Origin of the sequence: Pinibacter soli, assembly GCF_029961145.1 — a bacterium.
Taxonomy (GTDB): domain Bacteria; phylum Bacteroidota; class Bacteroidia; order Chitinophagales; family Chitinophagaceae; genus Pinibacter; species Pinibacter soli.
The window spans coordinates 634,387-749,729 of the sequence record NZ_JASBRG010000001.1; the positions used below are offsets into that span (position 1 = coordinate 634,387).

Here is a 115,343-nt window from a genome sequence, read left to right on the forward strand (position 1 = left end):
TAACACGTCTTTGTCAACGTAAATATCATCAGAATTCAGAATGCCAATTACCTCGCCCCTTGCAAGTGTTAGTCCTTTATTCATCGCATCGTAAATGCCCTTATCTTTCTCTGAAACAATGGTCGATACATGCGGGTAGCTATTTACAATTTCAAGCGTATCGTCTTTTGATAAACCATCAACTATAATATGCTCAATACTGTTGTGCGTTTGCTGCTTGATACACTCCAAAGTATCTCTTACAGTATCTGCACTATTGAATGTTGTAGTAATAATTGAAATGGTCATTTTAAAAACAAAATTCTTTTGAGGTTCTTTTCCTATCAATTTTCGTTCCTTAATTGTGCCTGTGTTATTTCCTCAACCGCAATCGTAAACATACAAACGGAAGCCGCCAATATTCACCCATGCACAATCTTTATTATACTTTTGAGAAATCACTTCTACCTCTTTCTTCCTCACTCTTCAAATAAAACACATTGATCGAGCTATCGGAAAATTCTATCCATTTGTTGGATTCAATGCCCACAAAGGGCAAACTTTCTCCATGATCGGGATCTGTAGTAAGTACAAATATTTCGAATTCTTTTTGTAATCCCAAAGCAACATTCAGGCAAGACCGAAAAGGGTCGCCCGCTCTGTAGCCCGAAACAAACCAGCCTACCAAAATCAGAATTCTATTTTTCTATTTTCTCCAGCCATAAGTGTAACTGCTTTATAAGCTCCAATAATTAAGCTGGCCGTGGTCCTTTCTATAGATCCCTTTCAGGTCCATTAGCAAAGCGTTTTCGTTCATAATGGATTTAAAATATTTTTGATCAAGTGTTTTATACTCTTTATGTGCAACCGCTACTAACACCACATCATAATCGGTTCCTACTTTGTCGGAAAGATGAATGTGATATTCTTGTTCTATTTCTTTTGCATCTGCATATGGATCAACTACGTCTATTTGACTAAGTGAGTACGCCTGAAGCTCTTTTATTAGTTCGGCCACTTTTGAATTGCGTACATCACTCACGTTCTCTTTAAACGTTACGCCCATTATTAACACCTTTCCTCCATTTACCTTGTGGATGTTTTTAATAATGTGTTGTATCACTTTTTTAGCCACATAAGCAGGCATCTCATCATTAATGATCCTTCCTGCCAAAATTACTTTTGAATTGTAACCAAGTTTTTCTGACTTGTGGGTCAAATAATATGGATCGATGCCGATGCAATGACCTCCTATGAGACCCGGATGAAATTTAAGAAAGTTCCATTTCGTTTCTGCAGCTTCAAGCACTTCAAATGTGTTGATGTTCATTTTATCAAAAATGATTGACAACTCGTTCATCAATGCGATGTTCAAATCGCGCTGAGTGTTTTCAATTATTTTGCAAGCTTCAGCAACTTTTATACTGCTAGCATGATAAGTGCCAGCATCAACAACAATTTCGTAGACTTTTGAGATAACATCCAAAGACTCTTTATCACAACCCGAAACCACTTTTATAATATTAGAGAATGTATGTTCTTTATCGCCCGGATTGATACGTTCAGGTGAGTAACCCAATTTGAAATCAACACCCATTTTCAAGCCACTCAATTTCTCGATGATGGGCAGACAATCTTCTTCTGTGCAACCAGGATAAACTGTAGATTCATACACTACATAGTCTCCTTTTTTAATCACTTTACCCACGGTTTCTGATGCTTTTTGGAGCAGAAGCAAATCAGGTTGCTTGCGCTGATCCACAGGTGTAGGAACGGCAACAATGAAAAAGTTAGCATCCTTCAGGTCTTCGATGTTGTCAGTAAAATGAATGTCCGAATTTTCAAATTCTTCGGCGGTTAGCTCATTCGATGGATCGATTCCCTTACGCATCATCGCCACTCTTTCTGCATTAATGTCAAAGCCAATCACTTTAATTTTTTTCGCAAATCCTAATGCTATCGGCAACCCCACATAACCCAATCCAATTACAGCCAGCTTCGATTCTTTGCCAATTAGCTTTTGATACATAAAAATTATTCTATCTCTTTTAAATCAATATTCTTTGCGATCCAATATTCCGGAACTATAAACAACCACACATCCATTCCATTTAGCAGTAATTATTTAAATAATCATCTTAAATTAGCGTTTTTGCTTTTTTTCTAAGAGCCTTTTTCCATTAATTTTCGTTGCTTGACTGCGCTTGCCGGATTTCCTTGATAAATCATATAAGCATCCATATTTTTAGTAGCTACAGATTTTACAGTAAGAATAGAGTGCGATGCACACACAACTCCAGGGCAAACTACAGCCTGCGCTCCTATCCAAACACCATCTTCCAAAGTAATTTCACCCACTATCAAATCAAAACTTTCTTTGGTATAGTCATGATTACCTGTCAGCAACATTGCGCCTTGAGAAATACAGACGTTGTTTCCAATGTAAATGTGTGAAAGATTATCAATCCATACATTCTCGCCAATCCAACAATGGTCTCCTATTTTTAACTTCCATGGATATTTAATATTTACATACGGTTTGATAATGCTTTTTTTTCCTACACTTGCCCCAAACAATTTTAGCAATCTCACTTTATACCCTGAAGCAGGCAACCACGCTGAGTTAAACACAATGATATTTATGTAATACCAAAGTATTTGTTTTATACGAGAGGCTCCAATTTTAGCTTTGTGCCAATCATTATTATATTTTGAAAAGTTTACTTTGGACTGCATAAATAACAAAAATATTCAAAGTTCATACTTCTTTTAACTTGTGGGTACGTTGTATTTCAGGGTTTCGGGCATTGCTCAATAGCACTACTACTGATGAACGGAGCGACTCTTGTACTTTTTTTCTCTATTTAGCTCTTAGGTTAATGACATTAGCTTGCCTGCCGCAATATTTTAATTATTTGTGATCAACAAATCTTTATATAAAGCATACTGCATGGAGGCAATTGTGTTTAGGCTGTAATGCTTGTTAACCCATTCTGAAATATTTTTTCTTTTTTCTTCCCATTCATTAGCAGAAAGCTGCTTAAGTTGATTTAAAAAGTTGGTTATTGAGTTAACATCGGTGGTTATTTTAATTGCATACCCATTTTCAAAAGCTTCAGGAAAATTACAACCATCAGTAATTACAGGTACAAGTCCTGCAGCCATTGTTTCCACAACAGATGTAGGAAAGCCTTCGCTAAAAGAAGGCAGAATATAATAACGGCATTTCGAAAAATAAGCTTGTTTGGTTTGCTCATTCAATATGCCTATATAATGAATATTTGTAGAAGCAGCGCTTTGTAGCAAAGTTTCCATATTACTCATTTCGCCATCGTCTGGCCCAGCTATATATAAATTATATTCCGGTTTGTTATGTAGAGAAGATGCAAGCCAGGCATTAAGTAGTGGCATAAGACCTTTTTTATGATGCAAACGTGCCATAAATAAAAAATTGGTTTCACCGCTTTGAGGAAACTGAATAGCTTTGGCAAGTTTTACACCATTGGGTATTAATATTATTTTTTTATGAGGGAACAATCTATTCAGATTGTCCATTTCGGGTTTGCCTACTGCCCGTATAACATCAGCTTTGTTTATTGCGTTTTTCTCTACAATAGAAAAATAAACCTGCTTTTTGAAGCGCTTTTGTTGCATGCTCCAAGGCTCTAGCATACCATGGGGTGTATAAATCCACGCAAACCCTTGCTTTTTTAAATACTTCCCCCATTTGGTTGGAAACTGCCAGCAACCGTGTGTTACAATTATATCATTTTTCTTATCAAAAAAACCTTCATCAATAAGTGTTTGTAATTGTTTCAAACTTGTATCCGTTGGCTTGCCTATAATACCATCCACCTCTCCCCCTTGACCATTAGGATGAATTAAAATAGAGGAAACCATCTGTTCTTGTAAATAAGCAGAGGTGTTAATAGCGGCTTTCCATATACCTATGTTAACCGGCAATATATTGTCTACGATGTGTACGATTCGCATTTTGTGCTATTTTTTTTGATCGCCATTTTAAAAACCATATCGGAGCTAACATATAAACCGCATGGTCTACTTCTTGTGGAAAATACCCCCTGGTAATCCATTGAAAAGTTACAAGAGCTATAACAATATAAACCGTTAAACTAAGTTTATCTTTTACTCTACGTTTATTGGCAAATTTTCTGATTAACACCCCCCACAAAAAACATCCGATAATAATGCCAGAGCTTCCTCCAGCTATATAAAGTGCTCCATTGCTAAGTGTCGCCTCTCCCGTAAATTTACCCCATTTAGAATCATAGGCTTGAATAGTGGTTGCTAATTGAGGCGGCGGATATAGATCATCTTTATTGGGATAAATAAAGCGAGGAACCATCCGTACAAAAGGGTATAAAAAAATGGTAGCCCCATAATCGTAGCTAGTTTCTTTTACCGGATTATCATATAATCGATAAACAGCCATATCTGGCAAAGCACCACGTGTTTGATCGAAAACACCTTCATAATCGAAGTCAGAAGGATCATATTTCAATTTCTCATATTGTTTTGAAATCATGATATACCTATTCTCTGTAGAAAACAGAATTGCATACATCATAATAACACCAAGGAATAAACTAACAACCAGATATTTAAAATTCAGTTTATTTTTATAGAGATAAACGAAAAACAAACCGAATAAAGACAGCATAATTCTGTATCGAAAACCAAGAAGAGAAAATAGAAAAAAAGATAGCCCAATAAAAACAAGCAATTTCTTCTTGGGGAGTTCGAAAAAATAAGCAAGGACAAGAACCGTAATAAGCGAATCAGCAAAATTTTGGAGATAATAACTAGCCCCCTCCGCACCTAAACCGGCAATGCTATTACCAAGAAACAAGTCGGTAATGTTTGTGCCGCCCATAGCAAGGTTTGTCAATACAATGCCGTAAAGTCCTATAAATAAAATTGTAATCAGCTTTTCCGGATTGTTTATTTTCATTTTTGGTGGTGCCAACCAATCTGTAGAAGCAGAACCATTACGAATCCAATAACCTACAATAAAACAAAAAACAGCTAACCAACTCATAAAAAAGCCTGTGCCATAATACTCCCAAATGTAAGTCCCTACCACATATTCGGTTCCGTGATTATAAAAATACAGAGGCGTTATCAGGCAGTAAGGAGTAAAAACTACCAAGGCCCACATATAACACAAATGCCGATTCCATCCACCCCGTTTTGCTCCTAACAAAAATCCTATAAATAGCGTAGCTGCTAATAAAAAAGCCAATAGACCAACATTAGAATTATCTATTTTCCCCATACAACATTACAATTTTGAGAGCCATCGCTTCGCTGGAAATGAAACCGCTTTCTGTTAAAGCGTTTTCCCTTATAGTAGTTCTTAAAATATCATCTTTCAGCAACAATTGAATTTTTTTACTAAAGCCTTCAACATCATCTGCATCACATAATAAAGCATTTTCTCCATCTCGTAACAGGTCGTAGGCTGCACCAACAGACTTACTGCATATAATTGCATTCCCTGCAGACATAGCCTCATTAACTACCAATGCCCATCCATCGTAACGACTAGCAAATACAAACATATCAGCTATTCTAAAATAGTATGGCACTTCATCCTTCTCTCTAAACCCTAATAATACAATACGAGGATCGGGACCTATTAACTGTAATAACGCCTGCTTTTCAGCTCCTTCTCCTATTATCAGTAGTTTCACCGGAATGTTAGCAGGTAATAATTGTACAGCTTTTATCAAAGTATCCATTCCTTTACGTTCAATCAACGAACCCGAACTTAACAATACAATTTCATTATTTGGTGCATACAACGTTTTCAACGCCCGCAGCTTTATCTGGTCAATATGGCTATCATCAAATAAATGGTGATTGATATTATAAGGTACGTTAATGATGGGTTGCTGGTAATCATATGCCATATAGCCTTCCGCAGCTCTCCTTCCTATCGCCAATAACCCGTTGGTGTATTTTTTCACCGGGCCCAACAAAAATGTTTTAGCCCTTTTTTTTATTGTATTGAAAACGGGAAAAACTGGCTCTCCCCAAAAATAAACCTTAGCTCCAGCCTGCTTACTATACTTCATAGCCAGCACCACGTTAGGGCTCCAGTAAGTGCCATTTACAATCACCATTTCTGCCTTTGATTCCAACGCAACTTGCTTAATGGAGTTACTATAGTGCACCGAAGGAACTTTCTGCTGAATCAACTTCGCAAGCAAATTATTTTTCAGCACTGTTACCGAATATCCATTGGCGTTAGTGCTCAAATTCCATTGCCTGTCCTGCTCTCTTGCAGTAAAATAAACTACATGCAAATTAAAATGCTCTTTTAACGCATCAAAAAAATCCAGCTGGTATGGCGTGGGCATATTGGTATAAAAGTAAAGCAGGGGTAGTTGATTCATTATACAAAAAACTGTTGTAGGAATTGATATAGATTATTCTCATAGCTATCCCAGGTATATTGTAGCGCCGTATTTCTAGCACTCAATCGCATTTGTTGAAATTGGAAATCATCCATATTTCTAACACGTGTAATGGCTTTTCCTATTGCATCGGCATCTCTTATTGGTACAAGAAATCCGTTTTCTTCATTACGAATCACCTCGGTAGCATTGGTATTTGGTGTGGTAATAACAGGCAGGCCTGCACCCATTGCTTCTACCGTAACCAGCCCAAAACCTTCTAACAAGCTGGGAAATGCCAACACATCATATTTGCCATATAACTGGAACAAAGCATTTTGTGAGACACCTTGTTGATATTGAAAACGGCCTTTATGTTGCCAAAAAGCCTTACCACTTCCTGTTATATTACCAATAACATGTAGCTCCACATCTTTTTTATCGAATTGTGAGAATGCATCCAACAAATACTTCATCCCCTTACGCTGTGTAATACGGCCCGCATACAACACTCGTAACGGCCGATTCGACAACTTCTCAGTTTCCGGCACAAATTGAATTTTTGAAGCATCAAAACCTAATGGCAACACTTCTACTTTTGCTGCATCTACACCATCATCTGTAAGTGTTTTTTTTAGGAAAGAAGAAATAGCGATCACCTTATCTGCCACTAATGGCTCTTCTATCAACCGCTTTTCATATGGTGCCGGGAAATGCCCAAAATCAAAGCTATCGGCCCATTCCGGTTGCAACTTCGCTTCTTCCGACAATATACGTTTGGCAGTAGGCAGATGCGCGATGGTCATTTCGCATATGACCAACTTGTTATGTTGTTTAGCCGCTTTCAACGATTGTAAACAACTTCCCTGGAAACCCCAAAAAGCATCATATCCTTTTAGTTTCACCAATTTCCTACTAAGGCGCCGATCGAACTTTTCATCCCTATCTATTACCATCTGGCTCACTGCCTGCGATGTGGCCTGCAACCTCCTGGCCACTTGTTCCCTTACCTCATATTTCCAGGCAGATGAAACAGCATTAGAAGGAAGCCCATCAATAAACCTTCTCGACAAAAGGTCGAACCTGGTATGCGAAGCAAGCTTTTGAAGAACCGGATTTTTTAAATAAGAACTTGTATAGAACTTCTTCAAAAATCCTAACCGGTAAAGTGAACGGGCAACATAGTAAGAATGTTGTTTGCCCGAATGGGACAGAATTATTTTCTTATTCAAAATAAGGTGTAAACTTTAGCTGATATGAAAGTTCATTGTTACGAAAACGAATATGCTTAGCGGGGTTGCCTGCTACTACTTCTTTTACTTGTACAGGTTTGATAACAACCGATGCGGAAGCAATAACAGCTCCATCACCTATAACCGCCTTAGGCAATATAGTAACCCCAGATGCGATCCACACATGATGGCCTATCTGTACATCCCCTCCATACAATGCATGGTTGGGCGAATCAGGATCATGGCCCAACGTCCATATACGTGTGTAAGGTCCTATATCGGTATTATGTGCAATAACAATACGGTATTGACGACAATCCAGCAAGCAATGTTGATTAATAACTACATTCGGTCCTATCTCTATCTTCCAGAAATTAAGAATCCGTGTATGCATAAGAATAACTGCATGCCGGTCAATTTTATTATTGAACAAACGCAAAAAGCCCTTCCTTACAGCATGTATAGGCACATGAGTAATTACATCATTGTATAAAAAATTCAGGAACGCACCTCCAACCAATCGAATGTTCATGATCTAAAAGATTGAAATGTTTTCAGGACAATCGCAACATGATTATCCCAACTGCTATACTCTATATATCGATCCCAATGCTCATTCAAAGTTGCATCATTGGCCTGCATGGATTCATAAATGGCCGATACAAATTTGTCACGGTCATTCAGTGGAACAATATTACCAAGTTCAAAATTGGCTACAGTTTGTTTCAATGCCGAGCTGGTATCGCTTACCACAAGCTTCTTTTTATATGGTGCGATTACATTTAACACACCACTTTGCGATTGAAAGCTCGATTTATAATACAACAGAATAATATCACAAGCTTCAATAGCCGCAGCAAATGCTTCATCACTTAAAAATTGCTGATGCCAGATAATATCGTCATCCACTCCCAAAGCAGTTATCTGCTTCCTATACGCTTCAATAGGAACAGCTGTACTAGCTGGCTTTCCTGCCACAAGCAATTTTATATTGTTAAGGCTTGGCATTGCATCAATCACTTCCTTATAATTCTTTTCATCTCTGATATTGCCAATGATACCCATCATTATGCGACCTTGTTTTTCCTGTAAAAGCTTATCATAGAACACCCTGTCTTTTTCATGAACAGGATAAATTCCGTGTGGCACAACGGCCTTTACCTTGCAATTAGCATAATAGGTTTTATCAGGAAGATATTCATGGTAGAATGCCATATCCATAACTTCCATTACCTTTTTCATTGTAGCAGCAGATAAACTTTTTACGGGCAAATATTTATCCCGGTCAGGATCATGAAGAATAATAGCAAAATGATGTGTACGCTTAAGTTTTTTAAATAAAGGAACCCAAAAAAAGGAACTAAGCTGGTCAAAATCATTCATTATTACCAGGCTTGCTTTTTCACGTTTCAAAAAACGATAAAGACGCAAAGGATTAATAATACTTCTGTACAGGAAATGTAACTTTCTTATCAAGCTGTTGGCCGAAGAAATCACATCCCTCATCAACACCTTCCTCACTTCGTCACTGGCAGCAATAGAAGCATTTTCAGGCATTAACATTGTTACATTTGTCACTAATGCATTATTCTTATAAGCAGTATGCAAAGCCTTTGCATACTCATAGTTTCCCCCAAAACTATTGATGTTGTATAACACTACCCTCATTGTGCCAATCGCTGCTGCAATGCCGCTGCTGCTTGTTTTTGTGCGTCATTTGATTTAAAATATCCTTTGCAATAACCTTTTATATAGCTCCTGCGTGTTTGTTCCAGCAATATATATCCATATAAAAAAACTCTCCATCCATACTTATAATCCAGGCGTATCCAATTACGGGTGTAAGAAACATACGACCGCAAGCCCGGCAATAACAATACACTTAAGAATAGTGAATACCCTGGTAGTATATTCATTGCAATAAGAACAGGCAAAACAATAAGGCTGATGAAGAACAAATAGCGCATACTCATTTCAATAGTAGTAGACAACACGCTGCGCTGGTTCACACGGGCCTCGCCATCCCCTAAACCATAACGAAAAGCCTCCTTAATATATCCGTTCGCTTGGGTATGCCTTCCCCAATAAACAAACGGTTTATCTACTATAAATATTTTATACTGGTGGGCTTTGATCTCCTTTCCAAAAACCAGGTCATCTGCTGCGAGCGTCAACCACTCGCAATAACCACCAATAGTCGTAAAAACTTCTTTATAATAGGCAATAGAACGAGACGATGGAATGAACCAGTCGGCATGTACATCTACCTGGTAGCCTGAAGAAAGCAGGTAGGCCGCTTTAGCAGCTGTTGTTTGAATGTCTTGTTCTACCACCGCAAAAGCTCCGCCAACAACTTTTACAGTTGGATCGGCAAATGGCTGCATTAAACTCTCCAGCCATTGTGGGTGGAATCGGCAACCAAAATCTGTACTTGCTATCAAATCGTATTGGGCGGCTCTGATTGCCATATTCCTTCCTTCGGCTACATTACAACGTTGCTTTTGCAAAATGACGATAGGTACAACCGATCTTGCCTTCCACGCAAGCAGCATTTCATATGTACCATCAGTAGACCCTGCATCTGTAATGATAATCTCAGACGGTTGCAAAGTTTGAGCCTGCAGGTCTTGTATGGTTTGTTCCAGCCTTTTGGCTTCATTGAAAACAGTAGATACTAAAGTGAATCGCATAAATGCTTATAGTTGAAACTAAGTATGTTTTATTAAAGCTGGCTGTACTGATTTAATCGAAGTAGCCGAATCTATTTAATTTTAAAAAGGATTTTCAAAACAATAATAACTCAATCTTGCAATAATGTAAGACAATCCGGATTCGAATACTTCATCCTTTTCTGCAACGAACAACCAACAATCTCATAGTGATAATGCAACTGCAGCATTATCCATTTTTTTGCAACCAAATGCTACCCCCTCCTCCAAAACCGGAGATAGACACCGAAGGTTTGTTTGCCCAATAACTGTTCATCAACAATATGCTATAGGCATTATTATACATTAGAAAAGCTCGTAACAAATAGGCTTCATTCCAGTACATACCTTTTTTTATCCATTCTTCCGGATATTCAAAAGGATATGTAATATCATGAAAATGAACCAGTACCCCTTTTTTTAGTAAAGGAATAATATTGAAAAGTATATGATTAAGATCCGAGCCTACCTTAGAAACATGGCTTGAATCTATAAAAAGAATATCGTTAGCCTGAAGGCTTGAAAATATTTCAAGAGGGACTTCCTGCACCATTTTTTCTATGAGCGTAATGTTGGCAGGTCGGCTACCTCCTTTTCCGATCAGGCTATTTAAACGATCCGGAAAAGGCTCAATAAAATTCATGTTTATAGCTCCATTAAAAAAACGGTCATTCACATCCATCATCAAGGCAGATGAAAATCCAGACCCTATCTCAACGATCTTTTTTGGAGAAAATTTTCGCATGATGCCATACAATACGTAAGCATCCGAATAATTAAAATAATTATTATTACTAAAATATCGATGGCGGCCATCGGTATCTACCGGCCAGTCAAAACCCTCATAAAAAGAAGCTAGCGTTTCTAAAAGCTCTTGTTGCTCCTTTAGATTCAAGTCGATGCCTGCAGGGGTTGCTGATGTAAAAATTCGTTCGCTGTTATTCGTTACTTCTTTTAGATTAGGGATAGTACTGTAAAAATGCCCGGGCTTATAAAGGCCTTTGTACAATTGCCACCTTACTATATCTTTTATTTTCTTTATCATTATATTTTTTTAAATATTATAGTTTCTCTTGGTAATAAAACAGGAAAGGATGATGAACCTAATCTTTTCAAGAATTAAATACTAAGTTGGTTAATGACAGTAGTATGCAAGAATATTTTTTTTCAACGAATTATTAATATATAATCTACTTATTCTTACCTAAAATAACATCATTCAATGCAAACGCCGCTTCAACAGCCTTGTCCATATTATAATATTCCCACTCGGCAAAACGGCCAAGCAGGTAAATACCTTCTGCTGCCAATACTTTTTTTGCAGCAGCTATTTCAGGTCTTGTGCGATGGTCCTGTATCACATAAGAATTAGGTTCATAGTTATGCGCAAGCGGACTAAGATGACCAGGCAACTGGCCAATTACAGCACACATTTCCTCGTAATCAACCTTACCGGAAAACTCTACCACGCAGGTTTTACGTTGACTGCCCCTGTTATTGGTATCACTAAAGTTGCCGGTATAAATAATACGGTGTGCTTTAATGGACGGATCGGGCAGGTATAACCATGAAATATCATTGTCATCGGTTTCGCAAAACAAGTTAGAAGTACCATTAGATCGCAACTGTTCAATATAAGACACATCAACAATACCCGATTGCACCAATAGTTGTTTGCCGCTTAATGGCAACTGCCTGATATCGCCACAATAAACAATTTTATCAAATCCACTTTCCCCTGCAATTATATAACTGCCATCGGCTTGTTTTTTCCAATCATTGACAGCACACCCGGTTCTAATATCCAAGCCCTCACTCAACCGATCAACTATAAACTGCGAGCCATTTTCTTTAGGATAATAAAAATGCGCATGCACCATGGCACTTTCTTCTTCACGCACAATATTCGATTGCATTACCTCCGTAAGATTGGGCATCGGCAATTTTCCTTCCAGCCATTCCATCGCCACTTTACTCAGATCGGCCCGCCATATTTTTTCGTTATAAGGACCAAAATAATATTCGTATAAAGTAGCGCCGAAGGTCGATTGCAAAAACTCACCAAAGTCGCCATATTCAAATGGCGATGCTTTGCGTGAAGGCTGCAATGCAATCAGCTCAGTAATAATTTTCTTCGCCACTGTTGGCGGCAACTGGTACAAATAGTTTTCAATAGGATAACCAATAAACTGCCCTTCCATCCATATCTTGGCCTTACGCTTTGCTTGTATAAATTCATTTTCTTTATCAAAAAAAGACCAAAACCAATCCAGCACTTGTTGATTACGTGAGTTAAAAACATGCCCCCCTACTTTATGAAACAGGCAATCCTGCACACGTTCACATTGTATCAGCCCTCCCTTGGTAGCCCTTTTTTCAAATAGCACCACTTCATGGCTGCCCTTCAACATATTGGCCATACTAATACCTGAAATACCTGTGCCTATAATTGCAATTTTCATACTATACTATTACTGTCTTGATTCTATCGATTATTTTGTAGAAGCGTGGCATTTTATTGTACAAACATTAGCGCAACTATTAACCTTCCATTGTGCTGTGTCCGACTTTTGCGGATCACTAAGGAGTATTTTTGCATATGAATTATATAATAATTACCGAATCTTATTAAAACAATATTTACGGCTTATTTAAATCATTTTCAAATAGGTTTCTAATTGCTTTTTATTACTACAAACCCCATGCATTGGTTGCCAGCTTGTTTTGGTTTTCAGCCGTCCATATTTATGTTGAATACGTAAATATTGCCATATTACAAATTGCGTTTTACCAAATAATTGTGCCAATTCATTTTTAAATTCTTTATCACTGGTAACTCTGGCTAGTTGATAAAACTTATTTCTAAATAAAACTTTATCGAAGAATGAGAATTGAGAAGATGAACGAATATCGCTTGTGTATATTTCTTTTAAAACTTCAAATTTTTCTTTATCACGCAACCTTTCCGTAAGATTACTTCCTGTTGATTGGCTTTCATGTACTCTATATAAAAATGCACACTCATTTGTGTGAGCAGGAAAAGGTTCTATCATTGCTATTCTCCACAAATAGGCCCAATCTTCACTAGTTATCATTTTTTCCGGCCAAAGCCCCACACTCGCAATAAAGTCTTTTGTAAAAAGCATCCCTGGAATGGTGATGAAAAGCCCTTTAATCATCCAGTAAGTTAACGGCTTATGAATTGGAAACGAATTGTAGTTAAGAATAGCTCCATCTTGGGGTTCCCATTTATTATTATCTATTTTTTTTGCATAAAAATAGGGGCTGGTTACATAGCCTTTTCTGCTTTCCAATAATTTTTTCGCCTGAACTTCCAGCATGTTTTTTGTCATCAGGTCATCAGAGTCGAAAAATTTAATAAAATCTCCTGACGCTTTTTTTAAACCTGTATTCCTTGCAGCTCCGGGTCCACGGCCTTCATTTTGCAACAAGGTTACCTTATCTCCATAAGAATGTATAACGGTATTCAATTCATCTTCAGAACCATCATCTACCACAATCACTTCAAAGGGTAATAACGTTTGATTAAAAATGCAATCAAGTGTTTCCCCTATTAAATTGGCCCTGTTTTTAATGGGAATAATGAGGGAAATTTTCATTCAAAATATAATTTAAACCCGTTTGTTAAATATTGTACCCCTCTTTTCATCGTGCTTTTTTTAAAAGAAAGAAAATAATAAAAGCTGCTCGACAAAAAATAACTCAATGCATAAAATCGTCCTCTTTCTTTTGCATACATGGCGAATTCATTAGGCAAAAAATATTTCATCACCTTAGCTTCAGCCTTGTCTTGTGAGCTGGCTCCTATAAGATGCATTATTTTAGCAGCAGGATAATACCAAATTTTATAGCCGTGCTTCCTTAAAATATAACACCATTGCTTATCCTCTCCATACATAAAAAAATCTGCAGGTAGTAAGCAATCAGGAAAAATGGAGAGGACTGTGCGGGGGAAAAGAAAAAAAGTGCCCCATATCCATTCCGTTTCATGTTCTTCCTCAAGGTTTAGCTGCATAAATGCATACTTTGGAATAAATCTTTGCAACCGAAGGGCCCTGGCTACATTTTTGGAAATTGTTTCAAATTCATTACTGGCAGCTTGCAAACTACCATCCTTACTACACAATTGACAACTTAATGCTCCAATGCCTGCATCTTTTTGTATTCTTTCAAAGGCTATATCAATAGCGTTATTGATTAGTACAGTATCGCTATTTAATAAAAGAACGTATTTACCAGTAGACGCACGAATACCTAAATTATTTCCGCCGGCAAAGCCTAAATTCTTACTGCTCCTAATAAGTAAGATTTCTGGGAATTTTTCCTTAAAAATATTTGCATCACATTCAGAAGAAGCATTGTCAACCAATATAATTTCGTAAGGGATTGCAGTTTTTTCGATAATTGATTTTATACAATTACAGGTTAGTTCGAATGTGTTATAGTTGATAATGATAATTGAAACCATACGTTCTGACAATGGAGTGGCGTTTTTTCTTATAATTGGTTGGATCGCCTGTTTAGAATTGGAATAGCGAAAATTCTTCAATTTCAATGCCTTTTCTCAATAAAATGCCACAAAAGAAAAGCAAGTAGGTAACAAGCCCAAAATAGACAACAGACTAATGAAATATGCTGAAAAGCCAGCCGGCAACAAGTAAATTACGATGAGTTGTATAATTTAATTTCGAAGAAACGTTTTGCTTAATTTACTTCCGTCTCAAATTTCTCAATTTCAATTTTAAACTTTTTAGGGTCTATATACACATCGTTAAAATTTGAAACTTCATTAATTGCATCAGCCTCACAGTATTCCCAACGAAGATCAAATATATTTGCCAAACTAAAAAAGCACATTGGGCAGGATTTTAGATCTTTGTTCCTGATTTCCATAATTCTCCCTCCCTTCTTCATGAACATACAATTTGTATGGCCTGCTCCATGAATTGCAATTAACGATCTAGTTTCGGAAAAAAGTTTTATTTGCTCCCCTATTGACAACCCTTCTGTGTAAATTATCTCGTATTTATAATCTAACAAAATTTTTACTATCTCTTCCTCATTTACAAGTTTTCTATATCGCGCTTTCGAACGCGAGATATATATTTTTCTTGTGGCAGGTGCCGCTTGGCTTATATTTAAAGATTGAAACAATCTCTCCCGAAGCTGCTGCTGAAGCAAAGGATTAATATCTCCCCTCAATCCTTCATTTTCAACTATACTTACACTTTTAAACCGATTACTTTTTGTTTGATCAATCCAATTAACCTGAAGCTTCAATAGCTCTATGGATTCTTTAATAAAGCCAAACTGTTTCAGTTCATTAGGAAGTATAATAAACGCCTCCGGGTGGCTATTGGCTAATATAAATAAACGAGGGAGCGTTTCTGCCAACCAATGATAATAATTATCGCTCCAAACAGTATGTGCCCAGATAGCATCATAGTTGTGAAATTCACAAGTAACAAAAAACCTACTTTTTGCGTATAAATATATTTTATTGAATAGAGAAAGTTTTCGATCATCCATCAAAGATGCTATACCTGTTTGTATGTATCTACCTCCAACAAACAAATGGTTAGTGGAAGTAATTAATGCATTTGTATACTTCTTTATTCTTTGAGCAGGAAGAGGTTGTGAAAAAAGTTTTGCAATTTCACCAATATTTAGATGTCTTTGGTTTGGGTAATAAATTGGACTTAACTCTAAATTTCTAATTGACTGCTCCATTTACAATACTATATTAATCGTTTAGTGAAATCGGACGCATAGATTTTCTATGATGCGTATCTGACGTGCTTTACATGAAAATATTTTTGCACCTACTTTCTGTCATTTTTTCTTTTGGTCATAAAATCTTCAACATTTAATCTCATCTAAGCCTTATTAACAGGACGTTTCTTGCCAATTACCTGGTTATTTGACAAATAGGCATTATGGAAACTGATCACACAAACTTGGGGAAATATTTCATCTTTACCCATGCTCAACATTTATCCTTGCGAAGTCACTCTGTCAACCATGGGGTAACAGAACCAAAGACAACAATTTAAATAAATTGATATTTATAAATAATCGTCAGGGTTAAGCACTCGTCCTTTTTTGGAAAGGAAAAAATGTAGCTTTCCTAAAACTGAAAAGTATTCTCTTATTTTTAAAGGATTTGATGATTTTATGACCACTGACTGAGGAACAAGAAGTATCCACCAACGGTATATTGTTTTGAGTTCTTTTCGGAACAAGCTTTTTTTGCTGAAATTGAAACTCTTTTCTCCAAGTAAAAAAGCATTTCTTGAAGTATAATAATCCTTTATATAAGTAAGATATTTCGATTGTTTAAAAGAGTCGGAGGCATAATGCCGAACAACAGATTGCTGTACAATAAATGCCTTGATTTTATACTTAGTAAGAAGCCTGAAACAATATTCCGTTTCTTCATGATACATAAAAAAATCCTTATCCATAAATCCCACTTCTTTAATAATATTCATTGGAATAAGCATACTGTGTCCATATATAGTTGAAACCCAGTATGTCGAAGGCTGCACCAGACGATCAAGGCATTTTTTACTCCAATAATTATCTAAACGGTCAGGAATTGCAAAGTCAGATATTTCTTGTGATCCGCCCCATTCAATTTCATTGTTCGCATTAACACTTATACTCCCATAAATTGCATCTCCGTGTTCTTTATAGGCTGCTATCAGGGAGCTAAGAGTAGCTTTAGTAATTTCAAGGTCATTGTTTAATACCCATAACAGATCGAAGTCGTCATGGATATATTTTTCTACTGCTTTGTTATGTCCTTCAGAAAATCCTAAATTATCTGCTGTACTAATAATTTCAATACCCGGAAAGGAATATGCTATTTGATCAATCGAGTCGTTCTTTGAACCATTGTCCACTACCACTAGCTTATATGAGTCTGCAGGATAATTAATGTCCTCAATTATTGATCTGATACAACGTACAGTTGCAACATAATTATTCCAGTTTAGTATAGAAATCAGAATTTTAGGATAACTCATAATCTATATTTTCGATGATATATCATCATATTCATGTTCTCCAATAATAAATCGAACTTGTTCTAAATACGAATGGCCCCATTTTATACAAGGTTCTAAGTGACTTCCTTCTGCCCATTCATTCCAGGCATTTATAAAAAGGAGGTTTTCTTCTCTTGGATATCGCTTAAAAGTTGTCAGTATTTGCTTCAGCAACTGCCAAATATTTCGGGAGTTGGATCTTTGAAAACAAAAAACCATTCTTTCTTCTGCTTGAATTATCCCATACCGGACAAATAGAATGATACAACTTATATCCGTCATTATTTCTATCTTCTTCTAAAACTTTCCCTATGCGTTCTTCACAAAAAACCATTACTCCTGCTGATACGCCTTGCATCATTTCAATTTCTTTTTTCCTCAGACGTTAATCTTTCCAAGACCCTTTCCGTTCTAAATTCAATACTCTTTTTAATCTCGTTTGCAAAGTTCTTATAACTTTTTTTTTGAAGGATGGTTGCTGCAAACACCGATCAGTGGAGTACTTGCACTGAATGTCTTTAAATAAAAAATAATCTGCAGCTTTTAGTTCATCATTGTAAACGTTATGAATATCGGCTAAGTCTGGCCTATTCCTTAATGAAAATCGCCAGTAACCTTTGAACGAAAGTTCAATATTGTCGACTTTAAAGGAGCTAAAATGATAAAAAAACAATTTATCAGAATTATTTACATAGTTTACTCCGTTTTTATTTGAAAGAAACCTCTCATGCAAATTCCAGGAAGCCATGTTATATCCGGGATTCCTGACAATGTAAACAGCTTTAAAAAAAATTGGAGCCAAATTGATAGGAAGCTGATCTACAAATATTCCATTAAGAACATCCTTAAACCCTTTTTTATAGGTATGATCTTTCCACCAACTTAAAAACGCCAACGTTTCTGCAGAATCCTTTATCGCTGCGAAACCTAGGTTATAAATGCCATAGTTCAGAAACAAATTTTCAGAAGGAGCAGAATTATCGAAAGGTATTGGGGTCAAAACGTGAGGGGTAAGCAAAATGTTATTCTCATTCAACAATAACTCTAATTCAACCAGCGAAGAATATATTTTAATATCAGGATCAAAATATACTAGTTTCTTAGCATTTCTTTCTCTGATTAAATATTGAAACACTTTGGGTTTTACACAGGTGTTTAACTCAATGATATTATATTTAATTGCAAGTTCTGTTATATCTGGTTCAATTTCGCTGATTGCAATTATTTCGTGATCAATCTTAGAATAATCAATTTTATCAGTTTTTTCATCAACCAGGACTATAAGAAATTTATATGACGGGTTATGCTTTTTTAAGGAGTTACCCAACACAGTGGCTTGCGCAAGATAGTTGTTAGAACAAATAGTAAAAACAAGCATAGAAAAAACAAATTATGAATACGTCTATTGCCAGCCAATAAGGCTTTTTGATTTAAATTACGTTTAGTTTCCGTATTTCTTTGGCAGGAATTCCTCCGACAATTGAGTAAGGAGCGACATCTTTTGACACAACAGCGTTTGCCGCAACAATAGCCCCTTCACCTATTGTTACTCCGTTTAAAATGCAGGCTCCTTCACAAATCCAAACATTGTCACCAATTATTACAGGGCCCTTCGAGGTCAAAGGTCTTTTTGCAGGCGTAACATTTTTTTCGATTGTATGAGTATTGCCATGTTCATGATCGGTTATCAAAACCCTACTTCCTATCATAACATTGTTTCCAATTACTACTTTATCAATACACCCTATATGGCAATCTGTGTTGATGCTAACATTGCTGCCGATTATTATTTCCGGACTGAACTTATTGTCAAAATATTGATCCACAGCTTCTATTCTCAAATTATATAATGCAAAAAAATTATTGCCGATAGTTATGCAATGAGGGTTTTTGATGTATGGACGGGGACCTATATATATGGTACTTCCTACATTTTTAAATCTCTTCAAAAGCGCAGAAGATTCACGATGTTGCATTTCATCCAGTAACCTTTTGATAAACTTATCAATGCCAAGCTTGAATAAAACCTTTGTAATAAACATACGAATAATCCTATTGATTTTGATGTAATATTGACAGCGCAGCTTTCATTGTGGTTGAAAAAATTCTTATCAGATTGCTAATCCTATCAACCAGCTCTATTATTTCCTACTCGTAAAAACCGACTGCCTAATAAGGTCTTTAAAGCATTCTTTGCTTTGAATTTAAAATCGTGGTATAGAACTCCAAATAAAATCCTCTTGTTCGTTTTAGCTATATTAACATAACCAAACCCGCGTGCCGACTTGTACAAATCAGCAGGCTTTATTTTATTAAAACTAAGATGCGTTTCGAATAAATAGTTAACATCCATGGAAAATGAAGTATTCACTTTTGCACTTTGCAAGTCATCATTCAACAAACGCTCAATTTCCCTTGTAAAATTCTGCCTATTACTAATTGCAAAAGATAATTTTTTTGAGTACCTATCTTTGGCATTTATGTCAACAATTAACTTAGTGGCACCTTTTAAAAACTCATTTTCATTCTCGAACCCATATGCATCATCTTTACTTATATCAATTATATTGTGTAAATGAGTGTGCAATAACTTTTCATCGTACAAACTTAGTATTGGTTTATTAGCCGCAGCTGCATATAAAATCATATTTCCTCCACCATAGGGGTATGTATTTATATACAAATCAATATTGCAAAAAACCTGATATATATCTGGTCTATTACCTAATAAGATAAATCGATCTGATAAATTATTCTGGCATATAAAATCTTTTATGCGTGTGTCATCTCCTACACAAGCAAATAGAAATACAAAATTTGCGTGCTTTCCGAGAAGAGTTTTTATAAGATTTAGAAATGTATTTTTCTCGTCAATTATTTTATAACTATGACCTCCACTGAAACCAATTACCTTGTCGGGAGATCTTTCAACAGGCAAGCCATTAAAAACCATATTCTTTATCAATGGATAGGGTTGTATCTTAAATATCTTGTCTTGTTGAATTTTTCTGTATTTAAAAGCAACATCAGCGCCAAAATCTCTAAAAGTTAATAACTTATCAGTAATGCACTTTCCTAACCAAAAAGCATGATCTGTAAAATCAATTTGATATTTAGTAATATTAGGAAATTGAATAAATAACAACAGAGCCATCACATCCCAAGGGCTTATATGCAAAAAAATTTTGGACGGATTGAAATCCTTTACCTCTTTATATAGTAACTGTAAATTTTTTAAATGTCCATTAGCGCTATTTACAATCAAAAGCCTGGTGTTAGGATGTTTTTCAATTTCAGATAAAATATCTTTTGAATTATCTAAGCCGTTATTGTTCGATCTTATGAATAAAATTTCATAACCCAAATCCCAAAGCGCGTATAAATATTGTTGGGTAAAGCCTCGTAAATCGTAAGCAAAGGAATCATAAAACACAACTTTATTCGAATCCTTATTTGTTGCAACGACCGGTTGTAATAATATATTGGAAATATCTTTCAGTATATTTTCAATATGATCATCAGAAAACTTTTCTAAATAATTATAGTTGTATGCCTTAAATGCCAAGCTTTCTATACAATTAAGTGCGAAATCATAATCTCCTGATTTCACCTTTGATTTGGCAATTGCAGCTGATAATTTATGAATTCTTTTAAAGATCTTTTTCAAGATTATTACCTAAAGTTATTGAGTGCTGAAATAATTTTAGTAACATCATCTGATTCAATCGTGTTACTTATAGGCAAACTCAAAACCGAAGCATGTATCTGTTCAGTTAACGGGAATGCATGATCATCCAGTTCTTTATAGGCTTCTTGTTTATGGGGAGCTATAGGATAATGAATAACTGTTTGAACGCCACACTCCTTCAAATAACTTTGCAATTTTTCCCGGTTAGGCGTTCTTACAACAAAAAGATGCCAAACATGACTTTCACCGTTATCTACCTTTGGTAAAACAATAAAGTCATTTTTTAATTCCTTTAAATACCGGGCCGCAACATTTCTACGCTTTTCGTTGGCACTGTCAAGATCACGCAATTTAACACGCAAAAAAGCAGCTTGCATTTCATCTAACCGGCTATTAACGCCTTTATACAAGTTGTAATATTTCTGGTGAGAGCCATAGTTACGAAGAGCCTTAAGCGTATTTGCCAACTCATCATCATTGGTAGTAATGGCTCCGCCGTCGCCAAGGGCTCCCAAGTTTTTACCAGGATAAAAACTGAAGCCGCTTGCATCTCCTAAACTTCCACTCCGCTTGCCATTTTGAATGGATCCGTGTGATTGTGCAGAATCCTCAATAACCTTTAGGCCATATTTTTTTGCAACTGTATTTATAGCATCCATATTGCATAGCTGCCCATACAAATGAACAGGTAATATGGCTTTAGTTTTTGATGTGATCTTATTTTCTATTGCATTCACATCAATAAGGAAAGTGTCAATATCAGGCTCAACTAATACCGGAACAAGACCCGCTCTGGAAATTGCTAATATGCTGGCGATATAAGTGTTAGCAGGCACAATTACTTCATCACCACCATTCATTATCCCCAACTCTTTATATCCTTCGATTATTAATATCAATGCATCAAGGCCATTGGCAACACTTATGCAATGCTTCGTTCCGCAATAAGCAGCAAACTCTTGTTCAAAAGCATTAACCTGCTGCCCAAGTATATACCAGCCCGATGCTATTACTTCTTCATACACCTTTTTAAATTCTCTCTCATAAGGTGCATTCACAGCTTTCAAATCTAAAAAAGGGATCATCTGGGTGGTTTTATGTTGTTTTTTTTGCCTGAATTAATTTGAATATATCATTAACGGTTTTGGCACCATATAATTCTGCGCCACTTACATTTACATTGTATTTTGAATCAAGCATGGAAATTATAACAAGTGCCTGCAATGAGCCCCATTCATCTATGCTTTCCAGCTCGGTTTCCGGTTTAATTGATCCAGCTGTAACTTCTTCGAACTCCGCTTCAAAATCCTGTACAAATTTTTGTAGTTCCATGATGGTATATTTAGTTGTTATAATTCAATGATAGCACCTCCCCATGAATAGCCGACACCAAAGCCGGCAATTAATACCTTGCTTCCTTTTGGGGCCCTTCCGGTTTTGATCGCTTCACTCAATGCAATAGGAATAGTGGAAGAAACTGTATTGCCACAGTTTTCGAGAAACACAAAAAATTTTTCCTTTGGAATAGCAATTTTTTTACGCAGTGCTTCCAGCATGTAGGTATTGGCCTGGTGAAATACAACCAGGTCGATATCATCAATTGTAGTGCCCGCTTTTTGCAACACTGCGGTTATCAATTTAGGTACAGAAGCCAATGTAAATACAAAAATCTCGGCTCCATTCATGTATAAAGCATCTTCTGTACGCAAATTTCCTAACTCATCGTACTTAGCAGTAGCAGTTTCAGTGGTACGAGCATACCGCATACCTCCTGTCTTTACTACGAGGTTTTGTGCCCCAGAACCGTCTGTGCCATATACAAGTGCTTTTATGCTATTCTTTCTATCATTGTCGCCGGAAATAAGAGTGGCCGCAGCAGCATCCCCAAATATGGTCCGTACACTTTTATCCTGCGGATAAATGAACTTGCTGTACGTTTCCGAAGTTAAAAGCAATACATTGTTTGCCTGTTCCGTTTCAACCAGTCCTTTAGCAAGCCCCAGCCCGTATACATAACCTGAACATCCTAAATTAAAATCAAGTGCACCTGCGGTTGTAGGAATGCCAAGCCTGTCCTGTATAAGGCAAGCAGTAGTAGGCAAATAATAATCAGGGCTTTGAGTGCACAACAGAATAAAATCGATATCTGAGGGAGAAATATTATTTTCTTCGAAAAGTTTCTGAGCGGCTTTTACAGCCATGTCTGAAGAAAATTCATCTATTGCTGAAATGGGACGCTGGGAAATACCGGTCTTTTCAGCAATTTTAGTTATAGACCATTCAGGAAACTGGCTGTTGATGTCTTCATTAGTCAGTTTATTTTCAGGTAAATAATAGCTAATTGCTTTTATATAGGCACTCATGGTAAAAATTAAGACAGTTCAATTCTGTAAAAATCATGCGTAACAGTTCGGGCTCCAAAGCTTTCTTTGTTTCTTACTAATCCTTCGTTCAGATAACGACCATCATTTTCTGTAGAAATGCCGAAACTATAATACTTCTTATTAGGTCGATAGATTTGTATTAAAGCATCGGTCAAAAAATCCAGCGCACCTATTTCTTTTCCTTCATCGGTTATACCAATGTATTGTGTATGTACCACCAGATCCGATATGTAAAGAATAGTTCCACCAACACAGTTATCTCCTTTGTACACCAAATAGAGCTTGATGTTATTTGGAAATCGTTCCGCTAATAATGTTATTTCTTCACACGTGTGAGTTGGTCGTGTATTGTATTTAACCCGCAAAATTTGTTCCTCGATATCCATGAAGGTTTTAAAGTCAAGACTTTCCTTCACAACTAATTCATTTTTTCTTGCTTTACTTAAGCTAGCCTTAGTGCCTTTGCCATAGGAGATTTTGCCAGACAAATCTATAACAGAACTCGCATCACGACGATATAAATTTGCTCCATTCAAAAACAACGTATAAAGGTCTTCCTGAGCCGGTAACTGGTGATAAACAAATGGAATACTTTTATAAATAAATGTTGTAAAGCTGTTTTGCTTTAGATAATCTAGCAAAACAGGAAATGCTTTATTAACAAAAGTAATACTGGCGCGGCGACTCATAATAAAACCACCGAAGGTTAATCCCCCATGTGAACTATATGTCGTCTCCTTTTCATTAGCAGGCAAAACGCAAACCAGTTCGTCCTCTTTATAAAAAAGAAGAGAGTGGTCCGTAAATCTGTCCGCATGATATTCCAGGTAATTCCGTTCAAATAAAAAAACGCCATTTTTGGCATCTTTCACAAACGAATCCCAAACTGACTGTAAGCTGCTATTGTATCTTTCAATTTTTATATCCATAAATCTCCATCAAGTTCTGCATAACCAAAACCATCTGCTCCCATTTTGTTACCGTTGTAAAACATATAAACTTTGTTTTTATAGTTCAATAACGATGGGTAACATAGGGTTTCAGAGTCCCAGCCTTCATTAGAAAGTTCTATTCCTAATTGATCATCTTTTCGCACCCAATTAATCCCGTCGGTTGAAGTGGCAACCCCCGGAAAATAATCACCGTGAATGGTACCTTTTGTATAAAATAGCAAGTATTTGTTATCAGATATTTTATACACACGGGGGCGGCCTATACGGTATTCAGGCCAAATATTATCAACGCAGAATTGTGCCGGGTTATTAAAATCAATTCCGTTTTTTGATTCGGTATAGTAAATATTATAGCAAGGAAACGGTTGACCATTAATGATTTCCCACTTGTTACCAGCTGCATACCAAATTTTCCAGGTGCCGTTATCATTTAAAGCGGTATGGATTGCCCTGATAAAATGTTGATTATTGGACCGATCTAAAATTGGCGCATTCGATACACGTTCAAATGTGTTCCCGTTATCATTACTAATAGCAAGACCGGAGAATGCTAAAAACTTAGCCCTTTTTACCAATTGAAATCCTACGTAGTACATTCTTATTTGATCGCCATCTGCTATAACATCGCCTAAAATAACGCCATTGTCATCAAAAGTTCCCGGCTCTCCAATATCTAAAACCGGTTTATCTGACACTCCAATAATCTCATTTGGACAATCAGCATTTAGATCCACAAAACCTATTCTACTTACTCCTTCATCATCTCTAAAGCCAGCATAAACCCTTATTTTGTCGCCCAACAAAATTGGGCTGGGGGTCAAAGCAGAATTTTTACTCCAAACAGGTTGGTTTTTACTGGAAAATATTAATCCTTTCTTTATCCATCTCATACTATCTATTATATTTCATTTTCTTGAACACCAAATGTTATATAACTGTTTACCGGTCCAGATTTTGCCGGCGCTCCAATAAGCAATTTGCCACTATCTAAAAATGACTTGGTAATCAAAGCTCCGCTACCAACAATCGTATCACCTCCTATTTTTATTTTGTCATTAAATGTAGCGTTTACGCCAAGGAATGAAGATTTACCAATTTCGCAAAACCCAGATACAACAACGTGTGACGATATATAAACAAAATCGTGAATCTTTGTTTGATGACCAATATGATTACCGCTCCATAAAATAACACCGTTGCCAATTTGAACCTTATGTTGTATAACATTATTCTCAAAAATCATACAGTTTTCTCCTATGGTAGCATTGTGCCAAACAAAAGCTTTGGAACTGATGTAGGTTGCACATGTGTAGCCAGCCTCTTTTACCATATTATAACATTTCGCCCGTACTCGATTGAGTTTGGTGTAAGAAATAGCTACAAACATTTCGACACTCGAAGGAGGGAAATGATCCTTTATTTGACTAAAAGAAATAATAGGAAGCCCATATAATGTATCTGATGTTTTGTATGCATCCTCTACAGTAAAACCCACTACTTCGTATGTTGAGTCATGAGTAAAATATTCGTATGCAATGTCAGCAGTTTCTCCGGCTCCAAAAATTACCAGCTTTTTATTTTTCATGTACAAGTATTTTAAAGTCCTCGTAGTGCCTTATATAATCTTCCTCTAAATAAACCTCTGATGCTAAGCAAAGCAAAACAGCATTATGAGAGAATTTAATGTCGCGCCAAACTAGTCTTGGGATATACAATCCTTTATCAGGAGAGTCAAGAACAAAAGAATTTTTCTCCCCGTCTATTGTTTCAATATTAAACTCAATTCGTCCACAAACTGCAAAAATAATTTGCTCTAAATTTTTGTGTGCATGTCCTCCTCTTATTACATTATGAGGGGTAAAATATGTCCAATAAACCCTTTTAATTTCAAACGGGACGTTTTTATGAGCCTCCGCTATCGTAATGAATCCCAGGGAAGAATCGCCTATTGAAGCAAATTCTACAAGTTTCGGAATATTTATGGTAGTTGATTTAAATTCACTCATTGCTAAAATCACTTTGTATTTCAATCTCTGGAAATGTTAATCCCGGTAAGCGACTTGAATTTGACCCAGATGTTTCGTGTAACACTTCAAAAGAAATAATATCGCTTGCGCTGTAAAGAACAAAACGTTGATTTTCCCCGAATATGATCGATAGCGAATATGTTCCCGCATTTAAAAATCGTTTGGGCAACTTACAAGTCAAATGATAAATTCCTTTCTTAGAATCATATTGTTTTGATATGTGCCCGCCGGAGTGAAAAACGATAACATTGTCCTGATTTTGAACTTCAAATGTAATATCTAAATTTTTCCCTACACCTGCATTAAAAAAAACTAGCTGAAATTCAAGTCCGGAAAATATTGTAAGTTCGCTGCCTTCCTGTGGCGCAGCTTCTAATCGTAAAATTTTAATATTGTCATTTCCCGGAGCCGATGCAATATCAGGGGCATGAATAAATGAATTAGTAGAATCTGATGACTGGTAATAATTAACCGCATCATATTGACTGCCATTAAAAACACTCACCCCTTGCTTTAAAACTATACCATGCGTACATAATGTTTTTATCGCAGCCATATTATGACTTACAAACAATACAGTTCGTCCTTCTCCTTTACTCACCTGGTTCATTTTCCCCAGAGCCTTTTTTTGAAATTCTGTATCACCCACTGCCAATACTTCGTCAACTATCAATATTTCGGGCTCCAAATGTGCGGCTACTCCAAATGCCAAACGCACATACATTCCGGAAGAATATCTTTTAACCGGAGTGTCAACATAGCGTTCTACACCTGCAAAGTCTACTATTTCATCAAACTTCTTTTTAATTTCCGCCTTGGTCATGCCGAGAATCGCTCCGTTTAAAAAGATATTTTCGCGTCCTGTTAATTCAGGGTGAAAACCTGTGCCAACCTCAAGTAAACTTGCAACACGTCCTTTTATTCCTATTTTACCAGCTGTTGGCGATGTCGTGCGACTTAAAATTTTTAGCAAAGTCGATTTCCCTGCACCATTCCGTCCAATTATACCTACTGCTTCTCCTTGTTTTATTTCGAAATTAATATCCCGAAGACTCCAGACATAGTCACTATTGCCTTTACTTGACCTGTCATTTGCTTCGCCAACTTTCAAATAAGGATCCTCGTTACCTCTTATTTTGTGCCACCATCTGTTTACATCATGTGCTAAGGAACCGGTACCTATTTGCCCTAGCCTATATTGTTTGGAAAGATTTTCTACTTTAATAACCGTATTGCTCATTATGGCGTTTTGAAAAAATTAAAAATGAAATGATACTCCAGTCTAAGGGTTTTGAAAGTTTCGAACTAAACAGTGTCCATGAAACTTTTCTCTACTTTGTTAAACATTATGATACCGAAAAATAAAATCACCATCATAAATGCCAAACTATACAACAGTGTTCCTACAGTAAATGTGCCTTGACCAAACAAAGCATAACGGAAAGCCTCCGCCAAAGGTGTTATAGGATTAATATCCAGCAATAATCTTAACTGACTTCCTTCCGCAAGTTTTGATAAGGGGTATGGAATAGGCGATATGTACATTCCCAGCTGAACTGCAAAGCCAAGCAAAAGGGTAAAGTCGCGATACTTTGTTGTAAGAGAAGAAATGATAATTCCCAAGCCTAAGCTAAGCCCCGCCAGAATAAAGATGACTATTGGTACGAGAAGTAAAGAAGTATTAAAATGGAATACAAATTTTCCTGTTATTCCATAGTAGGCCATCATAACAAGAAGCAAACCGAGCTGTATTCCAAGCTTTATCAGATTTGAGATTACGACAGAGATGGGTAAAATCAACCGTGGGAAATAAACCTTCCCAAAAATTGGCGCATTGGTAACAAAAGTGCCGGCCGTAGAGGTAAGGCATGTTGAAAAATAGTTCCAAAGAGCTATACCACTCATATAAAACATAGGGCCGGGAACGCCTGTGTCAATTCCAGCGATGCGACCAAATAGAACCCAAAACATAAGTGTTGTCAATATTGGCTGAATTACGTGCCAAACTGGCCCCAATATTGTTTGCTTAACCTGGGCAACAAAATCTCTTTTTACAAACAACATGATCAAGTCTCTATAGCGCCACACCTCCTTTAGTTGCAAATCCAGCATCGATGTTTTGGGCTGAATGACCATGTCCCAATGCTCTTTTTCGTTACCTGTTTCGGCCATACCCGACTCACGTTCTAATTCTTTATACAAAGTGCTCATATTCTCGTTCTAATTCTATATTTCAGATGAAACTGTGTTATTGTTGAGATAATATTTTTCTCCGGTTTCCAAACACACAGCTATATTATCATTATTAAAATCAAGCCTATTGCCGTGCTTACTTACCCAGCCCTTTTGCGTTCCCGGATTACCAGTTACCACTGCATAAGGCGGTACATTCTTTGTGACAACGGCACCGGCGCCAATCATGGCATATTCTCCTATTTCAATTCCGCAGATGATCGTAGCGTTTGCCCCTATTGATGCTCCTTTTCGGATAATCGTTTTCTTAAATTCATTTTTTCTCGAAACAGCGCTTCTTGGATTTATAACATTTGTAAAAACGCATGATGGCCCCAGGAAAACATCGTCCTCGCACACCACTCCTGTATATAAGGAAACATTGTTTTGGACTTTTACATTCGCTCCCAGCACCACTTCCGGCATTATAACAACGTTTTGTCCAATGTTACAATTGTTGCCAACAACACAACCTTTCATTAGGTGTGAGAAATGCCAAATATTTGTTCCTTCCCCTATGTCACAGCCTTCATCGATATAGCAGGAGGAATGCGCAAAATACATACTATTTCTTTCTTTTTTTCTTTCTGAAAAGACCTGAGAAAAGAGATTTTTTTTGTTCGTCGAAGTAGTGACTCTTTTTGCCCGAAGCATATCCGTAGCCGTAGCCATAGTATCCGCCGTAGCCCATCACATGCTTGATATCATTTATTATTATTGACTGTCTGGGCAATTTTTGCTGGCTATACATATCTTCAATAAATGCGACCTGCTTTTTGTAAGTATATCCCTGTCTGATTATATAAACAGCTCCATCAGCCAGCCCACCTAAAATCAGTGCATCGCTTACTACTCCTACCGGAGCAGTGTCAACAATGATCGCGTCGAAATTTTTTCTAGCATACTCAAACAATTCTTTAATTGCTGGTGACAATAATAATTCAGCCGGGTTAGGCGGAACAGGACCACACGGTAACAGGTATAAATCCGGAATGTCGTCTACCGGCACAATCAAGTCATCAAGCGAAACGTTTCCGACTATGAAATTTGTTATTCCTTTCCTGACATGTATCCCCAATCCCGAAGCAACTTTAGGCTTGCGAATATCAAACTCCATTATCAGCGTTTTCTTTTTGGCCAGCGCCATTACACCACCCAGATTCGTACTTACAAAAGACTTACCCTCGCCGCTAAATGTAGAAGTTACTATAATAACGGGCTTATTAACATTGGCTAATATGAATTGAAGATTGGTTCTTATAATCCTAAACTGCTCGGCTATAAATTTTCTTGAGTTGTTTTTCATAACAAGCGGAAGGTCTTCCGGTTCCGAATGACCCACTTCACCCAAAATAGGAGTTTGGGTTAATTTTTGAATATCCGCTTTTGAATTTACTCTATCATTTAACAACTCCAATAAAGCTGCAATACCAATAGGTATTGCCAAGCCCAACATAGTAAACATCAAATAAATACTTTTACGGTTTGGCGAAACCGGAGCGCCGGACGGGACAGCTTCTTCAACCACACGTGCAATAGATATGTTGGATGCAGAGGATATGGATACTTCTATTTTCTTTTGTAATAAAAAAGAATACAAATCCTGCATAATCTGCTGCATTCTTTTTATTTCTATCATTTGCCTTCCCTTTTGGGGCAGCGACAATAATTCGTTTTGCGCATTTTGAGAGTTTGATTTAAGGCTTTGGTCTGTTAAGTTATATGAAGCCTTTACATTGGTCAATGCCTCAATCATATCAACCCGCATTTTTTCCAATGATACATCCATTTTTTGAATCATTGGGTTGGATTCCGGAACAGTTTTTATTGTTGCATCTCTTTCAATTTGCAGTTTATTATAACCTTCAATAAAACCGCCTAGAGCGGGTTCGGGCACGCCTAAGGTAGTTGGTACAAGCCTGTTTTTATTTTGTTTGTTTTTTAAGTAATCTATCAACCAATTAAGTATGCTGGTTTGTACAACCATTTGAGACTCCCGCTTATAGTAATCATTATATAATTCCAAATAATTTGAAGACTGGGCCTCCATATCATACAGCTTGTTTTTTTCCATAAAATCCTGTAACCGGTTCTCTACATTGCCCAGTTCTTTTTTTACGGTATCAAGCCGATCATCTATAAATTGTAAAGTAATTTGCGCCACGCGGCTGCGCTCTTCTATCCCCATGCTATCATACACAGCCATAACACCAGTAAGAATATCTGCACACATATCTTTATTCTCACCAAACGCACTTAACTTAAGTACATCCGTTCCTTCAACGACTTTTATTGCTAACGCCGATTTTAATTGATCTGCAACAAATTGTGAAGGTGTATAGGTAATAAATATTTTAGGATACTCATTATTGCTATTTTTTACAATTGAATCAGTTTTAATTAATTCTAAATGCGATCCATTGTAAACAAATGGTTGATTAAAATAAAAACGTCTTGTATCGTTATTAATAATAAAGGCATCTGCATTCACAACTTGCACTTCAAAACCAAATGGAGTTGCGTTTGACAATGAATCTAATGCTAATATTGTTAATTTAACCGGATTATTCTTGTAATACAAAGTGGATTTTACATTACCAACAGCATAGTACCTTGTATGTAATTTAAGATTTTGGGCTACTCTCTTTAATAAAGGACGAGCTTGTAAAATTTGCATTTCATTAGCCAGGTTAATATTAGACCCCTGTTGCATAAGAAGTGCTCCCATTTTTGAGTCATTCCCCCCTCCATTTAGCGCATTATTACGAATAAGCATTGAAGCCTCGGCCTTGTATTGAGGCACAGCATATCGTAACTTTATATACCCTGCAATAAAACCTATTATACCACAAATAATTATCCATGGCAAATACTTAAGGTACTTTAATATAAACTCTTTTATGTCAAAAGACTTTTGAGAGTTATCGGATATTAAATCAGGTGAAAAATTATCAGCCATTCAAAAAAGTTATAATTATTTGTGGTTGTCAATAGTGATGATAAGTGTAGTGATTATTGATGCTGTGGACAGAACAGCAGTCGAAATTGCTATCCATCTCATTGTTTGGTCCGTTGCTATGGCTTTTTTATCCAACATATCAACATAAACAACATCATTTTGCTTCAGGTAGAACCAGTCGGACTTGAATATGTCCGGCGATTTTAAATTTACTCTTCCAAATTCTCTTTTACCATCCTGTTCCCTTATAATTAATATATTATCTCTTTTGCCATAAATAGTAAGATCTCCGGACATCCCAAGAACATCCATAATGCTCACCTTTTGAACCGGGAAGGTAAACGTACCTGGATGATTCACATCTCCCAAAACCGTTACCTTAAAGTTGAGAAACTTAATGTTGTAGAAAGGATGAGATAATAATTTCTCTAATTTTTGATCTAACAATCCCTGTAGCTGGGCAATCGTGAGGCCACTTACTTTTAACGTTCCCAAACCGGCCATTTGTATGTTTCCATTGTTGTCGACCTCGTAACCAAGCATTGTGTTACTTTGTCCTGATGTGGCAGATGTAGTAGGAGGCAGGCTCATATTATAAGGCACAGATGCCTCAATGTTATCACTGAACACAGTTATGCTAAGAATGTCGCCGATTTGAATAAGGGGTTCGGTATAGTTCAACTTTGCAAGTTTGGCTGTGTCAAATTCACCCTGAAAGTAGCGAAGCTCCTTAGGGTTGCCGCAGGATGCGAGGATTAATACCATCAAGGCAACGAGCCCTGTATATAACAATCTCATTGTGGTTTGCACTGTTGTTTTAAAGTTTTTTCAGTTTTGTCTTAGGCAGATTAGCGATCAACTTATAACCCAAACATTCGATTACTAACTCAACTCTGTTTTTTAATATTCTTTTTACCGTACCTGTTTTATCCATCAGGGGGCCGGTAGTCACCAACATCTCATCACCGATTTCCATACTTAATGGAGCAATCTGAACATCTTCATATTCATTCAAAAACTTTTTAATGTTTTCGATCTCAGATTCTCTGATAACAGCTGGTTTGCCCAGCCAATATACAAAGTTTACCACTCCGTTTACTGCTCTTATATCAGATTGATCGTCCGGCGAAATCTTTACAAAAACATAAGATTTAAATAATGGCTCTTCAACCAACTTGACCCTGTCGCTCCATTGCTTTTTCACTTTATTCAGAGGGCAATAACTTTCATATCCTTTTTGATGTAAAAGAGTATTTACCTTTTTCTCCCAGCGAGGTTTAGTATAAAGCGCGAACCAATCTCTATTCTGCATTGTGGTTACTTCTTAGAAATACAAATGTAACAAACATCTAATCCCTTGAAACTTTTGTGAGGGCACAGCTTCGCCACCTCAGTCACAATGCTATTTTATAACTGATTGATTTTTTGAAGCTTCCAATATGCAATAACCGTTCCTATCTTTCTCGCCAAAATCAAAAAGGCACAAAAGACCATTGCGAATGCTGTCTCCTATGCCTTAATATTAAAACAAATAAAATGTTGTATACTTCTCACAGAATATAATGTTTAAGGGTGCGTCTTGTTTAAAATATTATCATACAACAACAGCAATTCGAACATTCTCAAAACCTTAATATCTCTCAACAATTGCCCTTAAGGGCTGACGGCTGCAAATATATGTGATTTTAGCACCCAAAAAATACCCGCCTTCAGCGGAGAACTTCTTATTAATCAATAAATAATTTAGAACCGTAAAAGGCGCAAGTTATATCCTTTTCGCATCGATTTCTTTAGCAAAAAGTCAAAAAATTGTCCATTTAATCCTATATATTCGTTACTAAACCCATGTAATTTGAACCAACGATTCTATTCACTTGATGTCTTCCGGGGAGCTACCGTAGCCCTGATGATCCTTGTAAATAACCCCGGTAGCTGGTCACATATCTACGAACCGCTGGAACATGCTCCATGGCATGGGTACACCCCCACAGATCTTGTTTTTCCCTTTTTTCTTTTCGCTGTGGGAAATGCAATGGCCTTTGTGATGCCAAAATTGCAAGCCGCAGGCGATTCAGTCTTTTTAAAAAAGGTTTGCAAACGAACTTTTTTGATATTTATAATAGGCCTGCTAATGAACTGGTATCCTTTCGTACGGTGGCAGGAGGGAAACCTTATCGCCAAATCATTACATGACATCCGCATATTAAATGTCTTGCAGCGCATTGCTCTGTGCTATTTTTTTGCATCCCTCATAGTCTACTACTGTAAGCCAAAAGGGGCTTTTGTGGTGGGTATGATGATATTGTTAATTTATTGGGCCTTATGCTTATTGTTTGGCCATGGCCCGGATCCGTTTTCTCTGGAAGGTTTTTGGGGTACCCACCTGGATAGAGCGGTTTTGGGAAGTTCCCATCTGTACCACGGGGAGGGCGTTGCTTTTGATCCCGAAGGACTTGCGAGTACATTGCCCGCTATTACGCAGGTTATCTTTGGCTACCTGGTTGGGCAATTTATTCAGCAAAAAACGAAGGAAAACAACTCTCCAGCTATCTTTTATGAGCTTTTGACCAAACTTTTTGTGATAGGTTGTGTACTCTTTTTCGCAGGATTATGTTGGGGCGGCGTCTTTCCCATCAATAAGAAAATATGGTCCAGCAGCTATGTTTTGCTTACAACAGGCCTCGCTACCCTGATCATTTCAATAATGATCTACCTGATCGAAGTAAGAAAAGCCAAGGGCTGGGCGACCAAACTCTTTGACGTTTTTGGCAAAAACCCATTGTTTATCTACGTGTTAAGTCAATTATTGCCTAAAACAGATGCGATCATTAGGGTAAAAACTGGCGTTGAGGAAAATGGAAGCATTGAATACTCGTCGCCATTAAACTGGTTTTACACACATGTCTGCGACCCATTATTTTCCAATCCTAACAATGGCTCATTACTATTTGCTATTTGTATAGTGCTGTTTTTTTGGCTGATCGGCTTTTTGCTGGATAAAAAGAAAATTTATGTAAAAGTCTGATTGGCATTTACAAATAATCAATTAACGCATTGTTTAAACTTATCGTCAATACAATCAGAAGATTTTGCCAGTTCCTGTTTAAGAGACCGGCGACCTGGATGGCGGATAAATTTTCATCTTCGCCGGACAAAGCCGCTATCATACAATCGCTTGATACTCTTATAAAAGAAATAAGGCAGGGTAATTCACAGAAAGGCCTGAAGCTGAGTGCCGATTTGAACTCCGGAAAATATATCATCCTTTCTGATCAGCACAAAGGCACAAGAGACGCAGCGGACGACTTTTTAACTTGTGAGAAGAACTATGTGGCTGCGCTTGATTATTATTTCAAAAGCAACTTTACACTCGTTGCACTTGGTGATTGTGAAGAGCTTTGGGAAAATAAGCCCATAGATGTTTTAAGAAGTTACCGCGATGATTTATTGCTGGAATTGAATTTTCTAAAAGATGACAGGTTTGTAAAAATATTTGGCAATCACGATCTTGAATGGAGTTTTAAAATGCCGCAATCGCTTTTTCTCAAAAAGAGATATGGCAAACAGTTGCGTATTTACGAGGGTCTGTTGTTAAACATGGAATATAAGAATGAGGTATTCTCCATTTTCATGGCGCACGGCCACCAAGGCGATCAGCGCAGCGATGGTAACGCTTTCAGCAAATGGTTTGTTGCCGCGATCTGGACGCCGGTTCAGCGCTTTCTTGAGATCAAAACAAATACACTTTCCGATAATTTTGAGTTGGTAGACAAGCATAACATCATGATGTATGAATGGTCGGCGGAGCAAAAGAATCTTCTCTTCATTTCCGGTCACACTCACAAGCCCGTTTTCGCTTCGCTCGATCACATCGAAAGAATCAATGCAGCGCTTGAAAAAGCGAGGTCCAGCAACAATACTAAGCTTATTGCAAGGTTGGAAGCCGAACTGGCGCAGCGCAAGGAAGAGTACGCTGGCAAACAGTTTCACAAAACGATGGTGATTCCATCCTACTTCAACAGTGGCTGCTGTTGCTTCAGCGATGGCGACATAACAGGTATTGAAATAGAAAACGGAGAAATACGCTTGGTCAAATGGAAAGAAACGGATCACCAACCACAACGTCTAGTGCTCGAATACTCCTCGCTTTCATACATTTTTGATCAGTTGGGTACTGGTAAATAAGCTCAAAATAGTCGGGGTCCTTTGAACATTTAAGCGTTTATCATGTTAGTGCAATGTAGGGTCGCTGTGCTTTTTGCCCATGCAAATACCCCGCTATTCACTATGAAACGTACATCACGGTATTATTTTCCCTTACTACTGCTATTGTTTACTGTTGCCTGCAGTAACCAGTCACATATTACCACAACATGGAAAAATCCATCGTTTGCTGCTGCGCCGCCCGGAAAGTTGGTGGTGTATGCAAAAATCAGTGAACCGGCTTTTCGAAACGAGGTGGAAGACAAAGTGGCCCAAATATTTAAAAGCAAAGGATACGATGCGATTACAGCTCACGGCAATTTTTCTGACAATGATTTAAAAGAACGGGATTCTTTGAGAGAAAGGGCGCAGTCATTAAATGCCACATCGCTTATAACACTCAGGCCGCTAAAAAAAGCAACAGAAGTAAAGAGCACGGCGCAAACGGCAACCAGTACCGGCTTCGGTGGCAGCTATGGTGGTTTTTATAATGGCTTTAACGGTTCGCCACTACCTATATCAGGAAGTGGCAAGATCGAAGAGCATTTGATTATTGAAACCAACTATTACGTACAAGGCTCCAACAGCGCGGCATGGCTGGCAACAATTGACGCCAATATGAAAAAAGGATTGGACGCCGGAACGACAGAACTCATTGAAATGCTGATCAAGAAAATGCAAAAGGAAAAGGTGTTGTAACAACCCTGACGTCTTTACGGTAAAGCCTAACCGAATCCGAACTTCTAAGGGCTGTTATTGTTACCAATTAAAAATATAACTATGAGCAGGTTCCGGATTGTATTGCTTCTATTGTCTGTTTTCCTTACCATTCAGTCAATTGCACAAAATGTACGCGTGAAAATCCTCGCTACCGGCGGTACGATAGCCGGAGCCGGCGCATCTTCTACAAGAGCAGCATACAAAGCGGGCGAACTGCCTATTGATCAATTGTTAAGCGCTGTTCCCGACATTCACAAAATTGCCAAGGTTACGGGCGAACAGATTGCCAGCATTGGCAGCCAGGATATGACCGTTGACATCTGGCTAAAAATAGCAAAACGCATAAACGAAATTTTTAAGAATAATGAAGCGGATGCCATTGTGATCACTCATGGCACCGATACACAGGAGGAAACTTCCTACTTTTTAAGACTTACTATAAAATCTGATAAGCCAGTAGTGCTTACAGGTTCTATGAGGCCTGCCACTGCTATCAGCGCAGATGGTCCTAAAAATCTCTATGATGCTGTTGTTGTGGCTGCATCTCCCAAAAGCGCAGGACGAGGAGTATTGGTCGCTATGAATGAAATGGTGTTCTCGGGAAGAGATGTTACAAAGAGCAATTCAACAAGCACGTCTACGTTCCAATCTGCAGACTTCGGTCCTATTGGTTTGGTATACGACGGAATGGTAGAATACTATCGCAAAACAGAAAGGCTAACCGGCGCTACGGCTCCGTGGGACATTGATAAAATAACAAAACTGCCTCGTGTTGACATTGCGTACATGTATGCAGATGCGCCGGCAACAGCGGTGAACGCTTTCGTGAAAGACAAGGTGGACGGAATTATCTTCGCCGGTGTAGGAAATGGGAACATGAACAAAGCTAATCTTGACGCGTTAGCGGCGGCGGCGAAAAGCGGCATTATTGTTTGCCGCGACTCACGCACATACAGTGGGCGCGTTACCTTACACGATGAGGTAGATGATGACAAATACGGGTTCATTGTGTCCGACGATCTCAATGCTCAAAAGTCACGGATATTATTAATGTTGGCACTAACGGTCACGAAGGATCGAAGTAAGCTGCAGGACTTCTTTTTTAAATATTGACAGCAAACTGCAGTTAGCTGTTTCTTTATTAAACCTTGCGCATGAAGAATATTGGAGTTAGGTACGCATTAATTGCTTTTGTCATTACAATTGTGTGGACCTTATTTGAACATCTGATGGGTTACAACACGGTTGATCATGCCAAAGGTCAGTATACAAGGATGGTGACTGCATTTGTCTTCTATTTTTTTATAGCGTTTGCTATTGCGCGTCAAAAAAGAAACCAGAGAAATACGATTTCCTTTAAAGAGGGATTTGTAACCGGTCTTATAGTTTGTGTGATATATGCTCCATTGTCAACGCTTTGGTTTGCCTTGTATGGAGAGGTGATCAACCCGCGCTACCAGGCGAGTCTGATGGAGTTTGAAAGAAGCAAACTGGTTGCTATCAAAGCATCTCCCATCATCATTGCCGACAAAATGAAAGAAGTGCAATTAATGTCCGGCGGCTCGTTTCTTTCTTATTTTCTGCTGCTTGTATTTACGTTTTTAATTGGAGCAATTATAGCTTTTACGACAGCGCTGCTGGTGAGAAACCAGGTGAGGTGACAAATAACTGAATAACTGAATGACTGAATAACTGAGTGTTCAACGATCGTAGTGCAAAATCGAAAATGGAACACTCAGTTATTCAGTCATTCAGTTATTCAGTTATTTCCTTGAGGCTTTCTTTCGTGGCTTGAATTGTCTTATCCAAATCTTCCTTCGTCAACGCATTGTTCAGGAACCAGCTTTCAAATGCAGAAGGTGGTAAATAAACACTACGCTTAAGCATTGCATGAAAATATTTTTTGAAGAGATCATTGTTTGCAGCTGCTGCGCTTGCAAAATCAGTTACAGGCTTATCGCTGAAATGTATGCTGATCATAGAGCCCAACTGATTGATCACATAAGGTTTACCCCATGCTTTCAATACTTCGTTTAAGCCGTCACGTAAGTAGATTGTTTTTTCATCCAGTTCTTTGTAAATGGAAGGATTTGTATTCAACACATTCAACAAAGTATAACCCGCGATCATTGCGATTGGATTACCGCTTAAAGTGCCCGCCTGGTAAACATTTCCAAGAGGAGCAACCACTTCCATGATATGTCTCTTTCCACCAAATGCACCTACCGGCATTCCGGCACCAATTACTTTACCGTAGGTTACCAGATCTGCGGCAATGCCCAGCTTCTCCTGTGCACCACCGGGTGCGAGACGAAAACCGTTCATCACTTCATCAAAAATCAACACGATATTTTCTGCATCACACAATTTGCGCAAGCCTTCAATGAATCCTTTTTCAGGCAAAATGCAACCCATGTTTCCGGCAACCGGCTCGATGATGATGGCAGCCACTTCATTCTTATTTTCTGCGACTAATCTTTCAACTGCCTGCAAGTCATTGTAAGCACAAGTAAGTGTATCATTGGTCACGCCTGCTGTTACGCCGGGAACAGTTTGAATGTTAAAGGTTGCAACACCGCTTCCTGCTTTCACAAGAAAGCTGTCTGCATGGCCATGGTAACATCCTTCAAATTTTATGATCTTGTTTTTACCAGTATATCCTCTCGCAACGCGAATGGCGCTCATACATGCTTCTGTGCCGCTGCTCACCATGCGTATTAGATCTAGGTTCGGCACCATCCCTTTGATAAGCTCTGCCATTTTTATTTCCAGCTCTGTAGGCGCACCGTAGGAAGTTGAAAAAACGGCTTGCTCCTGTATTGCTTTTACCACAGGCTCATAAGCGTGTCCCAAAATCATCGGCCCCCAGGATGCGATGTAGTCGATATATTGATTACCGTCTTCATCATACAGGTAAGCGCCTTTTGCATTTTTAATGAACAGCGGTGTACCACCTACGCTTTTGAATGCACGAACGGGCGAATTTACGCCTCCGGGAATGGATTGCTGTGCACGCTCAAATAATTCTATGCTGCGAGTATAAGACATCTGTTATATAGGTTCTTCTTTAAAAATTAATGTAAATAGTCATCGGCATCTATCATCGCAAACTTTTTCGTTTTCCGGGTTGCCTTGAATTCAATGATGCGATAATCTGCCATTTTATTTTGATAAAACGGATCTTCTGCTATGATTTTTTCAATCTCCGCTCTTGAAGAAGCAAGCGCCAATATTACACCACCATCGCGGGGTTCTTTTCTGCCAGACGCAAAAAAATGGCCCGACTCATAATACTTTTCAAGGTATACCATGTGTGGCGCGAGTGCGGAATCAATTTCTGCAGGCGAAACGGTGTAAGTTAATTCGATGATGAACATAACGAAAGTTTTGAGTTTTGAGTAATAAGTTTTGAGTTTGGGTTTACAACTCAAAAAGCTGATTCTATATTACAGTTGATGCAATGTAATGGTTTTCAAAAATTGGTTTTCTGACATTGATCAGTAATGAATAAGGGCACTTCCCGCTCTTCACTCATAACACAAAACTCACTACTCACTACTTATTCAACAGCTTCGCCGCGTCTTTCGCAAAATACGTTGCAATCAAATCTGCACCCGCTCTTTTGATAGACGTTAAGCTTTCCAAAATAGCTTTTTCTTCATTCAACCATCCGCGTTCTGCTGCTGCTTTTATCATTGCGTATTCACCGCTTACATGGTAGGCACTCACTGGAACGTCAACTGTATTTTTGATTTCGCGAATGATATCAAGATAGGCCATTGCAGGCTTTATCATTACAATATCTGCGCCTTCTTCAATATCGATCAATGTTTCTCTGATCGCTTCTTTTCTATTGGCGTAGTCCATTTGATATGTTTTCTTATCACCAAAACCCGGCGCACTATCCAGCGCATCGCGGAAAGGACCATAGAAGCAGGAAGCATATTTTGCACTGTAACTCATGATACCTGTTTTAGTGTAGTCATGATGCTCCAGAATTTTTCTGATAATGCCTATACGGCCATCCATCATATCACTTGGCGCTACAAAATCCGCGCCTGCCTGAGCATGACTAAGACTCATTTTTGCCAAAGCTTCAACGGTTGGGTCATTTACAATCTCACCATTTTCAACAATACCATCGTGGCCGTAAATGGAATAAGGATCAAGCGCAACATCTGTCATTACGATCATTTCAGGAATGGCATTCTTGATCGCTTTGATCGTTCTTTGCATTAAACCATCCGGGTTCCATGCTTCTTTACCGGTGTTATCTTTTAATTCATCCTTGCACTTGATAAATAACAACACGCTTTTGATGCCGAGGCTCCAAAGTTCTTTTACTTCTTTAATGGTAAGATCAATGCTTCTTCTGTAATAGTTTGGCATTGATGCTATTTCCACTTCTACTCCTTCTCCTTCATCTATAAAAAGTGGTGCAATAAAATCATTCGGCGTCAAAGTAGTTTCCGCTACTAAATTTCTAATCGATGCGTTTGTTCTTAAAATTCTATTTCTGCGGACTAAATACATATTGGTCTGATTTTGTTTTTGTTGCTCTTCGAGGCTTGTAGCCTCGAAGTTTTATTCTGTTGCCTCCGGCAACTTTATCGTCAAAGACGAAAGAATAATGCTGCAAGGCTATATCCCCTACACCCAATCCTTCGGATGCAAACAAACCTGCAACAATTTATCTTCTTCACTTCCTGCCACAGGTTGATAGTTGTATTCAAATCTCACCGTGGGAGGAAGACTCATTAAAATGCTTTCTATGCGGCCATTTGTTTTAAGGCCAAAGATGGTACCTCTGTCATGCACGAGATTGAATTCTACATAACGGCCCCTTCTTATTTCCTGCCAATGTTTTTGCTCTGCGGTATATGGAATATCTTTTCTTTTTTCAACGATTGGAATGTACGCTTGTGTAAATGCATAACCGCAGGATTTTCCAAAGTTCACCCAAAAGGTTACATCCTTATTTCCCGAAGGCTTTTGATGATCGTAAAAGATGCCACCAATACCTCTTCTTTCATTATTGCGGTGATAATTCACGAAGTAATCATCACATTCTTTTTTGAAGTTCTTGTAAAAGTGCGTGTCATAATCGTCGCACACATCTTTGTATGTTTTGTGAAAATGTTTGGCGTCTTCTTCGAATAAATAATAGGGAGTGAGGTCTGTACCGCCGCCGAACCATCTGTCAATAACGTTGTCGTTTTTATCGTATAACTCAAACATTCTGTAATTACAATGAACGGTAGGCGCAAAAGGATTAACCGGATGAATAACTAAAGATAGACCACATGCAAACCATTTCTCTCCTTCGATTCTCAATTGCTTGCGCATTGTGTCTGTTACTTCTCCAAAAACCACGGAAGTGTTTACACCTCCTTTTTCAAATACATTACCATTGGCAATCACACGGGTTCTGCCACCGCCGCCTTCTGGTCTTTCCCATTTGTCTTCAACAAAAACAGCCTTGCCATCAACAACTTCCAACGCTTTGCAAATATGGTCCTGAAGCTGGTGGATGAAGCTGATCCAGGTTTCCTTCACCTGATTTTCCGCAAGTTCTGTTACTGTTGTTGAAGTCGCCATATATGAGTTTTAGACAAAGCTGAAAATGATGTGCAAGATTACGACTGATCTGCATCAGTTTCCAAATCGCTGACAAAAAAATGACGGAGGGGACTGAATAACTGAGTAACTGAATAACTGAGTGTTTGAAAGTCGGAAAGACTTCCCGCATACGAACATTCAGTTATTCAGTTACTCAGTTATTTGCCTAACAAAATGCAGCTATCAGGATAATGCACCTGCTACCACGTAAACGCCTTCACAGCGTCCACAAATGCTCTTGCGTGATCAACCGGAACGTTTGGTAAAATGCCGTGACCAAGGTTGGCTATGTGGAGGCCCGGGCCAAAGCCTTTAAGCATTTCTTTTACTTCTTTCTGGATTACCGGAATAGGAGACATTAATTTTGCGGGATCAAAATTTCCCTGAAGGGTTATGTTGTTGCCGGCCATTTGTCTCGCAAGTTGTGGTGTAATGCACCAGTCAATACCAAGACCAAGAGCGCCTGTGGCAGCCATGCTTTCCAGCGAATGCCATGCACCTTTTGCGAAGATGATGGTAGGCACTTCGTCTTTCAATGCAGCCACAATCTGGCGAATATATTTAAGGGAGAAATTTTCAAAATCTGCAGGGCTCAGTAAGCCGCCCCAGCTGTCGAATATCTGTACAACATCTGCGCCTGCTTTCACTTGTCCTTTCAGGTAAGCGATGGTTGTATCGGTGATCATTTGCAACAATTGGTGTGCAAGTTCAGGCTGGGTATAACAGAATATTTTTGCTTCGTCAAAAGTCTTGGAGCCTTTTCCTTGTACCATGTAGCAAAGCAAAGTCCATGGCGCTCCTGCAAAACCGATCAAAGGAACGCGGCCATTCAATTGTTGTTTGATCAACTTGATCGCATCAAAAACATAACCCAACGTTTCTTCCACTTCAGGTACACGAACACGTTTAAGGTCGGCAGTGGTTTTAATTGGTTCGGGCAAATTAGGACCTTTACTTTCAATCAATTCCACTTCAAGCCCCATTGCCTGTGGCACCACAAGAATGTCGGAAAACAAAATAGCGGCATCAACGCCTACGATATCCACTGGCTGCAATGTTATTTCAGCGGCCAGTTCGGGAGTTTGGCAACGTTCGAAGAACCCATATTTTGCACGCAGTGCCATGTATTCAGGCAAATAGCGTCCGGCCTGGCGCATCATCCAAACTGGTGTTCTTTCTGTCTTTTCTCCGCGAAGTGTTCTAATGATCAGGTCGTTTTGTAACATTACCGTTTAGTAATTAATAATTAATAATGAATAATTAATAGGGTGAGTTTCTAATGCTAATTCAAACATGCGTGCTATTGACAACTAGTTCACTTTCATTTTTGCAACGATGTCTGCTGCTCCGTTTTTCAAAATCTCTTCGGCAGCAGTTACGCCAAGGTCGGCAGCACTATCAACAGTTGCTTGCTTTTCCACTTCTACTTTGGCGCTTCCGTCAGTGGCAACGATATTTCCTTTGAAAACAACTTTGCCGTTTTCAATTTGCGCCAATGCACTGATTGGAGTGGAACATCCACCCATTAAAGTTTTCAGGAAATCTCTTTCAATCTTCACACACAGTGCGGCGTCTTCGTCATTAAAATTTCTGCAAGCCTCCCATGATTCTTTGTCATTGTTGCGACAAACTACCATGATGGCACCTTGTGCAGGTGCTGGAAGCATCCAGTCGAGTTCAAATGAATTTTCCGGGCGAAGATTGATTCTTTCCAAACCTGCCGCTGCAAAAATAGCGCCGGTCCAGTTGCTGTCGGCCACTTTTTGCAAACGCGTATTTACGTTTCCGCGAAGGTTTTCAATTGTATGAGTTGGATAACGATGCAGCCACTGCGCTTTTCTGCGAATGCTGCTCGTTGCGATGAGTATTTGTGATTGTGGATCGGAAATTTTTGTATCAAAATCTCCTTTGTGCACCAGCAGATCTTTGTAAGAGGCTCGTTTTAAAACGGCCGATTGCACAATGCCTTCAGGCAATTGCGTAGGCACATCCTTCATGGAGTGAACCGCTATGTCTATCTTCTTGCCGAGTAATGCAATGTCGAGGCTTCTTGTAAAAACGCCCTGAACACCCATTGCGTACAGTGGAGTTTGAAGATCAATATCGCCTTCACTTTTTATGTAAACCAGTTCTGCGGTGTAACCGTTTTGCTGTAGTAATTGCTGCACTTGTGTAGCCTGCCAAACTGCTAACTGACTTTCCCTTGTTCCGATTCGTAATGTTCTCTGCATGATATTTTAGTTAGCCTTGCTGTATTCCATATAATCGTTAAGTGCTTCGAGGTACTGACAACCGTATTGATTTTGCTGGCGCATTTTCAAAGCCATTCCGTTGATAACTTTTTGAATTCTATCATCCTCTGTTTCCGCCGGGATGTAGCCATGTGCCGCCTGCAGATAAAGATTGCATGAATGAATGGATTTCAATCTTGTTTTCAAAGATTTCAGGAAAGGAACATGTTTTCTCAACGCATACCATTCCATAAGCTCTTCAATGTGTTCTGCGATGATCGTTTTCGCTCTTGGCACTTCCGCTTCTCTTTTTTGAAGGGTTTCATCTTTCAGTTTCGAAAGTTCATCAACATTCACCAGTTGAACGTTTTCTAATTCAGCAGCGGTTGCTTCAACATTGTAAGGGATAGAAAGATCGATGATCAGTTTATCACCTGTATTTTCAAGATGTGACTTTAAGATAGTTGGCTTAGGGGAATTGGTTGCTACCAAAATAATTTCAGCCGCCTCAATATTTTCTTTCAACTCAGTTAAAGGTGCAGAAGTTAATCCCAATTCTTTTGCAAGTATATCAGCTTTTTCCTGTGTTCTGTTGATCAGTGTAATGTCCTGTGTATCCAGATAATCGATCAGGTTTTTGCAGGTGTTTCTGCCTATTTTGCCTGTACCAAGCAACAATATCTTTTTACCAAGAATTGATTGATAAAATTCCTTGATGTATTGGATAGCGGCGAATGATACGGAAACAGTACCGCCGCTTATTTGTGTTTGATTCTTGATGCATTTGGAAGCCTGCAACGCTGAGTTTACCACTCTTTCCAGGAAAGAGCCGATAAAACCTTTCTCGCGGGCATGTTTCACCGCATTTTTCAGCTGACCAACAATTTCGTAGTCGCCTAAAATTTGCGAATCCAGACCGGCAGCTACACTGTAAACGTGCTCAACAGCTTCCTGACCATTTTTAATGTAAGCAAGATCTTTAAAAGTACTGATGTCTCCAGCGGTAACGGTACACAACAGAGCGATCATCTGATCGGCACATCCAGCAAAACCATACATTTCAGTTCTGTTGCAAGTGGAAAGAACAAATAACTCGTCTAGTGCAAAATCGCCTGCCTTTGTAAGGATTTCGGAGTATTGATCGGCATTAACTGCAAAATTGCCACGAATCGCCGCATCTGTTTTGCGGTAATTGATGCCAATTACATAAAAATCCGATATACTTTTGGTGCTTTGTGCCTGCATGGGAACAGTTTATTCTTTAGAGGAACGTTAGGACAAAATTAACAGCGGGTGCCCGAAATGCAGAATTATCGTGTCATTGAAGTGTCATTTTAAAAGATGATTTTAATCAGAATGCAGCCTGCGTGTACTAATTGAAGTTTTCCGTGTATGAATTGCTCGTCATATTTTTAAAGTTCCTAATACCTAATTTGCGAAATAATATTTCTACAATTGTTAGGTAACTGAAAAAGCGATTCTAATTTTGCAATCTATGAATGCAACAACTAAACGCGGCATTGTTCTAATGAATTTGGGTTCTCCGGACTCTACTGAGGTTAAAGATGTAAAGAAATACCTGAACGAATTTTTGATGGATGAAAGAGTGATCGACAGTCCTTACCTGTTAAGGCTACTACTGGTGCGTGGAATGATCGTTCCTTTCAGGGCCGCAAAATCTGCTCATGCTTATCAAACAGTTTGGACAAAAGAAGGTTCACCGCTGATCGTAATCAGCAAACATTTGCAGGAAGCTTTGCAGGAGCAAGTGGACGAACCTGTTGAAATTGCAATGCGCTATGGCAATCCTTCTCCTAAAACTGCGTTTGATAGTTTGCTTAAACAAATGCCAGACATTGAAGAAGTAGTGGCAGTGCCTTTGTACCCGCATTATGCTATGAGCAGTTATGAAACAGCTGTTGAGTATGCAAAGGAGGTTCACGCAAAACATAAATATCCTTTCAAGCTTACTATCATTCCTCCTTACTATAACAACGAAGATTATATCAATGCACTTGCAGAAAGCATGAAGCCTTTCCTGCAACAAGAATATGATCACGTTTTGTTCAGCTATCACGGCGTGCCGGAAAGACACATTTTAAAAGGTGACATCACAGGTCAACACTGCCTTAAAGTGGCAGATTGCTGCAATGTAGATTCTCCTGCACACACACAATGTTACAGACATCAGTGTACGCGAACTACGCAGTTGGTGGCGGAAAAATTAGGTTTGCCAAAAGATAAATTCAGTCTTTCTTTTCAATCGAGACTGGGTAGAAGCGAATGGCTAAAACCTTACACTGCAGTGCGCTTGGCTGAGTTGCCAAAAGAGGGCATTAAAAAAATTCTGGTTCTTTGCCCGGCCTTTGTAAGTGACTGTCTTGAAACATTGGAAGAGATTGCTATGGGTGGTAAAGAAATCTTCATGGAAGCAGGCGGCGAGTCCTTTACGATGATTCCTTGTTTGAATGTAAATCCTTTGTGGGTAAAGGCGCTGGCAAAGTGGGTGGAGGCATAGAGGGAAATGCGTAAGGTGCAACGGTTCAGTCAGTTTTATTGTCAGCAAATAAAAGTGATGATATGAAAAAAACAGTTTTCTATTGTCTAATATTTTTCTTTTTATTTTCATGCAAAAAGAATGATGACAAAACGGGTACGGCAACCGCTCTAAATACCTTTGAATTAAAAGCTGGAGATTGTAAGGAATTACTTGATAGGACTTCTGTTTGTTTTGACTCAGTATTAAATGACTCAAGGTGTCCAATTGGTGCGACTTGTTTTTGGGCAGGAAACGCAGTTGTTAAACTTGGTATTACAAAAGATCAGACAAAACACGTAATAAAGCTAAATACTCTTTCAAGTTTTCAGACAGACACTACAATTGATAATTTATATATTTCACTAGTAGAGTTAACTCCGTATCCAAATATACAGACAAATTCACGGGACAGTGGTAAAGTAAAATTGACTATTGCAGATCTTGATAAATTAAAGAGCAATGCAAAAGTACTGGGGCCTAGTACGGATAAATGTCAATGCTGTTGGGGATGGACAATTAAAATTGGCAATGATACAATAATGTCTTCTGATAATATTATTGGTCAGAAAATTGGATATAACAATAGTACTCCAATTGCTGTTTATATTGAGTTAGGGGAAATTGAAACAACTTGTTCAAATAATGGAAACCGGAATCATTATAAGATTAACCAGATTATAAAAACAAGATAACACAAGCTTACAACATTGTATTTACACTATGACGAAATTGAAAACTGGACTCAGAATATCTTGTTCATTATAAAACGTACAAATACCTAATTTCTCCGGTGCTTCATAAGCATTAATACCTTTTCAAAATATTTTTCGATTTAATTCCAATCGCTCCAAAGCCACTACAACTACACATTGGCGTTATCTTAACAACTTGAACGCAGCACTAATTATTTTCCGGTGGTCATAGATTCTCATCATACCATTCATAAACTTTTGTTCATGGGATGGGTGATGAAAATTATTTTCGCAAACTTTTAAAAAATAAATTCTATGACAAAAATTCTATGCTGTTGCCTCGCAATTATTCTCGCTATTTCCGCAAATGCACAAATTAACAAAGGTGCTTTTCTACTGGGTGGGGATGTCGGATTTGGAGACTCAAAAAACAGTTCCAGCTATTCAAACAACGCGTACACTGGGGGAGGTTTCTCTGTATCCCTTGGAAAAGCAATTAACGAAAACAAAGTCATCGGATTTACTCTTGGATTTAATTCTTCAAAGCAAAATTCAGAAGGTACAGTAGCCAACTTTGATACCAGCAGTGTAAAAAGTAACACATACAATGTCGGTTTCTTTTATAGAGATTATAAAAAACTGGCGAAAGACTTTTATTTCTTTACTCAGGCAAATGCCGGCTATTTTTATTCCACCCAGAAATACGATTACACTGTTAATAAATTAAATACCAATAAACAGGTGCAGAATGGCGGCAACGTTTCCATTGCGCCAGGTATTGCCTATAAGCTTTTCAAAAAAATGTATTTGGAGTTGTCCCTGAATAATCTGGTATATGCGAACTACACAGCTACAAATACAACGTATGAAGAAACAGACAAAAAACTGAAAGGTCACAACTTTTCTATTGGAACATCGTTTACCAACAACGGCTTTCTGAGTAACATCGGTATGGGCTTCCGTTTTATTCTTTAATTTTTACGCATAAAATATAGACACAAAAAAGCCTGATAGACTTCAAAATCTATCAGGCCTTCTATTTATCTCGAATCTATTTAAGCACACGCAATTTTTCCCACCCGGTTAGCATGTCTGCCGCCTTCAAATTCAGTATTAATAAATGTTTCGATCATTTCTTTTGCCTGATCAAGTGATACAAATCTTGCAGGAATGCAAATCATGTTCGCATTGTTGTGTTTGCGCACCAGGCTTGCCACTTCATTTTCCCAACATAGTCCCGCACGAATGTTTTGATGTTTGTTAGCAGTGATCGCAACACCGTTTGCGCTGCCACATAGCAAAATGCCAAAGGCAGTTTCGCCGTTCTCTACGCTGCTCGCAGTAGGATGTGCGAAGTCAGGATAGTCGACAGAATCCAGAGAATCTGTACCGAAATTTTTAACGGAATATCCTTTTTCTTCCAGCCACTTTACAAGCGCTGCTTTGTATTCATAACCGGCATGGTCGCAGCCGATTGCTATTGGAAGTGATAAATTAAATGACATAAGCAATTTGAAATTTTAGATTTAAAATTTGAAACTCCTCAAACTCATAACTCAATACCCATTACTCACAACCATCCTCTTATCCCCACTCCTCGGCTTCTTTTTTCTTTTTCTCTTTTACTACACGCCCCGCGATCCAGATACTTATTTCATACAATAGAAGCAGTGGCAATGAAGCAATCGTCATACTCACAATATCAGGAGGAGTAATTACTGCTGCAATCAGCAAAATTACAACAACTGCATATTTTCGGTAGGTGCGCAGGAATGTTGGAGTAACGATACCAACCTTCGCCAGGAAATATACAACCAATGGAAGCTGAAACACAATGCCACAACCCAGTACAAGCGATACAATATTATCAATGTAATCGCTGATCATGAACGTATTCTGAATCAGCGGGCTCAAGGTATACGCGGCAAAAAAGTTCACACTGTATGGCGCCATTAAGTAATAACCAAAAGCTATACCGAGAAAGAAAAGTAGTGAAACCCAAAACACAACGCCTCTTGTTTTGCTCACTTCTTTTTCTGTAAGTGCCGGTTTTACAAATCGCCAGAACTCCCAGAAAATGAAGGGAAATGCCAACACAAAGCCGATAACAAATGCAATGGTAAAGCTCATCAAAAACTGGCTGCTCATTTCTGTACTAATGAGCTTTATGTTGATATCCTCAAGGCACATAGCATTACCCATGTGAAGGGCATGACTGGTTTCGCAAAGCCAGCGATAGGTAATGAATTCCTTATGTGCCGGACCCATGATGATCTGGTCGAAAAAGAAATCCATTTTCCAATACGCAATTACAGAGCCTACAAGAACAGCAAGTAGTGCACGAAACAGATGCCCACGTAATGCTTCAATGTGGTCAATGAACGACATTTCCGCATTATTGCTGTTATTATTCCTATTTAAAAAGTTAAGTGCCATAAGTTTTCAGAAAGCCGGGCAAAAGTAGTTGAAAATTGAGAGTTGAGAGTTGAAAGTTGAAAATGAGATGTTAATGAATAAATTGAAAGTTGAAAATTGAAAGTTGGAAATTAAAAACCCAACGATAAGTCGTTCATTTTCAACTTTCAATTTTCCATTTTCAATTCTTTTCAACTATTTAAAACTTTCATTTTAACCATCTCTATGCGGGTGTCACTTACAGACATGATATCGAATTCGTAGTTCCCTATGATAATCCTATCCTTGGTTTTAGGAATGGTTTCATGTTGCTGAATAATATAGCCGGAAAGCGTTTCGGATTCTTCTCCGGGAAATTCAAGCCCATATTTTTCGTTGAGATAGTCAAGTTCCAATCTGCCCGACAGAATATATTCTTCATCGCTCAGTTTCTTTTCTTCAAATTCTTCTGTGTCATACTCATCGCGAATATCACCGAATATTTCTTCCAGCAGATCTTCCATGGTAACAATGCCTGCAGTGCCGCCAAATTCATCTACTACCCAGGCAATACTTTTTCTATCCAGTGTAAATTTGTTAATGAGATCGCTTACACTCATACTCTGCGGAACGGCGGGTATCGGGTGTAATATGGATTTGATGTCCGGTGGCCTTTTAAAAAGATCCAACTGATGCACGTATCCGACAATATGATCTATATTTTCTTCATATACGACAAGCTTGCTCAGCTTGGTTGATATGAATTTCTTTTTCAACTCTTCAATGGTTATTTTACTCTCAACACCCTCAATCTCTTTACGCGGCACCAAACATTGACGCACTTTAATGTTTGGCAGCGACAACGCATTTTCAAAAAGCTCTGTATTGAGGTCGGCAGATTCTACATCCTGTTCGCCATTGTGGAGAAAGAAGTAATCAAGATCCGCACGCACAAACGCTTCTTTACGCTCATCAACACGTATGTTGAAGAGATATTTTAAAATCCACTCAGAAATATAAATGAAGAAATTTACCAACGGACTCAACAAAGAATAGAAAAACTGAACAATCCTCGCGACGAAGCCGCTCAGCAACATTTCATTTTTTGATCTCCATATTGCATAAGGAAGAAAGCTTCCTAAAAGGACAATGATAGCCGTTGACACTAAGGTTTCGCAGAGCAATCTTACGAAGTTGACATAGTTGCCCGGGATATGTTCTTTAATGATGAGCATGTTCCACCAGGGATCAAGCATTTCCCCAATTAATACACCATATACAACAAGGGAGATGTTAAGACCAATGAGCGTAGCGCCAATAAACTGAACGGGATGTTCAAAATAAGCAGAGATTATTTTCCCACTTATTTTCCCTTGCTTCTTTCTAAGCTCAACAGAAAGCCTGTTAAGATTTACAAAGGCAATATTAATACCCACAAAAAAACCAGTGAGTAAAATTGATACAATGATCCAGATAAAGGTGTACAGGTTAATCATGCATTACGAATGTAATAAAAAATAAACTTTGTCTGGTTATATTATCGTATTTCGAGGAATTTTTCGATGATGCCGGCGGCCTCGTGACAAGCTTTTTCCAATTTGTCATTCAGAATCACATGGTTAAAATGATGTTTGAATGAAATTTCATAAGAAGCTTTGTTTACTCTTGCCTGCAAGCTTTCTTCCGTTTCTGTGCCGCGACTTTCAAGGCGGCGTCTAAGCTCCGTCACTCCGGGTGGTTCTATAAAAAGAGATAGCGAAGTTTGAGGATACTGTTGCTGCACATGAATGGCACCCTTTACGTCTATATCCAACATTGGTATCTGATCATTGGCCCAAATACGCTCCAGCTCGCTTTTAAGTGTGCCGTAATACTTGCCTTCATACACCATTTCCCACTCTACAAATTCATTCTGGCGAATCTTGTGCTGGAAATCTTCGAGCTTCAGGAAATAGTAATCAACACCATTTTTTTCCAGGCCTCGCGCACTACGTGTTGCAGCCGATATTGAAAATGACAGCTGAGGATATTTGTGAAGCAAATAATGCGTGATAGAGGTTTTACCCGCGCCAGACGGAGCCGTAATAATGATAATCTTATTTCTGTATAATCCTGCCATTGTGCAAAGTAATAGGGAAATAGGGAGAAATTGAAATCAGGTAATGAGTTTTGGGTAATATTACTAAGTTACTACCAGTTAACAAATGTCATGGTGTTACACACTCACAACTTATAACTTAGAACTCATAACTTAGAACTCAAAACTCGAATCTTGCCAACCGTATCTTACCAGTCATCTCAAATTAACTACACAGCCAGCGGCAGCGGTAAAAAAATACTGGTTTGCCTGCACGGATATGACGAAGATGCCGATACATTCGACATTTTTTGCAAACCTCTCGCTAATGACTATACGTCCATTTGCATTGACATGCCATTTCACGGAAAAACGAATTGGAAAGAGGCCGCAACAGCTGGCATTGGCAGCCAGGATTGGGAAGAAATAATTGATCGCATTTTACAACAGGAAAAAATATCCGCCACAAGGGTCGTTCTACTCGGTTATAGCATGGGGGGAAGAATTGCACTTTCCTTATTCGAACATATGCCGCAGAAAATCGACAAGCTTATTTTGTTGGCCCCTGATGGTTTCACCAACAACTTTTGGTATTGGCTGGCTACGCAAACATTTTTAGGAAACAGATTGTTTCGATTTACCATTCATCATCCAGCGTGGATACTACAGCTAGCGAAACTCCTGTATACGTTCAGACTCATCAACCTCAGTGTATTAAAACTGGCGAGACATTACCTGGAAGACAAAGAGCTGGCAGAGCAATTATATGCCCGCTGGACGTGCTTCAGAAAGTCCCGACCAGATTTCGACAAGATCATACAATCTGCCACCGATAGCCAAACACCCATAAGGCTTGTATTTGGCAAATTTGATCATCTCATTTTGCAAAGGCATGCTACTGCTTTTTGTCAATCGATGGGACATTTATGTAAACTAACCGTTATCAACTCGGGGCATCATTTGCTGCGAGAACAATATATGGAGGCGTTGACAGCGCAGCTTTACAATTAAGAATGCTTTCTGTGATGCTAGCCGACAAAATGCCAAGACTAAAAACTGTCAACGTTTGATTTTAGAATAAAATAAGCAATACAACACCCGGAGAATTCTTAATTCCTAATTCTTAATTCCTAATTGCGCTTACATTTGTTACATGATTTTGTTTTTTGCAAGTCTTGCTTTGCTAATACTGTATGCTTTTCTCATTGCTTTTTATGATAAGGGCTGGAGAACGCTTTCTTCTTTCAGCGAAGCCGATGTGGAGAATGCTACACCTTCCATAAAAATATCAGTCATTGTTCCGGCGAGAAATGAAGAGCAAAATATTGGCTGGTGCCTTGAATCGATTGTTGGGCAAAACTATCCCAAAGAACTTTTTGAAGTAATCGTAATAAATGATCATTCAACTGATAACACAGAACGTATTGTAAGTGGTTATTCCACTCAAAACGTAAAACTTATAAATCTTGTTGATTATGTAGAAGCCGGTTTGAACTCTTATAAAAAAAAGGCAATTGAAATCGGCATTTCTAAATCCTCCGGCTACCTGATCCTGACGACAGATGCAGATTGCTTCGCCGATAAAAATTGGTTGCGTAGTATTGCTGCCTATCAGGAAAAGACACAAGCGGTATTGATTGCGGCGCCGGTGAAAATCATTTTAAAAACAGGCTTGCTTTCCTACTTTCAATCACTCGACTTTTTAATTCTTCAAGGCATTACAGGGGCATCAATTCATCGAAGATTTCACTCAATGTGCAACGGCGCAAATCTCGCTTATTTAAAGAGTGCGTTTTACGAAGTAAATGGCTTTAAGAACGTGGACAATATTGCAAGTGGAGATGACATGCTGCTTATGCATAAGATCGTAACACGCTATCCGGATAAATTCTTTTTTCTAAAATCACGGGAAGCCATTGTATCCACGCAACCTGCAACCTCCTGGAAAGAGTTTTTCAATCAACGCATAAGATGGGCAAGTAAGGCTGATAAGTACGACGACAAACGTATCACCAAAGTGCTGTTTCTGGTTTACTTTCTAAACTTGTTTTTGCTGCTTACACTCGTGTACACGGTTTGCAATATTGCATTCTTCTCCTATTTTATATTTTTGATCCTAACTAAAACAATTATCGAATATGCGTTTGTCAGCCGTATTGCAAATTTCTTTTCGCTGAATAAGTTGATGTATTATTTTCTTCCTCTTCAGCCTATACACATTGTGTACACGGTAATTGCGGGCTTTCTTGGCAAGTTTGGTAAATACGAATGGAAAGGAAGAGTAGTGAAGTAAAAATAATCATTGAATAATTGAGATCGTCGCATCACTTTCATCAATTATTCAATGATTCAATAATTCATTTATTATTTTGCCTATCTTGAATTCATGTCCGCAAATGACTCTTTACAAAACCTGGCATGGAAAAAACTGCGCAAAAACAAAGGCGCTGTTTTTGGATTGTTTATCATCGGGGCATCTATAGTTATTGCCATTTTTGCATACGCAATTGCACCAGACAGCTCACCTTACGCCAACAGAATGGTAGTCGAAATTGCCGGACGACAGCCGGGTTTCACTCAAAAGTTTATTCTCCTTAATAATCATCGATATATTGAAAGGAAAAACATTCTCGATCGGTTTTTCTTTGGCAAAGAGGATAATGTCGATTATGTTCCGATAGTTTCTTACACAGAACATTCAGATAGCATTGTATATAAAAAATACATAGACGAGGGCGTATCGGAGAATATATCCGTTGCGAAAAATGCTTTACAGCAGCCCATCGAATCGAACTTCGTGAAGAAAAAATTCACGCTTGGTACAGACAAATTCGGCCGAGACATTTTGAGCCGACTGATCATTGGCCTACGCGTAAGCCTTGGCGTAGGTTTCATCGCCGTGATCATTTCACTTTCGATAGGCATCATTGCCGGAGCTATTGCCGGATACTATCGTGGATGGGTAGACGATATTGTAATGTGGTTTGTGAACGTGCTTTGGAGCATTCCCACGCTTTTGCTTGTGTTTGCGATCACATTGCTTTTGGGAAAAGGATTTTGGCAAGTATTTATTGCAGTTGGGTTAACGATGTGGATCAATGTGGCACGTATGGTGCGCGGGCAGGTAATGAGTGTTCGCGAACTGGAATATGTGGAAGCAGGAAGAGCCTTGGGCTTTACCAACATGCGCATCATTTTCAAACACATTTTACCAAATATCTGGGGACCAATTTTAGTTGTCGCTGCATCAAATTTTGCATCTGCAATAGTTATCGAAGCGGGCTTAAGCTTTCTCGGCGTTGGTGTGCAACCACCACAGCCAAGCTGGGGATTGATGATCAAAGAAAACTACAACTTCATTATCACCCACAATCCAATGCTGGCGCTTGCTCCGGGCTTTGCTATTATGCTGCTGGTGCTGGCATTTAATTTATTGGGAAATGGATTAAGAGATGCGTTGAATGTGAAGTAGTGAGCACACAGATGACACGGATTAGCCAGATTTACACGGATTTTTCGTTAATAATTTGAACAACCGTTAAAAAGCTACACCTCGAGTTGCCAAGGAGTAGTTTGAGAATTCGAAAAAAATCAGTGCAAATCCGTCTAATCCGTGTCATCTGTGTGCCATTCCTTTAAATACAAAATGGCCGACATATCGTCGGCCATTTACTTTTTTCGCAATGCAATCGTGTTAATATAGCATGCAGAAAAATGTAAAAGGTTATTAACTATTTAGTCTTATACACCTGTACATTTCTGCCAAAGCTTTCATCAAGAGAGATAAATGTTTCTGTTCTTTCTATGCCTTTAATTTTTTGAAGATCGTCGTGAAGAATTTGTCGAAGCTCTGTAATGTCTTTACAGACTACTTCACCAAACATAGAGTAATTACCCGTCGTGTAATTCAAACGAACAATCTGTGGGATCTTACGAAGTTCTTCTGCAACGATGTCGTACAAAGAACTTTTTTCAAGATACACACCAATGAATGCAATCACATCATAACCTAACTGTTTCAAATCAACATTCAATTTTGTACCTTTAACTACGCCAGCTTCCTGTAATTTTTTGATGCGCACGTGTATTGTACCTGCGGACACAAAAAACTTTTTTCCCAAGTCTGCGTATGATATTTCCGCGTTTTCCATCATCTCCTGGATTATCTGATAATCCAGTTTATCAAGATTTAATTTAGTTGCCATTTTCTACATGTTTATTAGATAATATCAAATTATTACAAATATAATTACATTTTCTCTAAAGTTTCAAATTTTTTATTAAATATTATACATCAAATCGAGGTTTTTATTTAATATTGCATCAGAAAGTTCTTTAACACACTGTGGGATGATGAAATTTTCGGCAGACATGCCCTCTTGTCTCGGGGGTGAGGAAAACAAGACAAATCAACGCTTTCAGCTAGACTAATTGCCTCGTGGAGGTTCGAGTCCTTCTCCTACAGCTCATTAAAATATCAAAGAAACTATTCCAATATTTGAATTTTATTTAAAAATTGCAAATCTATTGTATTCTTTGGTAAATATTGTGGGGTGATGAAATTTTTGGCAGACATACCCTCTTGTCTCGGGGGTGGGGAAGCACGGATAAACATAGCATAGAGCCGACGATACCACGCGTATGGCCGACCGGGGTTGACCACTAAAACTTTGTGCTACAGCTAACGTCCCCGTGGAGGTTCGAGTCCTCCCCCTACAGCTGCTTTTTCTCATGTTTAATTTAGGACCGCTTTGTGTCTACAAAGTAGTAGCCCTTCCCAAACGGAAGGGTTTTTTTATTGCAGAAATTTAGAAGTTAGAAATTCAATGTCTTTTAGTTAGGCTTCAAGTTTTGCTACATTAATGTCCTACGGACAAAGTGTACTTATTGTTACGTTTTCTATTGATATAAATGCCCTACGGGCAATAGTACATTTCCCCGAGGGAAATAATATCAATAGAACTCAGCTGAAACGGAGCATATTGCCCGTAGTGCATTAACACCTTAACTAAACGACATTGAGTTAGAAATTAGGAACTAGTTGAGGAAGCATGCTACTCAATTAAACATTCACTCTATTCTAATTCCTAACTCCTAACACCTAATTTCTAATTCCTTGCACTACCCCCCTATCAACGACATGCTTTCTGGTACTTTCGCTTTTGCAGAAGCTGCAGCGGTAAAGCCATCCATCGGTTTGTTATAGACGGCGTTTTGAATTTCTTCCAGCAAACGTACATCGTCAACGCCATTGCGCATTAAATCTCTTACGTTCAAAACTTCATTCCCATAAAGGCAAGTGCGCACGCCCCCTGTAGCGGTAATTCTTAACCTGTTGCAGGAGCCGCATAAAGTGCGTGAAAAGGCAGGAATAACTGCTATGCTACCCATATGACCTTCCGGCTTATAGTGGACCGCTATGGCATTGGCTGGATCTTGTTCTTTGTAAAGCTTGTATTTTGTTTCAATATGGGAGAGAATTTTGGTATAGTTCCACTCAAGCCCGGAATACGCATGGCCCTGGCCATTGAAAGGCATTTCTTCAATAAACCTCACACTTACTGGTAACGCTTTCGTAAGCTCCACAAAATCCAATATTTCATTAATATTGCTGCCCATTACGACCATATTCAGTTTTACGTTGAAATCGTTGGCTAGTAAAGCGTGAAATGAATTGAGTACTTTCAGAAAGTCGCCCCGGTGAGTTAGTTGCAGGAACTTATCGCGTTTAAGTGTATCGAGACTGAGGTTCACGTTTTTTATCCCTGCAGCTATAAGATCCGCAATGTGCGAGAAAGTGAGGACGCCATTCGTGGTGATTGATACCTGCTTTATATTTTCTATACTTCCCAGGTTTTTCAATAAGGAAGAAATGTCTTTACGTACGAAAGGCTCACCACCTGTTACACGTACTTTGCTGATGCCGTGTTCACTTAACAATGCAACAAGGCGGATGATTTCTTCATAAGTTAATAATTGCTCACGCTCTACGAAATGCTGATTTTCGGGCATACAGTAATTACAACGCAGATTACAACGATCGGTAACGGCGATTCTCAAATAATTAATATTTCTTCCAAATTTATCTATCAGCATATCAAGCCTTTCAGCAGCTATTATTTGGTTTGCAAAATGGAGAGATAAATATACGAAGATGGTACGACAGCCTTCTGCAAAACTTCATAAAACGACCTGATAATCATTTCTCAAACCTTACCACGGTTTATTTAATTTTGTTGTTTAAGTTTTGGACTATTAAATCATTATCATGAGAAAACTGTTGTTCGTAGTTATCTGGTTTGTAACCTTTGTTACAGCGATCGAAGCGCAATCCATTAAGTCGCCAAACGGGAATTTACAATTGGATTTTGCCATAAAAAATGGGATGCCCGTTTATTCTCTCCAATACAAAAACAAAATTGCTTTAAAGGAAAGTAAACTTGGTCTGCAGTTAAAAGAAGACAAGAAGATTAGTTTTGAAAATGCCGGTGAAGGCACGCAAAATGTCAATACGAACGACCTGACGGGTGGCTTTGCAATTACCAAAACAGAGACAAAACAATTCGATGAAACCTGGCAGCCGGTTTGGGGCGAAGTAAAAAACATTCGCAACAATTACAATGAACTGGCAGTAACACTTACACAAGCCGCAACAGAAAGATATATTGTTGTTAGATTCAGATTGTTCAATGATGGCCTCGGCTTCCGTTATGAATTTCCTTTGCAAAAAAATCTGAATTACTTTGTTATTAAAGAAGAAAAAACACAATTCGCTCTAAGCGGCGATGCCAAATCGTTCTGGCTTCCCGGTGATTTTGATACACAAGAATACAGCACCGTAACTTCTAACCTCTCCGAAGTACGAGGCAAAATGAAGGAGGCCGTTACCGGCAACGCTTCACAAACAACTTTTTCTCCTACCGGCTTACAAACACCATTAATGCTTAAAAGCAAGGATGGACTATACATTAATATTCATGAAGCAGCGTTGATAGATTATGCCGCTTTGAGCCTTAATCTTGATGATAAGAATTTTGTCCTTGAATCTTTCTTAACCCCCGATGCCAGGGGCGATAAGGGTTACATGCAAACACCTTGTCTCTCGCCATGGCGCACAATTGTGGTGAGTGATAAAGCTGGCGATATCCTTGAATCAAAACTTATTTTGAATCTTAACGATCCAACAAAATATGCCAGCACAGATTGGATCAAGCCTGTTAAATATGTTGGTGTTTGGTGGGAAATGATCACTGGCAAAAGCACATGGTCGTATACAGATCTGGAAAGTGTAAAACTAGGTGTGACAGATTTTGCAAACGCAAAACCAAATCGCAAACATGGCGCTAACACCCAACATGTGAAAGAGTATATTGATTTTGCCGCAAAACACGGTTTTGATGCAGTACTGGTAGAAGGCTGGAACGTAGGCTGGGAAGACTGGTTCGGCAAAACGAAGGATTTTGTTTTTGATTTCGTTACGCCGTATCCCGATTTTGATGTGCAGGAGCTTCATCGCTATGCAGCGAGCAAAGGCATTAAAATTATTATGCATCATGAAACGTCAAGCTCTGTAAGAAACTATGAGCGCTTTATGGACACTGCTTATAAATTCATGGTGGCAAATGGATACAATGCTGTAAAGAGTGGCTATGTAGGCGATATCATTCCACGCGGAGAACACCACTATGGGCAGTGGATCAACAACCATTATTTGTATGCCATCACACAAGCAGCAAAATATAAAATCATGGTGAATGCACATGAAGCGGTTCACCCAACAGGTCTGTGCAGAACCTACCCAAACCTTATTGGCAATGAGTCTGCACGTGGAACGGAATATGAATCTTTCGGCGGCAACAATCCGGATCATACGACCATCCTTCCGTTTACAAGATTGATGGGCGGGCCAATGGATTACACACCGGGCATTTTTGAAATGGATCTTAGCAAACTTAGTCCTTCCAATCATTCACATGTCAACAGCACACTTGCGCGCCAGTTGGCACTCTACGTAACCATGTACAGCCCGTTGCAAATGGCGGCAGACCTTCCTGAAAACTATAACAGATTTTTGGATGCTTTCCAATTCATTAAAGATGTTGCCGTTGATTGGGATGATTCAAAAGTATTGGAAGCCGAGCCTGGTGATTACCTCACTTTTACACGTAAAGCCAAAGGATCTAACAATTGGTTCATTGGAAGCACTTGTGATGAAAACGGCCGTACATCAAACATTTCTTTCGATTATTTAGATGCGGAAAAAAAATATATCGCAACCATATACGCCGATGCAAAAAATGCGCATTATAAAACCAATCCGCAGGCTTATACAATACGCAAGGTGATTGTAACCAATAAATCAAAACTGAGCCAATATTGCGCTCCAGGAGGCGGTTACGCGATAAGCGTGATTGAGGCAACAGATGCGCAACAACTCAAAGGTCTGAAGAGCCTGTAAAATTGGTTGAATAACCAGTTTTTGAAAAACCCCGCAAACAGAAATAACAGTTTGCGGGGTTTTTCGTGATGTAAAAAATAAGCTTACCTTCAATAAGCACTTTATGTACCCCTTAACCTGTAGTTTATGAAACTCTTTCTGACGCTGCAAAAGCTTTTTTATTGCGCCCAAAAGCCATCGCAACCAACCGAATCATTCAATCATAAAATCCTGCTCAGTCAAATCCGCCAACTTTTCCTAATTTTGCGCCCTTATGGGCCAGAAAAAGTTGATGCGGTTCGAAGCAATAAAATCCTTCCCTAATGTATTACAATACCCCGAGGGAATGCAAGGTAAATGGAGTGATTTCTTCAAAAATGATAATCCTCTAACACTGGAATTAGCCTGTGGTAAAGGCGAGTATGTAGTGGGGCTTTCCGCTTTATATCCAAATCATAATTTGATAGGTGTTGACCTGAAAGGCAACAGAATTTACATCGGTGCAAAAAAATGCATTGAGCAGGGATATACAAATGCGGCCTTTCTACGCACTCATATTGACAAGATAAACAACTACTTCGCTCATGGTGAAGTAAGCGAAATATGGATCACTTTCCCCGATCCGCAATTGCGTATTTCGAGAGCCAAGAAGAGGCTTACGCACCCGAATTTTCTAAGACTTTATCAACAAGTGTTAAAACCTGGTGGCATCATACACTTAAAAACCGATTCTCCCGTTCTATATAGGTTCACTTTATTGGTTATTGAGATGTATGGTCTTACATTACTTGAAAAGGATGATGATGTGTACGCTAAGGAAAATGTAAAAGAGGAGCTGCAGATAAAAACGCACTATGAAAAACTAGATATTGCACAAAGCAACCGTATTCATTATATTCGATTTCAATTGCCATTACAACCTCTATCCAACATTGACAAACAATTACTTGAACGTGTAAGAGCAAATGAAGAAGAAGCTAATTGAAGGTCTTGATTTTTATTACAACGATCAAGGCTTTATAGTACTAACCGAGAAATATCATCTGGAACGAGGACATTGCTGTGGCAACGGTTGCAGGCACTGCCCATACGATTATGAAAATGTGCCTGAACCAAAACGTCAGGAACTTTTAGAACAACGTAATCATGAGCGCCAGCAACAAGAAACCATCGCCGTTAACTAAGTTATCAACCGTTCAACCTTCCGGAAGAAAGGATGATAATTTCTTCCAGCAAGTCTTCGATGTGGTCAGGCAAATACCAAAGGGCCGCGTAACATCTTACGGAGCCATTGCGGCGAGCCTTGGCGCCAAAACATCATCACGGCTTGTAGGTTATGCCATGAACGGCGCCGGCCTTATAAAGCCCAAAGTACCGGCACATCGTGTGGTTAACAGAAACGGCGATCTTACCGGCATGCATCACTTCTCTCCTCCCGAACGCATGCAACAACTACTTGAAAAAGAAGGCGTGAAAGTAGAAAACAATAGAGTGGTAGATTTCAAGAAGAAATTCTGGGATCCAAGTGACCACGCAGATGACGCTGATTAAACTGATTAACGCAGATAAGTTTCAATATAAAAACAAACCCCCAAGATTTTATAATCCTGGGGGTTTGTTTTTATTAAGACGATAGCACAAAATCAGCGCAAATCTGTTTAATCAGCGTCATCTGCGTACCTCTCTCCTCCGCTTCCATCCAACGCCGCAATATCACTCGCACTTAAATTCAACAAAAGGGCGACTTTACTCTTGAACGGATTTTGTGCCCCGAAAGCAAATAACAGAAATGCATACAGCGCCATGAATGCAAAGTTGCCCGTGATCACATAGCAGATGCCGCAGAACAAGGCAGGTATATTGATCAGCCTCCAAAATACAACCGATGCTTTTTTAAATCCATCCATTTTTTCCTGCGCGGAAAGATTGCCTGCTCTTAGCTCCAGCACTCTTTTCTTATAAAGGCGAAATCCAATTAAACAACTTGCAATTGCAAACAACAACGCAATCAGCTGCAAAGCACGATCTAGCTGAACGTTTTGGCTGATTGTCTTTTTGGCAATCAAAACAATTGACAATACAACAACGGCAAAGCCAATTTCAGTTAAAAGCAAGCCGTTAAAAGTCTTCTGAAGAGCCTTGAATTGATTGGGTTTCATGATTGAAAAAGAACACGGATTTTTATGATTGTGATGATTTTCTATGATCTATTTTATGAGGTCACAAAAACAAAGACGGGTGCTGCGAAATTAACCTTTCACGATTCACCATTCACTTTAACTATAGTAGGGACTAATCAGCAAATACACAATCACACCAGTCACAGACACGTAAAACCAAATGGGCCATGTGATCTTTGCAATTTTTCTATGTGCCGGCCATTCAGCTACCAATGCCCGATAAGCTGTAAAGAGAATGAACGGAAGAATAACAGCCGCAAGAAATATATGTGTGATCAAAATGATGAAATAAACATATCGAATGCCACCAACGCCGCCAAATTTAGTATCGCCGCTTAGCAAATGATGGGCTATGTACGATACAAGAAATATCGTTGAAAGAATAATTGCTGCAAACATTATTCGCTTGTGTCTTTCATATCTGCCGCTTTTTGCTGCAACCAGACCCAATATTAAAAGCACGGACACAATTGAATTAATCACTGCATTTATCGCCGCGAAAATGTGTACATTAAATCCAAGATTTACTTCAAGTTTTACTCGTGATAAAACAACAACCGCTGCAAACACTACGAATGATAAAACACCAATAAGCCATTTTGCAGTTCCATCGTTTTTCTTAATCAGAGGTTGTAACATATTAATTGAGAGTTGAAAATTGAAAGTTGAAAATTACGTAGCGGCAAATTGCATTCACCCCTCGCCTTCTTATGCATCAGGTTATTTTCTGAATAGATTTCGCTTCTTTGTTTTGTCTTTTTCCAGCATCAGGAAGACAATTCCTTCAGCAAGTTTTTCCATTGACGCGCTGTCGAGACCATCGTAATAGCCACGCACAACACGATCTTTATCGAGCAATACCATTTTTTGGGAATGTATGAAATTGGAGTCAACACCTTCTCCATCCTGCAAGCCGAGTTTCAATTCGTTTAGTGCAAAATCGTAGATCTTCTTTTTCTCTCCGGTAAGCATCCACCATACATCATGGTTAACGCCAAAGCGGTCCGCATATCTTTTTAATTGTTCTGCGGAATCTCTTTGCGGATCAACTGTGAAGGATACAAACTGCACAAAAGTTGTATCGATCATTTTTGTATCGTCTTTCAACTTTAAAGAACTTTGCAGCTTCTTCATGTTTTTTGTAAGCGTGGGACAAATGCTTGGGCAATGCGTGAAGAAGAAATCTGCCACGATTACCTTTCCTTTCAAATCACTTAACGATACTGAATCACCTAACTGGTTTACAAGTTTGATATCTGCAGCTTTGTGCCAGATAGTATCTGTAATTTCCTTACCTCCTTCAACCTTTGTAATTACGCTATCCACATAATAGCGCGGAGGCATCGGCACAGCATTTTCACTGAAGTGATCCACTATGAAATAACAAACTACGGGTAATAATATTGCAAGGCACAGGCCAAGTAAAGCGCTCTTATTCAAGACTAAAATTTTCAATTAAATAATCGGTAAGCCGGAGGTGTTCTTGAAAACCGGCACAAAGGTAAGTATTTGAAGCGCTGAATAATTGAATAATTGAGTGCCTGATCCGCGATTTTGCAAGCCATTAGCAACTATTCTGCGATTCAGTTTGATCCATAAAAAAACCACCGCTTGTATGCGATGGTTTTGTTTATAAAGACTTTCAAATAATTATTCGATAGTTCCTTCTTTTTGAGCACCGTGTTCGTGTTCAACCGGAGCTTTTTTGTCATTTTGCTCGATGTGATACGGATCGTACTTGTTACGCAGGTTCTTGTAAGAGTTACCATCTGCCAGGAAGGCGATAATAAACCAAACGAACAGGAATAAAGGCACTACGATGGTCATGATAAGGTTTCTTATTTCATGCTTAAGGTGCATAAAGTAAGCAACGATATAGAAAGCTTTCCACAGCATTAAAGCGCAGATAAGGCCTTTAAGGAAATGTCTGAAGAAACCATCTGGCAAAGCAGCTTTATACATATAAAAGCCAATTGCAAGTTCTACCAATGTAATAACAGTAAGGTAGAGTGTAATACGAATAACTTCTTTAGTGCCGCCACCAGCGTGTCCGTGCTCCTCGTGATGATATACTGCGGTAGTTGAATGTTGTTCCATTAAAATAAGTTTATGTTGACTTTTATATGATTAGATTAAGTAAAAACAAGTGAATACAAATACCCAAACAAGATCTACGAAGTGCCAGTACAAACCAGCTTTTTCAATCATAAGGTAGTGACCACGCTGATCAAATTTGCCTTGCAATGTCATGATCAACATAATGATATTGATGATTACACCAGAGAATACGTGGAAACCATGGAAACCAGTGATTGTAAAGAAGAAATTTGAGAAGTTTGTTGTAGCAACAGAACCATTGTGGTTAGGGAAAGGGTTGTGACCCCACCATGCACCTTCATGATATAAGTGTGTCCACTCCCAAGCCTGGCAGCTTAAGAAAGCAAGACCACCGAGAATAGTGAATACAAGATACTTTGCAACTCTTTTTCTATCCATTTCCTGACCAGCTTGTACAGCCAACACCATTGTTACAGAGCTGATGATCAAAATGAAAGTCATCAAACTCACGAACAATAACGGATAACCGGCACCTAATCCAGGGAATGAATTAAACACGTGGTTTGGATCAGGCCAACTGTTGGTTGCAAAACGAATGGTACCGTAGGAAATAAGGAAAGCTCCGAATGTGAAAGCATCACTCATTAAAAAATACCACATCATGATTTTTCCATACTCCACGTTGAATGGACTTTTACCACCATTCCACCATTTTTGTACTGCTGGTACTGCTTGTGCCATGTTAGTTTTAAAATTATAAGCGCATCATCTAAAATAAATCAACAAATGACCGCTTAGTTAACAATTGAATTTTTCTAAATTAATATCTCAACTCTGTCTTATGTTGCTAAGGCTATTTCCCCAAGACAGATTTAATTCCTATTTCCTAATTTCTAATTCCTGATGTTTACGCCATCGTTAAAAAGAACACAAAAAGATAAAGCCACAAAATATCTACAAAATGCCAGTAAGTGCTCATCACTTCTACCGGAACGGCATCGTAGTTTTTTTTCTTCGCGCTGAACGCTTTTATGAACATGATCAGCAACGCTATTACACCGCCCAACACGTGTAAAATATGCAATCCTGCGATGATATACAAAAATTGCCCTTCGCCTGACCCTTCGAAGGTTGTGCCGCTCTTCCACAATTTTCCAAATCCGATAAATTGAAGAACTACAAACAAAGATCCTAACAAAGCTGTAATCGTCAGCAGTCTTCTATATTTCGCCATATCTCTTTGCTTGAAATCACGCAAAGACATTTGCATTGTTAAACTGCTTGCGAGCATAACGACTGTTGAATACCAAAACGTCTTCGGAAATTCAATTGTTATCCAGCTAGGCGCACTTCTTTTTACAATGTAGGCACTCGTAAGGCCCGCAAACATCATGATGACACTTGCCAAACCCACCCATAAAGTAAATTTATGAGGATGTATCCTTTTTTTTTGCCCGCTCACTTGTTCATTCATCGCTATATTCATTGTAATAATTTTTTTCAAGTTTTAAGTTGTGAGTTATAAGTTATAAGTAAGGCTTTTATGAATTCTCAAAACTTATTACTTAAAACTTACCACTTACTACCTCTTTACATTTTATCCGCCAGCAATGCAAACATCACTATCGGCAAATATATGTAGCTGCTAAACATCACTCTTCGCGCAGCTTTCACTTCCATTTCGTTATATAATCTTATACTTTGAACCACCATAAATATGTTGGCGACAAGTACGATCAACATGCTAACAAAACCACTTACATGTGTGAAATAAGGCAATACTCCAACCGGTATCAAAAGCAATGAATAAATGATTGCCTGTATTGCCGAATATTTCGTTGGTCCTTCTACCGATGGTAGTAATTTAAACCCTGCGTTGCTATAGTCTTTATGCGCTATCCATGCAATTGCCCAGAAATGTGGGAACTGCCAGAAAAACTGAATACTGAAAAGCGCCCAACCGCCTAAACCTACGCTGTCATTTCCTGCTGTCCATCCGATCAAACAAGGTAAGGCCCCGGGAACTGCGCCAACCAAAACAGAAATCGCATTTACCTTTTTTAAAGGCGTATAAATAAACGCATATAAAAAGAGGCTAAATGCTGCAAGTCCTGCGGACAGCCAATTGAAGAAAAAACCCAAAATGAAACAACCGGCAAATCCCGTAACTATCGCAAATATCCAACCTTCTGTTTCAGACATTCTGCCCGAAGCGATTGGCCTGCTAGCCGTACGCTTCATTTTTGCGTCCGTATCTTTCTCCACTACCTGGTTTATGGTATTCGCGCTACCGGTAACTAAAAAACCACCGATGAAAAATAATGTAATCATCCACCAGTTGTATTCAACCACTTTTGGCGCAAGCAAATAGCTTATCACAGCAGAAAAGACAACCATCGTGGTCAATGCAAATTTTACAAGCGCTTTATAGTCCTGTAGTTTTTGACCTAATGTAAAAGAACTTGCTTTTTTCGATGTAGTTTCCTGCGACATTACTTTCTTCTTTTTTTATTCAAAAAATTTTATCCGGGCTCTCAGTTATCAGAGCCAGAAATAAATCTTTCTACGCTTCATCTTCCAGTTGGTAAGGTCATTCGGAAAAACACCCTATCAGATATCTTTTTAAACCTTTATAAAAAATACCCCGATTTATATCGGGGCATTCATATCGATTGAATTTTCAAAAATTCTAGCTTCTATACCCCTTACTCAGTTAATCCTAGTGATGTTCACTTTCATTTGCGCTTATCGGCTCAGTCTGAGGAATGAATTCTCTTCCGTCTTTGCCGTAATCATAAGCCCAACGGTGAACTTCAGGAATTTCGCCAACCCAGTTACCGTGACCAGGATGGATCGGAGTTGTCCACTCTAAAGTATTTGAGCCCCATGGATTTTCTGATTTCACTCTTCTTCCTTTGAAAATTGAATAGAAGAAGTTGAATACAAATAATAACTGTACTGCGAATACTATTATTGAAACGATTGAAATGAAATGGTTCAAACCACCGAATTGGTTGAATGATGCCCAGCCACTGTAATCAAGGTAACGACGAGGCATACCCGCCAAACCTTCGTAGTGCATTGGCCAGAAGATCAAATAGGCACCAACGATTGTAATCCAGAAGTGGATATAACCCATAGTGTTATTCAAATAACGACCGTACATTTTAGGGAACCAATGGTACACACCGCAGAACATACCGAAGAATGATGCAACACCCATTACTATATGGAAGTGAGCAATCACAAAGTATGTATCGTGCAAGTGAATATCCAAAGATGAGTTACCTAACCAGATACCTGTCAAACCACCAGAGATGAACAAGCTCACAAAACCAATCGCGAACAACATCGCAGGTGTAAATCTGATATTACCTCTCCAAAGAGTAGTTAACCAGTTAAATACTTTAATAGCCGAAGGTACCGCGATCAACAATGTAAGTAGTACAAAGAATGAACCTAAGAATGGGTTCAAACCAGTTACGAACATGTGGTGCGCCCATACAAGGAACGCCAGGATCGTGATCGCAAAGATAGATCCCACCATTGCCATATAACCAAAGATAGGTTTACGTGCATTGGTACTCATTACTTCCGATACCATACCCATCGCAGGCAACAGGATGATGTATACCTCAGGGTGACCAAGGAACCAGAATAAGTGTTGATATAGAATTGCACTACCGCCTTCGTTAGGCAATGCTTTTTGAGTAGATGCTAAGAATATGTCTGACAAGTAGAAGCTTGTACCGGCATGACGGTCAAACAACAACAGGATGAAACCAGACAACAATACTGGGAAAGACAATACACCAAGTACAGCTGTGAAGAACAATGCCCAAACTGTCAAAGGCAGTCTAGTCATGCTCATACCTTTTGTACGCATGTTTAATATTGTAGAGATGTAGTTCAAACCACCCAATAATGAAGACACTACGAACAGCGCCATCGCGATCAACCAAAGATCCATACCTGTTTTAGAACCAATGGAAGCGTCGCCCAATGCACTCAAAGGAGGATAAGACGTCCAGCCACCACTTGCAGGACCTGTTTGAATGAACAAAGAAGAAATCATTACCACACTGGAAATAAAGAAGAACCAGTATGACAACATATTCATGAAAGGAGACGCCATATCGCGTGCACCTATCTGAAGAGGAATAAGAAAGTTTGCAAACGTACCGCTCAAACCTGCAGTCAATACGAAGAATACCAACACGGTACCGTGCATTGTTACAAGAGCGTAATAAAACTCAGGTTGAATTTTACCGCCTTTAGCCCAGTGACCAAGAATGTTTTCCAACCATGGGAATGTTGTGTCAGGAAAACCTAATTGCAAACGGAAAAGAACAGACATCAAACCACCAAGAATCGCCCAGATAATCCCCGTAATAAGGAATTGTTTAGCAATCATCTTGTGATCCATGCTGAAAACATATTTGCTGATAAACGTCTCATGATGATGGTGTTCACCATGCCCGTCATGATGCGCTTCGTGTGTAGATACTTCAGATCCGTGCAAGATAGCTTCGTTACTCATTGTCAAAATTCTTTAAATAGATAACTATTATACTCTAATCCTGAATTACAGTTTATTTCTTTGCAGTCGCAGCTGAGTCAGCTGCTGGCTTTGTTGATTTTGTAGAATCCGCAGCAGGCGCCGGAGCCGCAGTTGCTGGATCTTTTTCAGGGAAAGCCTGTACGTAATTTGCTTTTTGTTTAGCTCTCCAAAGGATGAAATCCGATTGCGATACAACTTTAATAATTCCTTTCATCGAATAGTGCCCTTTACCGCACATTTGATCACAAGAAATTTCATATTCAAAGTTAGGATTATTAGTTTTTTGCTTCATTTCCTCTGTAGTGTACAAAGGAGTGAACCACATTGTAGTTGGTGTTCCGGGAACAGCATCCATTTTCATACGGAAGTGAGATAGACCAACGTCGTGGACAACGTCTCTGGAATTGATCACCAATTTAACCGGTTGACCTTTTACAAGATACAGAGCTTCTGTAGTTACGATATCATCATGAGAAGCAGGATCATCCCAAAGCAAACCCAATTGGTTAGACTGCGCCTCGTTGATATTCTTATAATATTTTTTACCAAATGTGTTGTCTTTACCTGGGTAGCGATAGATCCAAGCAAACTGTTTACCTGTAATTTCTACAGTCATCGCATCTTTTGGCGCATCACCAGTGATTTTGAACCAGTAGTACAAACCAAAGCCTACGAGAATAGTAAGAGTGATCGCAGGGATAACTGTCCAGATCAACTCCAATTTGTTATTGTGAGGGAAATAAAATGCCTTGCGATTCTCTTTATATTGATATTTAAATGCAAACCAGAACAACAACACTTGTGTAAGAACAAATACAATTCCGGTAATTACAAGAGTGATGTACAACATTGAGTCGATCTTCTGACCATGATCAGAAGCCGCTTCACCCAATATTTTTGGTTTCAGCAAAGCGTTACACCAGTACACACCTATCAGGCCCAATATAAGAAATGCCAACAGCAGGAAGCCGTTTATGCGGTTATTTTGTTCAAAGGTTTTCTTTTCACCCTTTAATACAGCTACATATTCACTTGCCTTTGCTATTTGGAAAACAATTAGAAATCCTAATAACAAGACTGCTATTATAAAAAAGGCAGACATGGTCATGGTCTAATGAAATTTATACTAAGTTTCGAAATATTTAAATCAAAAGTAACTCTATTCTGTGTTTCAAATTAAGTGTGGTGGATAACACTTTCTTTGAAGAATGGGTGATTTTTAGGAACTAATGGTGCCTGAGCCAATGCTCTACCAGTTGAGAACATGATCAAACCAACAAAACCGGCAGCCACACCAAAGTCAAACAGGTTAAGATCAACATGCTCTTTGAAAGGCCCTACGAATACCATTTGATAGAAATCTACCCAGTGACCAAATATGATCAGTACTGCCAGGATTGCAACGCTTGTATAATTACGTTTAGCGCTTCTTCTCATCAGCAATAACAAAGGTACCAGGAAGTTAACGATCAGGTTAAGGAAGAAAATTCCTTTGTAAACACCCTGAACACGAGGTTTGAAATAAATGGTTTCTTCAGGAATGTTAGCGTACCAGATCAACATATATTGTGAGAACCACAAATAAGTCCAGAAAATTGAGAACGCAAACATGAACTTACCAAGGTCATGCAGGTGTTCTTCGTTAACCACTTCAAGATATCCGCGGTTTTTAAGAAAGATCACAAACAATGCGATCAATGACATACCTGATACAAATGAACTTGCAAATGTATACCAGCTATACATCGTTGAGTACCAATGAGCATCGATGCTCATCAACCACAACCATGGCGTTACAGAGGCAACCGTTAAACCGAACCAAACGATGAACAGTGCAGCCCAAACTGTATTTTTAAAAATGTATTTTCTACCTTCTTCAACAGAAGCGAGAGGATTTTCGTCAAGGAAACGGCTCAATTGTCTCATTTTATGACCAAGAACAACCCACAAACCAATTGACAAAATTGTCCACACGATAAAAAACGTGGGGTTCAAAAACCCGGATTTACCTTTCAGAATAGCGTCATGTTGAACATGCTCTTTATCTAACCAATGATAAATATGATGCTGATCGGTCATCACAATGCACAAAAGAACGATAAGCGCGATTACGCCTAAAGGAATTACAGCTTTTGAAATAGCTTCCGGAACACGGCGGAATGCCAATTGCCAACTACCCATTGCAAGAGTTGTGGCGCATATAAAGAACATGCTGGCATTTACAATCAAAAGAAAAAACACACTGTTATGTAGCATAGTTGCCCAAAACCTTGCAGGTTCGTGGGAACCGTACATAAAAAATCCAACTATTACAGAAACAATACCCACCGCCATCAGCGCTAATGAAATGTTTCTAAATCTGCCGGGAATCTCGAATTGCTCTTTAAATGACGACATTCTCAAAAATTTATGCTCAATGAATCAATTTAAATTCTTCAGTTATTTTTTGGCCGCAGCTGAATCAGCTTTAGGTGCTGCAGCAGCTGGTGCAGATGCAGCAGCTTCGCTACCACCTTTTGCTTCAGCTTGTTTACCTTTAATGTAGTGGATCACCATCCATCTCTGCTTTGGAGTAAGCTGCGATGCATAAGAACCCATCATGTTTTTGCCGTATGTAATCGCGTGGAACATTGTTCCTTCGCTCATAGCTTCATACTTAGCATCGCCAACCAGTGTAGCCGGTTTTACCGGATAAGGACCATCGCCTCCTTTGTACAAAGGACCATTACCATCCAGTTTCGCACCATGGCAAATACCGCAGTTGATCAAAAACAATCTTTCTGCTTCTACTTTACCAGTCGAATCAAGCGCAGGCAAAGGGTTTACCATTACTGCTTCGCTTGCATACAAACCTGTAGTGTCAGCGGGAGTTTGATAGATCACGTCCTCATTTCTGCTTACAGTACCCTTAACATTTCTTGCATTGTAGTTAATGCCATCATTGTTCAGGCCGCTGTGATCTGAATAAGTTTCCACTGCACGACTATATGCCATGTCCGGCATATAGTTTCTGGACGGCTTACGTTTTACATCGCTACAGCTGATAACAACTACAAGTGCAGCTAACAAGGTAAATATGACAGATAATTTTTTCATCTGTGTTCTATTATTGTTTTTTTTCAGCCAGAACCAATTTTTATCTCAGTTCTGATCGAGTTGATTCTTCTTACAATTATTATTCAAATGCAGTTTTCTCTTTTCTAACCTGGAACGGCATTGTGTCCTTGTCGTAACGACCAAGCCACCATCCAGTTTCAGCATTCTGCACATTTATTTCTTTTGCTCCTGCCTGAGCAAGAAAAGATTTCACTTCATCTTCATTTGTTTTCTCTGTGCACTCAATCACCATTACAAACTGATCGTCTGTAGCACGTGGGTGGAAGTGGTGCTTTTTCAAAAACGGAGCTAACTGGCACAGGTAGCAGAAAGTAAGTACCATTCCTACTGCAGAGAACAATACTGTTAACTCGAAAGTGATAGGGATCCACGCTGGCAATGCAAAGTGAGGTTTACCTCCGATGTTTAAAGGCCAGTCTTTGGTAAATACCCAACTAATGCCACCTAACGCTGTTGTGGTTCCTGTAATAGCATATATAAAACCGGCTGTATGAAGACTTGTATCACGCAGTCCCATAGCATGGTCCAAACCGTGCATTGGAAACGGAGTGTATATATCATGAAGCTTGTAACCCGCCTTGCGTACTTTTTTTACTGCAGGAAACAGTACCGCTTCATCATCAAAACAACCTACTACAAATTTTTTTACAGACATCTTTTAAAATATTCTGAATTTGAAAATTTGAAAATTTGAAAATGAACACTTGAGTTTCGTTATCAAAACAACTCTCAACTCTCAACTTTCAACTCTCAATTATTTAGTGCGCATGTGCTTGCTCGTGAGCAAATTCTTCTGGTGCTTGCGTCTCGATTCCGCCAACTCCTTCTTTATAGCTTTCCCCGCTCTTCTTCAAGATGTGCTTGATCTCAGCGATAGCAATTACAGGGAAGAATTTAGAGAACAGGAAGAAACACGTAAAGAACAATCCAAACGTACCCATATAGAAACCAACTTCCCAAATGGTAGGCCTGTAGTATGTACTCCAGCTACTTGGCAAATAGTCTCGATATATAGAGGTAACGATGATCACAAAACGTTCGAACCACATACCTACGTTTACGATGATTGACATGAAGAAAGTAACAGTGATGTTTCTTCTCATTTTACGGAACCAGAAGATCTGCGGAGACAATACGTTACAGCTCATCATCAGATAATAGCTCCATGCTAATGGAGTTGTAATATCCCATCTGTTCCTAAACGCAGCTGCCTCGTAAGGATTCTGACCGTACCAAGAAATGAACAACTCAGTAATATAAGCGATACCCACGATAGAGCCGGTTAAAACGATAACCTTGTTCATCACCTCGATGTGCTCAAGGGTGATATAATCTTCGAGGCTTAATACTTTACGTACGATCAACAACAGTGTTTGTACCATCGCGAATCCGGAGAAGATCGCACCTGCCACGAAGTATGGAGGGAAGATGGTAGTATGCCAACCAGGAATTACTGATGTTGCGAAGTCAAAAGATACGATAGTGTGTACTGACAATACCAGTGGAGTACTCAAACCAGCCAATACAAGAGACAAAGACTCATGACGTTGCCAGTGTTTTGTAGAACCAGTCCATCCGAAAGACAGAACACCATACATTCTTTTTCTCCATTTTTCTTTTGCACGGTCACGCACAGTTGCCAGATCCGGAAGAAGACCCGCATACCAGAACAACAACGAAACGGTGAAGTATGTAGAGATCGCAAATACGTCCCAAAGAAGTGGAGAGTTAAAGTTTACCCACAAAGGACCTCTTGTATTTGGATAAGGCAACACGAAGAACGCGTTCCAAACACGACCCATGTGGAAGATTGGGAACTGACCAGCGCACATTACTGCGAAGATCGTCATCGCTTCCGCAGCACGGTTCACACCTGTTCTCCATCCCTGGCGGAAAAGTAGCAAGATTGCGGAGATCAACGTACCGGCGTGACCGATACCAACCCACCACACGAAGTTGGTGATATCCCAACCCCAACCAACTGTTTTGTTAAGGTTCCACTGGCCGATACCGTAAACAACGTCACGATATACGGAGTAAGCACCGAAAGATAATAAGAAGAGCGAAATAGTAAACCCTATTTTCCAAAGCTTTGAAGGCTTTGCTTCAATTGGGCGAACAATGTCTTCTGTTACCTGGTGATAAGTCTTATGACCTGTTACCAGCGGGTTTCTTGTTTGCGATTCGTATCTTAATAATCCCATATTCTATGCTTTTAGCTATCAGCCGTTAACTTTTAGCTTATAAAGTTTTTGTGAATAATAACTCTTTTAACCTTGTCGTATTTTCAATTAGCTGTGTGCTGCTTCTTTCTTTTCTGCTTTGTGCTCTTCGTGTCCTTCTTCCTCTTCTTCAGCTTTTACACCCAAAACAACATCTGTGTTACGAACTTTAGCCAGGTAGTTCACGTTTGGCAATACGTGTAATTGCTCAAGCGTAAAGAACATACGGTTTTTGTTGTCCTGTCTTGTTTTTGAAATCTGGCTTTCTGTGTTGTTAGCGTTACCGAAAACGATCGCATCAGCCGCACATGCTTGTTGACAAGCTGTTTTAGCATCATTGTCTGTCAAAGTGCGATTTTCTTTTTTCGCTTTCAGTTTACCTTCCTGCAAACGCTGAACGCAGAATGAACATTTCTCGATTACACCACGGCTACGAACAGTTACATCTGGGTTCAATACCATACGTGTAAGCTCGTCGTTCATCATCAACACAGACTCATCAAGATGACCTATATTTCCAAGACCGCCAGTGTTCTTTTGGTTATCAGGGAAGCTGTCAGATCCTGTATAATCAGCCCAGTTGAAACGACGTACTTTATAAGGACAGTTGTTCGCACAATATCTTGTACCTATACAACGGTTATAAGTCATTTGGTTCAAACCTTCACTGCTGTGGTTAGTGGCAGCTACCGGACATACGTTTTCGCAAGGTGCGTTGTCACAATGTTGACAAAGCATCGGTTGGAAAAGCGTTTGAATACTGTCTGCATCTGAAGCGTTACCGCTGAAATAACGGTCGATACGCAACCAATGCATTTCATGCGCTCTCAATACTTCGCTTTTACCCACAACTGCCACGTTATTTTCTGCAGTACATGCTACTACGCAGGCACCACAACCATAACAGCTGTTCAAGTCGATACTCATTCCCCATTTGATACCCGGACGGTCGTAGTGAGGATAGATTGTACCTTCTTTTTCGTATTCAGCCAAGCCACCGAAAGGTGCCAATTCTTTATCTCTTGCTTCCCAAATTTGTTTTGGATTCTTTTTGAAAGATTCCAAAGTAAGTTCTTTCACTACTTCACGACGGCCTTCATAGCTAGCGTGAGTTTGTGTTTGAGCAAGTTTGTATATTTTCTTAGCGTCTGTGATAGTTACATCGCTGGCATTGTAAACAACGTTACCATTATTAAGCGTAGCAAATCCAAATACGTTTTGTCCCAATTTGCTGCCGTCAAAGTGAGTCACAGCTTTACCGATTTTCTCACTTCTGCCGTAACCAACTGCGATTGCAATTGTATTTGCCTGGATACCAGGAACGATGATAGTTGGGATTGTAATTTCTTTACCCCCTACTTTAACTGTAGCCATTGGCTTAGTCATTTCTACATCGTAAGTGTCAGACGCCGTTGGATTAAGAACATCTATACCGAACAACTTTTTACCTAAGGCAGGCGAAATGATTGCATAGTTGTCCCAGGTGATCCTTGTGATTGGATCAGGCATTTCTTGCAACCAAGGGTTGTTGGCTTGTTTACCATCACCCATGCTCACTTTCTCATACAACACCAATTCAATTTCACCACCTTTTTTAGCGCTGTTGATCGCCGAAGTAGCTTCTGCCACTTTTGCTCCATTGTAAGCTGTGCCGCTTACAGCTGCCGCCGGCTCGATAACACCGTCTTGCAAAGCTTTCAGGTATGCAGCCTGTCCGCCTACTTTAGCAGCCCAGAAAGTATTGAAATAATCGTGATAAGCAGTTTTGTTACCAGTCCATGTTAACAATGTATCCTGTAACTGGCGGGTTTTGAAAAGTGGAGAGATTGTAGGCTGCATCAAGCTGTAGTAACCAGCTTTAGGTTCAGCATCGCCCCAGCTTTCAAGGTAATTATTAGCTGGCAAAACGTATTTGCACAATTCAGTTGTTTCATCCATTTTTTCGTTGAATGAAACAGAAACTTTTACTTTTTTAACAGCCGCTTTGAATTTCTCTGCGTCTGCATAGTCGTAAGCAGGGTTTGCATCCCAGATCAACAAAGCACCAACGCTACCCGCGTTCATGTCGTCAACCAATTTAGCAAACTCGCTATCTACACCCTGACGTGTTTGAGAAGGAGCGGCCCAGTTTAAAACTGTTCCGTTTGCACCAATCGCTTCGTTGATTGCAGCAACGATAACCTGAATGTTAACGTCGTTGCTACCACACATTACAATAGCAGCGCCTTTATTTGCCAAAAGATCTTTTGCAACTTTTTCGATCGCTGATTTCAGTTTTGCATCGCCTACTGACACACCCTGACCGTTTACTGCGTTCAACAGAGACAAAGCAATTGCACCTGTTTCAGAAGGACGGTGAGTAAAGCGTTCGTCAGCATTTGCACCTGTCATGCTAAGCATACTCTCGAATTGGTAGTGCTTGCTCATTTCAGGATTAGCTTCGTTGATTTTTCTTCCGTGAGAGTAACCTTTTTGTTGCTCAAGCGGGTTCAACCATGTACCAAGGAAATCAGCACCGATACCTACAACCACTTTTGCTTTTTCCAACTGGTAAGCAGGGAAAGCTCTTTTTCCGTAAGCAGCTTCATTTGCCTGTAACATTCCACTGTATGAAATGGAATCATACTGTACGTGGCGGCCGCCCGGATATTTTGCTAAAAATTCTGTGATGATTTGTTTTGTAGAAGGGGAAGTGATTGTGCTCGTAAGCAATACAACCGGAGCTCCGCCCAAACCTGCCAATGCTTCAGAAACCATTTTATCAAATGCTTCCAGGGAGCTGACTTCTTTTCCATCAGCTGATGGGTAACGAAGACGCGCAGTATCATAAAGATCTAAAACAGAAGCCTGAACACGTGGAGTGGTTCCGCCTTTTGTGATAGAAGAAAGGTCGTTTCCTTCAATTTTAATAGGACGACCGTCACGAACTTTCGCAACTACAGGTATAACTTCTCCGCCGGATACAAATGTTGTAGCATAGTAATTAGCTACACCAGGAGTGATCTCAGCTGGTTTATTTAAATAAGGAATGGCTTTTTTTACCGGTGTTTCGCAGCTTGCAGCTACAGCAGCAGCAGCGGTGCTAAAACCCAGGTATTTAAGAAAGTCCCTGCGTGGGGTTTTTGCATCCAATAGTCCTTTCCCTTCCAGATCTTCAAATGGTAATTCCTCGCGGAATTCGTTCTGAACATTCTCTTGATGTGCTTCTGAGTTGTGTAACTCCCCGAAACTTTGCCAGTATTTTTTGTTAGCCATACTAATATTAGATCGAAGATTATTGGTTACTGCCGTTTTAGTTACAGACAGTGAATTTCCTTTTAATTATTTGTTTTGATCCTTTGCACTATATATTAATAGTGACATTTTTGACATTCTGTACCACCGATTGTTTCTACAGTGATGCTATCCAGTTTATGAGGGTTAGCGATCATTTCGCCATCTTTATTCTTAATAGAATCTTTCATTTGGTCGTGGAACTTCTCGTATATGCTGTAGAACTTGTTGTCTGTGAATTGAACTTTTGTTTCACGGTGACAGTTGATACACCAGCCCATGCTCAGGTCAGCGAATTGGTATACTTCATTTTCTTTTTGAATTTCACCGTGACATGTCTGACAAGCTTGCTTACCGGCAACTACGTGTTGAGAGTGGTTGAAGTATACGTGGTCAGGCAGGTTGTGGATACGAACCCACTCGATTGGCTTAGGCTCATTAGCGTATTTCTTTTGCGCTGCGTCCCAACCTGTGTAGCTATAAAGTTTTTTGATCTCCTCTGTTCCATTAACCTCTGTTCCGTCTTCGCGGTACAGTTTTTCGCTTTTATCGCTATACTCGTTGATCGCCATGTGACAGTTCATACAAATATTCAAAGAAGGAATATTTGCCTGTTTGCCCAATTGCGCACCACCGTGACAATACAAACAGTTGATCTGGTTAGTGCCTGCGTGTACTTTGTGAGAATAGAAGATTGGTTGTTCAGGCTGGTAGTTTTTATTACGGCCAAGACCGATAGCGCCTTGAATTGTGTAATAACCACCTACTACAAACAGTACCAATGTAAATAAGGTGATGTAAGTTTTATTTCTGTAGAAAGGAACCGGCTCGAAAGCAGGAACACCTTCTTTATCGTCAGAAAGTTTTTTCAGGTTTGAGTTTACCTGCAACAAAATCAGCGTAATAACTGCAAGGATCAGGGAAAGAATACCGAAAAGAAGGCTGTTATCAGAACCCTTTTCTTCTGTTTCAGTAGCTGCAGCTGCACCTGGAGTTGTTGGCACTGGTGTGCTAACATATTTCAGGATGGCATCGATATCGGCATCTGAAAGGCTTTCAAACACCTGCATTGGTGTTTTATTGTACTTAACGTACAAGTCGTTGAAATACTTGTTACCGCTAGCCAACACTTTTTGGTTGTTGTGGATCCACGCGTGTAGCAATTTTTTGTCTGGAACACGTTCTTCAATACCTGCCAGTGCAGGACCGGTCAAATCTTTATTTACGGCGTGACATGATGCGCAATTCGCCTGAAATAAAGCCTTGCCGTCTTGAGCCTTCAAATTCTGGAAAGAAATTATAAGGAGCAAAAGGATACTGAATATACTAGTCTTGGCTATTCTGCTTTGATAATTCATATTTCTCAAAATATCTGTGGATAATGTGGAAAAAATATCCGGAATCGGGTGCAAAAATATGACAGTCAATTGACAAAACGCAAACAAGCCGATATTTTTTTTTTCCGCTCTGGGCTTGCGTTTCAGAGGATTAAACTCAAGAATGCAGAATATACCGACAAAAATTTATGATAGCTTTAGAACTATTTTTAATATATACAAAAATGTGAATAACAGAAAGTTTATCTCCATCATCTTAATATATGATTACCATCAACATCGATTGGTTCGTGCAGAAATAAACTGAAAATCAGAGAGCATCTTTTCTGGTAGAAAGTCTATTATAGAAAAGATACATTGAAATATTCGGAAAATACCCATTTTTAACAGGGCTAATTTAACCAATAGCCCAGTTTCTTTTCCGAGACCTAATTACTGCCAGTAGTAAAGCGTACTGAAATTTCTGAGCAAAAGCATATATTTTGTAAAATATTATAAATCAAACCCTTAGTTGAAAAGTTTAAAAATCTGCAACTAAGTTAAGATTGCGACTAAACGGTTGACGATTGGGGGCAGGAAATAAGTGCTTCCGTTGCAAATCAAAAACGGCGCTTTTTATACCATACTATATATAGTGTAAAAATATATAGTATAACAGTCCTTTGGAGCAGTATATTTTCTTTACAAATTATCTGACGAGAATGGTTAAAGAATGCAGGGTAGAAAAGTTGCTTCGCCAAATGTCAAAGGGCCTATTTTTGCTTTTCTAATAAAAACGCCACACTATCACATGATCAAAGTAGCCATTTTTGCTTCCGGAGCCGGTTCCAATGCCCAAAAGATAATTGACCATTTTAAAGATCACCCTTCTATAAAGATCAGTCTGATTGTTTGCAACAAACCTGGCGCAGGCGTTTTGGGTATTGCGGATAAAGAAAACATTCCGACATTACTTATTGAAAAGGAACAATTCTTCAGAGGCGACCATTACGTACATGCCTTAAAGGCTCATGATATATCTTTTATCATACTTGCGGGATTTCTCTGGAAAATACCCGGCGGTTTGGTGGAAGCTTTCCGTGGACATATTATTAATATACATCCGGCACTTCTACCAAAGTATGGTGGCAAAGGCATGTATGGACAATTTGTACATGCAGCAGTCATTGAAGCAGCAGAGAAAGAAAGCGGCATCACCATTCATTATGTCGACGAACAATACGATCACGGTTCTACTATCTTCCAGGCAACTTGTGAAATAACGCCCAGCGATACACCGGAAACACTCGCTCAAAAAATTCATGCATTGGAGCATGCACATTTTCCAAGAGTGGCGGAAGAAGTGATCTTACAATTAAAAAGTTAAATTGAAAGTTTGTTGATTGAATAAAATTTTTTCGGTGTAATATCACACTCAATAAAAGCATTTTATCTGATCAGATATTTACTACTAATCGTCGTTTGTTTTTGCACCGTTGCGGCAACGGCACAGTATGCTACCATAAAGGGAACAATAATGGATGAGACCAATACATTTCCTATTCCCGGAGTGAGTGTATTGTCCAAATCCGGCCGGGGTACTACTACTGACTCGTCCGGAAGATATTCCATCGTCCTGGCAGAATCGGATTCCATTTACTTTTCATATCTAAATAAACCGACGTCAAAATTTGCAGTGAACACTATTGCAGATCCCAATGCTTTTAATGTAGCTATCCGAATTCCTGTTGCCTATTTGAAAGAGATCAGGGTTTTGCCACGCAACTACAAAATGGACTCCCTTCAAAACCGAATCGATTACGCAAAGGTTTTCAACTATAAAAAACCCGGGCTTAGTATAACTGCCCCTAATACAGGAGCTCTGGGTGTTGGTCTGGACTTAGATCAGATCATCGGAATGTTCAGCGTACAAAAGAACAGGCGCATGGCGCTCTTCCAAAAGAGGTTAATCTGGGAGGAGCATGAAAAATTCATCGACCATCGCTTTTCAAGAGGCGTTATACGCAGGCTTACAAAACTCGACAGTACAGCTCTGGACACGTTTATGATCGTTTTCAGACCCAGCTATTTATTCACCGCTTCCAGAAGCGATTACGACTTTTATGACTACATAAAAAAAGCCGGAGAGGCTTATAAAGCCGGTGTTCGACATAATTATCTTTTGCGTAAGGAAGATTATTTAAACGATTATTACGATCAGGATTACCACAATTAAACCTCAGAACATGGACCAACTAACTCTTGGCATAGGCACGCGTTTACAACATACACAATATGGACCGGGTGTTATTGTTGGCGTAAAATATGCAGTCTACATAATTTCATTTATCCATCACGGCATTAAAGAGATCGATAAAACGGATACTCATTTGGATGAAATTCTTCCGGAAAATGTGACCACCGAAGTCGAGACAACATCGGAGCTGGAAAAATCGCTTCTTAAAATTCTTCGCTTGTGGGGCGACGTTACCGAGCCAGTTCCCTTAGGCGAGAGATGGACCGGTGGAACGATGCTCCTCCAACCAAAAGATTCTTCTTTAAAACCCAAGGAAATACCCATTGAAGCATTCTTTCACAAAATAGTAATGCTGCGCGACAGGATCCGCGTAATGGAACAACAGATTAATAGTCATAAAACTTTAACCGACGAGGACAAAGTAAATCTTCAACAATATATTACACGTATTTACGGCTCCCTTACCACATTTAATGTTCTTTTTAAAAATAAAGAGCAGTGGTTTGTTGGGGAAAAAGGCGCGAAGGAGGATTAGGGAAATTGCTGGTTATTAGACTTTATGTGCAACAACCGGCAACCATCAACCAACAACTCATTTCTTCTTTTTCTTCACCTTCGGTTCTACAATCACGCCATTAAACGAAATAGGTTGTTTGCTCGTGCTGGTAACCTGCAGCGTTGCATAGCCCTCGGATGACACGCTTAAACTCATCATCTGTATGTCTTGCACATCTTTTGGCTTGATTAGAATATCCCAACCTTGTTTTTTACCAGGCGTTACGGTGTAGTCAAAATCTTTTGAAATGAAGTGAATGCCTCCTTGCGTTGGGTCCATCGGTGCCGTGTATGCGCGACCATAGTATGGGAGGTAAGAATTAATGGTATCCTTGCTCACTTTCACATCGTATTCATAATTGAGCTGACGGGTTGCACCCGACATTGGCATTGCGGACTGCGCCTTAAACACATAATTCTGCGAGTCGATAAGCGCTTTAATAGCGGCTTGTTTCTTTTCCTTTTTTGAATCTTGTGCTATTAAATTGTTGTTATTAAACAGCAAGGCAATCATTATGAAAGAAAAATAAATGCCTGCCAAGAGAAGTCTTTTTGCCATTGTTTCAATGCTTTAAAGTTTGCGAATTAGGCTTATTAAATATAGCACTAAGTTTTTATTAAATATATACCCAACAAGCTTTCACCCTTCTTAAAAATGGTTACTATATTGCAATTCTCCCCAATCGCAACTGCGTAGTTGCAGCCCTGCCGTGTGGTCTAATTTTCTAACCTTTAAAAACAAACTCATGACCAAAATTAGAATCGGACTATTTGGCTTCGGCAAAACCGGCAAACAAGTAGCTGGTGAATTTCTAAACGACAAGCATTTTGAGTTGGTTTGGGTCGTTCGAAGAAACGAAACCGACCTTGGCAAGTATGCGAGTCACTTGTTAGGACATGAATTCAAGGCAGGAAAACTTTTTTCTGTGAACGACATTGGTCCTGATTTCTATAGAAAGAATCCCGTAGATGTATTGGTAGATTTTTCAAGTTCAGACGGCATTCAATATTATGAAGCGGCGGCTGAACAAGGCATCAAAATCATTTCAGCAATCTCCAAGTATGAAGAACAGGATTTCCAACTGTTAGAAAAATTGAAATCCAAAACAGCGATGTTATATTCTCCAAATATCACGCTGGGAGTGAATTTCTTACTAATTGCTTCACAGGTTTTACAAAAGATTGCACCGCATGCAGATATTGAAATTGTTGAAGAACATTTTCGCAAAAAAAATGAAACATCAGGTACCGCATTAAAAATTGCCGAAACACTCGGTCTTGAAAAAGACAAACACGTTAATTCAATTCGTGTGGGCGGTATCGTTGGTAAACATGAAGTGATATTCGGCCTGCCCAATCAAACGATCCGCATCATTCACGAAAGCATTAGCCGGGCTGCATTTGGCCAGGGCGCCATCTTTGCGGCTAAATGGCTGATCGAGCAAGCAGCGGGGTTATACAATATGGAAAATTATATTACCGATCTGTTCAGAAGAAATATTCCGGTTTACTAGAGAAAGAACGCAGATTATCATGATTGTCATGATTAACACAGATAAATTCTCGTCATAACAAATCATAAAAATCTTGATAATCTGCGTTCTTTCTCTTTAATTTCGAACCTCCAAAATTATCTAATCAAATGAGCAAGAAAATCATCGTTACAGATAAAGCGCCAGCTCCAATTGGACCTTATAGCCAGGCTGTACAAGCGGGTAATATGTTATTTATTTCTGGGCAAATTCCTATCAATCCAGCAACGGGAAATGTTGAGGCAACCGATATTCAAGGTGAAGCGACGCAAGTAATGGAAAACCTGAAAGCCATTCTAACGGAAGCCGGAACAACGTTTGCCAGTATTGTAAAAACAAACATTTACTTAAGCGACATGAATTTGTTTGCCCAGGTAAATGAAGTGTATGGCAAATATTTTGAAAAAGATTTTCCTGCACGAGAAACAGTTGCGGTGAAAGGTTTGCCAAAAGGCGTGAATGTTGAGATCAGTATGATCGCAGCATTGTAATAACTGAATAATTGAATAACAATGTAGAGACGCGTATGAACGCGTCTTTTTTTATTCGGGAATGTAGTATCCAATGCGGCAGATTGATTTATTTGTGTTGGAACGTTTGGTGCAAAGGAGACGCGTTCAACGCGTCTCTACCAAGGTCAACATTCAGGACTATTACATTTACTTCGGGTGGTTCTCAGACCTAACAGGTTTTGAAAAACCTGTCAAGTCTGATGCAAGTTTCCTTCAGCAAATCTCTATTCTTTGTGACTTTAAAATAAAACGTCCCGAAAATTTCGGGACGTTTCAGTAATTCAGTTACTCAGTTATTCAATTATTTCAGTACACCCAGCTCCTTACCCACTTTTGTAAAACCCGCAATCGCTTTATCCAAATGTTTTTGCTCATGCGCTGCACTCAACTGTACACGAATACGAGCCTGACCTTTCGCCACAACAGGGAAGAAGAAGCCGATTACGTAAATATCTTCTTCCAACAATTTAGCAGCAAATTGTTGCGCAATCACTGCATCGTACAGCATGATCGGAACGATCGGGTGATCGCCGGGCTTAATATCAAACCCAGCTTCCGTCATTTTGGACCGGAAATATTTTGTATTGAATTCCAGTTTATCACGGAGTTCAGTTGTTTCTGTCAACAGATCCAACACAGCGATAGAAGCACCAACAATGGAAGGCGCAACTGTATTAGAGAACAAATACGGGCGGCTACGCTGGCGAAGCATTTCAATCACTTCTTTTTTACCGCTGGTAAAACCGCCGCTGGCGCCGCCAAGCGCTTTACCTAAAGTACCGGTGATAATGTCTATTCTTCCCATCACATTTCTGTACTCATGCGTACCGCGACCCGTTTTACCCAAAAACCCTGATGAGTGACATTCGTCGATCATCACAATCGCATCATATTTATCTGCCAGGTCGCAAATTTTATCGAGCTGAGCAATGGTTCCATCCATGCTGAAAGAACCATCGGTAACAATGATACGGCTGCGGAGACTTTGCGTTTCTTTCAATTTCTCCTCCAGATCTTCCATATTGTTGTGTTTGTACCTGTATCGTTGTGCCTTACAAAGACGCACACCGTCAATGATCGAAGCGTGGTTCAATTCATCGCTGATGATCGCATCCTGATCGCTAAAAAGTGGTTCAAACACGCCGCCGTTTGCATCAAAAGCGGCAGCGTATAAAATAGTATCTTCTGTACCTAAGAACTTTGCAATTTTTTGTTCCAACTCTTTATGAATATCCTGCGTTCCACAAATAAAACGAACACTACTCATTCCGTAACCGTGTGAGTCAATGGCTTTATGTGCTGCTTCAATTACTTTAGGATTTGCAGATAGACCAAGGTAGTTGTTGGCGCAAAAGTTCAATACCGTTTTCCCATTCACCTGAATTTCAGGACCTTGTTCACTGGTAATGATGCGTTCCGTTTTAAAAAGGCCGGCTTCTTTTATCTCGCCCAGCTCTTTGCTTATCCGTTCTACGAATTTGGTATTCATTGATTCATATTTAATTTGGAGCCCAAAAATAGGGAATACTGATAGCCTGAAACACCAAATTTTAATTATGCAAAAAAATCCTAATTTAGGTGTAACCTTTTTTGTGTACCTTCGTCATACTTCTAATAAACTTAACGATTATGAAAGCAACAGCATTATACAGGCTGGCTTTTTTATTGATCATCCTTGGTGCCAGTGTTTTCCTTTATGCATATAACCATAAGGAAAAGCCTGCAACGGATGATTGCACAGAAGGCGGAAGGAAAAGTTGCTGCGAGAAAAAGGCTGACAGCGAATTCATCATTCTTGAATCGATCGTTGATCGCCTGACAGCTTGCAGATAAAATATTAATTTCATCCCTACTCAATATAACCAGCTCCGGCTGGTTTTTTTATGGACGTGAAAAGCGTGAATGGTCAATGATCAATCGTGAGTGGGACGCCGAGCGTTTGAGAACCAGCACTATCTTGAATTTCCATCCTGTGCGGCGAGCCTCATTCACAATTCACGATTCCCGATTGACGATTCCCTTTTTTTCAGATTTTTTGTAACATTCCTGTACTGCCCTGCGTATAACTATTAAATTAAACATCAACATTACCGTTAGAGCTGCTGTTTATGACAGAAAAGGACTACAACGAATGCGTTAGAAACTGTGCCGATAATGTATACCGGTTTATCGTGAAGAATCTTCGTCATGAAGAGGATGCACGAGACGTGGTGCAGACAGCTTTCGAAAAATTGTGGCGCAACAGGAATGAAATTGATGCGGAAAAAAGCAAATCGTATCTTTTTACCATCGCTTATCATCAAATGATTGATCATCTGAGAAAAGTGAGAAGAATACATTTAAAAGACGAATTTCACGAAACAACAAGCATAAGCAATAAGCCAACCAATAACCTTAAAAGAGTGCTCGAAGAAGCCTTATCCAAACTGAACGAAACGCAGAGAAGTCTTGTCCTGCTGAAAGATTACGAAGGATATTCCTATGAAGAAATCGGTGCAATCACCAATCTCAGCGAGAGCCAGGTAAAAGTGTACTTGCACCGGGCACGTATTTTATTGAAAAACTATCTGGTAAGTCCCGAAAATGTTTTGTAGGATTTATCAAACAACAAAATAAAAATGGAAATAAACCGCCATAATTACGAAGAATACTTTCTACTGTACATTGACAATGAGTTGTCGGTTGCGGACAGAACTTCTGTTGATGTATTCGTAGAACAAAATCCGGACCTGCGGCCAGAACTGGAAGCGTTGCGACAATCTCTTTTCTTACCGGAAGAAAAAATTGTTTTCCCCGGCATAGCTGGCCTTTTCAAAAATGAGAACGCGGCAACTATAGACGCCAATAACTGCGAGGAATATTTTGTACTGTATCATGATGGTGAGTTAACGGCTTCCGACGAAAAATTGGTGGAAGATTTTGTTCTGGATCATCCGCAACATAAAGCTGACTTTGAACTTATTCAAAAGGCAAGACTAGAAGCAGACCAAACAATAGTATTTGAAAATAAACAGGTTCTGTATAAACGAGAGAAGACGGAAAAAGTAATTTACTTCACATGGTTGAGATGGTCCGCTGCTGCGGCTGTGATTGTGATTGCAGGGTTGTTGTGGTTCAATAAAAGCAATTTGTTTACCGGCAAATCAGCTGAACGACCAATCGCATCAGTTGGTGAACATCCAAAAAACAGCGCCATTGAAAGCAACCCGGCACCTGCCAAAATTCAATCAACTACGCAGCCAGAAAATGCTGTGCCGGCGGCTCAGCAAAATGAAACTCCTGGCAGCATTAAAACCCCATCTTCAGGAGAGGTTACGGAAACAACGCATGAAGTAAAAAACGGAGCGGGCACAGATGGCCAGCATACAGGAACACCTTCTGCAACCAATGCCGATAAGGTGAGAAACAGTATTACTGCAGATCCGTCAATGGCGATAACCGATATTCCTCTGACATCTAGCAAAGTATACCCTGTGAAAAACGATGTTGCAGTGAACGATCCAAACGTAAGCAAGATAAATGAACACATTAAACCCAACATAGCGAACGCCACACTTGCAAGTGAAAGCGATGAGAAAACAACCGACAATGCAGACCTTGCCAATAACGAATCATCACTTGGTAGAAAAAGCGGGCTAAGAGGCTTCATCCGCAAAGCAACCCGGGTGATTGAACGTAATGCAAATGTTGATCCTGAGGAAAGACCAGGCATTATGATTGGCAATTTTGCGATCGCTACAAAATAAGACGGGCGAATGCGCCCTGTCCGAAAAAGGGCGAATACAATTCGCCCCGACATTCACAAGATTTATCAACTCTTTTTAAACAACAAGTATATGCACAAACTGTATTTACTATTAGCCGCCTTATGTATCACTACCATCAGCATGGCACAGTCAGATACCACCCGCCCGAAAACTGATACAGTGAAAGTTAAAAATGACACTATTGTGGTAGGCGGGATGATCATCATCAAAACGCCCAGCGACCAGCAGCCAGAGCCGCAAAAACACAATAAGAAAGACTTTTACGTAAATCTTCCGAAGAAGAAAAAGAACCCTAACCTGAGTACCAACTGGCTCGTGTTTGACTTTGGTTTCAATAATATGGACGATAAAACAAATTACTCTTCACCTGCAGTGCAGCAACTTTTTTCTCCTGCAGGAAGTGGTAACGCAGATTGGTTTGATCAGCGCAATGGCAAATCCGTGAACGTGAACATTTGGTTTTTTATGCAGCGTTTGAATTTGGTTCAACACATTCTTAACCTGAAATATGGATTGGGACTTGAGCTATATAACTTCCGATATTCGCAACCGATTCGTTTTGACACCGACCCAACAAACGGTTACAGCTACTATTTGGATCGCACACAAAACTATTCAAAGAACAAGTTGGCGACAGACTACCTGGCCGTACCGGTAATGTTGAACTTCAACTTTACGCCTGGAAAAAAGCCATGGGAAACTTTTGGATTGAGCGCCGGCGTTAGTATGGGCTATCTGTATTCTTCCCGTCAAAAAGTTATCAATGAACAGGGAAAAAATAAGATCCATAACAATTTTGACATGGAAGAATTCAAGTTGTCTTACATAGCCGAGTTGCAATTAGGTTTCATAAAACTCTACGGCTCTTATGCATCTAAAAGTATCTTCAAAAACGGTATCAATCAAACGCCGTATGCAATCGGTGTAAGGTTCAGCAATCAATCTTTTTAATAGAAGAAACTAGTAGTTGAAAAGCGTCGGCGAGTTTCAAACTTTCCGACGCTTTTTCTTTTGCAAAAAGTATAATCTCGCTCTGCAAGGCTTGCAGCCTTGCAGCACTATCTCGCTGCCTCTGGCCACTATATCGCTGCAAGCGACAGAATAAACCTCCGAAGCTGGAAGCTTCGGAGAGCAGCGTAAAAACTGTCACGAACTCGAACTAAACAATACTTGCCAGCGCATTTATTTGCTTGTTAATGGTAATAATGCCCGCAGCGATCTTTTCGTTTTGTTCAGCCCTTGGCTTACGATGACCTGTAAGGTAATGACTTAACTGCTTCTCATTTATTCCCGTTACGCGGGATAATGCAGAACGCGTAATTAAGCCATCTGCCAAATGCAACATTGCTGAACCTTGCAGAGCAAAATCCAATTCATATTTACCTTTAACAATATAGTTGGGCAATTTATCACCGTCTGCCAGAGATGCTTCAATATGGAATTTGAATGCTTCTGCAAATTTCTGCTTTACGTCATCCAGAGTTTTGCCGGTAGCAAAAACAACTCCGTTTATTTCTCCGGTGCCGGCACTAAAATTGTCGCCGGACCATTCTACCAATACTGCGATCTTTTTCATTTTAGCGTTCATTAAGTGGGCAGGTTTATCGCCATCCCGCTTGTTTAAAAATACTGTTTAAGAGCTCTTGCGATAATGTGTCGCTTGACTTTCCATTCACAGTAACTTTTCCTCTTTTGCTACCGTGTTTAAATTGCCTGTGACTCGTACCGTTTTGACTGTGAAGAAACCAACCGTCTGCTTTTAGCATATCAATTATTTCTTTCACCTTAAATCTTTTCATGGGTTAAGGATTTCCGCTTGACACTTCAAAGATAGAAATATTTCTATCATTTATATAATCGCACTGACGTTTAATTTCTTTCTGCTTTGCAACCCTATTCTGTTGCCACTATTAATGATATCGCTGAAAGCTACAGAATAACTATCCGAAGCCGGAAGCTTCGAAGAGCCAAACACCAAGTAACCACATTGCAAAACTCATCTTAATTGTTTTCTTTTGTATCGGACTTATTTCAACGATTGTTTTGCGCTTCCAGCCTGGAAATGCTTCACTATGTATTGTATTCAAATCTTTCATTACCGCTAAATCTCTCTTTATGCAACGCAGAAGTTTTCTAAAGGATGCCGGATTGTTGCTTACAGGCGCATCCATTTTACCCAAAATATCTCATGCCGAATCTTTAGATAATACGCCTTTCAAAGTTGATTCATGGGCCGCAGTGCGCCAGCAATTTCTACTACAGACAGATTACATTCACATGGCGTTAATGTTGCTTGCTTCACATCCAAAACCTGTAAGAGATGCTATCGACTATCACCGTAAAATGCTAGACGCGAATCCGTGTGGATACTGGGAAAGCCAGTACCCAACTATGGAGGACAGCATCGCACAATCTGCCGGCAAATTTTTTGATGTCGATCCAAAAGAAATTGCTTTAACCGATAGTACTACCATGGGCCTTGCTATGTTGTACAACGGATTTCGTCTTACAGAAAATGATGAAGTGCTAACAACTGTACATGATCATTACTCTACAGAAAAATCACTAGAATTTGCAGCTGCAAAAAGCAATACAACCATAAGAAGGATCACACTATATGAAGATCCCGCAAAAGCAAGTGTTGATGAGATTGTAACAGCACTTACAAACGGCATTACAACGAAAACAAAACTGGTTGCCGTTACCTGGGTACATTCATGCACGGGTGTAAAGCTGCCCATTAAGGTAATGACAGACGCAGTGAGAGCAGTGAGCGCAAAACAAGGAAGAAGAATTTATTTTGCTGTGGATGGAGTACATGCAACAGGTATTGAAAACTTTAGTATAAAAGATCTCGGCTGTGATTTTTTTGTTGCCAGTACACACAAATGGATCTTTGGGCCACGTGGCACTGGCATTCTATGGGCGAAGAAAGATACATGGAACCAGCTTTCACCAACCATTCCAGCGTTTTCAAATTATGCATATGGCATGTGGCTGGGAATGGTGCCGGACGGAAAAATCCCATTTGGCGATTGGTGCACACCGGGAGGTTTTCATTCTTTTGAACACAGATGGGCGCTGCCAAAGGCATTTGAATTTCATACACAAATTGGTAGAGATAAAATTGAGTCACGCAGTCATGAACTAAGTACGTTACTGAAAAATAATTTGATGGAGATGAAAAACATAACGCTGCATACGCCAGCCTCTCCTTCTCTGTCCGCAGCAATCAATTGCTTTGAAGTGGCCGGCTTTAAAAATCCCGATACAGTTGTAGCAAAACTGCACGTTAAAAAAATAATTGCAAGCTCTTCTCCATATCGGGTGAGTTACGTAAGATTAACGCCGTGCATTCTCAATTCTGAGGAAGAAGTGCAGACTTGTTTAAAGGCTTTGCAAACACTTAACGCATAATTGAAAATTGAAAGTTGAAAATGGAAAATGGAAAATGGAGGGATTTTAAAATTTGTTCATCTTCAACCTTGGAGCAGCATTTTCAATTTTCAACTTTCAACTTTCAATTAAATTCAAATTTTCCATTAAAAAGATTTGATTAAATTGAGGCTGTAAACAAAGCGGAAGATTAAGTTTAACGATTGACTATGATTACAAATCCAACGAGACTTTTTGATTGTGTGCAGTATCATTTGGAAAGGAGCCCTATAGAAGATATGCTTGCTGCAAAAGAAAATGGACAGTGGAAAAAATATAGCACGCAGGAAGTAAAAAATATTACAGAAGAGTTAAGTGGCGGCTTGTTCAACCTTGGTATCAGCGGCAATGACATGACTATCGAGAATCGAGATAAAGTTGTCATTCTATCTAAAAACCGTCCGGAGTGGATTATGCTTGATTTGGCTGTCCAGCAAAACGGAGCTGTTCTGGTTCCTGTTTACCCAACCATTAATGTGCATGAGCTTGAATTTATTTTGAATGATTCACAAATAAAAATGGCCTTTGTTAATGACGAAGAAACCTACACAAAAATATTCAGCATCAAGCATAAGGTACCTAGTCTGCAATACATTTTTAGCTTTGAGCACGTTCCCAATGCAGCACACTGGAAAGAAGTTTTTCAAAAGTCTACACCAGGGGCTATTGAAAAAGTAAAGGCAATTGCTGCGACAATTAAGTACGAAGACCTCGCAACCATCATTTATACTTCAGGAACAACGGGCACGCCGAAAGGAGTAATGCTTTCTCACAAAAATATTCTCAGCAATGTGCAAAGCAGCATGCCTTGTTTTCCGCCGGGTAATAGATTCAGAGCATTGAGCTTTTTACCGCTCAATCACATTTTTGAAAGAATGGTTAGCTACATTTATATGTTTAAAGGTGCTTCCATTTACTACGCCGAAAGCCTTGATACCATTGGTGAAAATTTACAGGAAGTAAAGCCAACCTTGTTCACCACCGTGCCGCGTTTACTTGAAAAAGTATACGAACGCATCATGCAAAAAGGCGCTGACCTGACTGGCATTAAAAAGAAATTATTTTTCTGGGCGCATGGACTTGCCACCAAATTTGAGATCAATCAAAACCAGGGCATGTGGTACAACATGCAACTGGCTATTGCAAACAAAGTCATTTTCAGCAAGTGGCGCGAAGGCCTCGGTAATCATTTGCAATGTATTGTAACAGGCGGCGCGGCTTGCCAGGTGCGGCTTATCAGAATTTTTACTGCGGCAGGCATCCCGATCATGGAAGGGTACGGTCTTACTGAAACATCACCGGTAATCAGCGTAAACAGATTTGACGAAGAAGGCAGAAAGTTTGGCACCACAGGTCCGTTGATTGATCAGGTGCAGGCAAAATTTGCTGAAGATGGAGAACTGCTCGTAAAAGGAGATAACATTATGATGGGCTACTATAAACGCCCGGATCTTACTGCTGATGAAATTACCGATGGTTGGTTCCACACCGGAGATATCGGTACAATGGTAGATGGGAAATTTTTGAAAATAACTGATCGCAAAAAAGAACTATTCAAAACAAGCGGCGGCAAATATGTTGCTCCATTGCCTATCGAAAACAAATTGAAAGAGTCGATGCTCATTGAACAGGTGATGGTGATAGGATCGGAAAGGAAATTCGTTTCTGCCGTTATTGTTCCTTCTTTCTCAAATTTGAAAGAGTGGTGCAAGAAGCAGAACATTCCATTTACCAGCAATGAAGAAATCATTAAAGACCCTCGTGTGATCACTTTTTATAAAGAGATCATCAACGAGTATAATAAGTTTTTCAATCATGTGGAGCAGGTGAAAAAATTTGAGTTACTGGCAAATGACTGGTCGGTGAACTCTGGTGAGCTTACGCCTAAATTGAGTTTGAAAAGAAAAGTGGTTATGGAAAAATACAGACCGGTAATTGAAGCGATGTACGCATAATTGTACCACAAATAAATTGCGCACAAAACCGGCTCCGTTTAATTGTGGAGCCGGTTTTGCTTTTTTTGCACAAACCACAAAGTACTTCCTCATCGTTTTTAATATCCCATTATTAACTGAATTTCACTTATTACAACTGATTGATATGACACATCTTATAATAAGCGGCGGTTAAAATGCAAAATACCGGAAGAAAAATTTTCTGGTTGCCGACTGATCATTGAAAAAAATTGAGTAGAAACCACTATATTGCCGAAATGAAGGCTCATTAACTGCAGAGGAATTACCTTATCCACTGCGTAGCTAACGATTAGACACCATCGATGCTTACAACCAAAACTATATGAAAGGTTTATTTTTTGTAATTACAAAATGATGGAACCAGTTTAACCAAATGGCCTATGCGTTGCCCCTATATTAAACGAGAATTTTTATTAATCACGTGCCTGCAATTGCTGCTGACATTGTTTTGTTCAAACTTGTTTGCGCAAAACAAAAGCAACGCACAATTTGCTGCAGATACTGTTGCAATTCAAAAGCTGTGGAACGAAAGCCACGATATAAGAAATTCCCAACCTGAAAGATCGCTTGCACTTTTAAATGAGGCCTTGCAAAAAAGCAAGGAAATCAACTATGGCAATGGCATTGTTAATACACTCATAAACATCGGCGCCTGGTTTTCAGGAGCCAACATCGACACCGTTATTGAACAGGGAAATCTTGCGCTCACTCTCTATGCAAGATACAATCTTTCTAACCCAAAACTTAAGGCAGACATACACATTCTTCTCGCCGAAGCGTACGATGAAAAAGGCAAAAAAGATTCATCTGCTTATTTCTATTATCTCTTAAATGATGAAATAACAAGCGGCAATATCAATTCGCCAGAGTTTGAAATTGATATTTACATTAAACTCACAGCCTTCTGGCTAAACATGGATTACGATTTCGCGCACATGGAGTACACTGCTCACCAGTATGTTGAAAAAGCAAAGCTTGCAGTCAGGCGTGTCCAGGACACTACGAATGTTATTGCGAACTTGTACTTTTTGCAAGGGCTGTATTACTACGCTGCCAAACAATATGAAATGTCGCGCAACTACTTCAAGCAATATCTTGTAACGCAGGATAAGGTCATCAGTATTCCGCGAAAAATTTCTACGTTGCTAAACATTTCTGAAGCGTATCTTATTGAAAACAAACCTGCAGAAGCGCTGGAGTATTTGAATCGGGTAACCGATATGGATAAGAATCCCAAATACCACGAGTCGTACGCGTTCTATTTGATCATTGCCAATCTTATAAAGGCTAAAGCCTTATTTCAGCAAAACAAGTATGCCCAAACAATAACGCTTGTTAATGAAAACCTCAAGCGGGCTGAAGAAACGGGTAGTCCTATAAGAAACGAAATTATCGACGCCCATAAAATAGTGTCTGAATCTTACAAAGCATTGGGAGAATATGAAAAGGCATATCAGCATGCAGACCTTTACCTGGCATTGCACGACAGTATAATGAAAAAAGACAAGTTGGATATGGTGAACCAGCTTGAGATAAGATATCGCCTTTCCGAAAAGGATAAAGAATTGGCTAAGCAAAAACTCGCTATTGAAGAAACCAGGAATAAGGTGCACAAAAGAAACCTTTTATTGGGATGCATAAGCATCGCGGCCATATTTCTAACCGTTATGTTTTTCCTGTGGAGAAAAAACAGTTTACATAAACAGAAATTGCAGGAGGAAAAGATTAACAGCTTTGATCAGCAAATGGAGATCACAAGACTTAACGCCACCATTAATGGAGAAGAAAGAGAACGTATCAGAATTGCCCAGGAGCTGCATGATGGCATCGGCGGACTACTTGCTATTTCAACCATTAACTTCGAACAGGTTAAAAGCGATCTTTATCTTGAAAATGAAAATAATTTTTCAGAAGGATTAAAGCTGCTGAAAGAAGCATCCGTTGAATTACGCAAAACGGCGCATAACATTATGCCTGAAATACTTTTACAGAAAGGCCTGGTAGAAGCTGCTAAGTCTTTCTGCGAAAGAATGGCAGGAAACAACTCAATCAATATTTCGTTCCAGACAGTTGGTTCTATAAAAAAATTCAATAAGGAATTTGAGTTGCTTTTATATCGCATTACACAAGAACTTCTTCATAACATTCTAAAGCACTCCAAGGCTACGGAAGCGCTGGTACAATTTTGTTTTCAGGAAGAAGGTTTGGACCTTACTGTTGAAGACAATGGTATTGGTATGCCTGCTGAAAGACGCTCATCGTCCGGAGGAATGGGGCTGCAAAGCATTCAGGATAGGATAAAGGCGATCAACGGCCACATGGAAATTAAAAGCACGCCTGATCAAGGCACAGGCATTTACATTGAGTTCCTGAGGAAGGACGCGTTCATTGAAGTTATTTCATAAAGCCGTGCTTCGTGAAGACAAAAACCACGGCACTCCGCTTTGATAAAATAATAAGCCGGCCGCGTGGCAACCGGCTATTGTTTTCTCTCATGTTCACTATTCAAATTACATCAAAACCACAAGGCTTTTTATAACCGCAGAAAGTCTTACAGCATCATGAATACGTTGCTTAGCCGTACCATGCGCAATCAATGTTTTTTCATGAGATGTTACACACAACTCACAACCATTCAAAGCACTAACAGCAAGGCTCAGCAATTCGAAAAATTCTTTTCCTAAAATTGGATTTGCCATGATGCTCATGCGAATGCCGGCTTGTGCATTGCTGTAAAATTCATCGTGCATAAAGTGACGAAAACGATAATACACATTGTTTGCGGTAAGCAAACTTGTGCAGCTTATTGTTTCTGCAACTTCTTTTTCGTTTGCGCCTTCTGCTTTTGCAAATACTGTAAATGCATTTTGAAGGAGTACATTTTTCTCATTCATTGCAACTGCCAATGCCAGTAAATAAGCTTCTTTTTTTGAAAGCGTTTCTGCAGCTAATGCATTTGTAACATTTATTTTAAGATCGCGCAGATACTTGCTATCAGTCGATGCGAGCAATTTCAGATTATCACTCACATGCTCTTCGCTAAGGCCAAGATCTTTCAAAAGCGCAACTGCATTATCTGTTGTATTTGTAGTTCCAAACATATTTCCCGATTTTAAGAACATAAAAGCATCAGCACATTGCTGCACCGACAACTAAAAATTATTTTGAACAAGAATCGTTGTAGTTGGTATGAAAGTATACCGGAGAGAGGACGAAAAAAGTCCGGTTGTTTGCCGGACTTTTTTATATTTTTTAAGCGTTTAAAGTAGCTTCACCTTTTTGCCAGTTACAAGGGCAAAGTTCGTCTGTTTGCAGAGCATCCAATACACGTAATACTTCTTTTACATTACGGCCAACACTCAGGTCGTACATAGAAACCCAACGTACAATACCTTGAGGGTCTACAACGAAAGTAGCGCGGTAAGCGATCTTTTCGTTTGGTTCAAGAATACCCAATTCTTCAGCAAGAGATTTTGAGGTATCTGCCAACATTGGGAACTGCAAGCCTTTCAAATCTTCGTGATCTCTTCTCCATGCAACGTGAACAAACTCGCTGTCTGTAGAAGCACCAATCAGGATTGCATCGCGGTCTGCGAAGTCTTGATAATGTTTGTTGAATTCAGCGATTTCTGTAGGGCACACAAAAGTGAAATCTTTTGGCCACCAGAACATCACCATCCATTTGCCGCTGTTCTTGATTTCTTCAGAAGAAATGTCGTAAAACTCTTTCCCTTTTTCTATTGATACTACTGCCTTTTTGTTGAACTCTGGAAACTCTGCTCCAATTGATAATACTTTGTTGCTCATATTCGTGTTTAATTATTGTTCTTAAATGAGGCGCGAAAGTAGGGAAGAATGACCATAGAAGAAGTTGATTTTTTCTATGATGATATAGATGATGTCTATAATGCATAAAGCCAATGGCACACAGATGATGCTGATTAGACTGACTTACACAGATTAGTTGGCATGCGGATGACACGGATTAGACGGATTTACACGGATACATTACCACAATAGCAGAAATAACTGAACGCTTGAAAAAATCAGCGTAAATCAGTCTAATCAGCGTCATCTGCGTGCTCCCTAAAACTCCACGTGGAACCTTGCAGATAAAATACTCACGGGACCGCGGTCCTTATTGTAGCCAGGGTTTAACACAAACTGGTAATCGCCCGAAAACCAGATGGGATATTGTTTGAAGGGTTTTACTTTATAATAGACCTCAGTAACATTTTCAACAGCATAGTTTATGGTTCCATCACCAAGTATAAAACCATTTCCCCCGAGCTTAAGATATTCACGGTGATCTTTTGACAAACCACCTAATGTTGTGGCAATGCCAAGCTCGTCATCTTCACGTTTCCATTTTGCACCATCAATCAAAATACCGGCAGATAAGTTCTGGTCGATCTCGGTAAAGCACCATGTTTCATTTTTGCCATCGTTCCAACCTGCACGAGCAAACAAGCCTGTGTATTTGCCAATTTGCTGACTAAAGTTTACACCAAATCCATATTTAGTTCTGCCGAATTCTCTTGTAGCGGTGATATCAGGTTCCACCATTTTAATTGCCGAGTCGTAATTACCCATGTTGGCTCTGTTACGAAATGCAAGCAACTTAACACTTCCGGGACGGTTGTTGATGGAAAACCCTCTTTCGATTTGTGCATTCAGGGAAAGCGCTTCGGATAGATTGGTATTTAATTTACTTCCGTTAGCTGTCGTTGGAAGTGCTGCTGCACCAGCTTTAAATGCCCAATCGCCTAATTGCAACATTGCAGAAACGCTGTAAGTATAACCGCGAACATCAGCCGCATAATCCCAGGCGCCATTATTCATAAATGCCCAGTTTAGGAACTGTGTCCTTGGTGCATTGCTGTAATCATTGTTGTCAAATATATCGCCAAGACAGAATTTTCCTGCAAGTACGCGAATGAAGTTTTTTGGCTCCTTTCCGCGAAGCTGGTTCGCTGCATCGTCTACATCTTCATATCCGCCTTTTAGTGCAAATGTTTGTTGTAAATAAGCGCGGCCCAAAAATAAAGTTGGTTCAGGGTTACCTACCCGAAAGGTTTCACCATTTGAAGAAGCACCCATACCAACGGCACCAGTTAAACCGCTACCACCCACAATTTCCGGGTTTATGAAAATAGCAGCGCCTTTCCACAATCTTGCACCAAGATATAATGTTGCTGAAAGTGAATTTTGCTTTTCTTCTTCTCCGGTCAAGCTGTTTGTGCCGCTATACGGAGATTGGAAAGAGGGTTTGTACTGATATATGTAGGTTGTCTGGAAATGAAAATTAATTCGTTGAGTGCTGTCTTTTGTGGTTTGAGCCTGCGCAAAAATTCCGCCGAGCAAAGCCAATACGATCGCCAAAAATCTCATCCTGTTCGTTTTCCGCAAATCTACAGAGTGGAAATTAAGAGAAAGAAAATTTGGGGAATTATAAAATACACAATGATGCAAAAAAGTGAGCGCACAGATGACGCTGATTTACCTGATTTACGCTGTTTAGTTAGCATACGGATGACGCGGATTTCTTTGATTTGAGATTTGAAGTTGATATAAGCAGAATGCTCGCAATATCGGACTTCATTTTTTCCGTGCGATTAATTTCAGCTTGACTGTACAAGCAAAAAAAATCCGTGTTAATCCGTCTAATCCTTGTCGTCCGTGTGCCTATCTGCGCAAATCAGCGTCATCTGCGTGTTCACTACTTGATCCAGTCCATTGTTGGCAGCGGTGCCGGATCTTTAAAGTAATTCAATCGCAAACTATCGCTCCAGCCGTTTGGATTGTTTACAAATGATTTGCTTGAGAAGAAGATCATGCCTTGAATATTTGGCGTATTGCGAAGCATTTCTATTTGTCGTGGTAATTGTGTTTTGTCCTTCCAGGCGGCGTTTGAGTTGGCTCTGTATACACCCAACCCGATGTAGCAATGCTTACCGTAAGTGTGTTTGCTCCACCAATCCAGCAATACGGTATAATCGGCTACTTTGAAACCAATCTCCCAATATAACTGTGGCGCCACATAGTCGATCCAACCTTCTTTTAACCACAGCAAAATATCTGCATAGAGATCGTCGTAGTTTGTTTGACCGGCTTTTGTTTGGCTACCTTCGGGGTCTTTGTCTTTATTTCTCCAAACACCAAACGGGCTTATACCAAAAACACAGGCGCCATTGGCTTCTTTGATGGCTTTATTCAGACTTACAATAATGGAGTCAACATTGGATCTGCGCCAGTCATCTTTTGACATGCCATTACCATATTTTGCATAACTCGTATTATCGGGAAATTCTTTTCCAGCAATCCTGTATGGATAAAAATAGTCGTCGAAATGGATACCGTCTACGGCATAACGACTCACAACATCGCGAATAACTCCTGTAACAAATTCTTGTACGTCTTTATTGCCCGGATCAAAATAGCGTTTGTCGCCATAGCTAAGAAACCACTCCGGATGTATTTTGGTGATATGTGTTGCAGCAATAGAAGATTTGCCGATTAAAAACTCTGCTCTGTAAGGGTTGCACCATGCATGAAAGGCCATTCCGCGCTTGTGCGTTTCAGCAATCATGAACTGCAACGGATCATAGTAAGGAACTGGCGGTTTGCCTTGCGTACCTGTTAGCCATTGGCTCCAGGGTTCGAAAGATGAAGGATAAAATGCATCCGCAGAAGGTCTTATTTGTACAACGACAGCATTAAGGCCGTTGCGCTTATGCATTTCCAGTAAATCAATAAATTGCTGACGCTGATTTTCTACATTGTATTCGCCTTTGTTTGGCCAATCAATATTGTCAACCGTTGCGATCCATGCAGCTCTGAACTCAGGTTTCGCCTGCTGTGCAACCGATTTGGATAGAGGAGCTAACTGAAAAAAACACAATAATCCTATAATAAGCCTTTGGGCAGTTTTCATCATCATATGGGTAAAGAAGTTAATAATCTATTCCGCGTTGCATCCACCTCTCACTTTGTCTAAAAGTGTATTCAAGATTTTTGCTTCCTCTTCAGACAGACGGCTAAATAAGCCATCCATTTCATCCTGGTATTTATCAAGTTCTGATAGCAGCTCAAGTCCTTTTGGAGTAATGGTAACATCCACAAGCCTACGGTCATTTTCGCAAGTCACTTTTTTAACAAGATCTTTTGCAATCAGGCGATCTACGATTCGGCTTGTATCACTCATTTTATCAAGCATGCGCTGCCTGATCTGCAATGTAGAAAGGGGCCCGCACTGGCCGCGCAGAATACGTAAAATGTTAAATTGCTGAGAAGTGATATCTTCTTTCTCCAATATTTTCTTAACTTTTTCCATGAACCAATTGTACGTATAAATAAGATTTATAGCAGACTTTTGGTACTCACTTCTAAAAGTGGTTTGATATATATCATGTTCGATACCCATAACAATAAAAATGTTCAGTTGCTAAAATAAAAAAGTTTAGACAAGTTTACAATCGTGAATTAATGTCGTTTCTTTAAGCAGGTGCTCCCTGAGTGAGATTGCTTCGACACATTTCCGTATATACCAGCCCAGATTGCTTTGCTTTACAACCTTCTTTCTCTTCAGGGTCTCGCAATGACGATGCAAACTTTTTGCGTTTTACCATACAAATAGTTATTGCAAATCCAAGAGTTACAGGTTCATTGCGAGCCTCTTGAAATTATGTATGCTCAATAACAAAGATACAAATCGCACCGGGGCAAACGAGGCGAAGCAATCTCATTGCTAGAGATGACCTCAACTCCACACTGTTGTTCCTTCGCTGCAATTGGCACAAATATCAATGTTTTTGCGGCTTTGCAGGATATCCCTTCTGAATTTTACGTATTCATCACTTTGCCAGACCTCTTTAAAACTCTTATCTTTTAAGCTCCCCAATTTATGAGTTGCGTCTTTATCAAAACAGCACGGAACCACCAGTCCATCCCAACTTATCACAGTAGCGTGCCACAAACGCCAGCAGTGATTTTCAAGCTTGTTCTTGAATTGGACCACGCCTTCTTCGTTCTTTTTGTAGCGACTATATTTTTCGATTGTTGGTATTAACTGATGTGGATCATTTTCATAATCATACACCTGCGCTGTTTTTAGCCATACATCATCCACGCCAATCTTTTCGGCCAATGCTTTGACCTCTTCTATCTGGTGCTCATTTTGCTTTACAACCAAAAACTGAAAGATCACGAATGGCTTTTTACTGTTCAATTCTTTTTTCCACTTCACAATATTCTCTGCGCCTTTGATCACTTTTTCCAACTTACCGCCTACTCTATATTGCTGATACACATCTTGCGTTGTGCCGTCAATGGAGATGATCAGCCTGTCAAGCCCGCTTTCCACGGTCCTTTTGGCATTCTCATCTGTCAGGTAATGAGCATTGGTAGAAGTTGCTGTATATATCTTTTTCTTCGTGGCATATTTTACCATTTCAAGAAAATCCGGATTCAGGTATGGTTCGCCTTGAAAGTAAAACACCAAATAAAAAAGATCCTTGTAAAGCTGATCAATGGTTTGTTTGAAAAAATCATTCTTCAACATTCCTGTTGGTCTCGTAAAAGCTCTCAGGCCGCTCGGGCATTCAGGGCAGCGAAGATTGCATGATGTAGTGGGCTCAAAGGAAATGGAAACGGGATAACCCCATTGTATTGGTTTTTTCGTCCACTTGCTTACATAATAACTGCTCAAAACTTTAATTCCGTTCCATGCACGTCGTGGTGTCATCCGGGATAAAAGATTTAAACTATCGCTCCAATTGAATTGACCCATAGTTTGCAAAGTTACGGCTATATTAATAACTGAATAATTGAATAACTGATTAACTGAATAGCTGAAGTTTTCAGTTCGCCAAACTCCAGTTATTCAATCATTGCGCTATTTAACTATTGAATGTTCGAATACCGAAGCGTATAATCAACTATCAACCATTCAGTTAATCAGTTACTCAGTTATTCAGTTATTACTTATTTTTGCGCATGGCCCAGACCAAGAAATCGAAAGTTACCTCAAGATCCCTTCTATCCTTATTGATCTTAGCCGTATTGGGGGTGTTAGCCTGGTGGCTTTACAACAGAAACGTTCCCAAGTTTGCCCGTTATCCTGAGTTTGGCATCGACATTCCTTACAATTTCTCGATTCATGGCATTGACGTTTCCAAATACCAAAAAGATATCGACTGGGCCGAGGTAAAAGCCATGAATGTCGACAACATACAAATAGGTTTCACTTTTATTAAGGCAACTGAAGGTTTGGGAAATGTGGATGGCTATTTTAAGCAGAATTGGCACGATGCGAAAAAAGCCGAGGTCGTAAGAGGTGCCTATCATTTCTTCTATGCAACGAAAAGCGGCAAGATACAAGCGGAAAACTTTATCAATACGGTACAACTTGAAACCGGCGACCTTCCTCCTGTATTAGACGTAGAGCAAGCATACGGTGTGAGTGTCGACAAAGTAAAGCAACGCGTAAAAGAATTCCTTGACACAATACATGAATATTATGGTGTAATGCCCATCATTTACACCAATGTTGACTTTTATAATCAATATCTTAAAAACGATTTCGACGACTATCCTTTATGGGTGGCGCATTATCTGCAAAAAGACAAGCCCCGCATTACCCGCGAATGGACTTTTTGGCAACACAGCGAAAGCGGACACATAAATGGCATTGCCAACCGCGTAGATTTCAATGTTTTCAATGGCGATTCGTCTGAGTTTATGAAGTTATTGATTGAATAGTGACTGAATAACTGAGTATCCGAATAACTGAGTATCCGAATGTCGAAGGGTATAATTAAATAACAACCCTTCAGTTATTCGATTACTCAGTTATTCAGTCAGGCCTCCTCACATTAACCAAAAATTAATTTTTATTTCGTTAAACTTTCCCCCTCAATCCCTTTCTTAGCATATTGTAGCCCATTTGCCTATCCATTACAGGCAGTAACAATATTTGGCACCGCCGGTAATTTCATTTTATACAACATCGTCCTATGTCCATTACCAGAAGAGACATTTTCAAAAGTTTTTTGCCCAAAAAAGATTCCATTAAGTGGCAGGAAGTTTCCTTTCCGGATATTGCGAGCGGATTGGAAACCTACAAAAAGCCGTGGGATGAAAGCGCGGTGCGGCATTTGCTTCGCAGAACACAATTTGGCGCTCCCGTTGCAGAAGTAGAATATTTTAAAAAGCATTCGGCAAAAAAAGCGGTAAAAGAACTCCTCGACACAACTGTCAATAATCCCGCGCCTCCGGTAAACAATTACAATGATGACAAGGTAACAGATGAGCAGGTTCCCCTTGGACAAACGTGGGTTAATGCCACCAACAATAGCGGTATGCTAACGGGTAGACGCATACGATCTTTCAAAAGCTGGTGGACGATGCAGATGATAACGCAGAACCGCAGCATACATGAAAAAATGGTGCTTTTCTGGCACAATCATTTCGCTACGCAAACGGAAACAATCAGGCATCCACAGTTCATTTATCAACATAATTTGCTTTTGCGCAAATATGCGTTGGGCAATTTTAAAGAGATGACGAAAGCGATTACGACGGATCCCGCGATGCTTCGATATCTTAATGGCGCCCTCAATACAAAAAAAGCACCGGACGAAAATTACGGACGGGAATTACAGGAACTCTTCACAATTGGTAAAGGGCCGGGATCGCACTATACAGAGGCTGATGTAAAGGCCGCTGCCCGTGTACTTACAGGTTATAAGATCAGGCCTCTAATGCAGGATTCAGCGTTTGATCCACTAAGACATGACGACGGCGACAAACAATTTTCTGCGTTTTATGGAAACACCGTTATCAAGGGACGAAGCGGCAAAGATGGACAACAAGAAGTTGATGATCTAATGAACATGATCTTCGATCAGCCGGAAGTCGCAAAGTTCATTTGCAGAAAACTATATGTGTTTTTTGTTTACAGCAACATCACTCCCGCTGTTGAACAGCATATTATTTCGCCATTGGCAGATATTTTTAGAAAACACAACTATGAAATAAAGCCGGTGCTTGAAAAGTTGCTTACTAGTAAACATTTCTTTGACGTTGCCAACCGGGGAGCAATTATTAAAAGTCCAGTTGAATTTATCGTAAACCTTTGCAGAGAATACAATGTTTCTTTTCCCGCAGAAGCAAATTATATGAGCCGTTATGATGCGTTCGAGTTTATGTTTTTGCGAAGCGCATACATGCAGCAAAATATTGGAGATCCGCCGAATGTTGCGGGTTGGCAGGCATATTATGAAAGTCCCGCATTTTATAAGCTGTGGGTAAATTCAGACACGCTGCCAAAAAGAAATCAGTTTAGCGATAGAATGGTATTGTTTGGGTACAGAACAAAATCGCAGGGAGATTTTGTGGGCATTGATCTGATTGCCTTTGCAAAATCATTGCAATCACCCGAGAATCCTGATATGCTGATACAAGGCTCTGTGCAATATTTACTTGGTACCAATCTTCCAAACGATCAGCAGCAGTTCATTAAAACATCTATTCTGCTTTCCAACTTACAGGATATGGCAGATCATTATTGGACGAATATTTGGACAAGCTATATTCAAAATCCAACGAAAGAAAACAAAACAATCGTTGAAACTAAACTCAGACAGCTGTACAAATATTTAATGGACCTGCCCGAATATCAACTTTGTTAAACCAACCTGTGAACCAAAAAACAAACCTCAGATGAAAAGAAGAACATTTTTTAAATATACCGTTCCGTCAATTGTTGCACCGGTTTTTCTCGGGGGCTTTAATCTGCGTGCATTTGCCGCGAGCCCGCTGGTACAGGCTTTCAACAATTCATCAACAGATGGAAATGTTTTAGTGCTTATACAACTTGCCGGTGGAAATGATGGATTGAACATGGTGATCCCTGTAGATTATTACAGTCAGTATATTAACGCCAGAAAAAACATTGCCATCGAAGAAAGTAAAATTCTTCGTTTAACCGGCAACGACAGCACAGGCTTGCACCCTTCTATGACAGGCATTCAAAACTTGTATAACGATGGGCAAATTTCATTGGTGCAAGGCGTGAGTTATCCCGCTCCAAATTTTTCTCACTTCAAGGCAACAGATATTTGGTTAACGGGCGAAGATTCCAGCGACAACATTACTACGGGTTGGTTGGGAAGATATCTTGAGCAACAATATCCCGGTTACCCGGATCATTATCCTAACCCGCAAATGCCAGATCCGTTTGCCATTCAGATAGGCTCTGTAGTTTCGCCGGCATTGCAGGGGCATTCTTATCCAATGGGCATGGCTATCAGTAATCCCGAAAGTTTTTATAAAATGCTGGAGGATCATCAGGATAAAAACGATGATCATTTTAATAGCGACAGAGTTGCTAATCAGCTTTCTTATTTGCGAGAGCTTTCTGAAAAAACAGATGCCTATGCTGGTGTAATAAAAAAGGCTGCAAAGAAATCGAAAACACTTTCTACAAAATACGAAGACAAGGGAAAAAACAATTTAAGTGAACAACTAAAAATTGTTGCAAGGCTTATCAGTGGCGGCTTACAAACCAAAGTGTATGTGGTAAACATTGGAGGTTTTGATACACATGCGGGGCAAACTGTAAACACAGACACGTCGAAGGGCAAACACGCCCAGTTGCTGGAAAACTTATCCAATTCGATAGCCGCATTCATGGACGACCTTAAGCTAATGGGTGTTGATGATCGCGTGATGGGCATGACTTTTTCTGAGTTCGGAAGAAGAATCAGGTCCAATGCCAGCGGCGGAACAGACCATGGCGTGGCAGCCCCGGTAATTGTTTTTGGCAAAAAGGTAAAAGGTGGCCAAATAGGCCACAGTCCCATCATTCCGGATAATGTAACAGTGAATGATAATGTTGCAATGCAGTATGATTTCAGAAGTTTGTATGCCTCTATTTTAAAAGATTGGCTGGGTGTAGATCAGAATGCATTGTCGTCAATCTTGTTGCACAATTTCGATACGTTGCCGTTGATCGCATAAAGAGAAGGCACGCAGATGACGCTGATTAGACTGATTTTTTTGACTTGAGATTTACAGGATTTCGGAAATTCCAAAATCTCAGATCACCCTAATCATCAAAATCTGCGTTCTTTCTCTTCAAAATATTTTTCCATTGCCATAAACCTTTCCCTTTCTTTAGCTGTAATAATACAGTTGTTCTCTTTTATCTGAACTCAATGCCGATTACGATCGGCATTTTTTATGTATTCTATTGAATCTTATGTATTTATAAAAGCTATCAATGGAATGAAAATTTAATAGATAAAACATACATCATAACTTTTTAATAAATATTTATGGCAAACACAAAACTGTGGAAGGTAGATCCCGCCCACACGGAAGTCCAATTCAAGGTAAAACATCTCGTTATTTCTACAGTTACGGGAACTTTTAAAGTTTTCGATGGAGAAGTGCATTCGAATGGCGATGACTTTGATGGTGCCGAGGCGAGCTTTAGCATCGAAGCAAAAAGCATAGACACCAACACTGCAGATCGGGACAACCATTTGCGATCCGATGATTTTTTTGCCGCGGACAAATATCCAACCATCGACTTCAAAAATGGCGTATTACATAAAGTATCCGACGAGGAGTTTAAGCTGAAGGGAGATCTCATTATCAGAGGCATTTCCAAACCAGTCGAGCTAAAAGTTGAGTTCGGTGGTGTTGCCAAAGATCCCTGGGGTGTTACAAAGGCCGGATTTGAAATAACCGGCAAGGTCAACAGAAAAGATTTTAATCTCGTATGGAACGCAGCAACTGAAACCGGCGGCTTCTTATTGGGCGACGATGTGAGATTGTTTATAAATATTCAGTTGGTGGAGGGATAGAGACTGAATAATTGAATAACTGAGTGTCTTATTTTCGATTTTGCTCTGCAATTTCCAACCATTCAGTTATTCAGTTATTCGGCTATCAGCCTATACTCTTCTTTTCCCATTATTCCCATCTTATTCTCAGTGTATTTTATGGCATCCGGCCTTATCATCCAAATGTCGCCGCTTACTGCGACGGCAAAAGGGTATTTCATGTAATATTTTCGGGTGGCAACTGACAATAAGCTGCTGTTATTGTTCGTCAGCAACATGCCTGTTAGCTGTACTCCAACCACATTTGTGCTTAACAATTTGTCTTGTCTTACTGCGCCCGCGACCAAAGAATTTTTCAAAGCAGCGTTCATATGGGTCGTTTCCCGCTTTGATTTAAAAACAATAATGTTCTCCTCAGGGAGATATACGTAGTAGCACATTGCTGTATAAGGAAGATTATTGTCGCATACGCAAAGTGTGATTACTGTTTGCGATTGTATAAACGCCAATACCTTTTTACTGAGAATGGATGTCGGAGAAATGGTCATGTAATTCGGGTGTTTGTTCGTTAAAATGAACCCGAAAAGTAGAACTGATTAATTTCCCAACTGCTGACCAAAAACAATACGACTATTAACCCTTATCATAAAAAAGGGTAAGCCAAAGCCTACCCTTCAATTATTCAGTTAATCAGTTATTCAGTTATTAAATATTCAAGCCACCGCAAACGCTGATTACCTGTCCGGTAACGTAGCTGCTCATTTTGCTGGCAAGGAATAATGTAACATCTGCAATTTCTTCAGTAGAACCAAAGCGGTTCAACGGAATATCTTTCAAATATTGGTCAGCACCAGCACCGTCTTTCAGGTAATGCGTCATATCTGTTTCCACAAAACCCGGTGCGATGGCATTGCAACGGATGTTGCGGCTTCCCAATTCAAGTGCAATTGATTTTGTGAAACCAATAATCCCTGCTTTGCTCGCTGAATAGCTTGACTGTCCGGCGTTACCGCGAACACCCACGATAGAGCTCATATTGATAATGCTGCCGCTTTTTGCCTTCATCATCGGGCGGATAACCTGTTTTGTCATGTTGTAAATGCTTTTCAGGTTAACGTCCATTGTTTCATCCCACTGCTCTTCGGTAAGGCGCAGCAATAAGTTGTCTTTTGAAATACCGGCGTTGTTAACACAAACGTCCACTGCTCCAAATTCCTTTACAACGTCGTTTACAAGCGCTTCGCAATCCGCAAAAATCGCAGCATTGCTTCTGTAGGCTTTGGCTTTCACTCCTAAGGCAGTTAGTTTTTCTTCGAGGGCCTGGGCTTTGGGGGCGCTTCCTTCACTCACATAGGTAAATGCAATATTTGCTCCGTGTTCTGCTAGTTTTAAAGCGATACCTTCACCAATTCCTCTTGCAGCACCGGTTACAATAACTACTTTGTTTTCCAACAATTTCATCTCTAAATTTTTATTGTTTTGGTATGATACAACCTAACTGTTAAGTCTTGCGTTTTAATATAACGTTTTGAAACGCGGGATGCATCAAATAAATTTTATGTGATGCGCAAATGTAATTCAATTAAACACTAGTGTAGCAATTTGCAAATTGCAACCTTGTTTTTTGTCGCTTTTTGCCCGCTGGAACAAATTTTTATACAGTAAAAGCATGCAAATTTTCTTAACTTAACAATCTATAAACGATATGTCAAAACCTTTACACTTACGCCCTTTTACCTTTGATCAGATTAACTTTTGCAACACCCTTGGCTCATAGGCAATAATAATCTACTTTCCTTTAAAAATTCAAACCAGTTCCCAAAATAACCGCATACATACCCTAAGGTGAACAACAGATGCATCCATATTGTATTGATAACATTGCTTTGGTTGATATCGACCCGGGCCGGTGCTACTGTGCATTTTCCTTCAGCCTTCGACAATGATACAGTTCCCAACAAATCTATTTTCCAAAAAATAAGGGAATATAGGGATTCTATGATGCACAGGCATTACAGGGATTCTGTTCTGGGTAAAATAGCAAAAGTAGATGCTCCTGAACCGAAGGAAGATAGCACTATGGTGAAGAGTGAACGAAAATTTCTGCCCAATTCAGGTAAAATAATTCAGAACATCTATTTTAAAAGAATTGCCGTATTTGGACCGCGTGACATCAACGATACCACATTTTCTACCCGCAATAAACTCATAAGAGTTGCTAACAGCTTGCATTACGATTCGCGGCAATGGGTCATCAGGCAAACGCTTTTCTTTAGAGAAAATGATACCATTAATGCCTATACGCTGGCTGACAACGAGCGGTACATACGTACGCTACCGTTTATACAGGATGCCCGTGTATATGTAATCAATGAAGACGATGATTCCAATACTGCCGATGTGCTGATCGTAACGAAGGATGTATTTGAATACGGATTGGATCTTTCCAATTTCAGCCCGCCAAATACTATTGCAGCTGCAGTGTACAGCAATGACCTCTTTGGCGCAGGACAAGGCCTTAGGGTTGGTTTTCGTTGGGACAATGGTACCACTCCCCCCTTTAACACCGAGGCCCGTTATACCAAATATAACATTGCAGGTTCTTTCGCCAATTTTACCGTGGGCTATACTACGCTGAACAACAACAATCCGCTTGATACCGGGGTGTACGAAAATTCGTATTTCGTAAGTATAACCCGTCCGTTGTACAGGCAATCGGCGAGGTTTATCGGCGGTCTTACCCTTGCAGATAATCATTCCATGAACATTCACGATTATCCCGACAGCATGTACAGAAGCTACTCCTATCGACTGTTGGATATCTGGGCGGGTTATAATTTTAGAAATTCATTTCGCAAAAATGGATCTCTTACCAATAAGCCTAACCTTGCTTTGCTCGTGCGGCGATACAGTGCCTATTTTATCAATCGTCCAAAACAGCCGGAACTAGCGCTGGATCCCACTTACAATACCCGCCAATATTACCTGGGGCAATTTGTAATTTTTAAGCAACAGTATTTTAAGGGTAAATATTATAACGGTTTCGGCAGAACGGAGGATATTCCGCAGGGTTATACCATTACAGCCACAATGGGTAGCGAAAAATGGATCAGCCGCTACCGGTGGTACAGTGATGTGAGCGTTCAAAGCTGGCAAAAAACCCATCGTGACGGATTGTTGAACACGGGCATCGGTATCGGATCTTTCTGGCAAAAAACAACTTCGGAAGATGCGGTTATACACGCTTTTGCCAATTATTACAGTAAACTTTTTTACTGGAAAAAACAACGTATCAGGGAAACGACATTTTTCGACTACATACTTTGCCCTAATAGCTATTTCTATAAACCATTGAATATTAATTGGGATCAGGGAATTTATGGATTCAAAAGAACAACGCTAAATGGCTACCAGCGACTCAATATGCGTTCGGAAACCATCTATTATAGCCCTTTAAAAATCTATGGGTTCAAGTTCAATTTCTTCGCCAGCGCACAACTGTCGCTGTTGGCAGACAACAAAGAATCGATTTTTCAAAGCCCTGTATACACAGGTTTGGGGCTGGGAGCAAGGATCAGAAATGAAAATTTAAGTATCAACACGCTGAAACTGGGAGCATACTATTATCCGGTTCGCCCTGCGGGTGTGGGCTCCTTCTTTTTTGAGGCCACAACGGTGTCTGACTTGCGCTTTGACGTGTTCCCGCTGAAGATGCCAACGTTTTTACAATTCAGGTAGGAGTAAGCACACGGATGACACAGATTAGACGGATTTACACAGATTTTTTGAACGTTATATTGTTATTATTTTGCTTGCAGATGATTCCGATTTATCAACGCTAAAGACCCATGCCTAAACATAAGGCCTCAATTATCCATTATCTAGTATTCAAAATCCGCGTTAATCCGTCCAATCCTTGTCATCTGCGTGCCAATTTCCTCACTTCGAGATAAAAAAGCTAGCCGGCTGGGGCGTTTTTAGTTTTTTCAGTTATCTTGCAGTCCCTTTTTTAAAAATGTGATTATGGAATATAACAGAATCATGGCTATAACCGGATTGCCGGGATTGTTTGAGTTATTAAGCAGTAAAGCTGACGGAGCGATCGTTCGTTCCCTCGAAGATAAAAGCACAAAATTTGTTTCCAGCCGCGTACATAACTTTTCGCATCTGGAAAGCATTGAAGTATATACTACCCGCGAAAACGTAAATCTTGTGGATGTATTTACTGCTATGCAAAGCAACGGTGGTGCTCTTCCTTCTGAAAAAGATGCAAATGCAATAAAGGCATATTTTCAGAAAGTATATCCTGATATGGACTTCGAAAGAGTGTATAGCAGCGATATGAAGAAGATGATCAAATGGTTCTCTGTACTGAAAGAGAACAGCATTGAAATAAAACTTTCTGAAGCTCCTGCTGAAGAATCAGATGAAGTAAGTGAAGTAGCAGAGCCTGCAAAAGAGAAGAAAGCGAAAGCTGAATCTGCTGAAGCAACTACAGAGGAAAAGCCTAAAAAAGCTGCTAAGCCAAAGAAATCTGCTGAAGCAGCGGAAGGCGAAGCAGAAGAAAAACCTGCTAAAAAAGCAGCAGCGAAAAAAACTGCAGCGAAAGATGATGATGCAGAAGGTGGCGAGGAAAAGCCTAAAAAAGCTGCCCGCAAAAAGAAGACAGAAGAGTAATAATTTAATGAATTATAAACAAGCTGCAAGCGTAGAGTTATTTAACTTTAAGGCTTGTAGCTTTTTTATTTAAAAACATTTAAAGATTAGTAATTGTGTTGTAATAAAATATCCAAATATCTTATTACAACAATAGTTTCGCCAGGCCAAAGGACTGCTGTGAAAGTTTTGAATTTTTACTTTATCCTTTTGACTTTAACGCTAGTCTTGTTTACAACTTAAAACTCATAACTTATTACTTAAAACTTTCTTATGACCTATAGTGCAGATATAAAAAAAGTAGAACGTCACTTTTTACCCAAAGATTTTATTGTTACAGATTGGACCAGTCTTGAGCCTTATTTTAAAAATTTACAGGAGAGAGAAATTGCTTCCGTAAAGGATCTTGAGCAATGGTTAAAAAATTCCTCTGAACTTGAAGCAATCGTAAGTGAAGATGCATGTTGGAGACAAATTAAAATGACATGCGATACTGAGAATAAAGCGCTGGAAGAAGCCTTCACTTATTTTGTGATGGAAATTCAACCGAAAATTCAACCCTACGCAGATCAGTTGAATCGCAAACTGATCAACTCTCCATTTACCAAAGAACTCGATCAGCAGAAATATTTTACTTACCTGCGAAGCGTTAAGAAAAGTATTGATCTGTTTCGCGAAGCAAATATTCCTTTGCAGGCTGAGCTGGGCGTTATGCAACAGCAATACGGCGTAATTGCAGGAAAAATGACCGTTACCGTTGATGGAAAAGAATACACTTTACAGCAGGCTAACAAATTCCTCGAAAATCACGATCGCAATCTGCGCGAAGAAGTGTATAGAAAAATTCAGGAAAGAAGATTGCAGGATAAAGAGGCATTGAATGACCTGTATACTAAACTTGTTGAAAAGAGACAACAGGTAGCGGAGAATGCTGATTTCAAAAACTACCGGGATTATAAATTTGTAGAGCTTGGCCGCTTTGACTACAAACCTGAAGATTGTTTTCAATTTCACGAAGCGGTTAAACAACATGTATTGCCGTTAGTAAATGAAATTTATAAAAGAAAAAAAGCAAAGCTTGGCGTGGATACGCTTCGTCCGTGGGATGTGGATGCAGAACCGGAGAATGTAGAACCATTGCATCCGTTTAATTCCGGTGAAGAGTTGTTGGAAAAATCAATTGATTGTTTCAACTCATTGAATCCTTTTTTTGCAGAGTGTCTCAAAAAAATGAAATCGATGGGACATCTTGATCTTGACAGCCGCAAAGGAAAAGCACCAGGTGGCTACAACTGTCCGCTCGCAGAAAGTGGTGCGCCATTTATTTTTATGAATGCAGCCGGACAGATGCATGACGTTACAACTATGGTTCATGAAGGCGGCCATGCTATTCATTCATTCCTCGCACATCCTTTGGAACTAAGCGCTTTCAAGGAATATCCAATGGAGATTGCAGAAGTAGCGAGCATGTCTATGGAACTTTTTAGTATGGATGAGTGGGAAAGTTTTTTCAATAACAAAGAAGATCTTCAAAGAGCAAAGGAACATCAACTGGAAAGAGTGATCACTATATTTCCATGGATTGCCACTATTGACAAATTCCAACATTGGGTTTATCTTAACCCTCAGCATACACCGGAAGAAAGAGCAGCAAAGTGGTATGAAATTTTAAATGAGTTTTCAAGCAGCGAAATGGATTTCAGTGGTCTTGAAGAGTATAGAAAATATGCATGGCAAAGACAACTACATTTGTTTGAAGTTCCATTCTACTATATCGAGTACGGCATTGCACAACTGGGTGCAATCGGTTTATGGATGCAGTACAAACAAAATAAAGAAGCTGCTTTAAGCAACTATACAAAGGCGTTAAGTCTTGGCGGTACAAAAACATTACCTGAACTGTATGATGCAGCAGGTCTTGAGTTTAATTTGTCTCCGGCATATATAAAGAAGTTGATGGATTTTGTAAATACCGAGATTAATAAGTTATCAAATTAAAAATACTCGGTTTAGGTTATGCGATAATATTGCGATTATTGAAAATGTATTTTATATTTGTAGACTCAAATCGAAAAAATAAACTGACTATAAAATAGCTACTAATCAGAGCCTTAACCAAAAGTCCCTGTGTGTCTACACAGGGGCTTTACTTTTTATACAGGTTACGTATTTGTACCTGTTTTTATTTCAAAATTTGCTACGTGTATATGCTCGTAGAGACGTGTTGAACACGTCTCTGATGCAACACCAAAATCAACAAACCTTACAATCTCACGAAATTTATTGTTACACCTGATGATTGCAGGAGACGACGCATTCAATGTGTCTCTACAGGAAATAAAAAACGTCCCGCAAATTGCGAGACGTTTTTCTTTTATCGATTGACGCATTATCATGCGTCTCTGCAATTAATTATTTCTCTTTTCTATTTCTCCGCTCAAGGCACCGAAGATATCATCTACACTTCCCTCTCCTTTCACGTGCACTACTTTATCGAATTGTTTGTAGTGATCAGCCACTGCAGAAGTTTTCTTGTGATATTCAGCGATACGGTTCTTAATTATCTCTTCATTCACATCATCTGTTCTGCCGCTAGTCAAACCGCGGTTTAAAAGACGTTTGATCAATTCATCCTCTGTTACATCAAGTGCAAGTACAACATTAATAGCTGCACTTTTTTCTGACAATAACTTATCAAGTGCTACGGATTGTTCTTTTGTTCTTGGAAAGCCGTCAAACAAAAATCCTTTTGCCTGCGGATTATTTTCCAAAGCCGACCTGATCATTCCCACAACTACTTCATCAGGAACCAATTGACCCTGATCCATCAATTTTTTTGCTTCCAAACCAAGAGCGGTTTGTGCGGCAATTTCGCCACGAAGAAGATCACCGGTAGAAAGGTGTTTCAGTCCGAATTTCTCAATAAGCTTTTCAGATTGGGTACCTTTTCCGCTTCCGGGAGGTCCGAATAAAATTAAATTGAACATGTATTGTAATCCTTGATGAGTGAGCAAACCTATGCAAAAATGACGAATGTGCAAAGTTGAATGGCAGGGCTTAGATAATTTCTATCAAAAGTCAGCTCTTTAGTTGATTTATTACCAATCCTTGCATTTTTTTTGACATAACGACACTTTTCACAATATGACACTTTATCGAATATGTTAAATCGCGAAAACAAGCAATTTGGACCAAATCTGTCGCAACTTGCATTCCGTAAATTTGTTAAACAAACTAAGAACAACTATGAAATTGCTTAGCATAATTTTAGTGGCGGTTTTAATGCAGCAATGCAGTTTTTCCCAAACAGCAAATAATAAAAACTCAACTATGGATACAACACACAAGAAAAATGAAGTTTACTCAAGAGAGAGTAAAGAAAAGGTGAACCTGAGCGATTCAGAATGGAAAAAGATCCTGCCTTCGGACGTGTATTACATTGCCCGTGAAAAAGGTACAGAAAGACCATGGACAAGCAAATACGAAGAGTCCAAGGAAGTAGGTACTTACTAC

Annotated in this window: 113 protein-coding genes (2 of these 113 only partly in view); 35 read left to right on the forward strand and 78 right to left on the reverse strand. The window is 39.4% G+C overall.

The features are described 5' to 3' along the window. From QJ048_RS02460 to nusG, 35 genes are all read right to left on the reverse strand, one after another. On the reverse strand, nucleotides 1-288 hold the start of the coding sequence (locus QJ048_RS02460) for a glycosyltransferase family 2 protein (protein WP_282332742.1). The gene continues 459 nt to the left of window position 1, outside the view; 288 of the gene's 747 nt are visible here — the first part of the coding sequence; it begins with the start codon at nucleotides 286-288; the stop codon falls past the left edge of the window. Nucleotides 289-421: 133 nt separating this feature from the next. Continuing rightward, nucleotides 422-667 (reverse strand): hypothetical protein, encoded by a 246-nt coding sequence (locus QJ048_RS02465; protein WP_282332743.1) that lies wholly within the window; start codon nucleotides 665-667, stop codon nucleotides 422-424. Between the two features lie 48 nt (nucleotides 668-715). Then, nucleotides 716-2,008 carry a nucleotide sugar dehydrogenase gene (locus tag QJ048_RS02470; protein WP_282332744.1) on the reverse strand — a complete coding sequence of 431 codons (1,293 nt, stop codon included), beginning with the start codon at nucleotides 2,006-2,008 and terminating at the stop codon, nucleotides 716-718. 134 nt (nucleotides 2,009-2,142) lie between these two features. Next, the gene (locus QJ048_RS02475; protein WP_282332745.1) at nucleotides 2,143-2,715 is read right to left on the reverse strand and encodes a WcaF family extracellular polysaccharide biosynthesis acetyltransferase; all 573 of its coding nucleotides are present in this window, start codon (nucleotides 2,713-2,715) and stop codon (nucleotides 2,143-2,145) included. Nucleotides 2,716-2,886: 171 nt separating this feature from the next. Further along, nucleotides 2,887-3,972, reverse strand: a complete 1,086-nt coding sequence (locus tag QJ048_RS02480) for a glycosyltransferase (RefSeq protein WP_282332746.1) — start codon at nucleotides 3,970-3,972, stop codon at nucleotides 2,887-2,889. After that, nucleotides 3,932-5,275, reverse strand: a complete 1,344-nt coding sequence (locus tag QJ048_RS02485) for an O-antigen polymerase (RefSeq protein WP_282332747.1) — start codon at nucleotides 5,273-5,275, stop codon at nucleotides 3,932-3,934. The genes QJ048_RS02480 and QJ048_RS02485 overlap by 41 nt, the downstream gene beginning before the upstream one ends. After that, nucleotides 5,259-6,398 (reverse strand): glycosyltransferase family 4 protein, encoded by a 1,140-nt coding sequence (locus tag QJ048_RS02490; protein WP_282332748.1) that lies wholly within the window; start codon nucleotides 6,396-6,398, stop codon nucleotides 5,259-5,261. Before QJ048_RS02490 ends, QJ048_RS02485 begins: the two co-directional genes overlap by 17 nt. Further along, nucleotides 6,398-7,630: a glycosyltransferase family 4 protein gene (locus QJ048_RS02495; RefSeq protein ID WP_282332749.1), complete on the reverse strand. Its 1,233-nt coding sequence runs from the start codon at nucleotides 7,628-7,630 to the stop codon at nucleotides 6,398-6,400. Before QJ048_RS02495 ends, QJ048_RS02490 begins: the two co-directional genes overlap by 1 nt. Continuing rightward, nucleotides 7,623-8,162, reverse strand: coding sequence for an acyltransferase (locus tag QJ048_RS02500; protein ID WP_282332750.1), 540 nt, complete (start codon nucleotides 8,160-8,162; stop codon nucleotides 7,623-7,625). Before QJ048_RS02500 ends, QJ048_RS02495 begins: the two co-directional genes overlap by 8 nt. After that, complete coding sequence (locus QJ048_RS02505) at nucleotides 8,159-9,298, reverse strand: glycosyltransferase (protein WP_282332751.1); 1,140 nt, start codon at nucleotides 9,296-9,298, stop codon at nucleotides 8,159-8,161. The genes QJ048_RS02500 and QJ048_RS02505 overlap by 4 nt, the downstream gene beginning before the upstream one ends. Beyond that, nucleotides 9,295-10,320: a glycosyltransferase family 2 protein gene (locus tag QJ048_RS02510; protein WP_282332752.1), complete on the reverse strand. Its 1,026-nt coding sequence runs from the start codon at nucleotides 10,318-10,320 to the stop codon at nucleotides 9,295-9,297. The genes QJ048_RS02505 and QJ048_RS02510 overlap by 4 nt, the downstream gene beginning before the upstream one ends. A 208-nt stretch (nucleotides 10,321-10,528) precedes the next feature. Next, nucleotides 10,529-11,383, reverse strand: a complete 855-nt coding sequence (locus tag QJ048_RS02515) for a class I SAM-dependent methyltransferase (RefSeq protein ID WP_282332753.1) — start codon at nucleotides 11,381-11,383, stop codon at nucleotides 10,529-10,531. Nucleotides 11,384-11,528: 145 nt separating this feature from the next. Beyond that, complete coding sequence (locus QJ048_RS02520) at nucleotides 11,529-12,800, reverse strand: protoporphyrinogen/coproporphyrinogen oxidase (protein ID WP_282332754.1); 1,272 nt, start codon at nucleotides 12,798-12,800, stop codon at nucleotides 11,529-11,531. Between the two features lie 189 nt (nucleotides 12,801-12,989). Beyond that, the gene (locus QJ048_RS02525) at nucleotides 12,990-13,958 is read right to left on the reverse strand and encodes a glycosyltransferase family 2 protein (protein WP_282332755.1); all 969 of its coding nucleotides are present in this window, start codon (nucleotides 13,956-13,958) and stop codon (nucleotides 12,990-12,992) included. Beyond that, complete coding sequence (locus QJ048_RS02530) at nucleotides 13,955-14,908, reverse strand: glycosyltransferase family 2 protein (RefSeq protein WP_282332756.1); 954 nt, start codon at nucleotides 14,906-14,908, stop codon at nucleotides 13,955-13,957. The genes QJ048_RS02525 and QJ048_RS02530 overlap by 4 nt, the downstream gene beginning before the upstream one ends. A gap of 155 nt (nucleotides 14,909-15,063) precedes the next feature. After that, complete coding sequence (locus tag QJ048_RS02535) at nucleotides 15,064-16,089, reverse strand: glycosyltransferase family 61 protein (RefSeq protein ID WP_282332757.1); 1,026 nt, start codon at nucleotides 16,087-16,089, stop codon at nucleotides 15,064-15,066. A 335-nt stretch (nucleotides 16,090-16,424) separates the two neighbouring features. Further along, nucleotides 16,425-17,387 (reverse strand): glycosyltransferase family 2 protein, encoded by a 963-nt coding sequence (locus QJ048_RS02540; protein WP_282332758.1) that lies wholly within the window; start codon nucleotides 17,385-17,387, stop codon nucleotides 16,425-16,427. A gap of 3 nt (nucleotides 17,388-17,390) precedes the next feature. Next, nucleotides 17,391-17,627 carry a glycoside hydrolase family 99-like domain-containing protein gene (locus QJ048_RS23415; protein WP_425607782.1) on the reverse strand — a complete coding sequence of 79 codons (237 nt, stop codon included), beginning with the start codon at nucleotides 17,625-17,627 and terminating at the stop codon, nucleotides 17,391-17,393. Then, complete coding sequence (locus QJ048_RS02545) at nucleotides 17,554-17,769, reverse strand: hypothetical protein (RefSeq protein ID WP_282332759.1); 216 nt, start codon at nucleotides 17,767-17,769, stop codon at nucleotides 17,554-17,556. Before QJ048_RS02545 ends, QJ048_RS23415 begins: the two co-directional genes overlap by 74 nt. 24 nt (nucleotides 17,770-17,793) lie before the next feature. After that, entirely contained in the window at nucleotides 17,794-18,786 is a 993-nt protein-coding gene (locus tag QJ048_RS02550; protein WP_282332760.1) for a hypothetical protein, read from the reverse strand. Nucleotides 18,787-18,838: 52 nt separating this feature from the next. Then, nucleotides 18,839-19,450, reverse strand: a complete 612-nt coding sequence (locus QJ048_RS02555; RefSeq protein ID WP_282332761.1) for an acyltransferase — start codon at nucleotides 19,448-19,450, stop codon at nucleotides 18,839-18,841. Nucleotides 19,451-19,536: 86 nt separating this feature from the next. Then, nucleotides 19,537-21,075: a glycosyltransferase family protein gene (locus QJ048_RS02560; RefSeq protein ID WP_282332762.1), complete on the reverse strand. Its 1,539-nt coding sequence runs from the start codon at nucleotides 21,073-21,075 to the stop codon at nucleotides 19,537-19,539. 5 nt (nucleotides 21,076-21,080) lie between these two features. After that, nucleotides 21,081-22,181: a DegT/DnrJ/EryC1/StrS family aminotransferase gene (locus tag QJ048_RS02565; RefSeq protein WP_282332763.1), complete on the reverse strand. Its 1,101-nt coding sequence runs from the start codon at nucleotides 22,179-22,181 to the stop codon at nucleotides 21,081-21,083. 10 nt (nucleotides 22,182-22,191) lie between these two features. Further along, nucleotides 22,192-22,428 (reverse strand): acyl carrier protein, encoded by a 237-nt coding sequence (locus QJ048_RS02570; RefSeq protein ID WP_282332764.1) that lies wholly within the window; start codon nucleotides 22,426-22,428, stop codon nucleotides 22,192-22,194. A 17-nt stretch (nucleotides 22,429-22,445) separates the two neighbouring features. Next, nucleotides 22,446-23,459 carry a ketoacyl-ACP synthase III gene (locus QJ048_RS02575; RefSeq protein ID WP_282332765.1) on the reverse strand — a complete coding sequence of 338 codons (1,014 nt, stop codon included), beginning with the start codon at nucleotides 23,457-23,459 and terminating at the stop codon, nucleotides 22,446-22,448. A gap of 8 nt (nucleotides 23,460-23,467) precedes the next feature. Continuing rightward, a complete protein-coding gene (locus tag QJ048_RS02580; RefSeq protein ID WP_282332766.1) occupies nucleotides 23,468-24,409 on the reverse strand; it encodes a GNAT family N-acetyltransferase in 942 nt (313 codons plus the stop codon). Continuing rightward, a complete protein-coding gene (locus QJ048_RS02585) occupies nucleotides 24,400-25,323 on the reverse strand; it encodes a glycoside hydrolase family protein (RefSeq protein WP_282332767.1) in 924 nt (307 codons plus the stop codon). Before QJ048_RS02585 ends, QJ048_RS02580 begins: the two co-directional genes overlap by 10 nt. A gap of 8 nt (nucleotides 25,324-25,331) precedes the next feature. Further along, nucleotides 25,332-26,018, reverse strand: a complete 687-nt coding sequence (locus QJ048_RS02590; RefSeq protein ID WP_282332768.1) for an acetyltransferase — start codon at nucleotides 26,016-26,018, stop codon at nucleotides 25,332-25,334. Continuing rightward, a complete protein-coding gene (locus QJ048_RS02595) occupies nucleotides 26,008-26,439 on the reverse strand; it encodes a sugar 3,4-ketoisomerase (RefSeq protein ID WP_282332769.1) in 432 nt (143 codons plus the stop codon). Before QJ048_RS02595 ends, QJ048_RS02590 begins: the two co-directional genes overlap by 11 nt. Beyond that, nucleotides 26,432-27,700, reverse strand: a complete 1,269-nt coding sequence (locus QJ048_RS02600; protein WP_282332770.1) for an ABC transporter ATP-binding protein — start codon at nucleotides 27,698-27,700, stop codon at nucleotides 26,432-26,434. Before QJ048_RS02600 ends, QJ048_RS02595 begins: the two co-directional genes overlap by 8 nt. A 65-nt stretch (nucleotides 27,701-27,765) precedes the next feature. After that, nucleotides 27,766-28,671, reverse strand: coding sequence for an ABC transporter permease (locus QJ048_RS02605; protein WP_282332771.1), 906 nt, complete (start codon nucleotides 28,669-28,671; stop codon nucleotides 27,766-27,768). A 15-nt stretch (nucleotides 28,672-28,686) separates the two neighbouring features. After that, nucleotides 28,687-29,256 carry an acyltransferase gene (locus tag QJ048_RS02610; protein ID WP_282332772.1) on the reverse strand — a complete coding sequence of 190 codons (570 nt, stop codon included), beginning with the start codon at nucleotides 29,254-29,256 and terminating at the stop codon, nucleotides 28,687-28,689. A gap of 1 nt (nucleotide 29,257) precedes the next feature. Next, on the reverse strand, nucleotides 29,258-31,651 hold the full coding sequence (locus tag QJ048_RS02615) for a GumC family protein (protein WP_282332773.1): 2,394 nt from the start codon (nucleotides 31,649-31,651) through the stop codon (nucleotides 29,258-29,260). Between the two features lie 15 nt (nucleotides 31,652-31,666). Further along, nucleotides 31,667-32,449 (reverse strand): polysaccharide biosynthesis/export family protein, encoded by a 783-nt coding sequence (locus tag QJ048_RS02620; RefSeq protein WP_282332774.1) that lies wholly within the window; start codon nucleotides 32,447-32,449, stop codon nucleotides 31,667-31,669. Between the two features lie 19 nt (nucleotides 32,450-32,468). Further along, nucleotides 32,469-32,963, reverse strand: coding sequence for a transcription termination/antitermination protein NusG (gene nusG / locus QJ048_RS02625; RefSeq protein WP_282332775.1), 495 nt, complete (start codon nucleotides 32,961-32,963; stop codon nucleotides 32,469-32,471). A 540-nt stretch (nucleotides 32,964-33,503) separates the two neighbouring features. Between nusG and QJ048_RS02630 the strand changes: the two genes are divergently transcribed. The 5 genes from QJ048_RS02630 to QJ048_RS02650 all read left to right on the forward strand — a co-directional run bounded on the left by QJ048_RS02630 (nucleotide 33,504) and on the right by QJ048_RS02650 (nucleotide 38,235). Further along, nucleotides 33,504-34,676 (forward strand): acyltransferase family protein, encoded by a 1,173-nt coding sequence (locus tag QJ048_RS02630; protein WP_282332776.1) that lies wholly within the window; start codon nucleotides 33,504-33,506, stop codon nucleotides 34,674-34,676. Nucleotides 34,677-34,705: 29 nt separating this feature from the next. Then, the gene (locus QJ048_RS02635) at nucleotides 34,706-35,836 is read left to right on the forward strand and encodes a metallophosphoesterase family protein (protein ID WP_282332777.1); all 1,131 of its coding nucleotides are present in this window, start codon (nucleotides 34,706-34,708) and stop codon (nucleotides 35,834-35,836) included. Between the two features lie 102 nt (nucleotides 35,837-35,938). Continuing rightward, nucleotides 35,939-36,553, forward strand: coding sequence for a hypothetical protein (locus QJ048_RS02640; RefSeq protein ID WP_282332778.1), 615 nt, complete (start codon nucleotides 35,939-35,941; stop codon nucleotides 36,551-36,553). 81 nt (nucleotides 36,554-36,634) lie between these two features. Further along, complete coding sequence (locus QJ048_RS02645; RefSeq protein WP_282332779.1) at nucleotides 36,635-37,687, forward strand: type II asparaginase; 1,053 nt, start codon at nucleotides 36,635-36,637, stop codon at nucleotides 37,685-37,687. 41 nt (nucleotides 37,688-37,728) lie between these two features. Continuing rightward, nucleotides 37,729-38,235, forward strand: coding sequence for a DUF4199 domain-containing protein (locus QJ048_RS02650; RefSeq protein ID WP_282332780.1), 507 nt, complete (start codon nucleotides 37,729-37,731; stop codon nucleotides 38,233-38,235). A gap of 94 nt (nucleotides 38,236-38,329) precedes the next feature. On the opposite strand, the gene hemL is transcribed toward QJ048_RS02650, so the two are convergent. The 7 genes from hemL to hemA form a co-directional block, all read right to left on the reverse strand. Then, nucleotides 38,330-39,622, reverse strand: a complete 1,293-nt coding sequence (gene hemL, locus QJ048_RS02655; RefSeq protein ID WP_282332781.1) for a glutamate-1-semialdehyde 2,1-aminomutase — start codon at nucleotides 39,620-39,622, stop codon at nucleotides 38,330-38,332. A 26-nt stretch (nucleotides 39,623-39,648) separates the two neighbouring features. Next, nucleotides 39,649-39,951: a YciI family protein gene (locus QJ048_RS02660; RefSeq protein WP_282332782.1), complete on the reverse strand. Its 303-nt coding sequence runs from the start codon at nucleotides 39,949-39,951 to the stop codon at nucleotides 39,649-39,651. Between the two features lie 178 nt (nucleotides 39,952-40,129). Next, nucleotides 40,130-41,107, reverse strand: coding sequence for a porphobilinogen synthase (gene hemB / locus QJ048_RS02665; RefSeq protein ID WP_282332783.1), 978 nt, complete (start codon nucleotides 41,105-41,107; stop codon nucleotides 40,130-40,132). A gap of 117 nt (nucleotides 41,108-41,224) precedes the next feature. Continuing rightward, entirely contained in the window at nucleotides 41,225-42,172 is a 948-nt protein-coding gene (hemF, locus tag QJ048_RS02670) for an oxygen-dependent coproporphyrinogen oxidase (RefSeq protein WP_282332784.1), read from the reverse strand. Nucleotides 42,173-42,393: 221 nt separating this feature from the next. Beyond that, the gene (gene hemE / locus QJ048_RS02675) at nucleotides 42,394-43,419 is read right to left on the reverse strand and encodes a uroporphyrinogen decarboxylase (protein ID WP_282332785.1); all 1,026 of its coding nucleotides are present in this window, start codon (nucleotides 43,417-43,419) and stop codon (nucleotides 42,394-42,396) included. Between the two features lie 84 nt (nucleotides 43,420-43,503). After that, entirely contained in the window at nucleotides 43,504-44,424 is a 921-nt protein-coding gene (gene hemC / locus QJ048_RS02680) for a hydroxymethylbilane synthase (RefSeq protein ID WP_282332786.1), read from the reverse strand. 6 nt (nucleotides 44,425-44,430) lie between these two features. Beyond that, a complete protein-coding gene (hemA, locus tag QJ048_RS02685) occupies nucleotides 44,431-45,669 on the reverse strand; it encodes a glutamyl-tRNA reductase (RefSeq protein WP_282332787.1) in 1,239 nt (412 codons plus the stop codon). 250 nt (nucleotides 45,670-45,919) lie between these two features. On the opposite strand from hemA, the gene hemH reads away from it, so the two are divergent. The 3 genes from hemH to QJ048_RS02700 all read left to right on the forward strand — a co-directional run bounded on the left by hemH (nucleotide 45,920) and on the right by QJ048_RS02700 (nucleotide 48,630). Continuing rightward, nucleotides 45,920-46,942 (forward strand): ferrochelatase, encoded by a 1,023-nt coding sequence (hemH, locus tag QJ048_RS02690; protein ID WP_282332788.1) that lies wholly within the window; start codon nucleotides 45,920-45,922, stop codon nucleotides 46,940-46,942. A 62-nt stretch (nucleotides 46,943-47,004) separates the two neighbouring features. Continuing rightward, nucleotides 47,005-47,655, forward strand: a complete 651-nt coding sequence (locus QJ048_RS02695; protein ID WP_282332789.1) for a hypothetical protein — start codon at nucleotides 47,005-47,007, stop codon at nucleotides 47,653-47,655. 315 nt (nucleotides 47,656-47,970) lie between these two features. Continuing rightward, nucleotides 47,971-48,630 (forward strand): outer membrane beta-barrel protein, encoded by a 660-nt coding sequence (locus QJ048_RS02700; RefSeq protein WP_282332790.1) that lies wholly within the window; start codon nucleotides 47,971-47,973, stop codon nucleotides 48,628-48,630. An 80-nt stretch (nucleotides 48,631-48,710) separates the two neighbouring features. Here QJ048_RS02700 and rpiB read toward each other — a convergent pair whose 3' ends face one another. The 4 genes from rpiB to gmk all read right to left on the reverse strand — a co-directional run bounded on the left by rpiB (nucleotide 48,711) and on the right by gmk (nucleotide 52,168). Beyond that, nucleotides 48,711-49,160 carry a ribose 5-phosphate isomerase B gene (gene rpiB, locus QJ048_RS02705; RefSeq protein WP_282332791.1) on the reverse strand — a complete coding sequence of 150 codons (450 nt, stop codon included), beginning with the start codon at nucleotides 49,158-49,160 and terminating at the stop codon, nucleotides 48,711-48,713. A 79-nt stretch (nucleotides 49,161-49,239) separates the two neighbouring features. Then, complete coding sequence (tatC, locus tag QJ048_RS02710) at nucleotides 49,240-50,091, reverse strand: twin-arginine translocase subunit TatC (RefSeq protein ID WP_282332792.1); 852 nt, start codon at nucleotides 50,089-50,091, stop codon at nucleotides 49,240-49,242. 170 nt (nucleotides 50,092-50,261) lie between these two features. After that, the gene (locus tag QJ048_RS02715; RefSeq protein WP_282332793.1) at nucleotides 50,262-51,545 is read right to left on the reverse strand and encodes a hemolysin family protein; all 1,284 of its coding nucleotides are present in this window, start codon (nucleotides 51,543-51,545) and stop codon (nucleotides 50,262-50,264) included. Nucleotides 51,546-51,586: 41 nt separating this feature from the next. After that, nucleotides 51,587-52,168, reverse strand: a complete 582-nt coding sequence (gmk, locus tag QJ048_RS02720) for a guanylate kinase (protein WP_282332794.1) — start codon at nucleotides 52,166-52,168, stop codon at nucleotides 51,587-51,589. A gap of 153 nt (nucleotides 52,169-52,321) precedes the next feature. On the opposite strand from gmk, the gene QJ048_RS02725 reads away from it, so the two are divergent. The 3 genes from QJ048_RS02725 to QJ048_RS02735 all read left to right on the forward strand — a co-directional run bounded on the left by QJ048_RS02725 (nucleotide 52,322) and on the right by QJ048_RS02735 (nucleotide 55,598). Further along, nucleotides 52,322-53,137 carry an alpha/beta fold hydrolase gene (locus QJ048_RS02725; RefSeq protein WP_282332795.1) on the forward strand — a complete coding sequence of 272 codons (816 nt, stop codon included), beginning with the start codon at nucleotides 52,322-52,324 and terminating at the stop codon, nucleotides 53,135-53,137. 142 nt (nucleotides 53,138-53,279) lie between these two features. Continuing rightward, nucleotides 53,280-54,419 (forward strand): glycosyltransferase, encoded by a 1,140-nt coding sequence (locus QJ048_RS02730; protein WP_282332796.1) that lies wholly within the window; start codon nucleotides 53,280-53,282, stop codon nucleotides 54,417-54,419. A 93-nt stretch (nucleotides 54,420-54,512) separates the two neighbouring features. Continuing rightward, on the forward strand, nucleotides 54,513-55,598 hold the full coding sequence (locus tag QJ048_RS02735) for an ABC transporter permease (RefSeq protein WP_282332797.1): 1,086 nt from the start codon (nucleotides 54,513-54,515) through the stop codon (nucleotides 55,596-55,598). Between the two features lie 259 nt (nucleotides 55,599-55,857). Here QJ048_RS02735 and QJ048_RS02740 read toward each other — a convergent pair whose 3' ends face one another. Further along, nucleotides 55,858-56,331, reverse strand: coding sequence for an Lrp/AsnC ligand binding domain-containing protein (locus QJ048_RS02740; protein WP_217791459.1), 474 nt, complete (start codon nucleotides 56,329-56,331; stop codon nucleotides 55,858-55,860). A 916-nt stretch (nucleotides 56,332-57,247) separates the two neighbouring features. Beyond that, nucleotides 57,248-58,222 carry a GTP 3',8-cyclase MoaA gene (moaA, locus tag QJ048_RS02745; RefSeq protein WP_282332798.1) on the reverse strand — a complete coding sequence of 325 codons (975 nt, stop codon included), beginning with the start codon at nucleotides 58,220-58,222 and terminating at the stop codon, nucleotides 57,248-57,250. A 172-nt stretch (nucleotides 58,223-58,394) separates the two neighbouring features. On the opposite strand from moaA, the gene QJ048_RS02750 reads away from it, so the two are divergent. The 4 genes from QJ048_RS02750 (at nucleotide 58,395) to QJ048_RS02765 (ending at nucleotide 62,114) form a co-directional block, all read left to right on the forward strand. After that, on the forward strand, nucleotides 58,395-60,584 hold the full coding sequence (locus QJ048_RS02750) for a glycoside hydrolase family 97 protein (protein WP_282332799.1): 2,190 nt from the start codon (nucleotides 58,395-58,397) through the stop codon (nucleotides 60,582-60,584). Nucleotides 60,585-60,837: 253 nt separating this feature from the next. Further along, complete coding sequence (trmB, locus tag QJ048_RS02755; RefSeq protein ID WP_282332800.1) at nucleotides 60,838-61,548, forward strand: tRNA (guanosine(46)-N7)-methyltransferase TrmB; 711 nt, start codon at nucleotides 60,838-60,840, stop codon at nucleotides 61,546-61,548. Beyond that, entirely contained in the window at nucleotides 61,529-61,747 is a 219-nt protein-coding gene (locus QJ048_RS02760; RefSeq protein WP_282332801.1) for a C1orf53 family protein, read from the forward strand. The genes trmB and QJ048_RS02760 overlap by 20 nt, the downstream gene beginning before the upstream one ends. Beyond that, a complete protein-coding gene (locus QJ048_RS02765) occupies nucleotides 61,710-62,114 on the forward strand; it encodes an MGMT family protein (RefSeq protein WP_282332802.1) in 405 nt (134 codons plus the stop codon). The genes QJ048_RS02760 and QJ048_RS02765 overlap by 38 nt, the downstream gene beginning before the upstream one ends. A 107-nt stretch (nucleotides 62,115-62,221) precedes the next feature. Here QJ048_RS02765 and QJ048_RS02770 read toward each other — a convergent pair whose 3' ends face one another. The 15 genes from QJ048_RS02770 to QJ048_RS02840 all read right to left on the reverse strand — a co-directional run bounded on the left by QJ048_RS02770 (nucleotide 62,222) and on the right by QJ048_RS02840 (nucleotide 79,257). Next, a complete protein-coding gene (locus tag QJ048_RS02770) occupies nucleotides 62,222-62,722 on the reverse strand; it encodes a hypothetical protein (RefSeq protein ID WP_282332803.1) in 501 nt (166 codons plus the stop codon). 117 nt (nucleotides 62,723-62,839) lie between these two features. Beyond that, nucleotides 62,840-63,382 (reverse strand): DUF420 domain-containing protein, encoded by a 543-nt coding sequence (locus QJ048_RS02775; protein ID WP_282332804.1) that lies wholly within the window; start codon nucleotides 63,380-63,382, stop codon nucleotides 62,840-62,842. 81 nt (nucleotides 63,383-63,463) lie between these two features. Then, nucleotides 63,464-64,183 (reverse strand): SCO family protein, encoded by a 720-nt coding sequence (locus QJ048_RS02780; protein WP_282332805.1) that lies wholly within the window; start codon nucleotides 64,181-64,183, stop codon nucleotides 63,464-63,466. A 210-nt stretch (nucleotides 64,184-64,393) separates the two neighbouring features. Then, the gene (locus tag QJ048_RS02785; protein ID WP_282332806.1) at nucleotides 64,394-64,840 is read right to left on the reverse strand and encodes a cytochrome C oxidase subunit IV family protein; all 447 of its coding nucleotides are present in this window, start codon (nucleotides 64,838-64,840) and stop codon (nucleotides 64,394-64,396) included. A 30-nt stretch (nucleotides 64,841-64,870) separates the two neighbouring features. Continuing rightward, on the reverse strand, nucleotides 64,871-65,542 hold the full coding sequence (locus QJ048_RS02790; protein WP_282332807.1) for a cytochrome c oxidase subunit 3: 672 nt from the start codon (nucleotides 65,540-65,542) through the stop codon (nucleotides 64,871-64,873). Nucleotides 65,543-65,708: 166 nt separating this feature from the next. After that, nucleotides 65,709-66,287 carry a cytochrome c oxidase subunit 3 gene (locus tag QJ048_RS02795; RefSeq protein WP_282332808.1) on the reverse strand — a complete coding sequence of 193 codons (579 nt, stop codon included), beginning with the start codon at nucleotides 66,285-66,287 and terminating at the stop codon, nucleotides 65,709-65,711. Nucleotides 66,288-66,391: 104 nt separating this feature from the next. Continuing rightward, on the reverse strand, nucleotides 66,392-67,294 hold the full coding sequence (gene cyoE / locus QJ048_RS02800; protein ID WP_282332809.1) for a heme o synthase: 903 nt from the start codon (nucleotides 67,292-67,294) through the stop codon (nucleotides 66,392-66,394). 226 nt (nucleotides 67,295-67,520) lie between these two features. Further along, nucleotides 67,521-69,341 (reverse strand): cytochrome c oxidase subunit I, encoded by a 1,821-nt coding sequence (locus QJ048_RS02805; protein WP_282332810.1) that lies wholly within the window; start codon nucleotides 69,339-69,341, stop codon nucleotides 67,521-67,523. Nucleotides 69,342-69,393: 52 nt separating this feature from the next. Beyond that, entirely contained in the window at nucleotides 69,394-70,470 is a 1,077-nt protein-coding gene (locus QJ048_RS02810) for a cytochrome c oxidase subunit II (protein ID WP_282332811.1), read from the reverse strand. 68 nt (nucleotides 70,471-70,538) lie between these two features. Next, nucleotides 70,539-71,759 carry a quinol:cytochrome C oxidoreductase gene (locus tag QJ048_RS02815; protein WP_282332812.1) on the reverse strand — a complete coding sequence of 407 codons (1,221 nt, stop codon included), beginning with the start codon at nucleotides 71,757-71,759 and terminating at the stop codon, nucleotides 70,539-70,541. 42 nt (nucleotides 71,760-71,801) lie between these two features. Beyond that, a complete protein-coding gene (locus QJ048_RS02820; RefSeq protein WP_282332813.1) occupies nucleotides 71,802-72,458 on the reverse strand; it encodes a c-type cytochrome in 657 nt (218 codons plus the stop codon). Nucleotides 72,459-72,537: 79 nt separating this feature from the next. Continuing rightward, nucleotides 72,538-73,134 (reverse strand): DUF3341 domain-containing protein, encoded by a 597-nt coding sequence (locus tag QJ048_RS02825; RefSeq protein WP_282332814.1) that lies wholly within the window; start codon nucleotides 73,132-73,134, stop codon nucleotides 72,538-72,540. 103 nt (nucleotides 73,135-73,237) lie between these two features. Beyond that, nucleotides 73,238-74,683 carry an NrfD/PsrC family molybdoenzyme membrane anchor subunit gene (nrfD, locus tag QJ048_RS02830; RefSeq protein ID WP_282332815.1) on the reverse strand — a complete coding sequence of 482 codons (1,446 nt, stop codon included), beginning with the start codon at nucleotides 74,681-74,683 and terminating at the stop codon, nucleotides 73,238-73,240. Nucleotides 74,684-74,770: 87 nt separating this feature from the next. Then, complete coding sequence (locus QJ048_RS02835; RefSeq protein ID WP_282332816.1) at nucleotides 74,771-77,956, reverse strand: TAT-variant-translocated molybdopterin oxidoreductase; 3,186 nt, start codon at nucleotides 77,954-77,956, stop codon at nucleotides 74,771-74,773. 95 nt (nucleotides 77,957-78,051) lie between these two features. Beyond that, a complete protein-coding gene (locus QJ048_RS02840; RefSeq protein WP_282332817.1) occupies nucleotides 78,052-79,257 on the reverse strand; it encodes a c-type cytochrome in 1,206 nt (401 codons plus the stop codon). Nucleotides 79,258-80,101: 844 nt separating this feature from the next. Here QJ048_RS02840 and purN point away from each other — a divergent pair. Next, the gene (purN, locus tag QJ048_RS02845; RefSeq protein WP_282332818.1) at nucleotides 80,102-80,677 is read left to right on the forward strand and encodes a phosphoribosylglycinamide formyltransferase; all 576 of its coding nucleotides are present in this window, start codon (nucleotides 80,102-80,104) and stop codon (nucleotides 80,675-80,677) included. Nucleotides 80,678-80,739: 62 nt separating this feature from the next. Here the strand turns inward: purN and QJ048_RS02850 are convergent, their stop codons facing one another. Then, complete coding sequence (locus QJ048_RS02850; RefSeq protein ID WP_282332819.1) at nucleotides 80,740-80,946, reverse strand: hypothetical protein; 207 nt, start codon at nucleotides 80,944-80,946, stop codon at nucleotides 80,740-80,742. On the opposite strand from QJ048_RS02850, the gene QJ048_RS02855 reads away from it, so the two are divergent. Beyond that, nucleotides 80,861-81,526, forward strand: coding sequence for a hypothetical protein (locus tag QJ048_RS02855; protein WP_425607783.1), 666 nt, complete (start codon nucleotides 80,861-80,863; stop codon nucleotides 81,524-81,526). The genes QJ048_RS02850 and QJ048_RS02855 overlap by 86 nt on opposite strands. Nucleotides 81,527-81,536: 10 nt before the next feature. Then, nucleotides 81,537-82,082 carry a hypothetical protein gene (locus tag QJ048_RS02860; RefSeq protein ID WP_282332821.1) on the forward strand — a complete coding sequence of 182 codons (546 nt, stop codon included), beginning with the start codon at nucleotides 81,537-81,539 and terminating at the stop codon, nucleotides 82,080-82,082. Nucleotides 82,083-82,139: 57 nt separating this feature from the next. Here the strand turns inward: QJ048_RS02860 and QJ048_RS02865 are convergent, their stop codons facing one another. After that, nucleotides 82,140-82,661: a DUF4251 domain-containing protein gene (locus QJ048_RS02865; protein ID WP_282332822.1), complete on the reverse strand. Its 522-nt coding sequence runs from the start codon at nucleotides 82,659-82,661 to the stop codon at nucleotides 82,140-82,142. A gap of 187 nt (nucleotides 82,662-82,848) precedes the next feature. On the opposite strand from QJ048_RS02865, the gene QJ048_RS02870 reads away from it, so the two are divergent. Next, complete coding sequence (locus tag QJ048_RS02870; protein ID WP_282332823.1) at nucleotides 82,849-83,616, forward strand: 4-hydroxy-tetrahydrodipicolinate reductase; 768 nt, start codon at nucleotides 82,849-82,851, stop codon at nucleotides 83,614-83,616. Between the two features lie 128 nt (nucleotides 83,617-83,744). Beyond that, on the forward strand, nucleotides 83,745-84,125 hold the full coding sequence (locus QJ048_RS02875; protein ID WP_217791432.1) for a RidA family protein: 381 nt from the start codon (nucleotides 83,745-83,747) through the stop codon (nucleotides 84,123-84,125). 322 nt (nucleotides 84,126-84,447) lie between these two features. On the opposite strand, the gene kbl is transcribed toward QJ048_RS02875, so the two are convergent. Beyond that, nucleotides 84,448-85,635 (reverse strand): glycine C-acetyltransferase, encoded by a 1,188-nt coding sequence (gene kbl / locus QJ048_RS02880; protein ID WP_282332824.1) that lies wholly within the window; start codon nucleotides 85,633-85,635, stop codon nucleotides 84,448-84,450. Between the two features lie 140 nt (nucleotides 85,636-85,775). On the opposite strand from kbl, the gene QJ048_RS02885 reads away from it, so the two are divergent. The 4 genes from QJ048_RS02885 to QJ048_RS02900 all read left to right on the forward strand — a co-directional run bounded on the left by QJ048_RS02885 (nucleotide 85,776) and on the right by QJ048_RS02900 (nucleotide 88,864). Continuing rightward, nucleotides 85,776-85,979: a hypothetical protein gene (locus QJ048_RS02885; protein ID WP_282332825.1), complete on the forward strand. Its 204-nt coding sequence runs from the start codon at nucleotides 85,776-85,778 to the stop codon at nucleotides 85,977-85,979. Between the two features lie 275 nt (nucleotides 85,980-86,254). Beyond that, nucleotides 86,255-86,740, forward strand: coding sequence for an RNA polymerase sigma factor (locus tag QJ048_RS02890; protein WP_282332826.1), 486 nt, complete (start codon nucleotides 86,255-86,257; stop codon nucleotides 86,738-86,740). Nucleotides 86,741-86,764: 24 nt separating this feature from the next. After that, nucleotides 86,765-87,892 carry an anti-sigma factor gene (locus QJ048_RS02895; protein ID WP_282332827.1) on the forward strand — a complete coding sequence of 376 codons (1,128 nt, stop codon included), beginning with the start codon at nucleotides 86,765-86,767 and terminating at the stop codon, nucleotides 87,890-87,892. Nucleotides 87,893-87,982: 90 nt separating this feature from the next. Next, on the forward strand, nucleotides 87,983-88,864 hold the full coding sequence (locus QJ048_RS02900; protein ID WP_282332828.1) for an outer membrane beta-barrel protein: 882 nt from the start codon (nucleotides 87,983-87,985) through the stop codon (nucleotides 88,862-88,864). Nucleotides 88,865-89,072: 208 nt separating this feature from the next. Here the strand turns inward: QJ048_RS02900 and QJ048_RS02905 are convergent, their stop codons facing one another. From QJ048_RS02905 to QJ048_RS02915, 3 genes are all read right to left on the reverse strand, one after another. Beyond that, a complete protein-coding gene (locus QJ048_RS02905) occupies nucleotides 89,073-89,489 on the reverse strand; it encodes a type II toxin-antitoxin system HicB family antitoxin (RefSeq protein ID WP_282332829.1) in 417 nt (138 codons plus the stop codon). 25 nt (nucleotides 89,490-89,514) lie between these two features. Further along, nucleotides 89,515-89,712, reverse strand: coding sequence for a type II toxin-antitoxin system HicA family toxin (locus QJ048_RS02910; protein ID WP_282332830.1), 198 nt, complete (start codon nucleotides 89,710-89,712; stop codon nucleotides 89,515-89,517). A gap of 141 nt (nucleotides 89,713-89,853) precedes the next feature. Further along, nucleotides 89,854-90,009, reverse strand: coding sequence for a hypothetical protein (locus QJ048_RS02915; RefSeq protein ID WP_282332831.1), 156 nt, complete (start codon nucleotides 90,007-90,009; stop codon nucleotides 89,854-89,856). Nucleotides 90,010-90,028: 19 nt separating this feature from the next. On the opposite strand from QJ048_RS02915, the gene QJ048_RS02920 reads away from it, so the two are divergent. The 3 genes from QJ048_RS02920 (at nucleotide 90,029) to QJ048_RS02930 (ending at nucleotide 95,729) form a co-directional block, all read left to right on the forward strand. Continuing rightward, nucleotides 90,029-91,330, forward strand: coding sequence for an aminotransferase class V-fold PLP-dependent enzyme (locus QJ048_RS02920; RefSeq protein ID WP_282332832.1), 1,302 nt, complete (start codon nucleotides 90,029-90,031; stop codon nucleotides 91,328-91,330). A gap of 188 nt (nucleotides 91,331-91,518) precedes the next feature. After that, the gene (locus QJ048_RS02925) at nucleotides 91,519-93,303 is read left to right on the forward strand and encodes an AMP-dependent synthetase/ligase (protein ID WP_282332833.1); all 1,785 of its coding nucleotides are present in this window, start codon (nucleotides 91,519-91,521) and stop codon (nucleotides 93,301-93,303) included. Between the two features lie 479 nt (nucleotides 93,304-93,782). After that, nucleotides 93,783-95,729, forward strand: a complete 1,947-nt coding sequence (locus QJ048_RS02930) for a tetratricopeptide repeat-containing sensor histidine kinase (protein WP_282332834.1) — start codon at nucleotides 93,783-93,785, stop codon at nucleotides 95,727-95,729. Nucleotides 95,730-95,834: 105 nt separating this feature from the next. Here QJ048_RS02930 and QJ048_RS02935 read toward each other — a convergent pair whose 3' ends face one another. The 6 genes from QJ048_RS02935 to QJ048_RS02960 form a co-directional block, all read right to left on the reverse strand. Then, nucleotides 95,835-96,425, reverse strand: a complete 591-nt coding sequence (locus QJ048_RS02935; protein ID WP_282332835.1) for a carboxymuconolactone decarboxylase family protein — start codon at nucleotides 96,423-96,425, stop codon at nucleotides 95,835-95,837. 151 nt (nucleotides 96,426-96,576) lie between these two features. After that, nucleotides 96,577-97,131, reverse strand: a complete 555-nt coding sequence (locus QJ048_RS02940; protein WP_217791422.1) for a peroxiredoxin — start codon at nucleotides 97,129-97,131, stop codon at nucleotides 96,577-96,579. A gap of 279 nt (nucleotides 97,132-97,410) precedes the next feature. After that, on the reverse strand, nucleotides 97,411-98,715 hold the full coding sequence (locus QJ048_RS02945) for a carbohydrate porin (RefSeq protein WP_282332836.1): 1,305 nt from the start codon (nucleotides 98,713-98,715) through the stop codon (nucleotides 97,411-97,413). A 328-nt stretch (nucleotides 98,716-99,043) separates the two neighbouring features. Further along, a complete protein-coding gene (locus QJ048_RS02950) occupies nucleotides 99,044-100,264 on the reverse strand; it encodes a glycoside hydrolase family 10-like protein (RefSeq protein WP_282332837.1) in 1,221 nt (406 codons plus the stop codon). 21 nt (nucleotides 100,265-100,285) lie between these two features. Next, on the reverse strand, nucleotides 100,286-100,747 hold the full coding sequence (locus QJ048_RS02955; protein WP_282332838.1) for a MarR family winged helix-turn-helix transcriptional regulator: 462 nt from the start codon (nucleotides 100,745-100,747) through the stop codon (nucleotides 100,286-100,288). Nucleotides 100,748-101,083: 336 nt separating this feature from the next. Continuing rightward, a complete protein-coding gene (locus tag QJ048_RS02960; RefSeq protein WP_282332839.1) occupies nucleotides 101,084-102,112 on the reverse strand; it encodes a radical SAM/SPASM domain-containing protein in 1,029 nt (342 codons plus the stop codon). 206 nt (nucleotides 102,113-102,318) lie between these two features. Here QJ048_RS02960 and QJ048_RS02965 point away from each other — a divergent pair, with 206 nt between their 5' ends. The 4 genes from QJ048_RS02965 (at nucleotide 102,319) to QJ048_RS02980 (ending at nucleotide 107,195) form a co-directional block, all read left to right on the forward strand. Further along, entirely contained in the window at nucleotides 102,319-103,083 is a 765-nt protein-coding gene (locus QJ048_RS02965) for a glycoside hydrolase family 25 protein (protein ID WP_282332840.1), read from the forward strand. Nucleotides 103,084-103,337: 254 nt separating this feature from the next. Beyond that, nucleotides 103,338-105,014, forward strand: coding sequence for a DUF1800 domain-containing protein (locus tag QJ048_RS02970; protein WP_282332841.1), 1,677 nt, complete (start codon nucleotides 103,338-103,340; stop codon nucleotides 105,012-105,014). Between the two features lie 31 nt (nucleotides 105,015-105,045). After that, nucleotides 105,046-106,344: a DUF1501 domain-containing protein gene (locus tag QJ048_RS02975; RefSeq protein ID WP_282332842.1), complete on the forward strand. Its 1,299-nt coding sequence runs from the start codon at nucleotides 105,046-105,048 to the stop codon at nucleotides 106,342-106,344. Nucleotides 106,345-106,661: 317 nt separating this feature from the next. Continuing rightward, nucleotides 106,662-107,195, forward strand: a complete 534-nt coding sequence (locus QJ048_RS02980; RefSeq protein WP_282332843.1) for a YceI family protein — start codon at nucleotides 106,662-106,664, stop codon at nucleotides 107,193-107,195. 74 nt (nucleotides 107,196-107,269) lie between these two features. Here QJ048_RS02980 and QJ048_RS02985 read toward each other — a convergent pair whose 3' ends face one another. After that, the gene (locus QJ048_RS02985; RefSeq protein WP_282332844.1) at nucleotides 107,270-107,722 is read right to left on the reverse strand and encodes a pyridoxamine 5'-phosphate oxidase family protein; all 453 of its coding nucleotides are present in this window, start codon (nucleotides 107,720-107,722) and stop codon (nucleotides 107,270-107,272) included. A 157-nt stretch (nucleotides 107,723-107,879) separates the two neighbouring features. Further along, entirely contained in the window at nucleotides 107,880-108,635 is a 756-nt protein-coding gene (gene fabG / locus QJ048_RS02990; protein WP_282332845.1) for a 3-oxoacyl-[acyl-carrier-protein] reductase, read from the reverse strand. A 384-nt stretch (nucleotides 108,636-109,019) separates the two neighbouring features. Here fabG and QJ048_RS02995 point away from each other — a divergent pair, with 384 nt between their 5' ends. The 3 genes from QJ048_RS02995 (at nucleotide 109,020) to QJ048_RS03005 (ending at nucleotide 113,828) form a co-directional block, all read left to right on the forward strand. Then, nucleotides 109,020-110,912 carry a BamA/TamA family outer membrane protein gene (locus QJ048_RS02995; RefSeq protein WP_282332846.1) on the forward strand — a complete coding sequence of 631 codons (1,893 nt, stop codon included), beginning with the start codon at nucleotides 109,020-109,022 and terminating at the stop codon, nucleotides 110,910-110,912. A 285-nt stretch (nucleotides 110,913-111,197) separates the two neighbouring features. After that, entirely contained in the window at nucleotides 111,198-111,851 is a 654-nt protein-coding gene (locus tag QJ048_RS03000; protein ID WP_282332847.1) for a DUF5606 family protein, read from the forward strand. A gap of 252 nt (nucleotides 111,852-112,103) precedes the next feature. Then, nucleotides 112,104-113,828: a M3 family oligoendopeptidase gene (locus tag QJ048_RS03005; RefSeq protein ID WP_282332848.1), complete on the forward strand. Its 1,725-nt coding sequence runs from the start codon at nucleotides 112,104-112,106 to the stop codon at nucleotides 113,826-113,828. Between the two features lie 410 nt (nucleotides 113,829-114,238). Here QJ048_RS03005 and QJ048_RS03010 read toward each other — a convergent pair whose 3' ends face one another. Further along, the gene (locus QJ048_RS03010) at nucleotides 114,239-114,817 is read right to left on the reverse strand and encodes an adenylate kinase (RefSeq protein WP_282332849.1); all 579 of its coding nucleotides are present in this window, start codon (nucleotides 114,815-114,817) and stop codon (nucleotides 114,239-114,241) included. Nucleotides 114,818-115,160: 343 nt separating this feature from the next. Between QJ048_RS03010 and msrB the strand changes: the two genes are divergently transcribed. Then, a protein-coding gene (msrB, locus tag QJ048_RS03015) for a peptide-methionine (R)-S-oxide reductase MsrB (RefSeq protein ID WP_345774526.1) crosses the window boundary here: on the forward strand, nucleotides 115,161-115,343 show its start. It continues 294 nt past the right edge of the window; the window shows 183 of its 477 coding nt (coding positions 1-183); its start codon is at nucleotides 115,161-115,163; the stop codon falls past the right edge of the window.

Coding starts and splice junctions, on each gene's coding strand:
- QJ048_RS02470 (WP_282332744.1), bottom strand. CDS start 2,008: ATGTATCAAAAGCTAATTGGCAAAGAATCGAAGCTGGCTGTAATTGGA.
- QJ048_RS02475 (WP_282332745.1), bottom strand. CDS start 2,715: ATGCAGTCCAAAGTAAACTTTTCAAAATATAATAATGATTGGCACAAA.
- QJ048_RS02480 (WP_282332746.1), bottom strand. CDS start 3,972: ATGCGAATCGTACACATCGTAGACAATATATTGCCGGTTAACATAGGT.
- QJ048_RS02485 (WP_282332747.1), bottom strand. CDS start 5,275: ATGGGGAAAATAGATAATTCTAATGTTGGTCTATTGGCTTTTTTATTA.
- QJ048_RS02490 (WP_282332748.1), bottom strand. CDS start 6,398: ATGAATCAACTACCCCTGCTTTACTTTTATACCAATATGCCCACGCCA.
- QJ048_RS02500 (WP_282332750.1), bottom strand. CDS start 8,162: ATGAACATTCGATTGGTTGGAGGTGCGTTCCTGAATTTTTTATACAAT.
- QJ048_RS02505 (WP_282332751.1), bottom strand. CDS start 9,298: ATGAGGGTAGTGTTATACAACATCAATAGTTTTGGGGGAAACTATGAG.
- QJ048_RS02510 (WP_282332752.1), bottom strand. CDS start 10,320: ATGCGATTCACTTTAGTATCTACTGTTTTCAATGAAGCCAAAAGGCTG.
- QJ048_RS02515 (WP_282332753.1), bottom strand. CDS start 11,383: ATGATAAAGAAAATAAAAGATATAGTAAGGTGGCAATTGTACAAAGGC.
- QJ048_RS02520 (WP_282332754.1), bottom strand. CDS start 12,800: ATGAAAATTGCAATTATAGGCACAGGTATTTCAGGTATTAGTATGGCC.
- QJ048_RS02525 (WP_282332755.1), bottom strand. CDS start 13,958: ATGAAAATTTCCCTCATTATTCCCATTAAAAACAGGGCCAATTTAATA.
- QJ048_RS02535 (WP_282332757.1), bottom strand. CDS start 16,089: ATGGAGCAGTCAATTAGAAATTTAGAGTTAAGTCCAATTTATTACCCA.
- QJ048_RS02540 (WP_282332758.1), bottom strand. CDS start 17,387: ATGAGTTATCCTAAAATTCTGATTTCTATACTAAACTGGAATAATTAT.
- QJ048_RS23415 (WP_425607782.1), bottom strand. CDS start 17,627: ATGGTTTTTTGTTTTCAAAGATCCAACTCCCGAAATATTTGGCAGTTG.
- QJ048_RS02545 (WP_282332759.1), bottom strand. CDS start 17,769: ATGATGCAAGGCGTATCAGCAGGAGTAATGGTTTTTTGTGAAGAACGC.
- QJ048_RS02550 (WP_282332760.1), bottom strand. CDS start 18,786: ATGCTTGTTTTTACTATTTGTTCTAACAACTATCTTGCGCAAGCCACT.
- QJ048_RS02555 (WP_282332761.1), bottom strand. CDS start 19,450: ATGTTTATTACAAAGGTTTTATTCAAGCTTGGCATTGATAAGTTTATC.
- QJ048_RS02565 (WP_282332763.1), bottom strand. CDS start 22,181: ATGATCCCTTTTTTAGATTTGAAAGCTGTGAATGCACCTTATGAGAGA.
- QJ048_RS02570 (WP_282332764.1), bottom strand. CDS start 22,428: ATGGAACTACAAAAATTTGTACAGGATTTTGAAGCGGAGTTCGAAGAA.
- QJ048_RS02575 (WP_282332765.1), bottom strand. CDS start 23,459: ATGAGTGCCTATATAAAAGCAATTAGCTATTATTTACCTGAAAATAAA.
- QJ048_RS02580 (WP_282332766.1), bottom strand. CDS start 24,409: ATGGATATAAAAATTGAAAGATACAATAGCAGCTTACAGTCAGTTTGG.
- QJ048_RS02585 (WP_282332767.1), bottom strand. CDS start 25,323: ATGAGATGGATAAAGAAAGGATTAATATTTTCCAGTAAAAACCAACCT.
- QJ048_RS02590 (WP_282332768.1), bottom strand. CDS start 26,018: ATGAAAAATAAAAAGCTGGTAATTTTTGGAGCCGGAGAAACTGCTGAC.
- QJ048_RS02595 (WP_282332769.1), bottom strand. CDS start 26,439: ATGAGTGAATTTAAATCAACTACCATAAATATTCCGAAACTTGTAGAA.
- QJ048_RS02600 (WP_282332770.1), bottom strand. CDS start 27,700: ATGAGCAATACGGTTATTAAAGTAGAAAATCTTTCCAAACAATATAGG.
- QJ048_RS02605 (WP_282332771.1), bottom strand. CDS start 28,671: ATGAGCACTTTGTATAAAGAATTAGAACGTGAGTCGGGTATGGCCGAA.
- QJ048_RS02610 (WP_282332772.1), bottom strand. CDS start 29,256: ATGTATTTTGCGCATTCCTCCTGCTATATCGATGAAGGCTGTGACATA.
- QJ048_RS02615 (WP_282332773.1), bottom strand. CDS start 31,651: ATGGCTGATAATTTTTCACCTGATTTAATATCCGATAACTCTCAAAAG.
- QJ048_RS02620 (WP_282332774.1), bottom strand. CDS start 32,449: ATGAGATTGTTATATACAGGGCTCGTTGCCTTGATGGTATTAATCCTC.
- nusG (WP_282332775.1), bottom strand. CDS start 32,963: ATGCAGAATAGAGATTGGTTCGCGCTTTATACTAAACCTCGCTGGGAG.
- QJ048_RS02640 (WP_282332778.1), top strand. CDS start 35,939: ATGAAACGTACATCACGGTATTATTTTCCCTTACTACTGCTATTGTTT.
- QJ048_RS02645 (WP_282332779.1), top strand. CDS start 36,635: ATGAGCAGGTTCCGGATTGTATTGCTTCTATTGTCTGTTTTCCTTACC.
- QJ048_RS02650 (WP_282332780.1), top strand. CDS start 37,729: ATGAAGAATATTGGAGTTAGGTACGCATTAATTGCTTTTGTCATTACA.
- hemL (WP_282332781.1), bottom strand. CDS start 39,622: ATGTCTTATACTCGCAGCATAGAATTATTTGAGCGTGCACAGCAATCC.
- QJ048_RS02660 (WP_282332782.1), bottom strand. CDS start 39,951: ATGTTCATCATCGAATTAACTTACACCGTTTCGCCTGCAGAAATTGAT.
- hemB (WP_282332783.1), bottom strand. CDS start 41,107: ATGTATTTAGTCCGCAGAAATAGAATTTTAAGAACAAACGCATCGATT.
- hemF (WP_282332784.1), bottom strand. CDS start 42,172: ATGGCGACTTCAACAACAGTAACAGAACTTGCGGAAAATCAGGTGAAG.
- hemE (WP_282332785.1), bottom strand. CDS start 43,419: ATGTTACAAAACGACCTGATCATTAGAACACTTCGCGGAGAAAAGACA.
- hemC (WP_282332786.1), bottom strand. CDS start 44,424: ATGCAGAGAACATTACGAATCGGAACAAGGGAAAGTCAGTTAGCAGTT.
- hemA (WP_282332787.1), bottom strand. CDS start 45,669: ATGCAGGCACAAAGCACCAAAAGTATATCGGATTTTTATGTAATTGGC.
- hemH (WP_282332788.1), top strand. CDS start 45,920: ATGAATGCAACAACTAAACGCGGCATTGTTCTAATGAATTTGGGTTCT.
- QJ048_RS02695 (WP_282332789.1), top strand. CDS start 47,005: ATGAAAAAAACAGTTTTCTATTGTCTAATATTTTTCTTTTTATTTTCA.
- QJ048_RS02700 (WP_282332790.1), top strand. CDS start 47,971: ATGACAAAAATTCTATGCTGTTGCCTCGCAATTATTCTCGCTATTTCC.
- rpiB (WP_282332791.1), bottom strand. CDS start 49,160: ATGTCATTTAATTTATCACTTCCAATAGCAATCGGCTGCGACCATGCC.
- tatC (WP_282332792.1), bottom strand. CDS start 50,091: ATGGCACTTAACTTTTTAAATAGGAATAATAACAGCAATAATGCGGAA.
- QJ048_RS02715 (WP_282332793.1), bottom strand. CDS start 51,545: ATGATTAACCTGTACACCTTTATCTGGATCATTGTATCAATTTTACTC.
- gmk (WP_282332794.1), bottom strand. CDS start 52,168: ATGGCAGGATTATACAGAAATAAGATTATCATTATTACGGCTCCGTCT.
- QJ048_RS02730 (WP_282332796.1), top strand. CDS start 53,280: ATGATTTTGTTTTTTGCAAGTCTTGCTTTGCTAATACTGTATGCTTTT.
- QJ048_RS02735 (WP_282332797.1), top strand. CDS start 54,513: ATGTCCGCAAATGACTCTTTACAAAACCTGGCATGGAAAAAACTGCGC.
- QJ048_RS02740 (WP_217791459.1), bottom strand. CDS start 56,331: ATGGCAACTAAATTAAATCTTGATAAACTGGATTATCAGATAATCCAG.
- moaA (WP_282332798.1), bottom strand. CDS start 58,222: ATGCTGATAGATAAATTTGGAAGAAATATTAATTATTTGAGAATCGCC.
- QJ048_RS02750 (WP_282332799.1), top strand. CDS start 58,395: ATGAGAAAACTGTTGTTCGTAGTTATCTGGTTTGTAACCTTTGTTACA.
- trmB (WP_282332800.1), top strand. CDS start 60,838: ATGGGCCAGAAAAAGTTGATGCGGTTCGAAGCAATAAAATCCTTCCCT.
- QJ048_RS02760 (WP_282332801.1), top strand. CDS start 61,529: ATGAAGAAGAAGCTAATTGAAGGTCTTGATTTTTATTACAACGATCAA.
- QJ048_RS02765 (WP_282332802.1), top strand. CDS start 61,710: ATGAGCGCCAGCAACAAGAAACCATCGCCGTTAACTAAGTTATCAACC.
- QJ048_RS02770 (WP_282332803.1), bottom strand. CDS start 62,722: ATGAAACCCAATCAATTCAAGGCTCTTCAGAAGACTTTTAACGGCTTG.
- QJ048_RS02775 (WP_282332804.1), bottom strand. CDS start 63,382: ATGTTACAACCTCTGATTAAGAAAAACGATGGAACTGCAAAATGGCTT.
- QJ048_RS02785 (WP_282332806.1), bottom strand. CDS start 64,840: ATGGAACAACATTCAACTACCGCAGTATATCATCACGAGGAGCACGGA.
- QJ048_RS02790 (WP_282332807.1), bottom strand. CDS start 65,542: ATGGCACAAGCAGTACCAGCAGTACAAAAATGGTGGAATGGTGGTAAA.
- QJ048_RS02795 (WP_282332808.1), bottom strand. CDS start 66,287: ATGAATATAGCGATGAATGAACAAGTGAGCGGGCAAAAAAAAAGGATA.
- cyoE (WP_282332809.1), bottom strand. CDS start 67,294: ATGTCGCAGGAAACTACATCGAAAAAAGCAAGTTCTTTTACATTAGGT.
- QJ048_RS02805 (WP_282332810.1), bottom strand. CDS start 69,341: ATGAGTAACGAAGCTATCTTGCACGGATCTGAAGTATCTACACACGAA.
- QJ048_RS02810 (WP_282332811.1), bottom strand. CDS start 70,470: ATGACCATGTCTGCCTTTTTTATAATAGCAGTCTTGTTATTAGGATTT.
- QJ048_RS02815 (WP_282332812.1), bottom strand. CDS start 71,759: ATGTCGTCATTTAAAGAGCAATTCGAGATTCCCGGCAGATTTAGAAAC.
- QJ048_RS02820 (WP_282332813.1), bottom strand. CDS start 72,458: ATGAAAAAATTATCTGTCATATTTACCTTGTTAGCTGCACTTGTAGTT.
- QJ048_RS02825 (WP_282332814.1), bottom strand. CDS start 73,134: ATGTCTGTAAAAAAATTTGTAGTAGGTTGTTTTGATGATGAAGCGGTA.
- nrfD (WP_282332815.1), bottom strand. CDS start 74,683: ATGGGATTATTAAGATACGAATCGCAAACAAGAAACCCGCTGGTAACA.
- QJ048_RS02835 (WP_282332816.1), bottom strand. CDS start 77,956: ATGGCTAACAAAAAATACTGGCAAAGTTTCGGGGAGTTACACAACTCA.
- purN (WP_282332818.1), top strand. CDS start 80,102: ATGATCAAAGTAGCCATTTTTGCTTCCGGAGCCGGTTCCAATGCCCAA.
- QJ048_RS02850 (WP_282332819.1), bottom strand. CDS start 80,946: ATGGAATCCGATTCTGCCAGGACGATGGAATATCTTCCGGACGAGTCA.
- QJ048_RS02860 (WP_282332821.1), top strand. CDS start 81,537: ATGGACCAACTAACTCTTGGCATAGGCACGCGTTTACAACATACACAA.
- QJ048_RS02865 (WP_282332822.1), bottom strand. CDS start 82,661: ATGGCAAAAAGACTTCTCTTGGCAGGCATTTATTTTTCTTTCATAATG.
- QJ048_RS02870 (WP_282332823.1), top strand. CDS start 82,849: ATGACCAAAATTAGAATCGGACTATTTGGCTTCGGCAAAACCGGCAAA.
- QJ048_RS02875 (WP_217791432.1), top strand. CDS start 83,745: ATGAGCAAGAAAATCATCGTTACAGATAAAGCGCCAGCTCCAATTGGA.
- kbl (WP_282332824.1), bottom strand. CDS start 85,635: ATGAATACCAAATTCGTAGAACGGATAAGCAAAGAGCTGGGCGAGATA.
- QJ048_RS02885 (WP_282332825.1), top strand. CDS start 85,776: ATGAAAGCAACAGCATTATACAGGCTGGCTTTTTTATTGATCATCCTT.
- QJ048_RS02890 (WP_282332826.1), top strand. CDS start 86,255: ATGACAGAAAAGGACTACAACGAATGCGTTAGAAACTGTGCCGATAAT.
- QJ048_RS02895 (WP_282332827.1), top strand. CDS start 86,765: ATGGAAATAAACCGCCATAATTACGAAGAATACTTTCTACTGTACATT.
- QJ048_RS02900 (WP_282332828.1), top strand. CDS start 87,983: ATGCACAAACTGTATTTACTATTAGCCGCCTTATGTATCACTACCATC.
- QJ048_RS02905 (WP_282332829.1), bottom strand. CDS start 89,489: ATGAAAAAGATCGCAGTATTGGTAGAATGGTCCGGCGACAATTTTAGT.
- QJ048_RS02910 (WP_282332830.1), bottom strand. CDS start 89,712: ATGAAAAGATTTAAGGTGAAAGAAATAATTGATATGCTAAAAGCAGAC.
- QJ048_RS02915 (WP_282332831.1), bottom strand. CDS start 90,009: ATGAAAGATTTGAATACAATACATAGTGAAGCATTTCCAGGCTGGAAG.
- QJ048_RS02920 (WP_282332832.1), top strand. CDS start 90,029: ATGCAACGCAGAAGTTTTCTAAAGGATGCCGGATTGTTGCTTACAGGC.
- QJ048_RS02925 (WP_282332833.1), top strand. CDS start 91,519: ATGATTACAAATCCAACGAGACTTTTTGATTGTGTGCAGTATCATTTG.
- QJ048_RS02935 (WP_282332835.1), bottom strand. CDS start 96,425: ATGTTTGGAACTACAAATACAACAGATAATGCAGTTGCGCTTTTGAAA.
- QJ048_RS02940 (WP_217791422.1), bottom strand. CDS start 97,131: ATGAGCAACAAAGTATTATCAATTGGAGCAGAGTTTCCAGAGTTCAAC.
- QJ048_RS02945 (WP_282332836.1), bottom strand. CDS start 98,715: ATGAGATTTTTGGCGATCGTATTGGCTTTGCTCGGCGGAATTTTTGCG.
- QJ048_RS02950 (WP_282332837.1), bottom strand. CDS start 100,264: ATGATGATGAAAACTGCCCAAAGGCTTATTATAGGATTATTGTGTTTT.
- QJ048_RS02955 (WP_282332838.1), bottom strand. CDS start 100,747: ATGGGTATCGAACATGATATATATCAAACCACTTTTAGAAGTGAGTAC.
- QJ048_RS02960 (WP_282332839.1), bottom strand. CDS start 102,112: ATGGGTCAATTCAATTGGAGCGATAGTTTAAATCTTTTATCCCGGATG.
- QJ048_RS02965 (WP_282332840.1), top strand. CDS start 102,319: ATGGCCCAGACCAAGAAATCGAAAGTTACCTCAAGATCCCTTCTATCC.
- QJ048_RS02970 (WP_282332841.1), top strand. CDS start 103,338: ATGTCCATTACCAGAAGAGACATTTTCAAAAGTTTTTTGCCCAAAAAA.
- QJ048_RS02975 (WP_282332842.1), top strand. CDS start 105,046: ATGAAAAGAAGAACATTTTTTAAATATACCGTTCCGTCAATTGTTGCA.
- QJ048_RS02980 (WP_282332843.1), top strand. CDS start 106,662: ATGGCAAACACAAAACTGTGGAAGGTAGATCCCGCCCACACGGAAGTC.
- QJ048_RS02985 (WP_282332844.1), bottom strand. CDS start 107,722: ATGACCATTTCTCCGACATCCATTCTCAGTAAAAAGGTATTGGCGTTT.
- fabG (WP_282332845.1), bottom strand. CDS start 108,635: ATGAAATTGTTGGAAAACAAAGTAGTTATTGTAACCGGTGCTGCAAGA.
- QJ048_RS03000 (WP_282332847.1), top strand. CDS start 111,198: ATGGAATATAACAGAATCATGGCTATAACCGGATTGCCGGGATTGTTT.
- QJ048_RS03005 (WP_282332848.1), top strand. CDS start 112,104: ATGACCTATAGTGCAGATATAAAAAAAGTAGAACGTCACTTTTTACCC.
- QJ048_RS03010 (WP_282332849.1), bottom strand. CDS start 114,817: ATGTTCAATTTAATTTTATTCGGACCTCCCGGAAGCGGAAAAGGTACC.